110 protein-coding genes and 3 tRNA genes (2 of these 113 only partly in view) are annotated in these 112,690 nt (G+C 56.9%); 67 read left to right on the forward strand and 46 right to left on the reverse strand.

What is annotated here, in order from left to right; genetic code table 11:
* The 3 genes from dcd to GCE01_RS05530 all read left to right on the forward strand — a co-directional run.
* Positions 1 to 423, forward strand: partial view of a dCTP deaminase gene (gene dcd, locus GCE01_RS05520; RefSeq protein ID WP_064275649.1) — the 3' portion only. Its footprint begins 129 nt before the window's first position; the window shows 423 of its 552 coding nt (coding positions 130-552); its start codon lies off the left edge, out of view; it ends in the stop codon at positions 421 to 423.
* 14 nt (positions 424 to 437) lie between these two features.
* Positions 438 to 1,694 carry a UDP-N-acetylglucosamine 1-carboxyvinyltransferase gene (murA, locus tag GCE01_RS05525; protein ID WP_046900589.1) on the forward strand — a complete coding sequence of 419 codons (1,257 nt, stop codon included), beginning with the start codon at positions 438 to 440 and terminating at the stop codon, positions 1,692 to 1,694.
* A 198-nt stretch (positions 1,695 to 1,892) separates the two neighbouring features.
* Complete coding sequence (locus GCE01_RS05530) at positions 1,893 to 2,729, forward strand: aldo/keto reductase (RefSeq protein ID WP_099211553.1); 837 nt, start codon at positions 1,893 to 1,895, stop codon at positions 2,727 to 2,729.
* A gap of 37 nt (positions 2,730 to 2,766) precedes the next feature.
* On the opposite strand, the gene GCE01_RS05535 is transcribed toward GCE01_RS05530, so the two are convergent.
* The 3 genes from GCE01_RS05535 to GCE01_RS05545 form a co-directional block, all read right to left on the reverse strand.
* Entirely contained in the window at positions 2,767 to 3,513 is a 747-nt protein-coding gene (locus GCE01_RS05535; protein WP_099211555.1) for a dienelactone hydrolase family protein, read from the reverse strand.
* Positions 3,514 to 3,653: 140 nt separating this feature from the next.
* Entirely contained in the window at positions 3,654 to 5,132 is a 1,479-nt protein-coding gene (locus GCE01_RS05540; RefSeq protein ID WP_099211557.1) for a mannitol dehydrogenase family protein, read from the reverse strand.
* 132 nt (positions 5,133 to 5,264) lie between these two features.
* A complete protein-coding gene (locus tag GCE01_RS05545; RefSeq protein ID WP_080951436.1) occupies positions 5,265 to 5,867 on the reverse strand; it encodes a glutathione S-transferase family protein in 603 nt (200 codons plus the stop codon).
* Between the two features lie 105 nt (positions 5,868 to 5,972).
* Here GCE01_RS05545 and GCE01_RS05550 point away from each other — a divergent pair, with 105 nt between their 5' ends.
* Positions 5,973 to 6,443 (forward strand): GAF domain-containing protein, encoded by a 471-nt coding sequence (locus tag GCE01_RS05550; protein WP_099211559.1) that lies wholly within the window; start codon positions 5,973 to 5,975, stop codon positions 6,441 to 6,443.
* A gap of 3 nt (positions 6,444 to 6,446) precedes the next feature.
* Here GCE01_RS05550 and GCE01_RS05555 read toward each other — a convergent pair whose 3' ends face one another.
* From GCE01_RS05555 to dinB, 4 genes are all read right to left on the reverse strand, one after another.
* Entirely contained in the window at positions 6,447 to 7,001 is a 555-nt protein-coding gene (locus tag GCE01_RS05555; protein WP_086633532.1) for an LOG family protein, read from the reverse strand.
* Positions 7,002 to 7,036: 35 nt separating this feature from the next.
* Positions 7,037 to 8,233, reverse strand: a complete 1,197-nt coding sequence (locus GCE01_RS05560) for an MFS transporter (protein WP_099211561.1) — start codon at positions 8,231 to 8,233, stop codon at positions 7,037 to 7,039.
* A 154-nt stretch (positions 8,234 to 8,387) separates the two neighbouring features.
* Complete coding sequence (locus GCE01_RS05565; protein ID WP_046900597.1) at positions 8,388 to 8,873, reverse strand: DUF2501 domain-containing protein; 486 nt, start codon at positions 8,871 to 8,873, stop codon at positions 8,388 to 8,390.
* A 64-nt stretch (positions 8,874 to 8,937) separates the two neighbouring features.
* Positions 8,938 to 10,077 carry a DNA polymerase IV gene (gene dinB, locus GCE01_RS05570; protein ID WP_099211563.1) on the reverse strand — a complete coding sequence of 380 codons (1,140 nt, stop codon included), beginning with the start codon at positions 10,075 to 10,077 and terminating at the stop codon, positions 8,938 to 8,940.
* Between the two features lie 49 nt (positions 10,078 to 10,126).
* Between dinB and GCE01_RS05575 the strand changes: the two genes are divergently transcribed.
* Positions 10,127 to 10,693, forward strand: a complete 567-nt coding sequence (locus GCE01_RS05575) for an NUDIX domain-containing protein (RefSeq protein WP_086633530.1) — start codon at positions 10,127 to 10,129, stop codon at positions 10,691 to 10,693.
* Positions 10,694 to 10,700: 7 nt separating this feature from the next.
* On the opposite strand, the gene GCE01_RS05580 is transcribed toward GCE01_RS05575, so the two are convergent.
* From GCE01_RS05580 to GCE01_RS05590, 3 genes are all read right to left on the reverse strand, one after another.
* A complete protein-coding gene (locus GCE01_RS05580; RefSeq protein ID WP_174694795.1) occupies positions 10,701 to 10,994 on the reverse strand; it encodes a putative quinol monooxygenase in 294 nt (97 codons plus the stop codon).
* An 89-nt stretch (positions 10,995 to 11,083) separates the two neighbouring features.
* The gene (locus GCE01_RS05585; RefSeq protein WP_046900601.1) at positions 11,084 to 11,461 is read right to left on the reverse strand and encodes a hypothetical protein; all 378 of its coding nucleotides are present in this window, start codon (positions 11,459 to 11,461) and stop codon (positions 11,084 to 11,086) included.
* 47 nt (positions 11,462 to 11,508) lie between these two features.
* A complete protein-coding gene (locus GCE01_RS05590; protein ID WP_174694796.1) occupies positions 11,509 to 12,333 on the reverse strand; it encodes a PadR family transcriptional regulator in 825 nt (274 codons plus the stop codon).
* Positions 12,334 to 12,455: 122 nt separating this feature from the next.
* Between GCE01_RS05590 and GCE01_RS05595 the strand changes: the two genes are divergently transcribed.
* The 5 genes from GCE01_RS05595 (at position 12,456) to GCE01_RS05615 (ending at position 16,300) form a co-directional block, all read left to right on the forward strand.
* Positions 12,456 to 13,148 carry a TVP38/TMEM64 family protein gene (locus GCE01_RS05595; protein ID WP_099211565.1) on the forward strand — a complete coding sequence of 231 codons (693 nt, stop codon included), beginning with the start codon at positions 12,456 to 12,458 and terminating at the stop codon, positions 13,146 to 13,148.
* A gap of 103 nt (positions 13,149 to 13,251) precedes the next feature.
* The gene (locus GCE01_RS05600) at positions 13,252 to 14,505 is read left to right on the forward strand and encodes a multidrug effflux MFS transporter (RefSeq protein ID WP_099211567.1); all 1,254 of its coding nucleotides are present in this window, start codon (positions 13,252 to 13,254) and stop codon (positions 14,503 to 14,505) included.
* Positions 14,506 to 14,519: 14 nt separating this feature from the next.
* Positions 14,520 to 14,870, forward strand: a complete 351-nt coding sequence (locus GCE01_RS05605) for a response regulator (RefSeq protein WP_064275635.1) — start codon at positions 14,520 to 14,522, stop codon at positions 14,868 to 14,870.
* A gap of 65 nt (positions 14,871 to 14,935) precedes the next feature.
* Positions 14,936 to 15,475, forward strand: a complete 540-nt coding sequence (locus GCE01_RS05610) for an adenine phosphoribosyltransferase (protein WP_046900606.1) — start codon at positions 14,936 to 14,938, stop codon at positions 15,473 to 15,475.
* 9 nt (positions 15,476 to 15,484) lie between these two features.
* The gene (locus GCE01_RS05615) at positions 15,485 to 16,300 is read left to right on the forward strand and encodes an NADPH-dependent oxidoreductase (protein ID WP_099211569.1); all 816 of its coding nucleotides are present in this window, start codon (positions 15,485 to 15,487) and stop codon (positions 16,298 to 16,300) included.
* 16 nt (positions 16,301 to 16,316) lie between these two features.
* Here GCE01_RS05615 and GCE01_RS05620 read toward each other — a convergent pair whose 3' ends face one another.
* On the reverse strand, positions 16,317 to 17,339 hold the full coding sequence (locus tag GCE01_RS05620; protein WP_099211571.1) for a glycosyltransferase family 61 protein: 1,023 nt from the start codon (positions 17,337 to 17,339) through the stop codon (positions 16,317 to 16,319).
* A gap of 132 nt (positions 17,340 to 17,471) precedes the next feature.
* Between GCE01_RS05620 and hrpB the strand changes: the two genes are divergently transcribed.
* Complete coding sequence (gene hrpB, locus GCE01_RS05625; protein WP_099211573.1) at positions 17,472 to 19,958, forward strand: ATP-dependent helicase HrpB; 2,487 nt, start codon at positions 17,472 to 17,474, stop codon at positions 19,956 to 19,958.
* Between the two features lie 6 nt (positions 19,959 to 19,964).
* On the opposite strand, the gene GCE01_RS05630 is transcribed toward hrpB, so the two are convergent.
* Together GCE01_RS05630 and GCE01_RS05635 are read right to left on the reverse strand one after the other, a co-directional pair.
* Positions 19,965 to 21,008 (reverse strand): nucleoside hydrolase, encoded by a 1,044-nt coding sequence (locus GCE01_RS05630; protein ID WP_099211575.1) that lies wholly within the window; start codon positions 21,006 to 21,008, stop codon positions 19,965 to 19,967.
* A gap of 68 nt (positions 21,009 to 21,076) precedes the next feature.
* Positions 21,077 to 21,484 carry a DoxX family protein gene (locus GCE01_RS05635; protein ID WP_167386122.1) on the reverse strand — a complete coding sequence of 136 codons (408 nt, stop codon included), beginning with the start codon at positions 21,482 to 21,484 and terminating at the stop codon, positions 21,077 to 21,079.
* A gap of 221 nt (positions 21,485 to 21,705) precedes the next feature.
* Between GCE01_RS05635 and GCE01_RS05640 the strand changes: the two genes are divergently transcribed.
* From GCE01_RS05640 to GCE01_RS05670, 7 genes are all read left to right on the forward strand, one after another.
* A complete protein-coding gene (locus tag GCE01_RS05640; RefSeq protein ID WP_099211577.1) occupies positions 21,706 to 22,950 on the forward strand; it encodes a S1C family serine protease in 1,245 nt (414 codons plus the stop codon).
* Between the two features lie 90 nt (positions 22,951 to 23,040).
* A complete protein-coding gene (locus GCE01_RS05645; protein ID WP_046900612.1) occupies positions 23,041 to 23,721 on the forward strand; it encodes a winged helix-turn-helix domain-containing protein in 681 nt (226 codons plus the stop codon).
* Positions 23,722 to 23,724: 3 nt separating this feature from the next.
* Entirely contained in the window at positions 23,725 to 25,137 is a 1,413-nt protein-coding gene (locus tag GCE01_RS05650; protein WP_099211579.1) for a HAMP domain-containing sensor histidine kinase, read from the forward strand.
* A 58-nt stretch (positions 25,138 to 25,195) separates the two neighbouring features.
* Complete coding sequence (locus tag GCE01_RS05655) at positions 25,196 to 25,546, forward strand: hypothetical protein (RefSeq protein WP_086633520.1); 351 nt, start codon at positions 25,196 to 25,198, stop codon at positions 25,544 to 25,546.
* Complete coding sequence (locus GCE01_RS05660) at positions 25,543 to 26,244, forward strand: SIMPL domain-containing protein (protein ID WP_099211581.1); 702 nt, start codon at positions 25,543 to 25,545, stop codon at positions 26,242 to 26,244. Before GCE01_RS05655 ends, GCE01_RS05660 begins: the two co-directional genes overlap by 4 nt.
* 1 nt (position 26,245) lies before the next feature.
* Positions 26,246 to 26,602 (forward strand): thiol-disulfide oxidoreductase DCC family protein, encoded by a 357-nt coding sequence (locus GCE01_RS05665; protein WP_099211584.1) that lies wholly within the window; start codon positions 26,246 to 26,248, stop codon positions 26,600 to 26,602.
* An 87-nt stretch (positions 26,603 to 26,689) separates the two neighbouring features.
* On the forward strand, positions 26,690 to 27,565 hold the full coding sequence (locus tag GCE01_RS05670; protein ID WP_099211586.1) for a hypothetical protein: 876 nt from the start codon (positions 26,690 to 26,692) through the stop codon (positions 27,563 to 27,565).
* 7 nt (positions 27,566 to 27,572) lie between these two features.
* Here the strand turns inward: GCE01_RS05670 and putA are convergent, their stop codons facing one another.
* Complete coding sequence (putA, locus tag GCE01_RS05675) at positions 27,573 to 31,229, reverse strand: bifunctional proline dehydrogenase/L-glutamate gamma-semialdehyde dehydrogenase PutA (protein ID WP_099211588.1); 3,657 nt, start codon at positions 31,227 to 31,229, stop codon at positions 27,573 to 27,575.
* A 349-nt stretch (positions 31,230 to 31,578) separates the two neighbouring features.
* Here putA and GCE01_RS05680 point away from each other — a divergent pair, with 349 nt between their 5' ends.
* On the forward strand, positions 31,579 to 33,126 hold the full coding sequence (locus tag GCE01_RS05680; RefSeq protein WP_099211590.1) for a tetratricopeptide repeat protein: 1,548 nt from the start codon (positions 31,579 to 31,581) through the stop codon (positions 33,124 to 33,126).
* A gap of 81 nt (positions 33,127 to 33,207) precedes the next feature.
* On the opposite strand, the gene infC is transcribed toward GCE01_RS05680, so the two are convergent.
* The 5 genes from infC to GCE01_RS05705 form a co-directional block, all read right to left on the reverse strand.
* Positions 33,208 to 33,729 carry a translation initiation factor IF-3 gene (gene infC / locus GCE01_RS05685; protein WP_046900620.1) on the reverse strand — a complete coding sequence of 174 codons (522 nt, stop codon included), beginning with the start codon at positions 33,727 to 33,729 and terminating at the stop codon, positions 33,208 to 33,210.
* Between the two features lie 161 nt (positions 33,730 to 33,890).
* Positions 33,891 to 35,828 (reverse strand): threonine--tRNA ligase, encoded by a 1,938-nt coding sequence (gene thrS, locus GCE01_RS05690; RefSeq protein ID WP_099211592.1) that lies wholly within the window; start codon positions 35,826 to 35,828, stop codon positions 33,891 to 33,893.
* A gap of 111 nt (positions 35,829 to 35,939) precedes the next feature.
* Positions 35,940 to 37,025: a glycosyltransferase family 2 protein gene (locus GCE01_RS05695; protein WP_099211593.1), complete on the reverse strand. Its 1,086-nt coding sequence runs from the start codon at positions 37,023 to 37,025 to the stop codon at positions 35,940 to 35,942.
* Positions 37,022 to 37,930, reverse strand: coding sequence for a glycosyltransferase family 9 protein (locus tag GCE01_RS05700; RefSeq protein WP_099211595.1), 909 nt, complete (start codon positions 37,928 to 37,930; stop codon positions 37,022 to 37,024). The genes GCE01_RS05695 and GCE01_RS05700 overlap by 4 nt, the downstream gene beginning before the upstream one ends.
* An 82-nt stretch (positions 37,931 to 38,012) precedes the next feature.
* The gene (locus tag GCE01_RS05705; protein WP_064274586.1) at positions 38,013 to 38,642 is read right to left on the reverse strand and encodes a nucleotide exchange factor GrpE; all 630 of its coding nucleotides are present in this window, start codon (positions 38,640 to 38,642) and stop codon (positions 38,013 to 38,015) included.
* 184 nt (positions 38,643 to 38,826) lie between these two features.
* Between GCE01_RS05705 and GCE01_RS05710 the strand changes: the two genes are divergently transcribed.
* Both GCE01_RS05710 and GCE01_RS05715 read left to right on the forward strand, forming a co-directional pair.
* The gene (locus tag GCE01_RS05710; protein WP_099211597.1) at positions 38,827 to 39,597 is read left to right on the forward strand and encodes a response regulator transcription factor; all 771 of its coding nucleotides are present in this window, start codon (positions 38,827 to 38,829) and stop codon (positions 39,595 to 39,597) included.
* Positions 39,598 to 39,637: 40 nt separating this feature from the next.
* On the forward strand, positions 39,638 to 41,461 hold the full coding sequence (locus GCE01_RS05715) for a stimulus-sensing domain-containing protein (RefSeq protein WP_099211598.1): 1,824 nt from the start codon (positions 39,638 to 39,640) through the stop codon (positions 41,459 to 41,461).
* Between the two features lie 154 nt (positions 41,462 to 41,615).
* On the opposite strand, the gene GCE01_RS05720 is transcribed toward GCE01_RS05715, so the two are convergent.
* Complete coding sequence (locus GCE01_RS05720; protein ID WP_099211600.1) at positions 41,616 to 41,999, reverse strand: UrcA family protein; 384 nt, start codon at positions 41,997 to 41,999, stop codon at positions 41,616 to 41,618.
* A 172-nt stretch (positions 42,000 to 42,171) separates the two neighbouring features.
* Positions 42,172 to 42,522, reverse strand: coding sequence for a class I SAM-dependent methyltransferase (locus GCE01_RS17075; protein ID WP_046900628.1), 351 nt, complete (start codon positions 42,520 to 42,522; stop codon positions 42,172 to 42,174).
* Between the two features lie 126 nt (positions 42,523 to 42,648).
* Here GCE01_RS17075 and GCE01_RS17080 point away from each other — a divergent pair, with 126 nt between their 5' ends.
* The 12 genes from GCE01_RS17080 to GCE01_RS05785 all read left to right on the forward strand — a co-directional run bounded on the left by GCE01_RS17080 (position 42,649) and on the right by GCE01_RS05785 (position 52,141).
* On the forward strand, positions 42,649 to 43,113 hold the full coding sequence (locus GCE01_RS17080; RefSeq protein WP_244591099.1) for an HPr kinase/phosphorylase: 465 nt from the start codon (positions 42,649 to 42,651) through the stop codon (positions 43,111 to 43,113).
* Between the two features lie 49 nt (positions 43,114 to 43,162).
* Complete coding sequence (rapZ, locus tag GCE01_RS05735; RefSeq protein ID WP_086633510.1) at positions 43,163 to 44,131, forward strand: RNase adapter RapZ; 969 nt, start codon at positions 43,163 to 43,165, stop codon at positions 44,129 to 44,131.
* Positions 44,128 to 44,568: a PTS sugar transporter subunit IIA gene (locus GCE01_RS05740; protein ID WP_086633509.1), complete on the forward strand. Its 441-nt coding sequence runs from the start codon at positions 44,128 to 44,130 to the stop codon at positions 44,566 to 44,568. The genes rapZ and GCE01_RS05740 overlap by 4 nt, the downstream gene beginning before the upstream one ends.
* Position 44,569: 1 nt before the next feature.
* Complete coding sequence (locus tag GCE01_RS05745) at positions 44,570 to 44,854, forward strand: HPr family phosphocarrier protein (RefSeq protein WP_099211604.1); 285 nt, start codon at positions 44,570 to 44,572, stop codon at positions 44,852 to 44,854.
* Positions 44,841 to 46,718 carry a phosphoenolpyruvate--protein phosphotransferase gene (ptsP, locus tag GCE01_RS05750; RefSeq protein ID WP_408735627.1) on the forward strand — a complete coding sequence of 626 codons (1,878 nt, stop codon included), beginning with the start codon at positions 44,841 to 44,843 and terminating at the stop codon, positions 46,716 to 46,718. Before GCE01_RS05745 ends, ptsP begins: the two co-directional genes overlap by 14 nt.
* 63 nt (positions 46,719 to 46,781) lie before the next feature.
* Complete coding sequence (locus GCE01_RS05755) at positions 46,782 to 47,321, forward strand: Fur family transcriptional regulator (protein ID WP_046900634.1); 540 nt, start codon at positions 46,782 to 46,784, stop codon at positions 47,319 to 47,321.
* Between the two features lie 6 nt (positions 47,322 to 47,327).
* Positions 47,328 to 47,789 carry a hypothetical protein gene (locus tag GCE01_RS05760; protein WP_099211608.1) on the forward strand — a complete coding sequence of 154 codons (462 nt, stop codon included), beginning with the start codon at positions 47,328 to 47,330 and terminating at the stop codon, positions 47,787 to 47,789.
* Between the two features lie 18 nt (positions 47,790 to 47,807).
* The gene (locus tag GCE01_RS05765) at positions 47,808 to 48,833 is read left to right on the forward strand and encodes an asparaginase (RefSeq protein ID WP_099211610.1); all 1,026 of its coding nucleotides are present in this window, start codon (positions 47,808 to 47,810) and stop codon (positions 48,831 to 48,833) included.
* Between the two features lie 84 nt (positions 48,834 to 48,917).
* The gene (locus tag GCE01_RS05770; protein WP_244591100.1) at positions 48,918 to 50,342 is read left to right on the forward strand and encodes a sugar porter family MFS transporter; all 1,425 of its coding nucleotides are present in this window, start codon (positions 48,918 to 48,920) and stop codon (positions 50,340 to 50,342) included.
* An 89-nt stretch (positions 50,343 to 50,431) separates the two neighbouring features.
* A complete protein-coding gene (locus tag GCE01_RS05775) occupies positions 50,432 to 50,842 on the forward strand; it encodes a hypothetical protein (RefSeq protein WP_099211984.1) in 411 nt (136 codons plus the stop codon).
* Positions 50,843 to 50,972: 130 nt separating this feature from the next.
* The gene (locus tag GCE01_RS05780; protein WP_099211614.1) at positions 50,973 to 51,383 is read left to right on the forward strand and encodes a hypothetical protein; all 411 of its coding nucleotides are present in this window, start codon (positions 50,973 to 50,975) and stop codon (positions 51,381 to 51,383) included.
* Between the two features lie 20 nt (positions 51,384 to 51,403).
* Positions 51,404 to 52,141 carry a DUF4097 family beta strand repeat-containing protein gene (locus GCE01_RS05785; protein ID WP_099211616.1) on the forward strand — a complete coding sequence of 246 codons (738 nt, stop codon included), beginning with the start codon at positions 51,404 to 51,406 and terminating at the stop codon, positions 52,139 to 52,141.
* Here the strand turns inward: GCE01_RS05785 and GCE01_RS05790 are convergent.
* From GCE01_RS05790 to GCE01_RS05810, 5 genes are all read right to left on the reverse strand, one after another.
* Positions 52,132 to 52,854 carry an RluA family pseudouridine synthase gene (locus GCE01_RS05790; protein ID WP_099211618.1) on the reverse strand — a complete coding sequence of 241 codons (723 nt, stop codon included), beginning with the start codon at positions 52,852 to 52,854 and terminating at the stop codon, positions 52,132 to 52,134. The genes GCE01_RS05785 and GCE01_RS05790 overlap by 10 nt on opposite strands.
* Positions 52,844 to 55,552, reverse strand: a complete 2,709-nt coding sequence (locus GCE01_RS05795; protein WP_099211620.1) for a DNA translocase FtsK — start codon at positions 55,550 to 55,552, stop codon at positions 52,844 to 52,846. Before GCE01_RS05795 ends, GCE01_RS05790 begins: the two co-directional genes overlap by 11 nt.
* Before the next feature lie 117 nt (positions 55,553 to 55,669).
* Positions 55,670 to 56,269, reverse strand: coding sequence for a 16S rRNA (guanine(966)-N(2))-methyltransferase RsmD (rsmD, locus tag GCE01_RS05800; RefSeq protein WP_064274599.1), 600 nt, complete (start codon positions 56,267 to 56,269; stop codon positions 55,670 to 55,672).
* A 3-nt stretch (positions 56,270 to 56,272) separates the two neighbouring features.
* Positions 56,273 to 57,058 (reverse strand): pseudouridine synthase, encoded by a 786-nt coding sequence (locus GCE01_RS05805; protein WP_046900642.1) that lies wholly within the window; start codon positions 57,056 to 57,058, stop codon positions 56,273 to 56,275.
* Positions 57,055 to 57,795 (reverse strand): gamma-glutamyl-gamma-aminobutyrate hydrolase family protein, encoded by a 741-nt coding sequence (locus tag GCE01_RS05810; protein ID WP_099211622.1) that lies wholly within the window; start codon positions 57,793 to 57,795, stop codon positions 57,055 to 57,057. The genes GCE01_RS05805 and GCE01_RS05810 overlap by 4 nt, the downstream gene beginning before the upstream one ends.
* A 6-nt stretch (positions 57,796 to 57,801) precedes the next feature.
* On the opposite strand from GCE01_RS05810, the gene GCE01_RS05815 reads away from it, so the two are divergent.
* The 3 genes from GCE01_RS05815 to pgm all read left to right on the forward strand — a co-directional run bounded on the left by GCE01_RS05815 (position 57,802) and on the right by pgm (position 61,740).
* Entirely contained in the window at positions 57,802 to 58,266 is a 465-nt protein-coding gene (locus tag GCE01_RS05815; RefSeq protein WP_064274601.1) for a nucleoside deaminase, read from the forward strand.
* Positions 58,267 to 58,379: 113 nt separating this feature from the next.
* The gene (locus GCE01_RS05820; RefSeq protein ID WP_086633495.1) at positions 58,380 to 59,903 is read left to right on the forward strand and encodes a Do family serine endopeptidase; all 1,524 of its coding nucleotides are present in this window, start codon (positions 58,380 to 58,382) and stop codon (positions 59,901 to 59,903) included.
* 190 nt (positions 59,904 to 60,093) lie between these two features.
* Positions 60,094 to 61,740, forward strand: coding sequence for a phosphoglucomutase (alpha-D-glucose-1,6-bisphosphate-dependent) (gene pgm, locus GCE01_RS05825; RefSeq protein ID WP_099211624.1), 1,647 nt, complete (start codon positions 60,094 to 60,096; stop codon positions 61,738 to 61,740).
* Positions 61,741 to 61,851: 111 nt separating this feature from the next.
* Here pgm and hflX read toward each other — a convergent pair whose 3' ends face one another.
* Positions 61,852 to 63,204: a GTPase HflX gene (gene hflX, locus GCE01_RS05830; protein ID WP_099211626.1), complete on the reverse strand. Its 1,353-nt coding sequence runs from the start codon at positions 63,202 to 63,204 to the stop codon at positions 61,852 to 61,854.
* Positions 63,205 to 63,395: 191 nt separating this feature from the next.
* Here hflX and GCE01_RS05835 point away from each other — a divergent pair, with 191 nt between their 5' ends.
* Positions 63,396 to 64,424 (forward strand): MYG1 family protein, encoded by a 1,029-nt coding sequence (locus tag GCE01_RS05835; protein WP_099211628.1) that lies wholly within the window; start codon positions 63,396 to 63,398, stop codon positions 64,422 to 64,424.
* Between the two features lie 70 nt (positions 64,425 to 64,494).
* Here the strand turns inward: GCE01_RS05835 and GCE01_RS05840 are convergent, their stop codons facing one another.
* A complete protein-coding gene (locus GCE01_RS05840; RefSeq protein WP_099211986.1) occupies positions 64,495 to 65,559 on the reverse strand; it encodes a threonine aldolase family protein in 1,065 nt (354 codons plus the stop codon).
* 83 nt (positions 65,560 to 65,642) lie between these two features.
* On the opposite strand from GCE01_RS05840, the gene folD reads away from it, so the two are divergent.
* The 3 genes from folD to GCE01_RS05855 are packed head-to-tail and all read left to right on the forward strand — an operon-like array spanning position 65,643 to position 69,293.
* The gene (gene folD, locus GCE01_RS05845; protein ID WP_086633491.1) at positions 65,643 to 66,551 is read left to right on the forward strand and encodes a bifunctional methylenetetrahydrofolate dehydrogenase/methenyltetrahydrofolate cyclohydrolase FolD; all 909 of its coding nucleotides are present in this window, start codon (positions 65,643 to 65,645) and stop codon (positions 66,549 to 66,551) included.
* Entirely contained in the window at positions 66,551 to 67,300 is a 750-nt protein-coding gene (locus GCE01_RS05850; protein WP_099211630.1) for a 5,10-methylenetetrahydrofolate reductase, read from the forward strand. The genes folD and GCE01_RS05850 overlap by 1 nt, the downstream gene beginning before the upstream one ends.
* Before the next feature lie 28 nt (positions 67,301 to 67,328).
* Positions 67,329 to 69,293, forward strand: coding sequence for a M1 family metallopeptidase (locus GCE01_RS05855; protein WP_099211632.1), 1,965 nt, complete (start codon positions 67,329 to 67,331; stop codon positions 69,291 to 69,293).
* An 82-nt stretch (positions 69,294 to 69,375) separates the two neighbouring features.
* Here the strand turns inward: GCE01_RS05855 and GCE01_RS05860 are convergent, their stop codons facing one another.
* Both GCE01_RS05860 and GCE01_RS05865 read right to left on the reverse strand, forming a co-directional pair.
* Positions 69,376 to 69,792 (reverse strand): flagellar biosynthesis regulator FlaF, encoded by a 417-nt coding sequence (locus GCE01_RS05860; RefSeq protein ID WP_244591101.1) that lies wholly within the window; start codon positions 69,790 to 69,792, stop codon positions 69,376 to 69,378.
* Between the two features lie 105 nt (positions 69,793 to 69,897).
* Positions 69,898 to 71,826, reverse strand: a complete 1,929-nt coding sequence (locus GCE01_RS05865; protein ID WP_244591102.1) for a flagellin N-terminal helical domain-containing protein — start codon at positions 71,824 to 71,826, stop codon at positions 69,898 to 69,900.
* A gap of 183 nt (positions 71,827 to 72,009) precedes the next feature.
* Between GCE01_RS05865 and GCE01_RS05870 the strand changes: the two genes are divergently transcribed.
* The 4 genes from GCE01_RS05870 to GCE01_RS05885 all read left to right on the forward strand — a co-directional run bounded on the left by GCE01_RS05870 (position 72,010) and on the right by GCE01_RS05885 (position 77,600).
* A complete protein-coding gene (locus GCE01_RS05870) occupies positions 72,010 to 73,242 on the forward strand; it encodes a putative DNA modification/repair radical SAM protein (protein WP_099211636.1) in 1,233 nt (410 codons plus the stop codon).
* Positions 73,243 to 74,685, forward strand: coding sequence for a UdgX family uracil-DNA binding protein (locus tag GCE01_RS05875; RefSeq protein WP_099211638.1), 1,443 nt, complete (start codon positions 73,243 to 73,245; stop codon positions 74,683 to 74,685). It begins immediately after the preceding gene.
* 246 nt (positions 74,686 to 74,931) lie between these two features.
* Entirely contained in the window at positions 74,932 to 76,029 is a 1,098-nt protein-coding gene (locus tag GCE01_RS05880) for an HlyD family secretion protein (protein ID WP_046900655.1), read from the forward strand.
* On the forward strand, positions 76,026 to 77,600 hold the full coding sequence (locus tag GCE01_RS05885; RefSeq protein WP_099211640.1) for a DHA2 family efflux MFS transporter permease subunit: 1,575 nt from the start codon (positions 76,026 to 76,028) through the stop codon (positions 77,598 to 77,600). Before GCE01_RS05880 ends, GCE01_RS05885 begins: the two co-directional genes overlap by 4 nt.
* On the opposite strand, the gene GCE01_RS05890 is transcribed toward GCE01_RS05885, so the two are convergent.
* The gene (locus tag GCE01_RS05890; RefSeq protein ID WP_099211990.1) at positions 77,594 to 78,262 is read right to left on the reverse strand and encodes a TetR/AcrR family transcriptional regulator; all 669 of its coding nucleotides are present in this window, start codon (positions 78,260 to 78,262) and stop codon (positions 77,594 to 77,596) included. The genes GCE01_RS05885 and GCE01_RS05890 overlap by 7 nt on opposite strands.
* 98 nt (positions 78,263 to 78,360) lie before the next feature.
* Between GCE01_RS05890 and GCE01_RS05895 the strand changes: the two genes are divergently transcribed.
* Positions 78,361 to 79,938 (forward strand): efflux transporter outer membrane subunit, encoded by a 1,578-nt coding sequence (locus GCE01_RS05895; RefSeq protein ID WP_099211642.1) that lies wholly within the window; start codon positions 78,361 to 78,363, stop codon positions 79,936 to 79,938.
* 27 nt (positions 79,939 to 79,965) lie between these two features.
* On the opposite strand, the gene fbaA is transcribed toward GCE01_RS05895, so the two are convergent.
* Positions 79,966 to 81,039: a class II fructose-bisphosphate aldolase gene (gene fbaA / locus GCE01_RS05900; RefSeq protein WP_099211644.1), complete on the reverse strand. Its 1,074-nt coding sequence runs from the start codon at positions 81,037 to 81,039 to the stop codon at positions 79,966 to 79,968.
* 161 nt (positions 81,040 to 81,200) lie between these two features.
* Between fbaA and GCE01_RS05905 the strand changes: the two genes are divergently transcribed.
* The 6 genes from GCE01_RS05905 to GCE01_RS05930 all read left to right on the forward strand — a co-directional run bounded on the left by GCE01_RS05905 (position 81,201) and on the right by GCE01_RS05930 (position 85,700).
* Positions 81,201 to 81,965, forward strand: a complete 765-nt coding sequence (locus GCE01_RS05905; RefSeq protein WP_099211646.1) for a response regulator — start codon at positions 81,201 to 81,203, stop codon at positions 81,963 to 81,965.
* Positions 81,966 to 81,985: 20 nt separating this feature from the next.
* On the forward strand, positions 81,986 to 83,338 hold the full coding sequence (locus GCE01_RS05910) for an ATP-binding protein (RefSeq protein WP_046900660.1): 1,353 nt from the start codon (positions 81,986 to 81,988) through the stop codon (positions 83,336 to 83,338).
* Positions 83,339 to 83,434: 96 nt separating this feature from the next.
* Complete coding sequence (locus tag GCE01_RS05915) at positions 83,435 to 83,998, forward strand: NifU family protein (protein ID WP_046900986.1); 564 nt, start codon at positions 83,435 to 83,437, stop codon at positions 83,996 to 83,998.
* A 3-nt stretch (positions 83,999 to 84,001) separates the two neighbouring features.
* Positions 84,002 to 84,640 carry a malonic semialdehyde reductase gene (locus GCE01_RS05920; RefSeq protein ID WP_099211647.1) on the forward strand — a complete coding sequence of 213 codons (639 nt, stop codon included), beginning with the start codon at positions 84,002 to 84,004 and terminating at the stop codon, positions 84,638 to 84,640.
* Positions 84,631 to 85,257, forward strand: a complete 627-nt coding sequence (tsaB, locus tag GCE01_RS05925) for a tRNA (adenosine(37)-N6)-threonylcarbamoyltransferase complex dimerization subunit type 1 TsaB (protein WP_167386123.1) — start codon at positions 84,631 to 84,633, stop codon at positions 85,255 to 85,257. The genes GCE01_RS05920 and tsaB overlap by 10 nt, the downstream gene beginning before the upstream one ends.
* Complete coding sequence (locus GCE01_RS05930) at positions 85,254 to 85,700, forward strand: GNAT family N-acetyltransferase (RefSeq protein ID WP_099211651.1); 447 nt, start codon at positions 85,254 to 85,256, stop codon at positions 85,698 to 85,700. The genes tsaB and GCE01_RS05930 overlap by 4 nt, the downstream gene beginning before the upstream one ends.
* Here the strand turns inward: GCE01_RS05930 and GCE01_RS05935 are convergent.
* The gene (locus GCE01_RS05935) at positions 85,684 to 85,926 is read right to left on the reverse strand and encodes a sulfurtransferase TusA family protein (RefSeq protein ID WP_099211653.1); all 243 of its coding nucleotides are present in this window, start codon (positions 85,924 to 85,926) and stop codon (positions 85,684 to 85,686) included. The genes GCE01_RS05930 and GCE01_RS05935 overlap by 17 nt on opposite strands.
* 87 nt (positions 85,927 to 86,013) lie before the next feature.
* Between GCE01_RS05935 and GCE01_RS05940 the strand changes: the two genes are divergently transcribed.
* The 5 genes from GCE01_RS05940 to GCE01_RS05960 all read left to right on the forward strand — a co-directional run bounded on the left by GCE01_RS05940 (position 86,014) and on the right by GCE01_RS05960 (position 90,118).
* The gene (locus GCE01_RS05940; RefSeq protein ID WP_046900664.1) at positions 86,014 to 86,421 is read left to right on the forward strand and encodes a MucR family transcriptional regulator; all 408 of its coding nucleotides are present in this window, start codon (positions 86,014 to 86,016) and stop codon (positions 86,419 to 86,421) included.
* Positions 86,422 to 86,521: 100 nt separating this feature from the next.
* Entirely contained in the window at positions 86,522 to 87,055 is a 534-nt protein-coding gene (locus GCE01_RS05945) for a Fur family transcriptional regulator (protein WP_052750032.1), read from the forward strand.
* Between the two features lie 74 nt (positions 87,056 to 87,129).
* Positions 87,130 to 87,960, forward strand: a complete 831-nt coding sequence (locus GCE01_RS05950; protein WP_174694812.1) for a GNAT family N-acetyltransferase — start codon at positions 87,130 to 87,132, stop codon at positions 87,958 to 87,960.
* 55 nt (positions 87,961 to 88,015) lie between these two features.
* Positions 88,016 to 89,542, forward strand: a complete 1,527-nt coding sequence (gene lnt / locus GCE01_RS05955; RefSeq protein WP_244591104.1) for an apolipoprotein N-acyltransferase — start codon at positions 88,016 to 88,018, stop codon at positions 89,540 to 89,542.
* Between the two features lie 57 nt (positions 89,543 to 89,599).
* Positions 89,600 to 90,118, forward strand: a complete 519-nt coding sequence (locus tag GCE01_RS05960; protein ID WP_099211657.1) for a helix-turn-helix domain-containing protein — start codon at positions 89,600 to 89,602, stop codon at positions 90,116 to 90,118.
* 8 nt (positions 90,119 to 90,126) lie between these two features.
* Here the strand turns inward: GCE01_RS05960 and GCE01_RS05965 are convergent, their stop codons facing one another.
* Positions 90,127 to 90,789: a protein-tyrosine phosphatase family protein gene (locus GCE01_RS05965; protein WP_099211659.1), complete on the reverse strand. Its 663-nt coding sequence runs from the start codon at positions 90,787 to 90,789 to the stop codon at positions 90,127 to 90,129.
* Between the two features lie 103 nt (positions 90,790 to 90,892).
* Between GCE01_RS05965 and GCE01_RS05970 the strand changes: the two genes are divergently transcribed.
* Entirely contained in the window at positions 90,893 to 91,255 is a 363-nt protein-coding gene (locus GCE01_RS05970; RefSeq protein WP_046900668.1) for a hypothetical protein, read from the forward strand.
* A gap of 109 nt (positions 91,256 to 91,364) precedes the next feature.
* Entirely contained in the window at positions 91,365 to 92,876 is a 1,512-nt protein-coding gene (locus tag GCE01_RS05975) for a globin-coupled sensor protein (protein ID WP_099211661.1), read from the forward strand.
* A gap of 13 nt (positions 92,877 to 92,889) precedes the next feature.
* Here the strand turns inward: GCE01_RS05975 and GCE01_RS05980 are convergent, their stop codons facing one another.
* Genes GCE01_RS05980 through GCE01_RS05990 form a run of 3 tightly spaced genes read right to left on the reverse strand, consistent with a single transcriptional unit; the run spans position 92,890 to position 94,695 of the window.
* Complete coding sequence (locus GCE01_RS05980) at positions 92,890 to 93,069, reverse strand: Trm112 family protein (RefSeq protein ID WP_046900670.1); 180 nt, start codon at positions 93,067 to 93,069, stop codon at positions 92,890 to 92,892.
* The gene (locus GCE01_RS05985; RefSeq protein ID WP_046900671.1) at positions 93,066 to 93,746 is read right to left on the reverse strand and encodes an LON peptidase substrate-binding domain-containing protein; all 681 of its coding nucleotides are present in this window, start codon (positions 93,744 to 93,746) and stop codon (positions 93,066 to 93,068) included. The genes GCE01_RS05980 and GCE01_RS05985 overlap by 4 nt, the downstream gene beginning before the upstream one ends.
* A gap of 4 nt (positions 93,747 to 93,750) precedes the next feature.
* Positions 93,751 to 94,695, reverse strand: coding sequence for a thioredoxin family protein (locus GCE01_RS05990; RefSeq protein WP_099211663.1), 945 nt, complete (start codon positions 94,693 to 94,695; stop codon positions 93,751 to 93,753).
* A gap of 217 nt (positions 94,696 to 94,912) precedes the next feature.
* Between GCE01_RS05990 and GCE01_RS05995 the strand changes: the two genes are divergently transcribed.
* From GCE01_RS05995 to GCE01_RS06005, 3 genes are all read left to right on the forward strand, one after another.
* Positions 94,913 to 94,987, forward strand: a tRNA-Gly gene (locus GCE01_RS05995).
* A 134-nt stretch (positions 94,988 to 95,121) separates the two neighbouring features.
* Positions 95,122 to 95,196: transfer RNA gene (locus tag GCE01_RS06000), tRNA-Gly, on the forward strand.
* A gap of 151 nt (positions 95,197 to 95,347) precedes the next feature.
* A complete protein-coding gene (locus GCE01_RS06005) occupies positions 95,348 to 96,715 on the forward strand; it encodes an FAD/NAD(P)-binding protein (RefSeq protein ID WP_145995777.1) in 1,368 nt (455 codons plus the stop codon).
* 47 nt (positions 96,716 to 96,762) lie between these two features.
* Here GCE01_RS06005 and GCE01_RS06010 read toward each other — a convergent pair whose 3' ends face one another.
* The 4 genes from GCE01_RS06010 to GCE01_RS06025 form a co-directional block, all read right to left on the reverse strand.
* Positions 96,763 to 98,295: a carbohydrate porin gene (locus GCE01_RS06010; protein WP_086633471.1), complete on the reverse strand. Its 1,533-nt coding sequence runs from the start codon at positions 98,293 to 98,295 to the stop codon at positions 96,763 to 96,765.
* A 189-nt stretch (positions 98,296 to 98,484) separates the two neighbouring features.
* Entirely contained in the window at positions 98,485 to 99,006 is a 522-nt protein-coding gene (ppa, locus tag GCE01_RS06015) for an inorganic diphosphatase (RefSeq protein WP_046900674.1), read from the reverse strand.
* Between the two features lie 202 nt (positions 99,007 to 99,208).
* Entirely contained in the window at positions 99,209 to 99,610 is a 402-nt protein-coding gene (locus GCE01_RS06020; protein WP_046900991.1) for a hypothetical protein, read from the reverse strand.
* A 115-nt stretch (positions 99,611 to 99,725) separates the two neighbouring features.
* Complete coding sequence (locus GCE01_RS06025) at positions 99,726 to 101,864, reverse strand: FUSC family protein (RefSeq protein ID WP_064274792.1); 2,139 nt, start codon at positions 101,862 to 101,864, stop codon at positions 99,726 to 99,728.
* Between the two features lie 219 nt (positions 101,865 to 102,083).
* On the opposite strand from GCE01_RS06025, the gene GCE01_RS06030 reads away from it, so the two are divergent.
* The 4 genes from GCE01_RS06030 (at position 102,084) to GCE01_RS06045 (ending at position 104,926) form a co-directional block, all read left to right on the forward strand.
* Positions 102,084 to 102,157: transfer RNA gene (locus GCE01_RS06030), tRNA-Ile, on the forward strand.
* 76 nt (positions 102,158 to 102,233) lie between these two features.
* Positions 102,234 to 103,913, forward strand: a complete 1,680-nt coding sequence (gene ettA / locus GCE01_RS06035) for an energy-dependent translational throttle protein EttA (protein ID WP_099211665.1) — start codon at positions 102,234 to 102,236, stop codon at positions 103,911 to 103,913.
* 74 nt (positions 103,914 to 103,987) lie between these two features.
* Positions 103,988 to 104,485 carry a GNAT family N-acetyltransferase gene (locus GCE01_RS06040; RefSeq protein WP_046900676.1) on the forward strand — a complete coding sequence of 166 codons (498 nt, stop codon included), beginning with the start codon at positions 103,988 to 103,990 and terminating at the stop codon, positions 104,483 to 104,485.
* Positions 104,486 to 104,569: 84 nt separating this feature from the next.
* A complete protein-coding gene (locus tag GCE01_RS06045; protein ID WP_099211667.1) occupies positions 104,570 to 104,926 on the forward strand; it encodes a pilus assembly protein N-terminal domain-containing protein in 357 nt (118 codons plus the stop codon).
* 77 nt (positions 104,927 to 105,003) lie between these two features.
* Here GCE01_RS06045 and GCE01_RS06050 read toward each other — a convergent pair whose 3' ends face one another.
* Positions 105,004 to 105,600, reverse strand: a complete 597-nt coding sequence (locus tag GCE01_RS06050; protein ID WP_099211669.1) for an MlaC/ttg2D family ABC transporter substrate-binding protein — start codon at positions 105,598 to 105,600, stop codon at positions 105,004 to 105,006.
* Positions 105,601 to 105,610: 10 nt separating this feature from the next.
* Positions 105,611 to 106,417, reverse strand: a complete 807-nt coding sequence (locus tag GCE01_RS06055) for an MlaA family lipoprotein (protein ID WP_046900679.1) — start codon at positions 106,415 to 106,417, stop codon at positions 105,611 to 105,613.
* A gap of 317 nt (positions 106,418 to 106,734) precedes the next feature.
* Here GCE01_RS06055 and GCE01_RS06060 point away from each other — a divergent pair, with 317 nt between their 5' ends.
* Positions 106,735 to 107,895: an aldose epimerase family protein gene (locus GCE01_RS06060; protein WP_099211670.1), complete on the forward strand. Its 1,161-nt coding sequence runs from the start codon at positions 106,735 to 106,737 to the stop codon at positions 107,893 to 107,895.
* Between the two features lie 75 nt (positions 107,896 to 107,970).
* Here GCE01_RS06060 and cysE read toward each other — a convergent pair whose 3' ends face one another.
* The 3 genes from cysE to GCE01_RS06075 all read right to left on the reverse strand — a co-directional run bounded on the left by cysE (position 107,971) and on the right by GCE01_RS06075 (position 112,219).
* Positions 107,971 to 108,747, reverse strand: coding sequence for a serine O-acetyltransferase (gene cysE / locus GCE01_RS06065; RefSeq protein WP_046900681.1), 777 nt, complete (start codon positions 108,745 to 108,747; stop codon positions 107,971 to 107,973).
* A complete protein-coding gene (locus tag GCE01_RS06070; protein ID WP_064274630.1) occupies positions 108,744 to 109,961 on the reverse strand; it encodes a UbiH/UbiF/VisC/COQ6 family ubiquinone biosynthesis hydroxylase in 1,218 nt (405 codons plus the stop codon). Before GCE01_RS06070 ends, cysE begins: the two co-directional genes overlap by 4 nt.
* Positions 109,962 to 110,026: 65 nt before the next feature.
* Entirely contained in the window at positions 110,027 to 112,219 is a 2,193-nt protein-coding gene (locus GCE01_RS06075; protein WP_099211672.1) for a TonB-dependent siderophore receptor, read from the reverse strand.
* A gap of 442 nt (positions 112,220 to 112,661) precedes the next feature.
* Between GCE01_RS06075 and GCE01_RS06080 the strand changes: the two genes are divergently transcribed.
* A protein-coding gene (locus GCE01_RS06080; protein WP_244591106.1) for a mechanosensitive ion channel family protein crosses the window boundary here: on the forward strand, positions 112,662 to 112,690 show its start. 1,150 nt of this gene lie beyond the right edge of the window; 29 of the gene's 1,179 nt are visible here — the first part of the coding sequence; the start codon lies at positions 112,662 to 112,664; its stop codon lies beyond the right edge, outside the window.

Consider the following 112,690-nt stretch of genomic DNA (forward strand, 5'->3'; position numbering starts at 1 on the left):
CGTGTCGCGGAAGACTTCAAAATCTTTACCGATGTGGACAGTGCCGTCGTCGATCCGAAGAACTTCGCCGCGAACAGCTTCGTGACACGGACGGGCGACATCACGATTCCCCCAAACAGCTTCGCACTGGCGCACACGATCGAATATTTTCGTATTCCGCGGGACACGCTGGTCGTCTGCCTTGGCAAGTCCACCTATGCGCGCTGCGGTATCATCGTGAATGTGACGCCGCTTGAGCCGGAGTGGGAAGGGCAGGTCACCATCGAAATCAGTAACACGACGCCGCTGCCTGCGCGCATCTATGCGAACGAAGGCATCTGCCAGTTCCTGTTCTTCCAGGGCGCCAGCCCTTGCGAAGTCAGCTACGCGGATCGTGCCGGTAAATACATGCGCCAGTCCGGCGTAACCACGCCTCGGCTGTAAGGAGCGCATCACTCATGGACCGTTTCATTATTCGTGGTGGCCATCGCCTGACGGGCGAAATCGAGATCGGGGGCGCAAAGAACTCCGGCCTCAAGCTCATGGTCGCAGGCCTGCTGACCTCTGATCGTCTGGTGCTGTCCAACGTTCCGCAGATTGCCGACATCAAGACGATGCGCGATCTTCTCAAGGGGCTGGGCATCGCCGTCGAGGCTGTGGGTGAGCGCACCCTCTCTATCGGAGGCGAAATCGGATCGGTGGAAGCCCCGTACGACATCGTTTCCAAGATGCGCGCTTCCATTCTCGTTCTTGGCCCGCTTCTGGCGCGTGCCCGTGAAGCCAAGGTTTCGCTGCCGGGTGGCTGCGCTATTGGCACGCGTCCTGTGGACATGCACCTCAAGGGGCTTGAAGCTCTGGGTGCTGAAATTCGTCTTGAGAACGGATACATCAATGCCCGTGCGCCCGAAGGCCTGAAGGGCGACCGGATTATCCTGCCGTTCGCCAGTGTTGGTGCGACGGAAAATCTGCTGATGGCGTCCACGCTCGCCAAAGGCCGTACCGAAATCGTCAACGCAGCGCGTGAGCCCGAAATCAGCGATCTGGTGCACTGTCTCAACGCGATGGGCGCACAGATTACGGGCGAAGGTTCCGGTACACTGATCATTGAAGGCGTAGAGCGCCTGCATGGTGCCAACTATGCGGTCATGCCAGATCGCATCGAATGCGGCACCTATGCTTGCGCTGCGGGCATCACGGGCGGTGATCTTCTGCTCGTTGGTGGTCGTGCCGATGATCTGGGGGCTGTAATCCGTACCCTTCAGGAAACGGGTGTTGAAGTTGAGGAAGATCCGCGTGGTCTGCGTGTCCGTCGCACCGGTAAGCTGACAGGCGTGGACATCATGACGGAGCCATATCCGGGTTTCCCGACGGACATGCAGGCCCAGTTCATGGCGATGCTCTCTGTTGCGGATGGTGCGTCCATGATTACCGAGACGATTTTCGAAAATCGTTTCATGCATGTTCCTGAGCTGAACCGGATGGGTGCGCGCATCAATCCACATGGTCGCTCGGCAATTATTCGTGGCGTTCCGAAGCTGTCCGGTGCTCCGGTCATGGCTACTGATCTTCGGGCGTCTTTCTCGCTCATTCTGGCTGGACTTGCTGCTGAAGGCGAGACGCAGCTCAGCCGGATTTACCATCTGGATCGTGGGTATGAGGGCGTAGATCGCAAGCTCGCAGCATGTGGTGCTGATATCGAACGCGTTTCAGACTAAAGATTGTTTAGGCTTCTTTTGATGCAAGCGGTGAGCCATTTTGGTTCACCGCTTTTTTTTGTGGCTCGTGCGTCTGAAGCCATCTGTTATGAAACGCTTCCTCTCTGTCGGGCGTAATACGTCAAACCCGAAAGTCTTCCTTAGGCATTTGATAAATTCCCCAGGGATTGAATGCGGCAGAGTCAGGAGAAGCAGAGAATGACGATTCCGACAGTCACGCTGAATGACGGCACAACCATTCCGGCGATCACGTTCGGAACCTATAAGCTGAACGGCGCTGCGGGCGTTGAAGCCATGAACAGTGCCCTCAACGTGGGCTATGATGCGCTGGACAGTGCGTTCAATTATGAGAATGAAGGTGCAGTTGGCCGCGCCGTGCGTGAGAGCGGCCGCCCCCGGGAAGAACTGCGCGTCGCCTCAAAGCTACCAGGCCGCCATCATGACTATGATGCTGCGCTGACAACGATCGAGGAGTCCCTCTATCGCACGCAGCTTGATTACTTTGACCTGTATTACATTCACTGGCCTAACCCGAAGCAGGGCAAGTACGTTGAAGCCTGGAAAGCCCTGATTGAGGCAAAGAAGCGCGGCTATATCCGATCAATTGCCGTATGCAATTTTCTGCCAGAACATCTTGAGCGGCTGAAAGCCGAAACAGGCGTTCTTCCGTCGATCAACCAGATTGAACTGCATCCCTATTTCCCGCAGGACGAGATGCGGAAGTGGAATCATGATCACGGGATCATTACGCAGGCTTGGAGCCCCTTGGGGCGCGCAAGTGACCTTCTGACAAATCCTCTGTTGAAAACAATTGCTGAGCGGTTAGGCAAGGAAGTCGGGCAGGTTATTCTCCGCTGGCATCACCAGCTTGGTTCTGTGCCCATTCCCAAGTCTGCCACGCCTGAGCGGCAGATTAAGAACAGGTCCATTTTCGACTTTGCCCTGACAGAAGACGATATGACAAAAATTGCCTCTCTGGCACGTGCGGATGGGCGTCTCGCCGATCAGGATCCTGCCACTTACGAGGAATTTTGACGTTTGAAGGGCTTCCTGCAGCGGAAGCCCCCTTCGGTTACCCTCGTGTCAAAGCGCGCTGAAATAGAGCATTCGTCCAGTTCATGGCCTGCAGGAAGAGAGCAGCATCGAAGCGTGGTGCTCCATCACGCAGGAATGCATGTTGGGCGTTAACTTCATGCCACTCCAGCGTGACGCCCGCGTCCTCAAGTCTATCCCGGATTATACGCCGTCCCGCATAGGGAACATGCGGGTCTGACTGGCCCCAAACCATCATCAGTTCACCAGTGATGTCTGTGGCCCGAATGAGCGAGTCATCAGACTTGCCTTCACCAAGCGTCGCTGAATGCAGGTCGGTGGCATAGAAACACGCTGTTGCTTTGACTGCAGGATGAAGAGCTGCCCGATAGGCGAGATGCCCCCCTAGGCATACACCAAAAGCGCCAATTGCTCCCGTGCAGAAACTGCTGTCTTGCAGCCATTCGACAAGGGCTGCCGTGTCGTTGTCAAAGGCCGAGACAGGCTTGGCGTATTTCAGATCATTCCCGCGATCCGTTCCATCCTTGTCATAGGCAAGGACAGTCCCGGCGGGCTCGTACTCATGATACACTTCGGGGATTGCGACGAGATATCCCTGTCCCGCAATCATGGCGCCCAATCGTTCGATAGGTGCCGTGACCTGATAGATTTCCGAAAACAGCATGACAGCTGGGAAACGGCCATCCTGAACCGGTCGAAAAATATGGACACGCATTGAGCCAGTAGGCGTTTGAAGATCGATTTTTTCGTCAGTGCTGATGATCATGAGACGATCTATCCTGCGAGAGTTTGCAAGTAACGCATCTGGCTCTGTTTGTAGGCGGCCCACTGGCGGGCCGCAACGACGTCGTCTGGAGAAAGGGTTCTGTGCCGGTTGTTAATCTCAACCGGCACAGGACACCCTGATCAGCCCTTTGGCGTGATGACGTCCGCAAGTGTCGCAGCGGTTCCACGATCCTGCAGGCTCTGCCGCATGTCAGTGAAAAGCTGGACGAAAGCAGGGTTGTCAGTGAGGCCCCAGCCCGCAAAGACGCCCATATCTAAAGCGCGCGCCGGATCGGTGTCCGTCACCAGTGCACGATCTTCCTTGCTGAGACGTGGCTCTGTGACAGGGAAGTCCGCGTTTGTATCGTCCCGGCCGTTCATGTAGGCGCAGTAGCAGGCCAGCAGGAACGCGATCCGGCGCATGTCACCGTTGTCTTTCACCACGATCTCGGCTGTCGGGCGAATAAAGACCGGCAGTTTGGATGTGCTGTCCGACGCAATGCGCAGAAGCTGATCACTGACAGCCTTGTTGCGGAAACGCTGGAGCAGGAGGGCTCCATATTCCGGAAGGCTGATGCCCGGAGGAGCGGTCAGATGTGGTTCTGAGTCAAAACCCAAAAACTGCTGAAGGAGGCGGAAAAGGCTCTCGTCTTCCATGGCTTCACTGACAAAGCGGTACCCCATCAGAACCGCGGGGAGGGCCAGCATGGAGTGGGACGCGTTGAGCATGCGCAGCTTGACCTGTTCGTATGGCTCAACATTGTTCGTGAACAGCACACCCGCCTGCTCCCAGGCCGGACGCCCTTCTGGGAAATTGTCTTCCACAACCCATTGGATGAAGTCTTCGCAGAACAGCGGGGCGCGGTCTTCAATGCCGCTTTCACTATTGAGGCGAGCAATGTCTGCCGGTCCAACCGCTGGGGTAATACGATCAACCATGCAGGCCGGGAACGAGACGTTCCGGGAAATCCAGTCTGCCAGTTCGTCGTCTCGCAGGCGTGCGAAGGACAGGACAGCGTGGCGCGCAACCTCTCCGTTCGACGGAACATTGTCGCAAGAGAGAATTGTGAAAGCATTCACACCGGCTTCACGGCGCAGACGAAGGGCCTCGGTGAGGATACCAAATGCTGTTTCCGGCACTTCACGCTTGAGGTCCGCAACGATGGTCGGATGGTCAGCCATGAAGTGGCCTGCCTCATCCATGTAATATCCACCTTCCGTGATCGTCATGGTGACGATGCGGATTGCTGGATCGGTCAGGCGCTTCAGGGCTGCCAGACGGTCTGCGGGAGCATGGATGTATTCCACCAGGGATTTTACAACCCGTACGACGTCCGGACGGCCCGATGGGCATTCCCGCAAAGTGTAAAGACCGCCCTGAGACTGAAGGGCTTCAGCCTTCTGCACTTCAGACGGCACATCCATCAACCCAAGGCCAACAATGCCCCAGCTTTCCTGGCCCGGCAGAGCCAGTGTGCGGTCTGTGTACACGGCCTGATGGGCGCGGTGAAAGTTTCCGACACTGAGATGGGCAATCCCCGCAGTCACCTTCTGGCGATCATAAGGGGAGGTGAGGATGGTCTCTGGAAGGTGGGCCAGAGTTTCCGGGGTCAGTTTCATGATGGTTCTTCCGAACGAAAGGCCCGACCCTTTTAAGAAGAAGACGTGATGAGGAAACTGTTTTTATTAAATATAAATTTTTTCTAATATTTCTCGCACCAATGAGAGGATTCATTAGGGAAACGAAAATATTCATAACCCGAAAGCAGATGCTTCCGGCATGGGAATAAAGTCAGGCAGCGCTTCTATACGCTCCAGCCATTGTTGAACTGCAGAATAAGGCGCCAGAGACACCCCGCCCTCAGGTGCGCGTTTGATGTAAGCGTAACAGGACAGATCGGCGAGCGTGGGCATGTCACCTGCGAGAAATGGCCGCTGTTTCAGTTCATCATTCATAAAGGGAAGCAGCTTCGCAGCCTTTGCCTGAGCCGGGGCAATATCATCCGGGCGCTTCCAGAGCGTCGCTGCACGCGCCATAGCCGGTCCATACCGCAATTCGCCAGCGGCAATGGAAAACCATTTTTGAACTCGCGCCGCGCCGAGTGCATCCTCTGGCAGCCATGAACTGTCGGATGCATAGGTTTTCGCGAGATAGACCAGAATGGCATTGCTGTCTGTCAGGATAATATCGCCGTCTTCCAGAATCGGAATTTGTCCCAGCGGATTAAGCTTCAGCACTTCAGGCGACTGCATTGAGGCTTCAACGAAACTGTAATCCAGCTTCAGGATCGACAGGAACAGCCGGACGCGATGCACATGGCCGGACAGAGGAATTCCATAAAGACGTCTAGCCATGATCTGGTCCGGCAATGGTGAAAAGGACAGAGTGGCCATCGTGACGGAGACACGCAACGGCTTTATGGTCCTGTTTCATCTCATTTTAACTCAGGATCATCCGACATGAGTGCGCCTATCCATCGTCTGACCGTGGAAGATCTGGTGGAAACCGTTGAATCGGTTGTCGCGTCTGAAACGGATCAGATTGCGAACATGGCCAATATCGCGGCCCTGCTGTTCGAGGCCTTGCCAGACATTAACTGGGCCGGGTTCTATCTCTTCAAGGATGATCAACTGGTCCTTGGCCCGTTTCAGGGGCGTCTGGCCTGCACGCGCATTCCGCTTGGGAAAGGCGTCTGTGGAACTGTTGCCCAGCAGAAAACCACGCTCGTCGTTCCGGATGTGCATGCGTTTCCAGGGCATATTGCCTGTGATGCTGCCTCGGCTTCCGAAATCGTGGTTCCCATCCTCCATGATGGAAACCTGATCGGAGTTCTGGATATTGATAGCCCTGTGAAGAACCGCTTCGATGCGGAAGATCAGGCCATGATCGAGAAGATTGTCAGCGCCTTTGAAAAGACGCTGACAGACTGAATTTCAGGCAGGAACGTTTTCGCGCAGATGGTTCATCAGCGCGGGAACGTCTTCCACAACGGTGAACAGCTTAAGCGTGTTGGGGGAGGCAAAGCCCTGCTCAACGGCATCGGTCAGGGTGCGGACAAGCGATTTTGCCCAACCACCAATATTGACGATGTAAATCGGGTCTTGGTGCAGACCGAGCTGCTTCCAGGTCAGAATTTCCATCAGTTCGTCAAACGTGCCGAATCCGCCTGGGATGATGGCATACGCATCTGAAAGCTCGAACATGCGGGCTTTGCGGCTATGCATGTTGGGTGTCACTTCAAGCTCTGTCACGCCTTTATGCATGACTTCGCGATCATGCAGGAACCCGGGAATAACGCCGATAACCTGCCCCCCCGCAGTCAGGGCGGCATCCGCAACGGTTCCCATCAGACCCACATGACCACCGCCGTAAACGAGCGTAATTCCGTTCTGGGCCAGAGCCGTTCCAAGTTCGGATGCACCTTCTGCATACACAGGGGAGTTGCCGAAGCGGGAGCCGCAGAAAACAGCGCAGGAACGAATGGTCATGGGAAGCAGGTCCTGTAAGGAAGCGGGCAGAACGCTTAGACGGCAGGCTTCCGCCCAAGCGAACGGCTGATGAGCACACCGACCAGACAGCACACCGCAGTCGTGCCGAACATGGTCTTGTAGCCAGCAAACTCGATGACCTGCCCGAGCACAAGACCCGAACATGCAATCGCCAGATCAATGAAGATCGAATATGCGCCCAAAGCGGCCCCGCGGTTCTGTGGGCCAGCACTGTTGACGGCCAGAACACCAAGGGCAGGGAACAGCAGGGAGAAACCTGCGCCAGTCAACGCCGCACCGATCAGAGCAGCCCCTTGTGAGGGGAAAATTGCCAGACAGGCCAGCCCGACAGCTTCGATCAGCAGAGAGACGATCGCCACGAAAACGCCACCACGCCGGGCAATCTGTGAGGCGAAAAAGAACCGGATAACAACGAATACGATACCGAAGACGGACAGGGCTGTTGCAGCGCCCTCCCAGTGCAGAACGGCATAATACAAAGCAAGAAAGGACGAGATGGCGCCGAATCCGATGGAGCCAGCCGCCAGCGCCATGCCATGCGGCAGAACCAGACGAAGGGCGCGCGTGAAGGGAACGGGCTTTTCCGTAGAGGGAAGAGGCTTGATGCCCTTGTAAAAGCCGATCAGGGCAAGACCAAAGAGCGGAAGAATAACGGATAGGATACCGACCGAGACAATGCCGCCATAAGGATGAGGAAGCTGTGAGAGCTTGGCGCCAATCGGTGCACCAAGAGCAATGCCTCCATAAGAACAGATACCGTTCCACGAAATGGCAATAGCTGTGTTTTCAGCTCCGGCCCGGCGAATATTCCAGACAATAACGCCCGTGGCGGCCCAGCTTTCTGCCCATCCTAGAAACAGACGACTTAAGAGCAAAATTCCAAGGGAAACGGCTGGTGTTTCGCCTGACCAACCCGCACCGATCATCAGCAGGCCTGATATGAGGCATGTCAACAATCCGCCTAAAACAACCGGTTTGGGGCCTATGCTATCTACCAGCCGACCAGCAGAAGGCCGCGCTGCGAATGTCGCAAGATACTGCAGGGAGAAGGCCAGACCGGCGATCGTCGTGCTATAGCCCAGCGTATGGTGCACGAAGATCGTCAGGACGGCATTGGGAAGCCCGATAACGATGTAAACCAGAAGATTGAACAGAACGACGGTAAGAACCCGCTTCGTCGGTGAACTCACCGGCGTTTCTTCCGCAGTCATGCCTTTAATCTCCTGTTTCTTTAAGTAACTAACTGGTTACGTTCTGTCTGGCATAGGACAGTTTGAACGATCCGTCACGGTCAATGGACCCCTCAGGTCCAAAAAACAACAGTATGTGATCTCTCGGGAATGAACATCCCGAGAGAAGGTGGCCTTAAAGCATGTTCTGCAGGCGGCTTGAAACCGCTGAGCATACTTTCTGGCGCAACGGCTCTGCCAGTGAGGACAGGGAGTATTGCTGGGACGTATTCGTCTGGTTGCTGACGGCCTGAAGAATGCCCTGCTGGCCAGCACTGTATGCCGGGCTGTTGGTCACGCCTGCTGCCTGTGTGGCAGTGGAGAGAAGACCCGTAGCATTCGTCCCCGTAGCAAGGTTGTTCGTCACGCAATAGTTCAGCACGCCGGCCAGATTGCTGGTGGAGGTGGAGGAGAGATTGGGCAGCCCAAGGGCGCCCGTCAGGCCTCCGGTCAACTGTGAAGCTGTGCTCTGGGCTGCGGCAGTTGCAGCGGATGTTGCCGCTGCCTGCGTTTCCGGATTCTGGGCAGCCGACATCCCGGATGTGCAGCCTCCAAGAGAAAGGGCTGCAATGGCCGCAATTGCGCCAGTCGAGAGCAGGGCTGGCAGGCGGAACGGAACCATAAAATTTCAACTCCTGTAAGGACAACCATGAGGCGTGATCTGCCTCTATGCGTCCTAACAACGCTCAAAAGAGAGAAAGTGAGCGAAAAACCTGTCGATTTTCGGGGAGCGTCGTTTCTGGCTGATCGAAAGCAAGTTGCATTTGTGAATTCTCGTCCGGTATCTCCAGCGTTGATCCCGCGAGAGCCGATAACGTGAGGCCGAGAAGACGCACGCCAGGCACTAAAGGGAAAAGCGGCGTCAGGAGAGACTGGCCAACTTCCGCCAGAACTGCTTCGGACCCAACAGAGACAGGCAGACTGCGGGCACGGGTAATTCGGCGAAAATCTGAGTATTTGACCTTGAGAGTTATGGTGCGGCCGGTGATCTGTTTGCGCTGGGCCTGTAGCCAGAGTTTGCTGGCAATCATTCCAAGAGCATTGCGTGCAGCGGCTTCATCTCGCAGGTCTGTCAGATAGGTCTGTTCTGTTCCCAAAGACTTGCGCTCGCGATTAACCACGACGGGGCGGTCATCAATCCCGCGGGAAATGCCATGATAAAACGAAGCGGCCTTCCCAAAGTGGCGTGTGAGCGTGAGCAGATCCATTTTCCGGAGGTCTGCGCCAGTTTTAATGCCCAGAGCATTCATTTTTCGAGCAGTTGCCGGGCCAATTCCATGGAACTGGTCTACGGACAAATTCAGCACAAAATCCGGCCCCATGCGCGGCGTGATGACAAAAAGCCCGTCAGGTTTGCGGTAATCGGATGCCAGTTTGGCCAGAAACCGGTTGTAAGAGACTCCAGCGGAAGCTGTAAGGCCGGTTTCTTTGCGGATGTCTGCACGAATGCGTTCCGCAACCAACGTGGCCGAACCATAGGCGCCCAGATAATCCGTGAGATCCAGATAGGCCTCATCAAGGGAAAGGGGCTGGATGAGGGGCGTATATCGGGCAAAGATCTCGTGGATCTGCATGGAAACAGCGCGATAGACGTCAAACCTGGCCGGTACGAATACAAGATCCGGACAGAGGCGCTTGGCTTTCAGGGACGGCATTGCAGAGCGCACACCAAAAGGACGCGCTTCATAACTGGCAGCGGCAACAACGCCACGGGCCTCGCCCCGTCCAACCGCGAGGGGGCGGCCACGTAAGGACGGGTTATCTCGCTGTTCGACAGACGCATAAAAAGCGTCCATGTCGATATGCACGATCCGGCGGGACTCCATCTGTACAGTGTCGCCGATCAACAGGAACGAAACAAGATCGGATCAGTCCATGAGCATCGAAGACGCCCGTCGCGCCGCTGGTTTCCAGACAGTCTCAACCCGTCTGGCTTACAGCAATCCGTGGACGGCCCTGCGAGAGGACATCATCATTCATCCCAACGGCAAGAAGGGCCTTTATGGCATTGTCGAGCGTGGAGAGTTTGTGGTGATCCTGCCCATGCATGCTGATGGCCGCGTGACCCTGATCCAGCAGTTTCGGTACCCGGTTGGGGAGCGCCTGCTCGAACTGCCAATGGGAATGTGGGAGACCAAAGAGAACGTCGATCCTGTCGAACTGGCTCTCGGTGAACTCCGCGAGGAAACGGGCCTGCGCGCTGGCGAGATGATCCATGTGGGAACGATGTATCAGGGGGCCGGATACTCGAACCAGAAAGGACACGTCTTTCTGGCGCGTAACCTCACGCGCGGGGAAACCGAGCTGGAAGACACCGAGCAGGACATCACGACGCAGGACATGACGCTGGGCGAATTTGAAAACCTGATCGCCCGTGGCGAACTTAAATGCATGGTGTCTCTGGCTGCCTTTGCGCTGATTCGCGCAAAGGGCCTGATCTGACGTCCGTTCAGATTACGGTATCAAGAAACACAACTTTCGAGCCACCGTCTTCAACCAGTGTTTCGATGGCCTGGTTAAAGACGCGGCCGTGGTCTGTGCCCATGTGAGCCTTGAAGGCGTCTTCGTCGCGGTAAGTTTCTTCGACATGAAAGAAGTCAGGATCAGTCGCCAGTGTGTGAACGACAAACCGTTCACAGCCGGGCTCGGCTCGAACGTCGGCTGCCAAGCCTACGAGAAGGTCGCGAACTTTTTCACGGCAGCCGGGAAGGGCTTTCATCGTGGCATAAAGGGATTTCGGCATAGGTCTTGATCCGCTTGAAAAGACTGAGATGCGTCTGAGCGCCGATCATCAATGGGCCGCTTGGGGGCTTCCTTCAAGGGGAGAACCGTTCAACCTTTCCCGATGAGTTCCTGACATCGCATGAATGACAGTTTTTCGCGAAAGATGAACAGAACGTAGTAGTCCAGCTCACGGCTGCGGGTCTTTGTCGTACGGGTATAGAATGGATAAATATCCAGCGGTCCCTGCAACCCTGCAGGGCGCGGCTCTGACTTTAAAATACAGTCCACCCGGAACAGCGGCATATAAACCGCATCTTCCCCAGGATTGCGCCGGACGTGCCATAGATTCCGACGGAATTTCTTGAGCCGGTCAGGAAGCGCAAAGATCATTGATTTTTCAATGAAGCCGGCTGGAAAGACTTCAGGCCGATAGTACTGCATGTCTTCGGGCATATTGCAGAAGTAAGGGTGGTCCTGAACAATCATGACCACCCTTTACTCCATACATTCGCTCAGACGAAGAGGCGGGATCTTCAGTCGGCGGATGGCTTGTCTTCTGGTGTTTCACCGCTGATGTCGGCTGCAGCCTGCCGCAGGATCTGCACCACCCGGCGCAGTTCCTCTGCATTCGCTCCGCGACGGGATTTCAGAGCCAGCTTCAGAGCCAGACGTGCCTCATGCAGGTCCTGACCCAGGCTTGGATCAAGATCATTCACTCCACTGAAGGCATCCCGAACTTCCGACATCCGGGCACCAATCCGGGCGAGGACCTCGAGAATACGATTCGCCGTCTCCCGGTTCGCTTCGTAATGGGTGCGCCCCGCATCCGTGAGGCTGTAAAGCTTACGGTTGCCTTCCTGTGTGACGGCGGTGAGGCCAGCCTCTTCAAGATAGGTGAGGGAAGGGTAAATGACGCCAGGGCTCGGCTTGTAGAAGCCACCGGAGTGCTCTTCGAGGCGGCGGATCAGCTCGTAGCCATGCGCAGGCTGATCATGGAGAAGCGCTTCAATGACAATCTGAAGTTCCTCAGCTGTCAGTTTACGACCACGTCCGAAAGTGTCGTCACCAAAGCCGCCGCCACCGAACCGGCCGCCGCCGCGTGGTCCACGACCACCAAAGCCGCGTCCCCCACGGCCTTCTCCACCCCGGCCACCAAATCGGCGCCCTGCGTGTTCGCCACGCTCTGGAGGAAATCCGCCTTCACGGAAGTCCGGACGATCCTGCATTTTTTCTCCTTCGCTGGTTAATGCGTCGCTGCGGCGTCGACCACCCTTGCGATGCTTGTGTCCGCCGAAGCCAAAACCCCGGGAGAACCTTGAGAAACCGCGCTCAGCGCGATTGGTATCATGTTTGAACATTCTGTTTTCCTTCATTCGATATGTCGTACGATATAGTATCTTAAGATATATCTGCAAGAGTTTCTTTTTCAAAATCTGCTCGTGCCATAGCCGCGTGCCGTTTCCGCTGGTATCCGGCGGATATGGGTAGCCCGATCTCTTCCCCTCCTGATCCCGAACTGCGGCGCACATTTCGTCAGCTGGTGCCCTGGCGTGCTGCTTTGACGATTGGTGCGATGCTGTTGTGTGTGGCGCTGTTGCAGCGGTTGCCCTTCATTCGTCGTCTGCTGGAAAACGCGCCGCATTGGCACGAGACTCCCTATGCAGCAGTCTGGTTCCTGCTACTGGCCATTCCGTATTGTGCCTGCGGTCTGCCTCGTCAGGCTTTGTGCATTGCCGCGGGGCTGGCGTTTGGAGTCTGGGGTGGGCTGGGCCTGTGTTCTCTGGCCTATATGCTGGGGGCGATGGCGGCTTATGGCTGGGCCAGAGTGCTCGCACCGGTAAAATTTCGACAAAGGTTGCATGACCGCCTGCAAAGGAATTATGCAGCGCTGGCAAGAATCCTTCATCGCAAACCCTTCCGTGCTGTTCTCACCTTTCGGCTTATGCCTGTTGGGTCTGCTCTGCTGGTCTCCATGGCAGCCGGATTATTTGAACTTCCGCTTCCAGCCTTTGCGTTGGCAACCTGCCTTGGCGGTTTGCCTCAGAACCTGGTGTTTGTTCTGGTAGGGGCTGGCACACGTATTGGTCATATGGTCCAGCTTGGTCTCGCGGGTGGCCTGTTTGTGGTTTCTGGCGTTCTGGGAGCATTGCTCCTGCGTCAGGCAGATGAATAACCGTTCGAACATCTCGTTCTGAACGATTCACTGGTTTGATCCGTTCGTGAGGGACGGGTCCTTTCTCATCTTCTGAACATTGCTTTTTCACAGGCAGAAACGAATGACAGAACAGAGCATGGCGTTCCGGCGTGGAGATACCATTCCGGGATGGTTGCCGCTTATGCTGGGTATCTTCACGGCAGTCGGACCTGTCTCCACAGATATCTATCTCCCGGCCCTCCCTGAAATGGAACGCCAGCTTCATTCTGCTCCCGGTTCAGGCAGTATCACCATGGCTGCCTGGGTTATCGGACTGGCCATTGGTCAGATCACGATTGGCCCGGTGTCAGACAGGTTCGGCCGACGGCTGCCGCTGCTGATTGGCATGATCGGATACACAATCGGCGAGGTCGGCTGCGCACTGGCCCCGACCATGACCATCATGTGCATCTGCCGGGTTTTTTCAGCTCTGATGGCTTCGGCCGGACTGGTGATTCCCAATGCATGTCTTCGGGATCTGACGGAAGGTGATGAAGCATCCCGCCTCATGTCGCGCCTGATCGTTGTGCAAGGTGTTGTCCCGATTCTCGCGCCCATGCTGGGTGGCTTTGCGCTGAAGTTTGTGGACTGGCGGGTCATTTTCTGGGCCACGGCCGTGTATGGGGGGCTCTGTACCCTGATGCTCCTGACAGTCTTCCCGGAAACGCTCCCCACGCAGGAGCGCCGGGACATGCGGCCTCTCTCCATCATCGAACGCTATATCTATATTCTACGGACCCGTAGCTTCATCACGAATGGCCTCGTCTGGAGCTTTCTGGGCTTCGTAACCTTCACCTATCTGACAGGCGCTCCCACGCTGTTCGAAGAGCGTTTCGGCATGTCTCCGTTCCATTACGGAATGCTGTTTGGTCTGTTCGCGGTCTGTATGATCGGGGCTTCCGCCATCAATGGGCTTGTGGTGGGGAAGGTCAGTACGACCCATATGCTTTTCAGTGCGCTGGGGATCAGTCTGACAGGCAGTATCCTTTTCCTGGCGCTGGCTGTTATTTCCGCTGTTGATCTGACATCGGGCGGGCAGCTTCGATCCTTCTTCCTCTGGCCGCTGATCATCTCGCTTGTCATCACAATGGCGCCAACAGGCATCATTGGACCCAATTCAATGGTTGGCATTCTGTCCGAACAGTCCGAACGTGCAGGCTCGGCTTCTGCTCTGGCAGGAACAATGCAGTACCTGTTCGGAGCGGTAGCAAGTGCGCTGTTCGGTCTGATGTCCCCCGGGACGGCCATTCCATTTGCGGGCTTTCTGGTGTTCGCCTTCTGCGCGGCAACCGTGTTTGCTCTGCTGAGGCCCAGACTGCCATCATCAGCGCCCTGAAGGAGTTGAGAGTGATGCAGGTACTTCTTGTTGAAGACGATGTGGCCGTGGCCCTCGTGGTGAAGACGGTTCTGACGCGGGAAGGATGGGACGTTCATCTGGTTGAGGATGCTGAAAGTGCCTTGGCATGGGACGGGTCCGCAGACCTGCTGGTGACCGACTACAATCTTCCAGGTGTGCTCAATGGTCTGCTGCTGGCCCGGAAACTGCGGGAACAGAATGCCAGCCTTGCCGTGGTTCTCATGTCAGGAGACTTCGAGGAGGGGCAACTGATGGGGGAAAGTGTGGCTGTTCTGCCCAAGCCGTTTCGCAGGAATGCGCTGCTTGAAGCCATCGATCAGGCCCGGAACGCAATCCGGGCTTGAGTTGTAGGGGAAGAGTCCCCTACATGGCCCGCTGTTTGCCACGCCCAGAAGAAAGCAGTGCCGCCATGTCGTTTCAGGAACCCCAGCCGCTCAACCTCAAGGACTACATCCGTGAGGTTCCCGATTTTCCGAAGCCGGGCATCCTGTTTTACGACATTTCCACGCTGATCCGCTCTGCCGAAGCCTGGCAGGTTGCGACGGGCCGTCTGGCACGTATCATCTCTGCCTGGCAGCCGGACCTGCTGGCTGGCATCGAAAGCCGCGGCTTCCTGACAGCAGCGCCTCTGGCACAGCGCCTCGGCTGCGGCTTCACCATGTTGCGCAAGCCGGGCAAGCTGCCAGGTGAGACAATCTCCCTGAAGTATGGTCTCGAATATGGCGAGGACGAACTCCATATTCAGGCTGACGCCATCAAGCCGGGTCAGCGCGTTGTCGTTCTTGATGATCTGTTGGCCACCGGTGGCACGCTCGCTGCCTCCATCGATCTCCTGCGCAAGGTTGGTGCAGAAGTTGTGGGTGCCAGTGTGTTGATCGAGCTTGCAGGTCTCAAGGGACGTGACAAACTGGATGTCCCGCTGAATTCGCTCATCACTTACGAAGACTGAGGAACCACCATGTCCGGCATTTCTTCCCTGTGGCAGATCCGCTATCGCACTGATGCCCCGAAAGACCTGCCGGACAATCCGGTTCTTCAAACTCTCCTGAAACACCATTCCGTCCGGGCATATTTGCCGGATGCATTGCCAGCCGGGACGCTGGAGGCTGGAATCGCAGCATCCTCTTCTGCGGCAACGTCCAGTAATCTGCAGGTATGGTCCGTTGTTGCGGTTGAAAATCCGGAGACACGGGCAAAGCTTGCCGAGCTCTGTGGTAATCAGAAGCACATCGAAGTTGCACCGTTGTTTCTGGCCTGGATCGTCGATCTGGCGCGTCTGGAACGGATTGCGGAACGGGCAGGCAAGGGGAGTGAAGCGCTGGATTATGAGGAAATCTTCCTCATGAGCACGCTGGATGTCGGTATCGCTGCCCAAAATGCTGTGACGGCGTTCGAATCCATGGGGCTTGGAACCGTTTATATCGGTGGCTTGCGGAATCATCCGGAAGACGTTGCCAGGCTGCTAAACCTTCCGCCCAAAACCGTTGCGGTTGTTGGCCTCTGTGTGGGACGTCCTGATCCGTCGGCTCAGAACGGTTACAAGCCGCGTCTGGGGCAGGATGTCGTTGTGCACCGTGAACGCTACACTTCCGCAAATGAAGCCGAAGGTGTTGCCGCCTATGACCGCGTTGCTGATGCCTATCAGCAGGAGCAAGGCCTTGCACCGCGAGCATGGTCTGAAACCGTGGCAAGTCGTGTGGATAGCTACCACGGGTTGAGCGGCCGCCATGTCATGAAGGCTGTGCTCAACCGTCTGGGGTTTGCTCTGAAATAAAAATATCGGTTTTTGGTTATAGCATTTTGGCCGCCTGGATTATGCGCTGTGCCAGAAGCCGCGGGTTATGACAGACGACACTCGCCCGGAACCCATTAATCCCATGACCGTTTTCAAGAAGTTCGGGGTCATGAAGATAAAGGCTCCGGGAGTTCGTGACCTTATCAATTAAAACCTGATTGGATGGGGCTTCGTCTGTGTGGCAAAGGGAAAGAATCCGGTTCTTCTGATGGAAGATGCCTGTGTGCAGGGATGAGCCACTAAACCCCATAAACACTCCCCCTTCTTTCCACAGGCGAATTTGCTCAACTAACGTGAGGTTTTCGGGGGCTACAATTTCTACTCCGTAAGCGGCCAGATGATGTGTAAGCTCTTCTTCCTGTTCGATGCGTCGGATACCAGATTGTAAATGGTGCTTAGTGAAATAAATCATCCTATCTGGGCATTGTTTGACAGGCGTTGGCACCAGGACTGATCCCAGCCAGTTCATAAGATCTTGATAGGTTCTGTGGATATGGCTGTTTTCCTCGAACGCGAGGCCGGGAACTTCAATGGACTCAAAGACTGCCCCGTGAGGAAATCTGACAAAATTTTCCTCTTTCAAACCCAGGGCGTCCCAAAGGATTCGAATGTGAGGAACCGCAAACATGTCCTCAACAGTGTAGTCTTCATCAAAAACCAGGCGCAGGCGCGAGCGGTTTCCAGATGACAGGTTCCAAAGGCGCGCGACGGCTCCTATAAGGAAATGACCATAGTGCCGGTTGACGTGCCCTAGATGAATATAGTGAAAATCCCTGCTGATTTTTGGAAGATCAGCTCCGGTTTCCAAAGTATACAGTCTCCCAAGAGGAGTATGGGGTTCTGGAAAGCCGCGGAATGTCAGGGACTCAGTGACAACCCGACCGGAAGGCTCATAGAGGCCTTTTGCATCTCTGTATCTTGAACGGGGCAACCATATGGCGCCTTCAATGATGCGGGTTGGTGGATTCTGCTCAATCAAAGCAGCATGTCCGTACATTTTTGTGCAATTTATGAGCATCAAGTATCCTGATTTTGCCCTAAAGCGTGGCAATCAATTCAATATGTTTATTTGAATGAGCCTGAGACATATATCTCCGTCAATGACCAATGCTGCTGTTCGACGTCTGGCCTCTAATTCCGGAGTTTTGTCCTGAGCGATTTCCTTTCTCCGGATCTTCCGGTTGCGGCTGTTCTTTCTGATCTTCTGAAAACGTTAGAGCAGCAGCCAAACGCTGTTCTCGTTGCTCCTCCCGGTGCCGGTAAGACAACCCTGACGCCACTGGCTCTGCTTGAGGCACCATGGCTTGCGAGGCAGAAAATCATTCTGGTCGAACCTCGTCGTGTTGCTGTGCGAGGGGCTGCGTCACGGATGGCCTCCACGCTGGGAGAGCGACCGGGTGAAACTGTAGGCTTTCGTACGCGCACCGACAGCGCCGTATCAGGCCGAACGCGTATTGAAGTTGTGACGGAAGGGTTGCTTGTACGGCGCCTTTTGGCAGACCCAACATTGGATGGGGTTGGCGCTGTCCTGTTTGATGAGGTGCATGAGCGCTCGCTGGATCTGGATGCGGCTTTGGGGTTCTGCCTGGACCTTCAGCGTGAACTCAGGCCGGATCTCCGCATGCTGGCCATGTCCGCAACGCCTGATGGGCGTGCGTTTACAAATCTTATGAATGCCGCCCTGATCGAGAGTGAAGGCCGACAATATCCCATCGATATACGCCACACCCGGGATGTAATGCACCCGCGTGACCTGCCAGAGGCCTGCGCACGCGCTATCCGGCAGGCTTTTACAGAGGAAGAGGGCGATATTCTTGCGTTTCTTCCCGGCGTTGGGGAAATTCGCCGAACACAGGCTCTGCTTGGAGATGCTGTGCCTGTTTTTCTTCTTCATGGAGAACAGACGACAGAAGATCAGGACCGCGCGATTGCGCCATCCGACAGACGGCGTGTTGTGCTGGCAACGTCGATTGCCGAAACTTCCGTGACGGTTTCCGGGGTTCGGATTGTTGTCGATGGTGGTCTGCGCCGGGCACCGCGTCTGGATTCCAACACAGGGTTATCCCGGCTGGAAACACTGAAGGTTTCGCGTGCGACGGCCACTCAGCGTGCGGGGCGTGCGGGGCGTCAGTCTCCTGGTGTCGCGATCCGTCTGTGGTCCGAGGCTACGCAACGCTCTCTGCGGCCACAGGATGCGCCCGAAATCCTTGTTGCGGATTTAACGGACTTCGCTCTCGTGACGGCAGCCTGGCAGGACGTCATGGGAACAGCGCCCGACATGTTGCCACTCCTTGATGCGCCCCCTGCCGGAGTGCTTGCGGGTGGGCGTGAGTTGTTGCGTGAGTTGGGTGCCCTGAATGAAGCCGGCCAGATTACCGCTCTTGGAAAACGGATGGTAGGGCTCGGAACTCACCCGCGTCTTGCGGCCATGCTCTGTGCAGCGAAAACCATCCCTGAACGTGTGACGGCTGCCTGCCTCGCCGCTCTTCTGGAAGAGCGTGATCCTTTGCGCCCCAGACCGCATATGCCTTCCGGGGCATCTGCGGGAGCGGACATCCGCACACGTCTGGCTTTGTTTGAGCGGGATGATCCACGAGCGGACAGGGCCAGCCTGTTCCATATGCGTCAGGCGGCAAAACGCTTTCTGCGTCGCATGGGTGGCAAAGACCTTCCACTGAGTCCGATGCCGTCTCATGCAGGGCCACTTCTGGCCGCCGGTTTTCCTGATCGTGTGGCGCAGGCTGCGGGAGAGATTGGACGATTTCGGCTTGCAGGCGGCGGGAGTGCCCGTGTGCAGGCCAATGACGGTCTTGCACGTGAAAAGCTTTTGGCTGCCGCAGCTTTTCACACGCGAACGTCGACGGAAATCACGCTTGCGGCGCCTCTGGATGCTGAAAATTTACCCCAGACGCTTCTGGATCGGACAACCGAGCAGGTTGAAACCAGTCTGGATGGGGCTTCAGGTCGGATCATCGCGCGACGCAGGCTGCGTCTAGGCGCGCTGATCCTGCGTGATCGCAATACAGAAGTAACGCCTGAGGAGGCGCAGGCACTTCTTCTGCAGCAAATCGCGGATGATCTTGCCCGCGCTCTGAACTGGTCTGACGCAGCGTTTCAGTTCCAAGCCCGTGTGGCGCATGCACGCGCGACCTACGCACCTCATCTGCCGGACCTGTCGATGGCTGCTCTTGCTGATGATCTGGCATGGCTGGAGCCATATCTGGCAGGCTGCGACCGTCTGACCCAGGTGAAAGCTCTTGATCTTCTGTCCATTCTTCGGGCCCGTATGGACTACAGCGATCTTTCCGCACTGGATCGAAAGCTGCCGCCTCGTCTGACGCTCAAAGCCAGCACCCACGACATTGATTATACAGGGGCCGTGCCAACAGTGTCTGCACGAGCACAGGCATTCTATGGCACGGCCGGAACGCCGTTGCTCGCTGATGGCGCCGTGCCGCTTCAGTGTGCATTACTGTCACCGGCGGGCCGCCCACAGGCCATTACTGCTGATCTTGCCGGTTTCTGGAAAGGGAGCTGGTCAGATATGCGCAAGGATATGCGAGGGCGCTACCCAAGGCATGACTGGCCTGAAGATCCGGCAACGGCTGAACCGCCAAAGCCACGTCCCAAACGCTAGGTTCCATCAGGCCATCTGGAAAACTGCCTTACGGAACAGGGAGCGCACGCCCTCGGCATCCACCTCTGTGCAGATCTGAACAGATGGGCGATTGTCCCAGTCTCCGGGTGGATAAACCCGACCGTCTGCTTTTTGAACTGATTCACCAAGGGTAACGCCTTCCGTCGAGACGCGAACAGCACCTTTTTGGGTTTTGAACAATTCCGGCGCAATCACGTATGCTGCAGCAGAGGCATCGTTGACATAAATGCCGTCCAGACCAAGCCCCCGATGAAACATCATGTAGACCCGCGTGATATCCCACAGGAAACGCCCTGACTGGCCCCCATGCTGGCGCAGGTTTTCGAAGTAGGCGTCTGTCATCAGGGTTTGTGTCGTGACATCGAGCCCTACGATTGTCACCGGCCAACGCGCGGCACAGATCTCATCGGCAGCTCGTGGATCCCCATGGAAATTGGCTTCCGCCGCGGGTGTCACATTTCCCCGTGCATCGTGATGCCCGAATGCGCCGCCCATCAGCACGACATCCTTCACCAAACTGGCAATGTCTGGCGCCTTGCGCAGAGCGAGCGCGAGATTGGTCATGTGTCCTGTCGCGACGAGAGTGATCTCGTGTGGGTTGGCGCGCACCAGATCAATGATGAGATCTTGCGCGGGGCGAGGATCGAGTTTTTTGTGGACGGCCGAGAGAGGAATATCTCCCAGAGCGTTTCGTCCATGAATGGTGACAGGAGGGGACGATGTCACACCATCCAGAGACGCGCCTTGGCCTTTTGAAACCGGGACATCGATCCGGAAGCGTTCGGCCAGATAGAGCGCATTGCGTGTTGTGGTGTCGATCAATCCATTACCGGCCGCAGTCGTAATGCCCACCAGCTCGATGTTTGGCGTGCCATGCAGCAAAAGAAGCGCCATTGCGTCATCAATGCCGGGATCTGTGTCGAAAATGACTTTTCGTGAGGCAGGTGCAGCGCGGGCCATATTCGGGAGCAGAGACAAGGATGCAAACCCGGCGGACTGAGCGAGCAGGGAGCGACGGGACAGGCGCATGACAGGTCATTCCTTGAGAAAACGAACTTACCGTTACCATCAAGGAATGACCTGTCTGCGGCAAGCTTTTAGCGGAGCCTGATTGCGAAGCGTCCTGGACCAGCGGCGGCAAGAGCGAGCAGGCCACCTGCAATGCTGATGTTTTTGTAGAAATGGATCATCATGTCGTAGCGGAGCATTCCGGACATCGTCCAGAAATGATGGCCGATCAGCCCTGTCACGATGGTGTAGAGGGCAAGAACAATCGCAATGGGTTCCACTAAAATGCCGCCAAGCAAAGCCAGTCCTGCCCCGAGCTCCACGACGATAGCGAGGATGGCTGACAGGGTGGGAACAGGCGCGCCGGTCTGAATCATGTAAGATACTGCTGCGGGGAAGTCTGCGAGTTTGCCCCATCCCATCACGAGGAAAAGACCAGCGAGCAATACGCGACCTGTGAGGAGAAGGGCATCGCGAGGCAGAAGATTGGTGAGCATCGGGAAAATCTTTCGAAGCAGAAGAACTGCCTTGAAAATATGAAAAGTAGATATTTTAAAAAATAGAAATGATGGAATGGTATGATTTCCAAAATGCTCATTATCGGGTTTTTACATCTCCCTTCGGCCTGGCAGGAAACCCCTGTCTGCGGCTTCTTTTAGGAGCTTTGACGGTTTTGTGTTAGCAGCTGAAACATGACGATGTTCGTGACCTGTTTCCCATGAATCGCTCTCTTCAGGCCGCTGCAATCGGGGCCGGAACAGCGACTGTCGTGACAGTAGGCCTGATGCTGGCATTGCGTCTGCACAGCCACGGAGAGCAACACGCTCCCACATCTCAGCCTGCTGCAACGACCATTCAACAGCAGGCCGTCAAACCGCTTTCGTCCGTTAGTCCGGACAGCCCTTTGGCAGGAGAAAGCACGGACGCACACGGGATTCCGACACAGCCTCCGGTGCCCGCCGCGGCACCGGCACTGCCTCCCTTGTTGGTTAAATACGGTCCTCTGAGTTTTGCGCCGCTTGTGCGTCAGGTCATTCCGGCCGTTGTGAACATTGCCATTACCCAGAGCAGCCCGGACGGCCATGATCACGTTCCACCGCAAATCAAGGGAACCCCGCTGGAGAAGCGCTATCATGACCGCATGAAGCGCCAGCAGGACGAAATGGTTGGCGCAGGCTCGGGCTTCATCGTGGATGCGACCGGAATCATTGTGACCAACCGGCACGTTGTCGGTGGAGCGGACAAGGTGGTCGTCTCCCTTTCCAACGGTCATGAAATGCCGGCACGCCTTCTGGGAGCTGATCCGCTGACGGATATTGCCGTCATCAAGGTTGATAGTCCTGAGCCGCTGCCGCACGTCACCTGGGGCGACAGCCGCCAGACGGATATCGGAGACTGGATTCTGGTGGCAGGGAATCCGTTCGGGTTTGGCTCGTCTGTGACGGCGGGCATTGTTTCCGCCGTAGGGCGTGACCTGGGTATCGGCTCCCTGGACGATTTCATTCAGCTCGATGCCCCCATCAATCCGGGAAATTCTGGCGGCCCGGCCTTCAATATGCGGGGACAGGTCGTGGCGGTGAATGCTGCCATCGTGACGCCTGCTGGGGGCTCCGTAGGTATTGGTTTTGGTATTCCGTCTGAAATCGTCGCCCCGATCGTGGCTGAAATCGAAGCAACCGGGCATGTCGAGCACGGCTGGCTCGGTATTACCCTTGATGACGGGGACACGGACGTCGGTATTGCGGGTGTCGATAACGGCGGGCCGGCCCAGAAAAGCGGTCTGCGCCGTGGCGACATCGTGCGGCAGGTAGATGGAGCGCCCGTCATCAGCGCCCGTATGCTGCTGCGGAGCATCGCTGCGGCCCGGCCGGGCATGGTTCTGAATTTTGGCGTCAGGCGTGGCGGCACGGACCTGACGCTTCCCGTTCATATCGGACCACGCCCCAAGAACGCGGATAACTGATCGAGCCTCCACTTTGACCCGTGGACACAAGCCGGTATTCTGAGGCCCTGATACGGCGCCCAGTCGCCCGGAAGGAAGAGAGTAAAATCAATGCGTATCCTGCTCGTTGAGGACGATTCCACAGTCCGCGCCTTTGTGCTCAAGGGATTGCGTGAAGCCGGGCACGTCGTGGATGAGGCGGATAACGGCAAGGATGGTCTGTTTCTGGCTGTCAGTGAAAATTATGACGTTGTGATCCTGGACCGCATGCTGCCCGGCGGGATTGACGGCCTGCGTATTCTGGAAACGCTGCGTGGACAGCAGAATGCGACGCCGGTTCTGTTGCTGTCCGCTCTGGCAGATGTTGATGAACGAGTGGCTGGCCTGAAGGCTGGTGGCGATGACTACATGACAAAGCCATTTGCCTTCTCAGAGCTTCTGGCCCGGATTGAGGCGCTCGGCCGCCGTGGCCGTCCTGAGTCTGCCCCTCAGACACGTCTGACTGTGGGCGATCTGGAGATGGATCTCCTTTCCCGGACTGTGAAGCGTGGGAACGAGAAGATTGATCTTCAGCCCCGCGAATTTCGTCTGCTGGAATTTTTGATTCGTCATGCGGGGCAGGTCGTCACGCGGACCATGTTGCTGGAGCGCGTGTGGGACTATCATTTTGACCCACAGACCAACGTGATTGACGTGCATGTTTCACGCCTGCGCCAGAAAGTGGACAAGCCGTTTGCAACCCCCCTCATCCATACGATCCGCAACGCCGGATACATCCTGCGCGCGGACTGACCCGTGAAAATCTGGCGCGGGTTTCGCCGTCTCGGGAAGCGTTTGCGCTGGCCGATCCGGTCTGCAGGGCTGAATTTTGCCCTCGCCTACGGGTTGGTGTTCATCATTTCTGCGGGCGTGTTCCTGTCGTTCATCTGGTGGAACACCACTGGCCAGCTTGACCGCCAGGTCGAAGCTGCTGTGCAGGTGGATGCCCACGATCTGGCACAACGCTGGGTTCATGGTGGCCCGGCGGCTCTGGCGCTCGCCATTCAGGACCGATTGGATCAGAACGTCGAAGATGACGAGCTGTATTTGCTCGTCGGGCCTGATGGTCGCAAATATGCTGGAAATCTACCGGGCTGGCCTGTGGTCATCACCCAGATGGATGAGTTTTATGAACTCTCCATCCGTCGGGATGGTTTTCGCACCCAAGCCAAGATGCACGCCTTTCCGCTATCGGAAGGCTTTCGCCTGATTGTTGGTCGGGATGTTCGGGGCCGTCAGGTCGTCCGGCACGTTCTGACCGATACGCTCATCTGGGCCTGGGTCATGGTGTCGCTGCTGGCGGCGGGTGGAACGCTCGCCATTCGGCGGATTTTCCGACAGGTTGTGCGCTCCATTGCCCGCACGACGTCTGCTGTAGCGCAGGGAGACCTTAGTCGTCGCATACCGCTGACCGGCAATGAAACCGATCTTGTCGCTCAGACGGTTAACACCATGCTCGAACGTATCAACCGTTTGATGGATGGCGTGCGGCAGGTCTCGAATGCCATTGCCCATGACCTGAGAACACCCATTGCACGAGCGCGCGCGCGTCTGGAAGATGCGAGCCTGACTGCTACGTCTGAAGACGAGCTCCGCGCGGCGATTGATCGTGCCGTTCTGGATCTGGACCATGTGACGTCTATTTTCGAAGCTCTTCTGCGTATCGCCCAGCTTGAAGCTGGCGCGCAGCGGGCGGCGTTTACAGTGCTGGACATTCCGCCTTTGCTGGAAGGTCTGAGCGAGCTTTATGAAGCATCCATGGAAGATGCTGGTCTGAAACTCGATTTCCGGATCGGGGCACTGGCGCGGGTCAATGGAGACCCGCATCTTCTTCAGCAGGCCGTTGCCAATCTTCTCGATAATGCCATCAAATTCGCGCCGGAAAATACGACGATCACCCTCTCTGCCGTCATGCAGAAAGGGCGTGTTGCCGTCAGTGTTTCGGATCAGGGCCCCGGCATGAGTGAACAAGACATGGCCCGTGCGTCAGAGCGATTTTTCCGTGCAGAAACAGCGCGGAATACCCCCGGCGCAGGGCTTGGGCTTTCTCTGGTGCAGGCCGTTGTTCAACTGCACGGTGGAACCATGGAGCTCTCGGACGGAAAGCCGGGACTGCGAGTAACACTGCTTTTGCCAGCTCTTCAGAATGCAAAGACCCTCCCTGCATGACGGAAGTTTCATTCCTCCCTCACCCGTGGCTTAGGTGAGACTGTGTAAAGAGGGCGGAATGCGCCTTCTGCCTCCAATGTCTGTCTGTCTTCTGGGTCTGGTGGGAAGCCTTGCGGCTGCCCCGGCTGGACATGCGCCACCGCAGAATGCGCCTGCCCGACCTGTCCCCGGGAAAGAAGAAGGCGTAATTTCTGTGACGTCTGACAGCGCGGAATACTGCACCCAGCTGACACAAAACGTGGATCATCTTCTGGCGACACCCCATGGAATCCCTGTTGGGGCTATGGACGATGCGCATCGTCTCCGGATTGAAGGCGATACACTGTGCAAGCACCATCACCTGCGGGCAGGGATCGCGAGGCTGCGTCGTGCGTTGGTCCTTTTGGAACATAGTCAGGAGCACTCATGAAGCGTCTTTTCCGTCTGGCCACCCCACTCGCTGTCCTGTCTCTGGCAATTTGCTGTCAGGCCCGGGCAACAGAACCCCAGACGACCGGGACAGAGCTGGATTTCACAGTCACGGGTGAAGCCCATGCCGCGCCAACGCTTTTGACGGTGCGTCTTTTCGGGCGAGTGGACAGTGCCTCTGCCATCGAAGCGCAGAAAACCCTGAATGCCCATATGGCCGAAGCCATGAAAATGGCATCCGGGGTGTCAGGAATTGAGGCACAAGCTGGCAGTTATTCCCTGTCGGACCAGACGCCAGAGCATGGTCCGACGCGCTGGACCGCCCGTCAGGATCTGAGTCTGAGCGGGAAGGACCCCGTGTCTCTTCTGGATTTGTCAGGCAAGCTGCAAAGTCACGGTTTGATGATGGATGGCCTGGACTGGTCTCTGGACTCCGAAACGCGGGAGACCTTACTGCGCCAGGCCCGTACCCAGGCACTCCAGAAAGTCCGGCAGGAAGCCGATGAAAGTGCCAGAACGCTGGGGCTACATGTTGTGCGACTGAAGCAGGTTCGAGTGTCTTCGATGGAACCGGGCCCGCGGCCGGTCATGTTGATGGCGGCTCGTGCGGCTAGCGATTCGTTCACACCGCCACAAGGTACTCCGCAGGAACAAACCCTTCGCGTTACAGTGAGTGTTGAAGCCGAACTGGCTCCCTGACATGTCACGTTTGACAGTCTGGCATGATGGAAACTGTCCTTTATGCCAACGTGAAATCGCCTTGATGCGTCGGCTGGACCGGCGTGGAAACATCGACTTCATTGATGCCTCCGGAGAAATTGCGGATTGCCCGTTAGACCGTGCAGCCTTGCTCGCCCGGTTTCACGCACGCGAGGGCGAGCAGCTCTATGACGGCGCGGCTGCTTTTGCGGCCATGTGGCGTGCTATTCCGGTTCTCCGGCCTTTGGGCGAAGTCGCCCGTTATCCGCTGGTGCTTAAAGGCCTTGAGGCCCTGTATGGGCAGTTTTTAAAGGTACGGCCCATCCTTCAACGGCTGGTTCGCAAGGCCGGCCGATAAGGCATCCTTCATTTTTTATTCGGAATAGTTGTACAAATTGTAAAATTCAGACATGGTTTGACATGAAATGTCGTAAAGGGCTGTGTCATGAAAGTCTGGATGCCTCTTGTTGCCGCATTGCTTGCCTTAGCGCCTTCTCTTCACGCTCAGGAGAAACTGGTCGTACAGGGTTACTCTGCCGATCAGACCCGACATGCCGTGGAAGAAATTGTTCAGCCTGCCAATGGTCGTCAGATTGCTCGTTGGGACCGAACGGTCTGTTCGCAGTTCATTGGTTTTCCAGCCGGGGTGGAAGAAAATTTTCAGACCCATCTGACGGAGCGTTTTGCGAAATATGGTGTTCACCTGCGGGCGAATTGCAGGATACCCCGGCTTTTCATTCTCGCGACTGTCCATGAAGACGATCTCATCTCCCATATTCTGGATCGTGATCCCTATCTCATGCAGGGTCTCGACACATCGCCCGTGTTTACTGACAACATCCGTCTTCCGTCTCCACGCGTGAAGAAAGCCCTGCAGGAAAGTTATCCTGTTCGCTGGTTTGCGGATGTCGGGATTGAGGACACGTACCACATGCCCATGCATGTTGGTCCCACACTTATGGCCCCAGCTTATGTGCATGAGCCGTTAATGACGTCTTTCCTCGGATCACAGACGGTCGAAACAATCAAGTATATGGCTGTGACGGTAGATCTTTCGAAGATGGATGGCGTTTCATGGCCGTCTCTTTACGAGTATGTCTCCATGATTGCTCTCACAAATCCGGCGCTTAAGGATTACGACACCACAGAGAGCATTCTGGGCAGCTTTGTGCAGAAGAAGCAGCCACAGCAGGGGAGTTTTTCCATGACCAACCTTGATGACGCGATTGTTCATCAGGTCTATTCCCTGGACCCTGCTGAAGATGGCCGCTCAGAGACGCAGAAAATTACGTGGGACGTTACGGCCAGTCTTCATCACTGAAGTGCTTTCAGGACAGAGCCATCGTGGTCAGATCGCCGCAAAGGGCAGCGGTATTAACGGTCACGACGTGCTCTTCCAGAAGCCATTCGGGGCGCAGACAATCCAACACATGAATGGGCACAATGCGCCCTTCGCGTGCTGTCAGGGTTGAGGCAGCCTGCAGCGCGCGGGGGGAGTGTCTTTCCATGATCATGACGGCACATTCCGGCAAAGCCCCTGGATCAACGCGCTGGATACGGTCGGCCAATCCGGGAGAAAGGCGCTGCATCCAGTCCAGTGCGTGATCTGGGCCAAGAACCAGAGCAGGGTTGCCGGTTCCCAGAGCCATACCGACAGCCCTGAGAATGGCAGGCCAGCTTTCACCTGCGCAGAGTACCGGGCCACAGGGCTTGAGTGTCAGTGTGTTGGTCTCTCCAGCGGGGCCGGGCAGTGTCATTGAGAAGCCCGTCATGGCATGCGCAATATCCTGTCGGATCTGGCGGGCTGAGACGGCATCCCGGCTTTCAAGAAACGTCACCAAACTTTGCGCATGGCGCGGGATACTACCCGGATTTGCATCTTTAGGCGCAAACCATGGGGACGTGCGGGCACTCATACGGCGGAGGGCAAAAGGCCCCCCTGCCTTGGGGCCACAACCGGAAAGTCCGGACCCACCAAAAGGCTGTGAGCCAATAACTGCCCCTGTTATGGCCCGATTGACGTAGATGTTCCCCGCCTGAATGCGGTTAGTCGTGCGATCCACTGTCATGGCGACACGCGAATGAACGCCAAAAGTCAGGCCGTACCCCATGGAATTTACAGCGTCGATCACGCCGTCCATTTCGTTGCGGTTGAAGCGACGCACATGCAGGACCGGCCCGAACACTTCATGCGGAATATCGGCAACACGGCCGATTTCAATCAGCGTGGGGGGGAGGAAATGGCCGTATCGACAGTTTTCACCGAGTTCGGGGGACCACACCGTTCGGCCGGCCCGACGCATCATTTCAACATGATCCATCGCTTCTGTCCGGGCTTCCGGAGAAATAATTGGCCCGATATCCGTTGAAAGACGCGCCGGATTCCCAATAGCCAGATCCTGAATCGCGCCCTTCAGAAGCTCAAGAACATGGTCTGCACAGTCTTCTTGGATCAACAGGATACGAAGAGACGAACAGCGTTGCCCCGCACTGTCAAAAGCAGAGCTCAGAATATCCTGCACGACCTGTTCTGCATGCGCGGAGCTATCGACCAGCATTGCATTCTGTCCGCCCGTGCGCGCCACGAGAGGAACAGGTGTGCCCGTGCGCCCCTGCCGATCAAAGATCTGGCGTGAAACGGCTTTGCCAACGGGCGTTGAGCCGGTGAACATCACGGCATCGACCCGGTGATCGGCTACCAGACGCTCTCCCACCGATCCATCGCCTGGCAAAAGGTGCAGAACTTCACGTGGAATCCCAGCTTCATGCAGAAGCTGAACGGTGCGGCTTGCAATAAACGGGGTTTGCTCGGCTGGCTTGGCCAGAACAACATTTCCAGCGGCAAGAGAGACGGAAATCTGTTGCACGAACGCCGCCAGTGGGCTGCTCCAGGGGCTGATACACGCAACAAGGCCGAGCGGTGAGGCCTGCAAATGATAATCCCGCCCTTGCAGACGTTCCGCATCATGGCGAAGAATACTGACGGCCTCACGGACTTCATCCTGAGCAGCTGGAAGGGTCTTTCCAGCTTCCCGTACCAGAAGCGCCATTAGCTCAATCCGGTGGGCCTCAATCAGATCAGCAGCTTTCCCCAGACAGGCAATCCGTACTTCAGGGCTGCTGCCTGCCCAACTGGCAAGCGCATGCTCCGCTGTCTCCAGTGCAGACAGCAGTGTCTTTCCATCAGTCTCGACAACGTCTCCAATAGGGTCATGTCGGTCTGCGGGGTTGTAGAGCAGACGGGAGCGGTCGTGCTGACTGGTGACACCTGGCGTTAGAGCGCGGGCGTGGAGGAAGGGCGCATCTCCATCAAGGGTTTCATGGAGGGCCCGAAGTGTCAGCTCATTGAAAAGATCCAGGCCTGCCGCGTTGCGTCGCCCAGGCTGGAAAATGTCTGACGGTGCACGAACTGCACGATTAGGGCGCTCGGTTCTCAGAATGGCGCGTGTTGCCTCGACGGGGTCAGCCGTTAAGGCTTCAATCGTAATAGCCGGATCTTCGTCGCGGCTGACAACAAGCGAGGCAGCTCCATTTTCCAGTAGCTGCCTGACGAAACTAGGCATCAGTGCTGCGACTTCCCCAATGGGAGCATGAACCCGGCAGGGCAGGTTCATGCCCTGTTGGTTTCGCAGGTGTTGCGCGAGGGCGAGCCCCAGCCCCTGCAGGCATGCGAACTCGAAATCTCCCGGCCGAACCTGCCCTGCGAGCGCCAGAATATGACCAATAGTCCGCGGATTATGGGTGGCAAACTGCGGGTAGGTGGCATCCAGCGATTCAAGAAGCTGTCGGGCGCAGGCGAGATAACTGACATCCGTATGGCAACGGCGCGTGAAAACAGGGAAGTCAGCCAATCCGGTTTTCTGGGCTTGTCGAATTTCCGAATTCCAGCAGGAGCCTTTGACCAGCCTGACAAGAACGCGGCGCCCAGTGCGCCGTCCCAGATCAATAAGAAAATCTACGACAGCTGAAGCACGACGATCATAGGTCTGGACGGTCATGCCAAGCCCGTTCCAGTTCCCCAGTTCAGGCAACACACAGAGAGCCTCAAGCAGATCCAGCGTCAGCTCAAGATGTGTGCTGTCTTCGCTGGAGAGCAGGATGCCGACATCGAGTTGCCGTGCCCGGATGGTAAGCCTTTGCAGGATCGGCAACAGCTCCGTCATGATCCGCTCGCGCCTGAAACGGCTGAATCGCGCGCTCAATGCGGGCAGGCGTACATACAGCATTGGGCGGTCATGAAAGTCGCCGGTGATGCCCGCGTGTTGGCTGATATCTTCTAGTGCGTCTTCATAGACGGTAAGGGCATCGAGGGCTTGATGAGCCGTCAGAGCGGTGTTGACCTGCGGATCATATGCATATGTCAGCCCATATTTTTCTGCAGGGGCGGACAGTCTCAGAGCCTGAGCCAGCGTAGAGCCCAGAATGAATCCGCTTCCTACGGCACGGATAGCTTTTTCCAGACTGCGACGAACCATGGGAGTAGATGTCTGAAGGGTTAGCCGACGAAGGCTGAACCCCTTGCTCTGGTTGAAACGCCCTGCAAGGGACAGGTTCAACGCAATCGAGTTCACAACCGACGCACGGCGTTTACTAATATGCCGTCCCCAGTCGGTAGCTCCCACGAGAGAACGGATCAGCGCATCCTGAGTCGCAGAATCCGGAATGCGCAGGAGCGCCTCTTCCAGAGCCAGAACAGATTGCCCTTCAGGTGAAGACAGAGGGAATGCCTGCAAAAGGCTCCCCACAATATCGGGCGAGGAGTCTCGTGCGGCCTCAGCAAGGCCATGGGCTATTCTGCTAGCCTGACGATCCTGCTCAGGTGTGAGGTCAGCACGCGGCAGCAGCGCATCCACACATTCCGCCTCGGGGCGGTAGTGAGCAGCGGAGACAGCGTTACGGAGCGGTGAGCGTGGTGCGCGTGAGAGTAGAAATTCCGCAAATGGCGCGGCGGGGCGTGAAGCCGGGTTCGTCGTCGGATGGGTCATGGAGTCCATTCCAGGCGGGTTAAAGCCCGGGGAGGCCTTTAAAACAGAATAGAAAGCGCTCTTAGCGCAACATCGTAGCCAAGACACCCAATGATTGATCTGAAATCGGATTTATTTCTGATCACAGCCTCTTTTTCAAACGCCCATAAGATGCACCGAAAGGCTCATTTTATAAATATTGGAAATATTTTCGGACTTGTAATGTCCAATTTGGAAAGAGAATTTCTTCTAAATTATTAATTTATTTCAATCGTATCAAAGATATGGTCTCAGAAACGATGTGATAAACGAATGGAGTTTGAGGAATTTTTAAGAATTTCCTCTTACAGACAAAGGACGAGGAGTCGGAATGACCACACTTTCCCCCAGCCCCTGTCTGCTTACACGTCGTACCTTCACAGAATATTTGCGAGTAGCAGTCGGCCTGGAAGAAGTGGGGCAGCGTGAGAGTGCTATCGACGTTCTGCGAGAGGCAGAAACGCTTCTGCCAGAAAGGCCTGAAAGTCTTTTTCTTCTTGGTGGCGTTTATGAGCGTCTTCAGTGCTGGGAAAAGGCATCCCTGTTCTATGGCAAGGCCCTCGAAGCAAGGCCTCATGCGGCAAGGGTCTGGCATCGACTGGGCATCGCCCTATTGCATCGGGATGATCTGAGAGGGTCTATCAAAGCTCTGGACACTGCCGTGCAGCAGGACCCGGCTATTCCTGAGTACGCTACCGACCTGAGTATGGTTCTGTCACGCGATGGACAGTTTGAAGCGGCGCTGGGTTTCGCGCAGTCTGCTTTGAAAATGCAGCCTGATGATGCAAATGCTCTTAATAACGCCGGTCATATTCTCCAATGTTTGAACCGCTCTGCAGAAGCCTTGCAGTTCTACGATGCTGCGCTTCAACGGTCTCCTGATCATCCCGTTATCCGTTTTGGCCGTGCGACGGCTTTGCTGAAATCGGGTGATTTTTTTTTAGGATGGCAGGAATACGAAAGTCGTTGGCTTTCTTCGAGAACAGTCAGGGCTGATATCGACGCGTCAGTCTGGGAAGGGGAATCCCTGAAGGGGTGCACCATTCTTGTTCATCACGAACAGGGATATGGAGACACTCTGCATTTCATCCGCCTGATGCCGATACTGGCCCAGAGGGGTGCCGAAGTTGTAGTGCAGGTTCCAGTTCCATTGGTACGACTAATGCAGCGTGTAGCGGGCGTATCCCGGGTAGTCTCAGTTCTCGATCCTGCCGACAGCTTCGACTATCATTGCCCGATGATGAGCCTTCCGGTGAGGCTCGGACTGACGGCAGAGTTTGTTGGACAGTTTCCTTATCTGTCTGTGTCAGAAGAAGACATGACAACTCAGGGAGGCAAGCTCAGCGCCCAGGTTCAAGGTTCCTGCCAGCCTCCGGATTTTATCGTCGGGCTTGTCTGGAGCGGAGATCCCAGACCTCATGACCTGCGTGCGACGCAGACGGATCGCCGCCGCAGCATGTCGCTGGAGACATTGAGGCCTTTGTTTTCAGTAAAAGGCGTGCGTTTCGTAAGTTTCCAAATGGGAGCGGCCCGCCATCAAGTTGCTGAAACCGGACTACCACTGGTTGATGGGACGGAGAATATTCTCGATTTCGCTGATACCGCTGCCAGACTCTCTGCTGTGGATCTTCTGATTACGGTGGATACGTCCATGGCTCATCTGGCGGGTGGGCTGGGCAAACCCGTATGGATGTTGTCACGCTCTGACGCTTGCTGGCGTTGGGGAGATGCAGGAACTCAGACCGCCTGGTATCCGGATATGCGAATTTTCCGTCAGCCTGTGGCAGGAGATTGGGGGAGCGTGGTTAACGATGCCCGGCTCACTCTTGTCCGGCTCATGGATTTGTATCGCGGCTATCAGCATGAGTCCGGCGAATAGGCGAGTTCCAAGACTAAAGGCATAAAAAAAGCAGCCTTCCGAAGAAAGCTGCTTTTCCTGTGGATCTCGTAAGAACCCGGTTTAGCGCGGAGCTATAACCATGAGCATCTGACGGTTTTCCATACGGGGCATCTGCTCAACCTTGGCCTTTTCTTCGACCTCGATGCGGATGCGCTCCATCATCTTTGCACCCAGCTCCTGGTGAGCCATTTCACGGCCCTTGAAGCGAAGGGATACCTTTACCTTGTCGCCATCATCCAGGAACGAGTTGATGGCCTTGAGCTTCGTCTGGAAGTCATGCTCGCCCGTGCCGGGACGAACCTTCACTTCCTTGATCTCAACGACCTTCTGCTTCTTGCGGGCTTCGTTCTTCTTCTTCTGCTGCTCGTACTTGAACTTGCCGTAGTCCAAGATCTTCACAACAGGGGGAACAGCGGTCGGGCTGATTTCCAGGAGGTCAAGGCCAACCGAGAAAGCACGCATCAGAGCATCCCGGGTCGTCATGACGCCTTGCATTTCGCCTTCTTCGTCAATCAGACGAACCTGCGGAACACGGATTTCCTCATTGACGCGCGGCCCCTCACGTGTGGGCGCGGCCTGCATCGGCGGTCTAGCTATGGTCAGCTCCTGTCGTAATTTTCATACAAGGACCAGCACTGACCCAAACGCCCGCGCCTCGTTAAAGAGGGGCGGGTTTCGATCTTTGCCGATCCCATTCCTTTTGCACATAGTCCTGCGCCCTTCCGGGCGCAAGGGTATTACGCTCAATCCTTCGAAAACCGGGTAATATCAGGTGGGGTGGCCTCGGCTGTGAGAGTTTTTACAGCCTCTTCGAGTCCCAGGATTTCCTGATTGGCGCCGCCAAGGCGACGCATCGCCACTTTGCGCTCTTCTGCTTCACGGCGTCCAACCACCAGAATAACCGGAACGCGCGCAAGGCTGTGTTCGCGGATCTTGGCGTTAATCTTGTCGTTGCGAACGTCGGTTACAACCTGAAGCCCGGCTGCCTTCAGTTCGGCAGCAACCTCATTGGCGTAATCAGCAGCATCGGAAACGATGGACGCCACTACAACCTGCGTCGGCGCCAGCCAGAGCGGGAACTTGCCAGCATACTGCTCGATCAGGATGCCGATAAAGCGCTCGAAGCTGCCAAGGATGGCACGGTGCAGCATGACGGGGCGATGACGCTGGCTATCTTCACCAATATAGGACGCATCCAGACGCTCTGGCAGAACGTAGTCCACCTGAAGCGTACCGCACTGCCAGTCACGACCGATGGCGTCCGTCAGAACGAACTCCAGCTTCGGGCCATAGAAGGCGCCTTCGCCGGGATTATATTCATATTCGACGCCAGCGATTTTACAGGCCGTCTTGAGCGAGCCTTCGGCCCGGTCCCAGACTTCGTCAGAGCCGGCACGCGTCTCTGGACGGTCCGAGAACTTCACGCGGAAGCTCTCGAAGCCCAGATCCGTGTAAACCTCAGCCAGCATCTTCACGAACTTTGCGGTTTCATCCGCAATCTGATCGTCCGTGCAGAAGATATGAGCATCATCCTGCGTGAAACCACGAACGCGCATAATGCCATGCAGCGAGCCGGACGGCTCATAACGATGGCACGCACCGAATTCTGCCATACGCAACGGCAGTTCGCGGTAAGACCGCAGGCCATGGCGGAAGATCTGCACATGGCACGGGCAGTTCATCGGCTTCAGGGCGAGGGTTTTGTCCTCATCCTCAACCTGCGCGATGAACATGTTCTCACGGTACTTGTCCCAGTGACCGGAGGCTTCCCAGAGGGCACGGTCCACGAGCTGTGGCGTGCGAACTTCTTCGTAACCATTCCGGGACTGAGCGCGGCGCATGTAGTCCTGAAGGACCGTGTACAGACGCCAGCCCTTGTGGTGCCAGAAGATCTGTCCGACAGCTTCTTCCTGAATATGGAAGAGGTCCATCTCGCGGCCAATGCGACGATGATCGCGCTTCTCGGCTTCTTCCAGACGCATCAGATGAGCGTCCAGCTCCTTCTTGTCGCGCCAGGCCGTGCCGTAAATGCGGGTCAGCATGGGGTTGCGATGGTCACCACGCCAGTAAGCACCGGCCACGCGCATAAGTTTGAAGGCCGTGCCAACGTCTGCTGTGCCGCGAAGATGCGGACCGCGGCAGAGATCGAGCCATTCGCCCTGACGGTAGATCGAAATCTGCTCGCTTTCCGGCAGATCGCGGATCAGTTCGGCCTTGAAGTCCTCACCCTTCTCTTCGAAGAAGCGAATGGCTTCGTCACGGTCCCATACTTCACGGGTGAAAGGGGCGTTGGCAGCGACGATTTCGCGCATCTTGGCTTCGATGGTTTCGAAGTCATCCGGCGTGAACGGCTTTTCACGGGAGAAGTCGTAATAGAAGCCATCCTTGATGCTCGGACCGATCGTGACCTGCGTTTCCGGCCAGAGCGACTGCACGGCTTCTGCCAAAACATGCGCCGCATCATGGCGGATCATCTCAAGTGAGGCATCGTCTTTTTTCGTGACGAACTTGACGGCCGCATCGTCCGCAATTTCGGTTGAAAGATCGACGAGCTTGCCGTTCACCTCCATGGCCAGTGCGGCTTTTGCCAGCCCCGGGCCGATGGAGGCCGCGATAGTCGTGCCCGTCACGGTCCCGTCGAACGTGCGGACGCTTCCGTCGGGGAGTGTGATGGCGGGCATGGGATCGCTCCTCTGCGATTGCTCCCGGCAGCCCTCTGCCGGGAAAAAGACACGCGTAAATGGCCTCAATCGGGGATTGGCCGCAAGCCCTGCACTGGCCGGAAAGCGGATTTATACGGTAGGAACTGCCGCCTGAAGCAGAAATGGCTCCATTCCGTTGGCATTCGGGCGCCGTCCTTCGCGCCATCCGGCGTCCATGTAATGGATCAGCGGCCAGATGCCATAAAAGGCGTCTTTCACCACATCTTCATTCTCGTAGGCGTAGGCGAGGGGATCAAACAGGCCGTATTCGTGCTGTGATCCATCTTCCAGTCGACGATGAGCCAGAAAATTCTGTGGAACATGCACTGGGAACTGCGGCGCGGCCGTATCTCCGAGAATTGGTGCAGGATCTACGCCTAACGTTCGGAAATGGTCTGCGATGACGGGCGCATAAATATCGGGCGTATGCAGGTAGCTGCGGAGGAAATCTTCTTGGCTGGCCTGAAAATAGTATCGAAGATGATATCCCTCTTTGGGGTTCTCGGGTGTGATCTGGCCCGCTCTTGGCTTTTCCCCCGGAATGGCGCCAGCGATATGAGCGAGCTTCTGACGGGCAAAGCGGCGGATGTCTTCGTAGTCAGGTCGATTGTGCAGATGAAGATGCACAAAGGGCGTCCGCACGCAGCGCTCTGGGTAGATGGTCTGCGGGGCATGCAGGCCCCGATCCAGTCCCACAATCGTATGAGCCTTGAACAGTGCTCTCGGAACCGACTGGGGGCGGTAGTAATTGGGAGCATTTGGCACGTTCAGAAGGAGGCGATCGGTAATTAGGGTCGCCTGTTCGTTTTTCAGAAGCTCGAACTGCGCGCGGATTTCCGCCGGATCCACCGACAGGCGGTCGAGGAAGAACGCAAGAAATTCATCGCAATCCATGGGAAGTGCGAAATCACAGGCATTTTCCGCATCCCAGCCCCGGATAATGTCCGTGAAGATTTCACCTTTCCGCAAAAAATCCTTTTGGGACCGATATTTGCGGATGATCTGCACACCCTGCGCTTCATAACGCTTCTGCACATCTTTGACGTGTGGGTCTGTAGAGCCGTTGTCGACAACGGTCAGATTGGAGAGGCCGAAAATGGCCCCGTGCCAGAGGATCCATGGCTCAAGAAGCGTGGCCTCGTTCTTCTGCATCGTGACGCAACGGATAACTGTCATCTGGGGAGTAGAGCCTCTATGCGTGATGCAGGTAACAGAGCCAGATCTGGAACATCCAGAATGGTTGTGCGTCCCGGTGTGAGCGAAAGTGGAGCCGTCAGGCGCGGATCACTGTCTTGGGAAAACAGGGCGATGATAGGACGATCCATAGCCGCGGCCAGATGGATCGGACCGGTATCGTTGCCAATGACAAGGTCAGCTCTGTGGAGAACGCCCGCCAGCTCAACCAGACTGGTCTGTCCTGTGAGGTCCAGGGCGCTCGGGCAGTCCTGCAAAATCTGTTCAGCAAGAGGCTTTTCGGCCGCACAGCCTACAATGACGGGAGTCAGTCCGCGGGCAGCGACAGCTTGAGCGATCTCTGCAAACCGCGTGACGGGCCAGCGTTTCTGTGGCCGATGCGGAGCCGCTCCGGGAATAAGCACGACGGAGCGACCGGAAATCTCTGGCCCATGCCCCTTCAGCCATTCCGGAACCTCTCGCGGAATGGGCTGAAGACCGGCGGCACGGAGCTGGTCTTCAAGGCGGGTCAGAGTGTGCATTTCATTGCGCGACGGATTGGCATGCGGATGGCAGCAGCCGTCAGAGATGCCGGACCAGTTGCGTGGTCTGCCTGCCAGCCGGAAATAGGTGCGAGACCGCCCGGAGGTCTGGAGATCAAAAATGCGATCAAATCCGCGCAGCGCACGCGACAGGCGAAGCAGAGCGACTGGGTGTGCCAGAGACGGGCGACGATCCGTCGTGACGTCATCGAACCAAGGGGCAGCTTTTGCCAGCTCCACGAAGGGAGGGGTCGTCAGCAGGGTGATGCTGTCGTGCGGGAACGCGGCCCGGATCGAAGCGAAGGCCCCAAACGCCTGAACGAAATCGCCCAGAGCACCGAGCTTGATGACAAGAATGCGACTCATGACCCTATTTTCTAACAGGGTCTGACGGAACGCCAACCATTAGAGCTGACGTTCCGCAAAAAGAAATCCTGCGTGAGCGGGATCAGGCGGTCGTGTCGAGACCCGGAGACGCCTTTGCTGCGTCAGCTTCCGGCGTTCCCTTGGCAACAACAACCATGGCTGGCTTCAGCAAACGGCCCTTCAGAAGCCATGCTGGCGTCCAGGACTGCATGACGTGGCCGGGCGTATGCTGATCAGAGGGCTGTTCCGCCATGGCCTGATGCAGGTTGGCATCAAACGGCTTGCCGGTCGGGTCTTCACAGGTGATGCCGTGACGTTCCAGAATGTTGATGAAGGACCGTTCCGTGCCTTCAATTCCTTCGCGCAGCTTTGTGATGAGGCTGTCTTCCCCCTCGGTCTTCGTCGGAAGGGAGGCAAGGCCGCGCTGGAGATTTTCAGCTGCCTCGACAACATCACGCGCAAATTTCTGGATGGCGTACTGACGAGCATCTTCCACATCCCGCTTGGCGCGGGCGCGGATGTTCTGGTTCTCTGCTTCAGAACGGACCCAGCGATCCTTGAGTTCTGCTACTTCGGCTTCAAGAGCCTCAATGCGCGCTTCCGGCGTGGTTTCTTCCAGCGTTTCGCCGCCGGTTTCGTTCATGCCGGGGGTCTCGACGCCCTGCTCAGGCACGTCGTTTACAGTTTCCGGCGTAGTCTTCTGGTCTGTCATGTCACGACCTTATCTTGTGGGACGGGCCAACTCATGGCCCCGTTCTTCTTCAGGAGATAACGCGGATTGTCTCAAAGACAAGGGTTGCAACGTGGTAGGATGTCATTGAAATGCCTATTTCCCGCCACAGTGCGCCATGCGTTATAGATAATCTACGCATCAGATTTTAGCAGACGGACCCCATATGGAGACGCCCCACACTTCCTTTCCGCCTCAATCGGCCAACTGTCAGACGCCTTCTGGCATCACGGCAGCACCGATTATCGCGCTTGTGGATGACGATCGGAACATTCTTGCTTCCGTCCAGATGACCCTCGAATCCGAAGGGTTCACCGTTCACACCTATACGGATGGTGAAAGTGCGCTTCAGGGAATCACCAGCCGCCCGGTCAGCCTGGCGGTGCTGGACGTCAAGATGCCACGCATGGACGGTATGGAGCTGCTTCAGCGCCTGCGCGCCCGATCCAACCTTCCTGTCATTTTCCTGACGTCGAAAGACGAGGAGCTGGATCAGCTCATGGGGCTGCGCCTCGGGGCTGACGATTACATCACCAAGCCGTTTTCCCAGCGTCTGCTGATCGAACGCATTCGTGCATTGCTGCGTCGGCAGGATGCCAGCCGCGCCGAAGCGGCAGGAGCCACAACCGTGGGCTCAGCCATCGTCCGTGGTCAGCTTTCTCTGGATGAAACACGACATCAGTGTCTGTGGGGCGGTCAGGATATTGCCCTGACTGTTACGGAGTTTCTTCTGGTGAAGGCGCTGGCCATGCGCCCGGGAATGGTGAAGTCCCGCGATCAGCTGATTGATGCGGCATACGGCGACAACATTTACGTCGATGACCGGACGATCGACAGTCATATCAAGCGCGTTCGCAAGAAATTCCGGCAGGTGGATGACAGCTTCAATCAGATCGAAACGCTCTACGGCATTGGATACCGTTACAAGGATGAGTGAGGCGCTGTGACGGGTTTGCTTGTGAGGCAGAAGGTACGTCATGGGTCGTAGAGAGTCGGCCCATGCACTCCCCTATGATCTGGATTCGGATCGCCTTGAGCAGGGGCGTGACCGTCGTCGCGCGGCGGCTGTCAGGGCTGGTGTCTGGCAGTCCATCCGTCGTGTGCTCAATGCGGGAACAGGGGGAGACGGTGATCGCAGTCAACGGCGCAGGCTTGCCTCACCTCTGCTGGGGCGTATCCTTCTTCTGAACATACTGCCCTTGGCTCTTTTGGCTGTGACATTGCTGTTTCTGGACCAGTTTCAGAACGGCTTGCTCGAAACAGACGTCAATGCCCTGCGGGAGCAGGCTCACATTTATGCCGCGGCCATCGGGCAGTCAGCCGTCAGTGCTGCGCCCAAAACAGGCGGGAAGCCTGCACCAGGCGGTGATTATGTTCTGGATTCCCGCGCAAGGCCGCTCCTTGCGCGCCTGACAGAGCCAAGCCCCAATGCTCATGCCTTGTTGTTTGATCCGGATGGCAAGCTGGTTGCGGATAGTCGGACGGAGCCCAAACTGCCGCCTAAGGCTGTAGCGCCCGACGCAGTTCCTGAGGGGGAAACATGGCACCCGCCGCGGAACAACGCGCTGGAAACCTTTTATGACTGGCTCCTGTCGCTGCTGCCGCTCACATCTAGTGAAGGCATTGTCACACTCGACACGCCAGATGCCGCAACTGACGGTCCCCATGATGCACAGCCGCTCAGAGCGCAGTCCGAACTGCCGCCCTTCATCCGTCGGACCAAGGATCATCAGCTGGTCGTGACGGTCGTGGAACCAGTGGTGCATGACGGGCTGACGGTTGGGGAAATCCAGCTGACGCGGCATGCCCCGGAAGTAGATCGATCCTTGTTTGCGGTTCGCTCTTCCATCCTGTCGCTTGTGCTGGCGGCGTTGATCGTAACGGTCCTGCTGTCCTGGTATCTGTCCCTGACAATTGCTCGCCCGCTGCTGACATTGGCGCGTGCCTCACATGAAATGAGGGAATCTGACGGGCGGAAGGACCTCGTCCCGGAGCGCCTCCTGGCCAGACGTGACGAAATCGGTGTTCTGGCGCGGTCCCTGCGTGGAAGTGCTTTGGCTCTCTGGGCGCGTATGGATGACATCGAACGCTTTGCTGCGGACGTCAGTCACGAAATCAAGAACCCCCTTTCGTCTATCCGGTCCGCCATTGAAACACTTCCCAGAATTGCGATTCCAGAACGGCGGGATCGTCTGCTGGGGATCATCAATAGTGACGTCAAACGGCTGGATCGTTTGATTACGGATATTTCGGATGCAAGCCGGATCGACGCCGAGCTTTCACGCGTGCGGCCGGAACCCGTAACGGTTGTGGCGCTCCTTGCCATTCTGGCCGAAATGCACCAGACCACGCGTAAGGAAGATGCTCCCATTCTGCGTCTGGATGTTCGGGATCAGGAGCCACCGCTTAGGGCGTTTGCTGTCGAAGACCGTCTTGTTCAGGTGTTGCGGAACCTGATTGGCAATGCAGTCTCGTTTTCGCCTCCTAATGGGATCATCGCGCTTCATGCCAGTGCGCGGGAAGTCGCTGGCAACGGACCCGGAACCGGTAGCGTGGTGGAAATTACCATCAGCGATCAAGGGCCCGGAATTCCACCAGGAAAGCTCGAAAGCGTCTTTGACCGCTTTTATTCAGAGCGGCCGCAGACTGAGAATTTCGGGCAGCATTCCGGCCTTGGTCTGGCGATCAGCCGTCAGATTATCCACGCTCTGCGGGGAAGCCTGTTTGCCGAAAACATCGTGGACGCTTCTGGTGCAATCTCCGGTGCATGTTTTGTGGTCAGATTGCCCCGGGCTCCCTGATCTGAGCGGTGAGGCATGCTGATATGCGGTAAGCCCAAACTGATTCCCGGTGACGATAATACTCTTCTGTTGTTCCGTGCCGCCCTCCTGCAACAGGAGTGTCGCGGCGAACGGAATTGCTAGCGTGAGGATGCACAGGGGCGAAATAATATCCTTAGCCATGAGGATATGCGTCAGGCTTGGCAGCAAGCAGAACGTGCCCAACCCGATGGCTGTCTCTCTGTTCAGACCGGATGTCCCGTAGGGTCTGTAAAGCGCCTTCACGGGCTCTTTCGGCGCAGGAGGACACATCGTCCAGCGTCGCCATATCCATCGGGTTCGAGATGCTGCACACCGCCCGCGATGCGTCGTCGATTCGATTTTCAGCAGTTTGCCAGCCCTGTTTAGACGTCAGGTCCAATCCGGAAACGCTGATGGTCTGGCTGGACGTCGTAGGCACGACAGCTGGGAGAAGGGGGGCGGCTCTGCTGTGTGACACAGGGGCGAGGGAGAGTGCAGCGACAAGAGCGGTGCAGACGAAGATGGAAATACGAGACATGACGAGGGCCTTTCTGCCTGAAAGATGAGGCGATCATGTCGCCTGATTCTCACCATGCAGAAGGCGTGCCAAACTTGGTTTTTAGCGATAAAAATTATTCAAAAGCTGAAAAATTAGAGGTCGAACTCAAATAATTGGCTCACAAAGACATAATGTGGTGGAATTCACCACATTATGGAGAAGGGCTGGCAATCAGGCTGAGAGCGATCCGCTGATTGGTATCGGGAAAGCCCTGAACAATTCGTAGCGTCAGGGCCGGTCTGGCTGAGGCGAGGGCTTCTCCAAGTGCGCTTTGACACTGACTGAAGCCATCTCCTTCACGCAGCATCGCAGCGACGTGGCGCGTCTGGTCAAGGGTCAGTCCATGTTCTGCCAGGGCGCCGGAGATCGCATTCAATGCGGCCTGGCATTCTTCGGCAAGGCGCTGCGGGCGTTCTCCCTGCGGTCCAAGGCCGTCAAAGTCCGTGCAGGTCACTTCGTCACCGTGAACGGTAACAATATCATTCCTGGAAAAATCGCCCATAAGATCCGTATTTCCGATTCATCATCGGAGGCTGCGGTTGCCTCCCCAGACTCTTGATGAGCTGATGGCGATACAGCTCGATCTATCGCAAACGCTTCTAGCCCCGTCTTGAAAAGGCCGCAATCAGTGTCATCTCAGAAACGGTTTCCTGAAAGCGAAACATTTTATGCGTCCTGCGTGGCACGCGATGGAGATGCGATCCTTCTGTGCGGTCCATCAGGCTCCGGAAAATCGATGCTCGCCCTGCAACTGATGGAGCGCGGTTTCTCTCTTGTGTCTGATGATCGTGTTCTTTTGGATGGACCACTGGTTAGCCCTCCGTCTGCGCTGGAAGGACTGCTTGAGGTGCGTGAAGTGGGGATTCTCAGGACACCTTTTGTCACAAATGCGAGAGTGATTCTCAAAGTGCTACTCGGGATGCAGGGGGACCGTCTGCCGACCCCGGAAAAAGACCCACAAACCGGAGCTGTTGTTCTGCACATAAACGGCTGTCTGCCGGGGGATTCGTCCCGCGTGATGGCCGCGTTTCAGGCCTGTCGGGGAACGTATGACTGGGTAACGGGGGCAGGGGGCGATACTGTGGGAATCTGAAGCTGCGAAATAGTTCCTTCTCTTTTGAAAAAGGGCTAGAGTAGGGCACATGACACCGGCGAATATTCCCGAGTCCGAACCTTCGGCAGGATATGGTCCTGGTTCCAGACAGATCCTGATTGTCACAGGGCTTTCCGGTGCCGGAAAATCATCCATTTTGCGTGTGCTGGAAGATCTGGGCCACGAAGTTGTGGACAATCCTCCATTGCATCTGCTCGAGGCTTTGGCTTCGCGAAGTGGTGAACGTCTGGCCATTGGCATTGACGTTCGAAGCCGCGGATTTGAAGCGTCCGGTGTTCTCGATGAAATCGACAAGCTGAAAGCTTTGCCGGGAAGTCAGGTCCAGCTCCTTTATGCAACAGCAGAGCCCGAAATCCTGCTGCGTCGTTTTACAGCCACCCGTCGTCGTCATCCGCTGGTCAGTAGCGGAACGGTTCTTCCGGGTATCGAACAGGAAACGCGTCTGCTGGCACCTCTGCGTGCACATGCGGATTTTGTGATCGATACCTCTGATCTGCCCGCTCCGGAATTGCGTCAGCTCATCGAAACACGCTTTGGAAATGACGCAAAAGATGGCCTGACCGTGGCTCTCATGTCTTTTGCATATCCATCCGGTTTGCCGCGCGAAGCCGATATGGTGTTCGACGCCCGCTTTCTACGTAACCCTCACTATGACGCCACGCTTCAGCCCATGACGGGGCTGGATCAGGCTGTTGTGCAGCACGTTAAGGCCGATCCCGCCTACGGTGCCTTCTTCAGCCATGTGCACGGCCTGCTCGATCTGGTGCTCCCGCGCTTTGTTGAAGAGGGCAAGAAATATGCCACTATTGCTGTCGGATGCAGCGGTGGCCGCCATCGTTCAGTAACCATCATTGAAGAGCTGGCCCGTCTTTTGCCCAGAACCGCCCCTGTTGGCCCGATGATGGTCCTGCACAGGGAACTCGCCCGAAAGGGACTATCCTCATGGCGCTGGGCTGTTCCCCCTCATGATGCGTCGGTCCAGGACAAATCTGCATGATTGGTCTGATGCTGGTGACGCACGGCAGGCTGGGCGAAGTTCTGCTTGAAACGATGGTGCACGTGGTCGGGCCTCAGGCTCAGATCGGCATTGTCGGTGTCGGCGATGACGATGACCCGGCACTTCTGCGGCCAGAGGCGGACAAGCTCCTGCATCAGCTTGATACAGGTGAGGGTGTTCTTGTCCTGACGGATATTTTTGGGAGTTCACCGTCCAATCTGGCCCTGTCCCTACGGGAGCCGGGGCATGTTGAAGTTGTGTCTGGTGTGAATGTTCCCATGCTGGTCAAGCTGGCCAAGACCCGTGTTGGTCTGGATCTTGAAGGCTGTATCGAAAAAGCAACCATGGCTGGGCGTAAGTATATCGCGGTGGCTTCCCAGCTCCCTGATCCCTGTCTGCACGGGGGGCCGCGCCCCTGTGTCATGCCGGTCCCGTAAAATGAGCGAAACAACTCTCTCGCCCCGCACTCTGACCATCGTCAATCGGCTGGGGCTTCATGCCCGTGCTGCCGCCAAGCTCGTAACTACGTCCGAGCGATTTGACGCGGAAACCACAGTGGAGCGCGGCGGCAACGTCGTCTCGGCTCTGTCCATCATGGGGCTCATGATGCTGGGGGCTGGGGAAGGCGAAACTGTTACTCTCAGGTCACACGGCCGACAGGCAGCTGAAGCACTGGATGCTGTCGAAGCGCTGATTTCTGACGGATTTGGTGAGCGTGACTGAAACGCCACTTCGGGCACCACGTCCAAGAGGAAGCCGTTCCCGCAAGGCGTCCAACACATCCCTGACCCTTCAGGGCAAAGCCATTACCCAGGCGATTGGTCTTGGCCCGGCAGGGCGTGTGGAAGAACTGCCCCTTCCGGAAATCGTCGAGCGATACAGCCAGATTGGTTCTGAGGCAGAACTGACAAGGCTTCAGAGCGCCATCACCCGTGCCCTGCGCCAGATCGAAAAAATGCGCGACAGGCTCGTCGGGCTTCCTGAAGAAGGGCGCGAAGAGATCGCAACCCTTCTGACGGTTTATGAGCGCATGCTTGGCCCCTCGCGCCTGACGCGGCAAGTCAGGATGCGGATTGAGGAAGAGGGGCTCTGCGCTGAGGCTGCGGTCGCGGATGTTAGTGAAGCGTTGGCGCTTCAGGTTCTGAGAACGGCCGAAGCCATGGCTGGAGAGAATGGCGGGCAGGAGCAGGACGCCAATCTAAGGCTGGCAGGCGAGTTTGAGGAAATTGGCCGTAGGTTGATCCGCAACCTGACGGGCGTCTCTTACCGTGCATTCTCCAGCCTCCCTCCGGGGTCAGTGCTGGTGGCGGAGCAGCTTCGTCCAGCGGATGTCGCGATGATTGATCCCGCCCGGATTGCCGCCGTAGTGACAGAAGGCGGTGGTGGCGCTGATCATACGGCCATCTTGCTGCGTGCGCTCGATATTCCAGCCATTCTGGCCGTACCAAACCTTATGGCGCAGGTCACGGAAGGCGATATGCTTGTCGTGGATGGGCATCTTGGCACCATCACACTGTCCCCCAATGAAACAGAGCTGCGTCTGGCCCGGGAAGCTGCCCAGAAAGAGGCCAAGGAAAAGCGGACTTTCGGTCGCCTGAAAAAGCTTCCTGCCCAGCTTCAGGGTGGCGAACCCATCGAGCTTCTGGCCAATCTGGAGCTCCCGGCCGAATTGCCCATGCTGTTGCGCAATGGTGCCAAGGGAATTGGCCTTCTGCGCAGTGAATTCCTGTTCGGCGAGCGGGACGATCTGCCTGATGAAGACGGGCAGACAGCAACGTATCGCTCCATCATTGAAGGCATGGACGGCCGACCGGTCACAATCCGTGTTCTGGATTGGGGCGGTGAAAAAGGGCGGGCCTGCATGCGTCGCCTGGGTCTCGCGGAACAGGTGGCGGATGGAGACAACCCCGCGCTCGGTTTGCGGGGTATCCGCCTCCTTCTGCGTGTTCCGGATGTGCTGGAGACGCAGTTTGCCGCCATTCTGCGGGCAGCCTCGCCTGCTGACGGCAATACGGCCATTGGCCCGGTGCGCATTTTGCTGCCGATGGTAACCTCGGCGGATGAGGTGATTGAGGCGCGGGAAATTTATGACAAGGTCGCTCGCCGCCTCAAGCGCCGTCAGATCGTTCTGCCGGACCCGCTGCCGCCCTTAGGCATCATGGTTGAAACGCCCGCAGCAGCTCTGACGGCCAATACCATGGCCCAGCATGCGGACTTTATGGCCCTCGGGACCAACGATCTGACGATGTATACGCTGGCTGTGGATCGAGCGGATTCCATGGTGGCAGACCGCTACAGTCCGCTGCACCCTGCCGTACTTCAGTTGATTGCCCTAACAGCAGAGTCCGCCCTGCGGGCTCATCGTCCTATCTCGGTATGTGGAGAAATGGCATCGGACCCGCGGGTGGTCGCGCTACTGATCGGACTTGGTCTGCGGTCATTTTCGATGAATTCTGCCTCTCTTCCACGCGTGAAACGCCTGATCAGAACGTTGAAGATGGAAGACTGTGATCACCTCAGACGCCATGTGATGATGGAGACTGATCTGGCTTCCATTCAGTCGCTGATCCGTGATTTCGCACTCTGATTCTGGTCCGCTTCAAGGCTCTCTATCGAAAAACAGTCGGCATGATGCCATATAGGAGAGACCATGCCGGATTCGTCTTTTGAGACCTCCTCTGCGGAGGACCTGTCCTTTTCCCCATCCATCACCTCCCGTCTTGAGCGGGCTGGGGACTGGTGCCGTCACCGTGGCCAGCGCCTGACGGAGACGCGACGTCAGGTTCTTGGGCTGATCCTGTCTTCCGATAAGCCGTCCGGTGCTTATGATTTGCTAGCGCGATTGCGGCCAGCACACCCCAATGCCGCTCCTCCGACCGTCTATCGTGCACTGGATTTCCTTCTGGAACAGGGGCTGATCCATCGGCTTGAAAGGCTGAGTGCTTTCGTTGCCTGCTCCCATGCGACAGACTGCCATCATGGGTGCGATCATGGAGAATGGGGCGTTCATCGTGCTCAGTTCCTGATCTGCAAATCCTGTGGGCGGGCGTGGGAGCTTGAACAGGAAACGATTGTGCCGGCCCTCATGCTGGCGGCCAAGGATGTTGGATTTCGGGCTGAGGCTGCGACTGTAGAAATTGAGGGTGTTTGCGCAGCCTGCCAGAAAACCGGCGCTCGAAGCGGGAACTGACCCATCATGGGCGTGAGACGTTCTCCACCGCCCGCCCTGCCGTTTGATACTCTTCCAGCGCGCTCATCACCTTCGCCCCAAGTTCACCGGGCAAGAAAAACGCTGGCTATCTCTCAGCCGGATCTTTTGGACTGGCAGCCTCCAGTGACACATCTGACTGCTGAAGATGTAGGCGCCGTCATGCTTGATGCTGAGACGTTCCGTCCCCCGGCTGGTGAGGCCTTTCTGTATGCCCTGATAAGCCGCGCAGAGGGGCAGGCTATTCTTGACGGCGGATTACCCCTCGCAGACCGGTTGATTTTTCTTGAGGGATCTCTGGCCGCATTGGCTCTAGCCGATATTCCGCCCGAGCAGGACATCGGAATTCTGCGTGTGCGACGCCGGTTGATCCAGTCCTGGCTGGAGGTGGCTCACGAGGGTCACGGGCCGTGCTATGTGCTGGTCGCAAAAGATCCATCAGGTCGCTGACAACAGAGGTTAAAAGACATGACAGCACACACGGGCTCCGGATTGCTCGCGGAAGTCACGCGCGGAAAACAGGTTGAGTCACGGCATCTCGGCCGGGCTGTGGTTGTGGATGCCGATGGCTCTGTCGTCTGGTCTTGTGGGGATGTGGATGCAGCTGTCTTTCCGCGTTCGACCGTCAAGTCCCTGCTGGCAATTGAACTCGTCGAAAGTGGAGCGGCTGACCGGCTGGGCCTTTCCGACGAAGCTCTTGCGCTCGCCTGTGCCTCTCATAATGGCGAAGAGGCGCACGCCAGAGTTGCTGCCTCCATGCTGGCGGCTGTGGGGCGGGATGTCGCTGCCCTGGAATGTGGAACTCATTGGCCAACGTATGAGCCTGCGGCCCGTGCCCTGGCCGCCGCGCATCAGTCCGCATGCCCGCTTCATAACAACTGTTCCGGCAAGCACGCCGGTCTCATCTGTCTGGCGTGTGACCAAGGTGTGGATCCTGTGGGCTATATTGATCCCGCTCATGAGATCCAGCGCCGTGTGACAGATGTTCTGGCCTCCATGACCCAGACGCCTCATACAGACGCCAACCGCGGAACAGATGGTTGCTCAATGCCAACATATGCGGTGCCTCTGAAGGCTCTTGCCCATGGTTTTGCCCGGTTCGGGAGTGGTGTCGGCCTTTCTTCTGAAAGAGCCAAAGCGACACAGCGGCTTCGGGAGGCTGTGGCAGCTCATCCGTTCATGGTGGCAGGAACCGGACGATACGACACAACGGTCATGAACAATTTCGAAACTCGTGCGTTCATCAAAATGGGCGCTGAAGGTGTCATGATCGCAGCATTGCCGGAACAGGGACTGGGTTTCGCCATCAAGACTGATGACGGTGCCAACAGGGCGGCAGAAGTTGCCATGTCGGCCCTGCTGCATCATTTCGGTGGTGAATCGCTGTGCCGGACGGCAAAAGATCATGCGATTTTCGCTGAGACCAAGACGCAGACACTGCGCAACTGGCAGGGCGTTACGGTCGGTGAAATCAGGGCTGCCCTCACGATCTAAGCGAGATCGTGCTATAAAGATGACAATTCAGGCATCCACCAGAACTGGTGGGTGTCATTTTTTTGCGAAGGATACCCGCCAAGCATGACGGATCAGGTCAGGACCGACGAGACCACCCAGCCAGATAACAGTGGAACATCTGTTTTTGATCCAACACGGTTCAAGATCATCGCCATTGGAGTGATTGCCGCCCTCGCAGGGTTAATGTCCGGTCTGGATATCGGTGTTGTTGCGGGTGCTCTGGATCTGATCGGTCAGGAATTCCATGCCTCTACGCTGGCGCTGGAATGGGTCGTCAGTTCCATGATGGCAGGTGCCGCTGCTGGTGCTCTGGGTGCAGGCTGGCTCTCCCATCATCTGGGCCGCAAGCGATCCCTTATTCTTGGCGCAGCAGTGTTCGTGGTTGGAACGCTGGGCTGTGCGATGGGATGGTCCCTTCCATCCATCATTGTCTTCCGCGTCATCATGGGAATTGCGGTGGGTATTTCAGCCTTTACGGCGCCGTTATACCTGTCGGAAATCGCCAGCGAAGAGTCTCGTGGCGCCATGGTCTCGACCTACCAGCTGATGGTGACGGTCGGTATTTTCGTTGCCTTCCTGTCAGATACCTATTTTTCCTACAGTGAAAACTGGCGCTGGATGTTTGGTGTCGCAGGTATTCCTGCGGTCCTGTTTCTGATTGGCGTTCTGTTTCTGCCATACAGCCCGCGCTGGCTGATTATGCAGGGACGTCACAAGGAAGCCCGTGAAATCCTCGTGGACCTGCGGAATGACCCGCTGGAGGCTGCCAAGGAAATTCGCGCCATTCGTGAGCAGCTTGAAACCAAGCAGGAAGGCTTCAAGCTTTTCCGCACGAACAGCAATTTCCGTCGTTCTGTCGCTCTTGGCATCATGTTGCAGGCGATGCAGCAGCTCGCAGGCATCAATATCGTTATGTATTACGCCCCGAATATCCTGGCGGCGGCTCATTTCGATGCGCATTCCCAAATGTGGTGCACGGCCATTATCGGCCTGGTCAACATGCTGGCAACCTTTGTGGCGGTTGGTCTTGTGGATCGCTGGGGCCGTAAGCCAATCCTGTATGCTGGCTTCACGGTCATGGCGATTGGAATGGGCGTGCTTGCCATGCTGCTTCAGGGTGGCATGACAACGCAGTCTTCCCAGATCGCAGCCGTGTTCCTGCTGATGATCTTCTGTGCCGGATTTGCGATGTCTGCTGGCCCGCTGATGTGGGTTCTCTGTGCGGAAATTCAGCCTCTTGGCGGTCGCGATTTCGGTATTGCGATGTCAACATTCACGAACTGGATGACCAATCTTTTGGTGGGTGTGAGCTTCCTGTCGCTTATGAAAGCCATTGGAACAGGCGGAACATTCTGGCTCTTCGCAGGCCTGAATGCACTGTTTTTGCTGCTGACAATCCTGTTCGTGCCAGAAACAAAGGGCATGTCTCTGGCCGTTATCGAGAAGCGACTGATGCAGGGCACAAAGCTGCGCAAGCTCGGCCGCTAATCTCCCAAAACAATATTCTGCCCGATAGAAACGTTCGGCCTTTGGTCGGACGTTTCTGCTATAAAGGGGACCAGCTGAAGGAGGCTGTCATGACCAATTTTTCTCTCTCGTCCGAAGGTCCGGGTCGTGGAGGCGTTCTCCTTGTTTATGGGCTCTTTATCGCCCGGTTTTTCACGGGCATTTCCCTATTGGCGGGAGTAATTCTCGCTTACGTCCTGAAAGGCTCCAGCCACGGTGTGGTTCGAACGCATCTGAGCTGGCTCATTCGTTTATTCTGGTATGACGTTGCCTTCATTATCGGGTGTGCTGCTCTTTTCGGTGCCTGTTTCATTACCGAACCTCCTGGAAGTTCCGGGCCAGGACAGCTCCTGTTCCTGATTCCGATTGGTATTTTTGCTCTGTGGAACATCGCTCTGCTTGTGTCGCTGTTTTATGGCGTGCGGTCCCTGACGCAGAACCAGGGGCCACTGCCTGATCGCTTCCGGGCACTTGGCGAGTAAACTGGCGAATTGCGCCATTCTCAGTCTGTCGTGCATTGAGTGGCAAGGCAGGCTGATAGGAAAATCAGGAACTGGCACAGTTTCTGCATGAACTCTTCTGTTGAGGATCATCCTCCAGAGGAGTTCATTCATGTACACCACGACGATGTCCGGTTATGGAGCCGCCCGACAGGATACGGGCCGTGACTACGTCCTGCTAATTTATGCGCTGTATCTCGCCGGCTTCTTTACAGGAATTACGGCATTCGTGGGCGTAACACTCGCCCATGTAGCACGCCGCTCCGCAACTGGCCTGAAACGTGCCCAGCTGGACTGGCAGATCAGACTGTTCTGGTACGGTGCATTTGCGCTGACAGTTATTGGCCTGATTCACCTGATGGTCGCAGGGCTTGGTGCCATCACGGGTGGCCTTGGTCTGGTCTTCATGGTCGTGCCGTGGGGACTGACCCTGACATGGGGTATTCTCACCGCCTGGGCCGTCGTGCGTGGAATGTATGCAGCATTGATGAACCGCCCGGTTGCATCATCCAACTCCTTCTGATGCCAAAGAAAGCGAATACAATGCCTGTTTTCCGTGCCGTTTTCCCTGTACTGCTTGCTGCAACCTGCCTGACTTCCAGCGCGCTCGCTGCTCCGCTCAGTCAGAGCACATCCAGCGAAGATCTATCCTACGCAACCCTGCCGGAAGGGGGGATCATTTCCACCATCAGTGGGGATGTAGAAGTCAAAACCTCTTCCGGGCCACTGTCCATCCGGAGTGTCAGTGGCGATACGGACGTTTCATCATCCAATGGCCCTGTATCCGTCTCAACGGTCAGTGGTGATACCCAGATTGGTCAGATTCAGGGTGCGCTTCAGATCAAGTCCGTTAGCGGCGATATCACTGTTGCCGGGGCAGCTGGAGCCGCGATGCTGATGACCGTGAGCGGTGACGCGCATCTTGAGAAAGCAGCCGGGGACGTCACGGTCAAAAGCTCCAGCGGCGATCAGGACATCTCCCTGACCTCAGCACCCAATGCACGCACTGTGCTTTTGGAATCTGCGTCTGGCGATATCACGCTTCACTTGCCGAAGGGTTTTGGTGGCACTTTCGACATCCAGCTCCGTCAGGGACGTTCACAGAAAGACTTTCCCCTTGAGCAGTCACTGGGTCTGGCTGTGAATGTTGGTCCGTGGGAGAAGCCGAGCCTTGTCTCAAGTGAATCCCGGAAGATTACAGCAAGTGGAAAGGTCGGTGACGGCAAAGACCATGTCACGCTCCGGGATGTCTCCGGAACCATCCGTATCGTTCAGGACTGACCGTCCCATCCTAAGTGGCGTAGCGCCTCGGCCATGGCTGGGGCGGGCGGCGCAACAGCGTCGAGGGTTTCTTCAGCGAGCGGTACGTGAAGGCTACGAGCCAGAAGATGCAGGCCCCCTGCATTTTCTGAGCCGTAAACCCGGTCACCCACAATCGGTGTCCCGAGATGCGCACAATGGATGCGGGCCTGATGGGTGCGTCCTGTCAGAAGTTCCAGTTCCAGCCAACTCCTGCTGCCTGCCTGGCCCAGAACGCGCCACCGTGTGATGGCAGCATCGCCTTTCGGGTCCACAATCATACGCCAGCCTGAGGGCATCGAATGTCGGAGCAGGGGAGCGGAAATCTCGCCTTCCTGCTGAGCTGGGACGCCTTCAACAACGGTCCAGTAAAGTTTGCGGATCTGGCGCGCCTGAAAAGCATTCTGTGCTTCGATCAAAGCCGTTTTGCGGCGTGCAATCAGCAGGCAGCCAGATGTATCCGCATCAAGGCGGTGGGCCAGCCAAGGCCCTCCGCGTGGATGGGTCACAAGGCGCGTCTCTACGGAATCCTGAGTGGATGGACCGGGGTGAACAGCCAGCCCGGCAGGTTTGTTCAGGATCAGGAAGCGCGAGGTTTCCAGCAGAACAGGAAGATCCTGCCCCAGATAGAAAAGACCACGCGGGGTAGGGGAGGGGGGAGTTTCGCCGCGGCTTCTGCGTCTGTCAGTCCTCATGGGATGCCGGACGACGGGCTAGAATTTCACGTTTGCCCACATGGTTGGCTGGCCCGATGATGCCTTCCTTTTCCATCTGGTCAATCAGTTTCGCTGCGCGGTTATAGCCGATCGAGAGATGGCGCTGGATAAAGCTGGTCGAGGCGCGACCTTCCGTCATGACAATGTCTACGGCCTGTTCGAACAGGCTGCCTTCACCATCTCCACCGCTTCCGCTGCTGCTCATGCCGCCACCGGAGGAGCCACCTTCTTCATCTTCCCCGGAGACAACGTCATCGTTGTAGATCGGATCGCCCTTGGAGCGCAGATCTGCCACGACTTCTTCAACTTCATCATCCGCCACAAACGGGCCATGGACACGCGTAATGCGGCCACCGCCCTGCATGAACAGCATGTCACCCTGACCAAGAAGCTGCTCGGCGCCCTGTTCCTGCAGAATGGTGCGACTGTCGAACTTACTAATGACCTGGAAGGAAATACGGGTTGGGAAGTTGGCCTTGATGGTGCCGGTAATTACGTCAACGGACGGACGCTGCGTTGCCATGATGACGTGAATACCAGCAGCACGCGCCTTCTGCGCAAGACGCTGCACCGCCGTCTCGATTTCCTTGCCCGCGACCATCATCAGGTCAGCCATTTCGTCAATCACCACCACGATATACGGCAGGTTTTCCAGAGGAACCTGCTGTTCGTCAAAGACGGGCTTGCCTGTTTCAGGATCAAAACCGGTCTGAACGCGGCGGGTGACCATCTCCCCGGATGCCCGAAGCTGGCTGACGCGTTCGTTGTAGCCGTTGATATTACGGACCTGAAGCTGCGCCATCAGACGATAGCGACGGTCCATCTCCTGCACGGTCCACTTGAGAGCACTGACAGCCTTTGCCGGTTCCGTCACCACAGGGGTCAGAAGATGCGGAATTCCGTCGTAAATCGACAGTTCCAAGATCTTTGGATCAATCATGATCAGACGGCACTCTTCCGGGCTAAGCCGATAGAGCAGTGACAGGATCATGGAGTTGATACCAACGGACTTACCCGATCCAGTCGTACCAGCGACCAGAAGGTGCGGCATTTTGGCCAGGTCAGTATAGACCGGAACGCCAGCAATATCCTTGCCCAGCGCAATCTGGAGGCGGCCCACGCCATTGGTCCATTCTGGCGTCATAAGCAGTTCGGAGAAGAACACCATCTCGCGCTTGGCGTTCGGAACCTCGATACCAATGACATTCCGGCCCGGCACCGTCGCGATACGCACACTGAGAACGGAGAGGGAGCGCGCCACGTCATCCGCCAGACCGATCACACGTGACGATCGGATACCCGGAGCCGGTTCAAGCTCATAAAGCGTGACAACCGGGCCTGCGTGAATGTCGCCAATCGTGCCCTGAACGCCGTAATCCGCCAGAACGCTTTCCAGCAGTCGGGCATTGGACTGAAGCGTTTCCTGCGAGGGACCTGTGGAGGCGTGTGCAGGCGGTGGGTTCAGCAGAGACAGCGGGGGAAGTTCCCAGCCTGTTGCTGCGGGGGTGCGCGGTGGCATCGGGCGGGCGGCAGGTTGTGGCTGAGCCGGGCGCTCAGGACGACGCATTCCGAAGAGGCTGCGGCGCTGTTCCGGCTCTGGTGCAGGCGGCTCGATGCTGCTCTGCGGCCCATCTTCATCCGCATCGTCTTCAACATGCGAACGCTGGATCGTTTGAACGTTCCGCTGGCGAGCAATTTGCGCCAGTCGTTCCGCATAAGGGTTGGACGGCGCTTCTTCCTCTTCCGGCACCTGCGGATCTGGGGCCGCGGCGCTGGCAGCTTCTTTCCGCATGACTGCCGGATGCTCGTAAGGATCCTCCGCCGTTTCCATGGGAGGCTGCATCCAGCCCGTATTCTGCGGCACGAAAGGAGAAGGGCGCGTGCTTGGGTCGCTCTTGCCGAAGCTACGCCGCAAAAAAGACAGGGGCGCTGCATCTGGTGCTGGGCTGCTTCCCGTGTTGCCACGCTGGAATTCGTACTGACGCGGGTCGGGAGCAGGACGATCGGACGTCTGCGGGCCGTTCATGCGTCGGGCGAGAGCCACGGGCTGGCGGGCCAGCAATGCGGCACCCTGCCCCATGGCGCGCCATTCGCGCCACTGAAGCCCCATGGCAAGTGGCATCAGAATGCCCATCAGGAGCAGAACAAGAAACACTGCCAGTGCGCTGCCTGCTGAACCCGCTTCAGCATGTGCGGCGTCAAGCAGACGATGTGCACAGGACACGCCCATTTCGCCGCCCAGACCAGCTGCTGTCGGCCAGGCCACTTCAAGCCCGGGAATAAGCAGCTGGAGAGTACCGATGAACGTGGCGCCGGCTGGAAGAAGCAGGAGTGCAGCGATAATCCGGACGATGGGTGCGCTCATGCCGTGATGGCGAACCATACGCCAGGCCCAGGCCAGCAGCACGACAATCGGCAGACCGCTTCCTAGGCCCAGCCACTGCACCAGACCATCCGAAATAGTGGCGCCGGTCCGGCCCAGAAGGTTCGTGGGTTCTGTTCCCGTGGACGTATTGAACGACGGATCGTGCGGGTTGAAGCTCCACAGTGCGATGCCGATGGCAACAGCCGCAATCAGAAAGCCCAGTCCCAGAAGCTCCATGAGGCGGGCGTTCAGCGCACTCCGGAGCTTTGGTGTCATGTGACGGTCGTGTGCTTCACGAACGATGTTGCGCACTGTGCTGGTCGAACGGCTGAACACGGCCAAGTCTCGTCACCCCGTCGGTTTTCTGGATTACGGCTTTCAGATCAAGACTGAATTATACCTGACAGGCCACTGAATACAGTAGGAAAATTAAGGAACAGTGGATGAATGTCGCCAGATGGTCACCTTTGCCGCGCCGAATTTCCGGATCACGAGTGGCTCGGCAGGAAGTGTGGGGGAAAAGTGTTCGGAAGGTGGCACAAACGGGGCAAAATCTTCAGTCGCTCCCGTCTCTGCAACGATCAGTGCACCTTCAGCAATCCAGCCCCCTCGTGCCAAAGCGCGCAGACCCGATTCGACCAGTGTTTTCCCGTAAGGTGGATCCAGGAAAATCAGCGTATGCGGCTCTGTCGCACGGGGCGGATGCGTCACGCTGCAACTCAGCACGCGGGAGATGTCCCGAGCGCGGCAGATATCGAGATTGGCGCGCAGGGCGTTCAGGGCATTGCGATCCCGCTCGATGAAAGACGCGCGCTGAGCCCCGCGGGACAGGGCTTCCAGGCCCATCGCCCCTGTCCCGGCATAACCGTCCAGAACAATGGCCTCTTCAAGCTCATCATGCCCGTACCACGGGGCATGAGCCAGCATGTCAAAGATGGCCTGCCGCGTTCGATCAGATGTGGGGCGCGTCCCTTCTCCCCGTGGGGCCATAAGTGCACGGCCCTTGTTCTCTCCGCCAACAATCCGCATGAATCAGCGGGTCCGCTTGCGGGTTGGAGCAGGTAGATCGGGGATCTGCTCGCGCAGCGTCTTCCCGTTGACTTCCTCAAGCTCACGCGCCTTCAGGGAGCCGAGCTGAAACGGACCATACGACAGACGGATCAGACGGCTCACATGAAGGTTCAGTCCGCGCATGACCTGACGGATTTCACGGTTTTTGCCTTCACGCAAAGAGACGGTCAGCCAGGAGTTGTCACCCTTGACGGAATCCAGTTCGGCTTCGATCGAGCCGTAACGGATGCCTTCAAATTCAAAACCATCGACCAGAGAGGCCAGACGTCTCTCGTCCACCATGCCAAAGACCCGCACACGATAACGGCGGACCCAGGCATTGCCGGGCAGCTCCAGACGACGTGCCAGTTCGCCATCGTTTGTCAGCAGCAGCAGACCTTCGGAATTGATATCCAGTCGGCCGACGCTGATAACACGCGGCATTCCCTCAGGCAGGGAGTCAAAAACTGTCCGGCGTTCCTGCGGGTCACGATGCGTGGTCAGAAGGCCGTCAGGCTTGTGATAACGCCACAGACGGGTACGCTCGGGATTATCCACGGGCTTACCGTCAACCAGCACGATATCACCCGGCTGAACGAATGTCGCGGGATGCGTGACGGGCTGGCCGTCCATCTTGATCCGGCCGTCTTCGATCATGCGTTCCACGTCACGACGGCTGGCAACGCCAGCGCGCGCAAGGAACTTCGCGATGCGTTCGCCTCTTGGGCCGTCGGATGTTTCAGGGGTCGGGTTAAGTTCTTCGGTCATCGTGCTGCTGCCTCCACCAGCGCCGCATACAGGCGACGGTCGCCGGGGTCGAGGGTGAATTCAGGATGCCACTGTACACCAATGGCGAATTTTGCGTCGTCCAGTTCGATTGCTTCGATCACACCGTCCGCCGCAACAGCCGAGATTTTTGCTCTTCCTGCCGTCCGCACAGCCTGATGGTGGGACGAATTGACGTGCATGATCTCGGTGTCAACAATGCGGGCCAGGCGGGTGCCAGCCACAAGAGAAACCGTATGCCCGGGTTCATGGCGGGGATTGGGCTGCTCGTGTTCCAGTTCGGGTGGAAGATGCTGGATCAGCGTACCGCCCGCATTCACGGCCATAAGTTGCATGCCACCACAGATTCCCAGAACAGGAATATCCCGCTTGAGCGCAGCACGCAGAAGGGCAAGCTCGGCAGATGTTCTGGCGGGACGGGGCGTGGTCAGAGGATGAGGTTCTTCCCCATACAGCGCAGGATCAACATCAAACGCGCCGCCAGTGATAACGAGGGCGTCCAGGCGCTCTACCATCGCTTCCGCGTTCCCCACATACCCCAGGCAGACTGGTAAGCCGCCAGCGCCACTGAGGGCTGTGAGATAATTTTCCCGCAAGGCATGATAAGGATAGCGAGAAAATTGTCCCGAACTGCCAGGCTCATGATCGAGTGTAAGACCAATGAGCGGAGCAGTGTTCCGGGAAGGGGATGGACGGGCGGTGGTCATACACCCCATCATCGCATCATGATTCAGGCCGATACAAGCCGCGCCATGCAGATGGCTCTTGATGCCGCAGACGAAGCGGCCCGACAGGGTGAAGTTCCCGTGGGGGCGGTTGTGCTGGATGCGGCGGGAGATGTCGTGTCCGTGGCGCGCAACCGCGTAGAGGAACTGTATGACGCCTCTGCCCATGCTGAACTCTTGGCCATGCGTGCCGCAGCAGTGAAGCTTGGCTCGCCGCGCCTGACAGGATGTACGCTTGTTGTCACGCTGGAACCCTGCCCGATGTGCGCGGGCGCCATTGTGCATTTCAGGTGCGAGCGTGTCGTGTTCGGTGCTTATGATCCCAAAGGTGGCGGGGTCGAACATGGTCCGCGTGTGTTTGAACGGCCGACCTGCCTGCACAGACCGGAAGTGATCGGCGGACTACGCGAACGGGAAGCTGCTCTTCAGCTCAGGACATTCTTCCAGCGCCTGCGGAAAGGGTGACAAACAAAGACTTACGGATGTTTCACCTCCCGGTCAGCTTGGTGAATGGGAACGCAGTGCATAGTGCGGACTTATAACGACCGAACCGTTCTTCTGTAACAATCGGGACTGACATGACCACACGCTTCCGCGCTTCCCTTGCTGCCCTCGCTGCCACGACCTTTCTGGTCGCCGCTCCCGCTGCCATGGCGGATAACGGAGCCATCAAGCCGCAAACCAATGTTCAGGCGCTGCCCAACTTCGTCACTCTTGTGAAGCAGGTGAAGCCTGCCGTTGTTTCCATCACGGCACACATCAAGGCCGATGTTGCCGAGCAGGAAGAGAACGGCCCAGGCGGTGATGGCGGCGGAATGCAGGGCTCGCCTTTCCCGTTTCCCTTCCCGTTCCAGATGATGCCGCAGCAACAGCAGCAGAACCGCACGGTGGAAGCTCGCGGATCAGGCTTCATCATCTCGGCTGATGGTTATGTCGTGACCAACAACCACGTTGTGAATGGCGCCACGAAGGTGACGGTCACGCTGGATGACGGGACCACATTGCAGGCCAAGATCATTGGCCGCGATCCGAAGACGGACGTGGCTCTTCTGCGTGTGAAGCCAACAGGCAAACTGCCGTTCATTGACCTCGGTGATTCTGATGATGTCCAGCCGGGCGAATGGGTCGTTGCCGTCGGCAATCCCTACGGTCTTGGCGGAACCGTGACGGCAGGTATCGTCTCGGCTCTGGGCCGTGATCTGCATTCCGGCGCGTATAACGATTTCATTCAGGTTGATGCGCCGATCAACCACGGCAACTCCGGTGGCCCGCTGTTCACGCAAGATGGCAAGGTCGTGGGCATCAACTCCATGATCATTTCGCCGAACGGTGGTGGCTCAATCGGTATCGGCTTTGCCATTCCGTCCAACACGGTGCGATCTGTCGTCGATCAGCTTGAAAAGACGGGTCATGTGACGCGTGGCTATTTCGGCATCGAGGGGCAGGATATTTCTCCGACGATGGCTCAGGCGCTCAACCTGAAGTCCCCGGAGCCCGGTGCTCCGCCGCATGGTACGCTGGTGGCGTCCGTCTCCAAGGGTAGCCCGGCTGAAAAGGCTGGTATCAAGAGCGGTGACGTCATCCTGACGCTGAATGGCCATCCGGTGAAGAACGGCCATGATCTGGCTGTGAAGGTTGTCTCCATTGCACCAGGAACAGACGCTACGGTGAACCTGCTGCGTGACGGCAAGCCGATGGATGTGAAGTTCACGGTGGGTAACCTTGCCAACCAGGATCATGGCAGTGGCGGTGCAGATAGCAGCCAGTCCGCCGGTGCTGGCAAGCTTGGTGTGTCTCTGGCATCCCTGACGCCGCGCGCCCGACAGGAACTGGGCTTGGATGACAGCGTGCAGGGCGCCGTCGTTGCTGACGTTGTTCAGGGTTCTCCGGCTGATCAGTCTGGCATTCGTCCGGGCGACATTATTGTGGCCGTGGGAAATCACGTCACGCCGTCTCCGAAGGCTGTGGTAGCGCAGGTGCGTGACGCTCTGTCTCGCAAGCAGCCCCCTCTGCTACGCATCCTGCGTGACGGGCAGCAGCTCTTTGTTGCTGTCTCGCCTGATGGTTCGGATGATGGCAGCTCCGGCGACGATCTCCAGTAATTCTCGTATCGGGTTTTACGAAACAGAGCGGGGGGACAGATGTCTCCCCGCTTTTTTTATGGTTGCCACAAGGGAAGGCGTCAGAGTTCTGTAACTGGACAGAAGGCCCGAGATAAGTTTTTCTGAGCCGCAATTGGCGTTCGTGCGTTACGGTCGCTTAAAACGCGGATCTGTTAAGGATTTTGGATTAATGGCCAATATCAGCCCCCTCGCCGGAAAAACGCTCGATCAGTCGCAGTTGACGGATATATCGGCCCTGATTGCCGCTTATTATGATCGCAAGCCGGACGTCTCCATCCCAACCCAGCGTGTTTCGTTCGGTACTTCCGGACACCGTGGTTCGTCTTTCCATACCAGCTTCAACGAAGGCCATATCCTCGCTATCTGTGAAGCAATCTGTCGGTATCGCAAGGCGGAAGGCATCGATGGTCCGCTCTTCATTGGCATTGACTCGCACGCCCTGTCGGCCCCTGCACAGCGCTCGGCCATTGAGGTTTTCGCGGCCCACGACATTGATGTCCGCATTGACCAGAACGATGGCTACACGCCGACGCCCGTCATTTCCCACGCCATTCTGACCTACAACAAGGGCCGCACGACGGGTCTGGCCGATGGTGTGGTTGTCACGCCGTCCCATAACCCGCCGACGGATGGTGGCTTCAAGTACAATCCGACGAACGGTGGTCCGGCAGATACGGCCGTGACGAAAGCCATTCAGGATATGGCGAATGACCTGCTGGCGGATGGCCTGAAGGACGTAAAGCGCCTGCCTTACGACGAAGCCAAGAACGCACCGTCCATCAAGCGCTATGATTACGTCACGCCGTATGTGGCCGATCTGGAAAACGTCATCGACATGGCGGCCATCCGTGATGCGGGCGTGAAGATTGGTATTGATCCGCTGGGTGGCGCTGCCGTTGGCTACTGGAAGCCCATCGTCGAGAAGTACGGCCTGAACGCTACGATCGTCAGCGATGTCGTGGACCCGCAGTTTGCGTTCATGACGGCAGACTGGGACGGGCAGATCCGTATGGACTGTTCTTCGCCGTATGCCATGGCGCGTCTCATCAAGATGGGCCAGGATTTTGACGTCGCGTTCGCCAATGACACGGATGCAGACCGTCATGGCATCGTGGCCATGCCGGATGGCTTGATGAACCCGAACCACTATCTGGCTGTGGCGGTTTCGTACCTGTTCCAGAACCGCCCCGAGTGGAAGCCTGATCTCGGTGTCGGCAAGACGCTGGTGAGCAGTGGTCTGATTGATCGCGTTGTCGCGGATATGGGCCGTAAACTGGTCGAGGTGCCGGTCGGCCTGAAATGGTTCGTGCCGGGCCTGATGGATGGCTCGCTAGGCTTTGGCGGCGAGGAAAGTGCAGGCGCAACTTTCCTGCGTCGTGATGGTTCAGTCTGGACGACCGACAAGGACGGCCTCATTCTCGGTCTTCTTGCTGCGGAAATTACAGCCAAGACGGGCAAGAACCCGAGCCAGCATTATCACGAGATCATCGCTCGCCTCGGCACGCCGTACTATGCGCGGATCGACGCGGCGGCGAACCCGGAGCAGAAGGCCAAGCTCAGCAAGCTGGCGCCTGAGCAGTTCCCGCTTGAAGAACTGGCTGGTGACAAGATCATTGCCAAGCTGACGAAAGCACCGGGTAATGGCGCGGCGATCGGTGGCCTAAAGGTTGTGACGGAAAACGGTTGGTTCGCAGCCCGTCCGTCCGGCACGGAAGATGTTTATAAAATCTATGCCGAGAGCTTTAAAAGCCCAGCGCACCTGAAGGCCATTCAGGACGAGGCTCAGGCTGCAATTTCCAAAGTCTTTGCGTCTTGAAGGTGTTGCCCTCACAAGCGCAGTAACAACATTGGGCCACCATCTTTAACAAGATGGTGGCCTTTTTTGTGGAACGTCTTTCCCGCCCGGTCAGAAAGGCAGCACGGGCCTTTATTTTGCCGAAAGGCTTCGATGCAACCGTGCAATGGCACCTGGCAGGCCGCGGATTTTCAGAATACGGCCTGTCTCGTCGTGATCTTCGGACAGGACGCGGGCGCTCTCGTAAATCTCGCCAATCAGCCCCTGTTTCGAGTAGGGCAGTACCAGAACATCATCGACCATTTTCGTCTCGAAGAAGGCGATCAGGCTTTCCCGTAAAGCGCTGACATCGTCTGGCCGATGGGCAGACAATGGAATGGCGTCGGGATGCTTTTCCAGCAGTTCAGCGCGCCGGGGGTCATCCACCTTATCCATTTTGTTCAGAACAAGCCGGGATGGCACAATATCCGCCCCGATTTCATGCAGAACACTGCGGCTAACCTCAAGCTGTGCTTCGTAAGTCGGGTCCGAGGCATCTACGACAAACAGCAGTAGTGACGCTTCCAGCGCTTCAGACAGCGTGGAGCGGAACGAGGCGACCAGATCATGGGGGAGCTGTTTGATGAAGCCCACCGTGTCGGACACAAGAATACGCGGACGTGTCTCGGGCTGAAGTGTCCGGACTGTCGTATCGAGCGTAGCGAAGAGCTTGTCCTGCACCAGAACTTCGCTACCGGTGAGCGCGCGCATCAGGGAGGACTTGCCAGCGTTGGTGTAACCCACCAGCGCGACGCGGAGCTGATCCCGGCGTGCAGAACGCCGGTTATCGCTATCGCGTTGTACGGCTTCAAGCTGGGTTTTCAGCTCGGCCAGCCGGTCCCGGATCTTGCGGCGATCAAGCGACAGATTGGTTTCACCAGCCCCAGGCCCCTGCTGTCTGCCGCCACCATTCGAAGATTCCCGCAGGCGTGGTGCAACATATTTCAGCCGCGCCATCTCCACCTGAAGCTTTGCTTCGCGGGTGTTGGCGTGACGATGGAAAATTTCAACAATGACACCCGTACGATCCAGCACCTGTGCGCCGGTAGCGCGTTCGAGATTGCGGATCTGACTGGGTGTCAGTTCGTGGTCAACAATGACAAATTCTGGCTTGCGGGGGCCATCTGAGTCTTCTTCATCGGGCTCTGATGCTTCAACGGTGCCCTCAAAGCGTTTGCGGGCTTTTGTCATCGGGGTCTTGACCATCGGTGTGATGATCCCGCGGCCGCCGGTAATGTCTGCGAGCTCTTCCAGCTTGCCAGCACCAAGGAGCGACGCAGCACCCGTACCTTCGCGCTTTTGCGAGACGGACCCGATGACGTCATAGCCAAGGGTTTTGACCAGTCTCCCCAGTTCTTCCAGGCTGGCTTCGTGTGCGACGTCATCAACGTCAGGGGTCTGGATGCCGACGAGAACGGCGAGCGGAATGGGGAGCTTTGTTTCCATTCGCCCTTACATAGCACGGATTATGACAACGCCATCGAAATGCATGGACGGCGTGACTCACTGTTTCGATGGCGCGGAACACGACGCATTTTCTGCACGTTTCTGACGAAGTTTGTTGTCTGGGACTGGGGGGTGCGGCATGAGAAGGCACAATCAGAAACCACCCCTTTGCCGTCAGCAGGTCCGTACAGATGTCAGAACACGCCCCAATTGGTCTCGAAAAAGAAGCCAGAACCGTCAGGGCATTGACCCATTCGGGCAATTTTCATGCCGATGAGACGCTGGGTTACGCCATTCTTCACTACGCTCTTTCGCCGAAAGGCAGCCTGGGTGGCCGTGTGCTCGGTGAGGACGCAGACGACCGCCTGCAGTTTGTTCGCACCCGGTCGCCGGAGCGTATTGCAGAAGCCGATATCGTTTTTGATGTCGGCGGTATCTTTGATCCGTCCCTCGGACGCTATGACCATCACATGAAGGACAAGCCCCTGCGTGATGACGGGACGCCGTATAGCGCTGCGGGTCTGTTGTGGAAGGACTACGGCCACGCTGCCATCCGCAATATCGTGACGACACCGGTAACCGAGGAGATGGTTGTCGCCATCTGGCAGTCGCTCGACAAGTCGCTGATCATTCCTGTCGATCAGGATGACAATGGCGTAGCCAAGATGGGCAAGCTGTCTCTTGCGGACATTGTTTCTGCGTGCAGCCCAGCATGGGATACTGCGGAGCTTTACGGAGCGCAGGAAGCCAAAAAGCGTGAAGCTTTAGGGTTTGCGAATGCGGCAACGGTCGTCGCATCCCATCTGGTCAATATGGTTGACCGTGTACGGGCCAGCCTCAAGGCCGCTAACCGCGTTGTGGAAGCTTACGAGGCTGCAGAAGACAAGCGCATCCTTGTCATGGAAACAGGAATGCCCACGGAAAAGGTCATTTTCGAGCGGGATCTTCCCGTTGTGTATGTTGTCTCTCCAGCAGGCCCGGAGCAATGGAACGTGAAGGCCATTCCCCCTGTGCGCGGCGATTTCGGGCAGCGTGTGTCACTGCCGGAAGCCTGGGGTGGGCTGGAAAAAACTGCGCTAGCGACAGTTTCGGGCGTTCCGGATGCAGTTTTTGCTCATCCGGCCCGTTTCATCTGTGGTGCGGGAAGCCGGGATGGGGCCATCACAATGGCGCGCCTGGCGTTGGAAATCGATGCGGCTCTGAAATCCAAAGCTGGTTGATCATCGTCAGTAGAAAACCGTTGATCCGGACAACAATGCCCGGATCAATGTCTAATCTGTAAATGCCGGTTCAGGCTGCAATTTCTGCAAGCAGCGCGTCCACATCTTCTGGCCGGGTGTAGTAACTCGTGACCAGACGAATCAGTGTGCCAGAGACGTCTTCCGGTGTAGGCCAGCGGTAGAATGTGTAGCCCACAGCCTCCAGATCTTTCAGAACCAGATCTGGCAGAATGACGAAAACCTCGTTGCTCTGCCGCTCATAAGGCATCTGGGCCGCCGGATGGCGACGAAGCCCATCGACGAGGCGCTGGGCCATCTGGTTGGCATGCGCGGCGTTCTGGAGCCACACATCGTTTTCCAGCAATGCGTGAAGCTGCGCACTCAGGAAGCGATGCTTGGACCACAGATTGCCACTGCGTTTGATGCGACGCAGAAACTCTTTAACCAGTGGGCGTGTCCGCCCATTGAGGAAAAAGACCACGGCTTCCGCCGCCATTGCGCCAGCCTTGGTGCCTCCGAAGCTCAGAACATCCACACCTGCTTTCCACGTCACGTCTGCTGGAGAGCAGCCAAGATGGGCCACCGCATTCCCCAGGCGCGCGCCATCAAGATGTACGCTCAGGCCATGGTCGTGTGCGATGCGCGTCAGTGCGGCCAACTCCTCCAGACTATAGACAAGTCCCCATTCGTTCGCCTGTGTGAGTGACAGGGCCTGAATGACAGGGCTGAGAATGCCGCTTTCCTCATTATTCCTGAGAACGGCAGGCATTGTCGCCGGGTCCAGCTTTCCTTCTGCGGATGGAATGCAGACCAGCTTGGCACCATGCATGTAGAATTCCGGGGCGCCACCTTCATCCGTATTGATATGGGCGCTCTGGTCGCACAGCACGGCTCCGTAAGGTGAGACCAGTGCGGAAAGCGCGATACTGTTGGCGGCAGTTCCAGTCGCGATCGGGAAAACAGCCACTTCCGTCTCGAAGATGTCCCCAAACCGTTTGTTCAGGGATTGGGTAAGATTATCCGCTCCATAAGATCCAACACTGCCCTCATTGGCGGCCAGCAAGGCTGCCATGACTTCAGGGCAGATGGGGGTAACATTGTCACTGGCGAAGTTCTTGCGTATTTCCTCGGACATAAAACCATCCTTTTCCTGCGCACGACGCGGGCTGTAGCCTGAATCGTAACTGAAACTGCAGCCTGTTGCCATCCGGAGAGCCCATGAGCACGTTTCCCCCTGAACTGGCCGGCAAACTCATAGATGGCAAAGGTATTGCCCGGTCTCTGACAGACCGTATCGGCCGTGAAGTTTCCAGCTTTATCGAGCAGGGCAATGCCGTGCCGGGTCTGGCGGTTGTTCTGGTCGGCAACGATCCTGCATCTGAAGTCTATGTGAAGAACAAAGCCATTCAGACGCACCGTGCTGGCATGCGCTCCTTCATGCACATGCTGCCGCAAAGCACGAAGCAGGAAGAGCTTCTGGAGCTCCTTGCACAGCTGAACGCGAACCCGCAGATTCACGGTATTCTCGTCCAGCTTCCGTTGCCGCCCCAGATTGATCCGGTTGTCGTGACAAATGCGATCGCGCCGCATAAAGATGTTGACGGGCTGGGTGAAGTGAATGCCGGGCGCCTGTCTCTGGGCATTGACGGGCTCGTCCCCTGCACGCCGCTGGGATGTCTTATGCTGCTACAGTCTGTTCATAAGGACATGACGGGCAAGCATGCGGTGGTGATCGGGGCGTCCAGTCTGGTTGGAAAGCCCATGGCGCAGCTTCTGTTGAAGCAGAACTGCACGGTCTCGGTCGCGCATATCCATACGCGGGACACACGAGCACTGGCACGTGAGGCAGACATTCTGGTTGTGGCAACCGGCAAGCACGGGCTTGTTCGCGGAGACTGGATCAAACCGGGCGCCACCGTCATTGATGTTGGTATTACGCGCGTCCCGACGCCTGAAGGCCGGACACGACTTGTGGGAGATGTTGCTTTTGAGGAAGCGCTCCCGATTGCAGGCCATATTACGCCTGTTCCGGGTGGCGTTGGCCCAATGACCATTGCCTGTCTCCTGCACAATACGCTTCAGGCGGCGCGCGTTACACAGGGGCAAAGCAAGGGTGAAGCCCTCTGATGCGTGTTTCTGTTGAACTGGTTCCCCGTTCGGAAGACGCGCTGTTTGATGATGTGGCGGTGGTACAGAAAGTGCTTCCGCAGGTTGGTCTTCTGAATATTCCAGACCTGATTCGTTTCGACCTGCGCAGTGACGATGCTGCTGCACAGGTTAACCGTCGGTCAGGCATGGATGTGATTCCGCATATTCGGGCAATTGATATTGCTCCCGACGCACCTCTTCCGGGTGCAGATCGTCCAGAATTGAAATCCGTGCTTGTGGTGGCAGGCGACCCATTGCCTGCGGGAAGTGATCGAGTTTCCTACCCTAATACTTCTGCGGAAATTATTGCGCGGTATCGCAAGGAAGCGCCACATCTGGAAGTTTACGCGGTATTTGACCCTTACCGCCGGGCTCCCTGGCTGGAGCTGGAAGATATCGCCCGGAAGAAAGACGCCGGGGCTTGCGGTTTCTTTACTCAGCCGCTGTTTGATCTGCACATGCTCCAGCTCTCCATGGACTGGTTGCGGGACGACACGGTGTTCTGGGGCGTTTCACCCGTCTTGGGCGAACGGTCCCGGCGATACTGGGAGCGCGTTAACCATGTGGTGTTCCCCAAAGACTATGACGATACCCTTGAAGGGAACGTGCATCTTGCGCGCCAGATGCTGACACTGGTGCGCGAAAAGAACGACAATGCCTATCTTATGCCTCTGAAAGTTGATCTGGCATCTTATCTGGGCGGCCTAGGTGATATTATAACGGGGTAGGAACTAACGAGCGGAGATCATAGCCCGGATGCGCGTATGCCTTTTTCTCTTACCCCTTCTGGGAGGCGCGCTGGTTCCGGCCGCTCTTTCGGCCAAAACCCTATCTGACCCGGCTCCGGTTTTTGCTCCGCTGACACTGCCTGATGCCCCGAACGTTTATCGTTCGGGCTCTGGTCTGCCCGGACCACAATACTGGCAGAACCGAACGGATTACGTCATTCGATCCCGCATCGATACGCAGGCGCATGTCCTGCATGGGGCCGAAACCGTCACATACAGCAACAACAGCCCGGAAACGCTGGACGTTCTGTGGGTTCAGTTGGAGCAGAACCTCTATCGTACAGACTCACGGGCCTCGTTCTGGGGTAAATTCCCATCGGGTGGTCATCATACTGCCGGCATGGAAATCGAGCGTGTTTCCATTGTGCAGGGCGGCCGTGAAGTTGATGTCACGCCGCTGATTACCGACACCCGGATGCAGCTTCGACTACCCCGAGCTCTGGATGCTCATGGCGTCGCAGTCATTAAAATCGAGTGGCACTATACAATTCCGGGAGAATGGGGAGGTCGAACGGCTGTCACCCCGTCTCGCGAGGGCGAAATTTACGAGATTGCTCAATGGTACCCGCGCCTGAGCGTGTATGATGACCGCGCGGGATGGAACACTCTGCCTTATCTCGGGCAGGAGTTTTATCTGGAATATGGCAACTTCGATTACACAGTCACTGTTCCGTGGAACTTTACGGTCGTCGGGTCCGGGGCACTCCTGAATCCGGAGCAGACCCTGACGACGACCGAGCGTGCGCGACTGGCTCAGGCAGCGCAGAGTGACAATCGCGTCATGATCCGGACCATTGATGACGTGACAGATCCGAAAAGCCATCTCAGGCAGTCTGGCGAAGTGTCCTGGCATTACGTTATGCGCAATAGCCGCGACGTGGCCTTTACGGCATCGCCTGCGTTCCTGTGGGATGCTGCTCGTATTAACCTGCCGCCGGTTGCGCCCTGGGCCAATTATCGTCCGGTTCCGCGGCTGGCGATGTCCGTTTATCCCCGCGAAGGCATTGGCCCGCATGGATGGGACCGCTCAACGGAATACGTCAAACATGCCATCGAGTATTTTTCGTCTCAGTGGTACGAATATCCATGGCCAAATGCCGTCAATCTGGGCGGCCACGGGGCCGGAATGGAATATCCGGGTATCGTTTTTGACGGCATGAGTGACCGGGACCCGGAGCTCTTCTGGATTACGACGCATGAGTTGGGTCATGACTGGTTCCCGATGATTGTGGGTTCTGATGAGCGGCGTAATCCGTTCATGGATGAAGGGTTCAACACCTTTATTGATGCGTATGCGTCAGATCATTTCCACAACGGGGAATTCGCGCCAAAGCGGGACCCGGAATTTGCTCCAAAAACGGGCAATCCTGCGCAGGATATCGTTCCTGTCCTGACGGATTCAAAAGCGCCAAACCTGATGGCGGGGGCCGACGAGGTCTCCGAAACCTACCGCCATAGCGTTGTCTATTTCAAAGGGGCTTACGGGCTGAAGCTTCTGCGAGAGCAGATTCTCGGGCCTGTGCGTTTTGACGCTGCCTTCCGTCGCTATATTGCCGTCTGGGCTTTTCATCACCCATCGCCCTCGGATTTTTTCCGCTTGATGAGCAGCGAAGCAGGTGAGGATCTCTCATGGTTCTGGCGCGGATGGTATTTCTCTAACGCCGCGTCCGATTACGCTGTTGGAACCGTGGAGCAGAAAGGAACAGACCCTGTGTCTGTACAGGTTCTGAACTACGGCACCCTGCCTCTTCCTGTTGTTCTGCGCGTCGAATATCAGGACGGAACAACGCTGGACCGCCGTATCCCGACGGAAGCTTGGCGGCAGACCAGCGATTTGAAGGTCACGTTTGAAGCACATGGCCCGGTGAAGGCCGTAACGCTTGATCCAGACCATGTCATTCCGGACATTGACCGCAGCGATAACCGTAAATGACACGCCACCATTCCTGACGTGCAATGTGTGTCAGGAATGGAAAAACTCCCATGTCCTGCCAAAGGCATGGGAGGAGTAGTTTTCACCCGACCATTTGAATAGCTGCGCGAGTTTCGTTGGATGCCGCAGGTCCCGCATATGGTGAAGGGGCAGCAGACGCTGACAGACCTTCAATCATATCCCTGTTGATATCAATGAGAGCCTGAAGGGATGTATCCGAGTTCAGCGCAACATTGGCGTAACGCATGGACCAGGTTCCAACGGTCGTCAGGTCTTTGCGCAGAATGGCATCCAAAGGGCAGTCCGTCCGCTGGACCCCCTGCATCAGAATGCCCCAGAGTTTGAGATTGGCAGACAATGCAGCCTGCCGATCTGAGCGTGTTTTTGCGGCCGAAAGCAGCCCATTAACGTGTCTGAACGCCATGGCTTCCACTTCTCGTGGCGGAAGATAGGTGCCGGACTGGTTCTGGTATTGTGACATGCCATAGGTCACGGACATGATGCTCCTTTACAAAAGGACTGTTTCAAAAGGCTCCCGGGGAAACGGGAAACTTTTGGAACAGTTCAGGAAGGGGCGCTGGCTTTCACCAGCGCCCCGCCGACATCAACCGCGGAAGAGCGACATGATGTTGGAAGACTGCGAATTCGCAATCGACAGCGACTGAATGGCCAGCTGCTGCTTCGTTTGCAGGGACGTCAGTTTGGCGCTTTCCGCTGCAAGATCAGCATCCGTCAGAGCGCCCACACCCGTCGTCAGGGCATCCGACAGCGTGCTGTTGGACGTCTGAAGCTGTGTAACGGTATTGGAAGCCACACCAATGCTGGAAGAAATGCGGCTCATCTTGTTGATGGCGCCCGTGACAGCAAGCTGTACGACATTCGTGCCAGTGGTGGAGGCAATCGAGACAGGTTTCTGAATGCTGGCACCCACAATGCCATCACCTAGTGTCAACGTTGTGCCCTGAGCCACGCCCGTCAGCTTGCCGCTTGAGTTTGTCAGGCCCGTGGCCGTTGCCAGTGAGGCTGTGTAGCTGGCTTCTGTTCCATCTGTTGATGTGACAGCATCGAATTTGGTTGTCTGGTTCGTCGTTGTATTTGTAACGGTGTAAGAACCAGCGGACCCAGTGACAGTATAACCCGTCGTTGCAGTGGTAGCAGAATTTAGGGTGCCATCGGCAGCGATGCTGATCTTATGATCGCTATCCGTTGCGCCAAGAATTGCGTTGATGCTGTCGGTCATTGCCGAAGCCGCATTATCAGACAGCGGGCTGCCAGCACTTGCTACGTAATTGGTGACGTTTCCAGTGCTGTCGGTAGCGGTGAGCGCTGTATGACCGTCAACATATGCTGCAGAAGACGGAACTGACAGGGTCGTTGTTGCTGCGCTGCCGTTGGAGAGGTTGACGCTGGAAGAATCCAGGTTGCCGCCAGCGACTGTCAGCGTGCCGTCGTTTTCCAGCTCTGCGCCAAATCCGGCGTTTCCAATGGCTGTGACAAGAGTGGAAAGTTGATCGGCCTTCGTGTTCGTTGCGGAATCCGTGCGTGCGCCGCTGATGTTGACGTCCACGATATTGGTCATGGCTTTTGCATTGCCATTCGCATCGAGGTCCGCAGCCTTTGTGACACTGTAGGCCATGTTGCCACTGGCGTCAGCTTTGGCAGAAATGGCGTCCCCGTTTTTGAGCGTATAGACCGTCGTACCGTCGGACTGATTCTTCGACGTAGCGCCATCAATGCTCAGAGCGCCGTTTGACCCAACAGTTACGGTCGCTGCCGTCGTCAGTGCATTGGAAATCGCCGATCCAACTGCTGAGGATGCCCCCTTTGCTGAGGAACCCGGCTGAGAATCCATTACGAAAGACGTTGTAATGGCCGGGTTGGCAGCAGTTGCACTGGAGGCGCTCGCTGCAGACAGGTTCTTCAGTGTCAGGCTCGTCGCTGTGGTACTGTCGCCGGTGCCCGTGATGCTCATGGCCGTGGCATCAATGGTTGCGCCCTTCATGTCTGTGCTCAGACCCTGCAAGCCCAGACCTGTCGAGGTGGCATCAGCGCCATTCAGCGTGAAGAGGTTTCCGTTGATGTCCTGAGCAGCAGAAATCTGCGTGTACTTCACACTGCTGCTGGTTGAACCGGATAGCAGGTTCACACCCTGGAAGGTGGAGTTCGAAGTCGCCACATCAACCTGGGACAGGTAGCTGCTCAGCTGGGTGTTCAGCGTATCCTGATTTTCACCGTTATTGGCAGCGTTCGTCACGGTCTCGGAGATGTTGCTCAGGACGGTCGAGATAGACCCGGCCTGCGAAGAGGCCGTGCTGAGAACCTGCCCAGCGAACTGAAGACCTGTCGAGACACCGGACAAGGCCGAAATCTGGGAATTCATTGTCTGGGAAATGGCGTAAATGGCCGGGCTGTCAGAGGCGGAGCTGACGCTCTTGCCCGTGGACACGGCGTTCTGCGTCTTGCTCAGCTGGTCCGTCGTCTGGTTCAGGACCTGAAGAGCCGACATGGCGGCTGTATTTGTATTGATTGACATGGACATCGAGACATTCTCCGTCGGTGCAGTTTTGCTCCTTCACGATAGGCCTCGAATGGTTAAGGGAACCTGAATCTTCATCTTTAAAAAACGGTGACAGGGTTTGACAGGAAACAGGCAAACAACCGGTAAATTTTAAGCAGTTCTTGCATTTTATAGGCAGGAACGAAATAAGAACAATGCATGAAGAAATCTCTGTCTGAACGTCTTGCGATTCTGTCCGATGCGGCAAAGTATGATGCGTCCTGCGCGTCCAGTGGATCGACGCGCCGGGACTCTGCCAAAACAGGAGGTCTGGGCTCCACGACCGGGAACGGCATCTGTCATGCCTATACGCCGGATGGGCGTTGTATTTCGCTGCTCAAGATCCTGCTGACCAATTTCTGCGTTTATGACTGCGCCTATTGCATCAACCGCTCGTCCTCAAACGTTGAGCGGGCGAAGTTCACGCCTGATGAAGTGATCTGGCTGACGCTGGAGTTCTACCGTCGGAACTGCATTGAGGGGCTTTTCCTGTCTTCGGGGATTATCCGGTCATCCGATCATACGATGGAGCAGCTTGTGCAGGTCGCGCGGGACCTGCGGCTCAAGCATGGTTTCCGCGGATATATCCATCTCAAGACGATCCCGGATGCGTCTCCCAAATTGCTGGAAGAAGCTGGGCTTTATGCGGATCGCTTATCGATCAACGTCGAAATGCCGACAGAAACGGGCCTGAAGGATTACGCGCCGGAGAAGGATGCCGGAAATATTCGCCGCGCGATGGGGGATATGCGTCTCAAGATTGATGCAGCTAAAGAGAAGACACATACAGGCAGGCGGGCAGGGCGCTTTTCACCGGGCGGCCAAAGCACACAAATGATCATCGGGGCAGATGCCGCGACGGATCAGGATGTTCTGGCCAGTAGCTCAGGCCTTTACGGGTCTTACGGTCTGCGCCGCGTTTACTATTCAGCCTTCAGTCCCATTCCGGATGCTTCGGCGATCCTGCCTGTACGTAGCCCACCACTACAGCGGGAGCACCGGCTGTATCAGGCAGACTGGCTGTTCCGGTTCTATGGCTTTGATTTTGGCGAACTGACAGCATCACGGCCCAATGGAATGCTGGATCTGGAAATTGATCCCAAGCTGGCCTGGGCTCTGGATAACCGCGCGCAGTTTCCTGTGGACCTGAATCTGGCCTCCAAAGAAATGCTGCTACGGGTTCCCGGGCTCGGGGTTCGGACCGTTGCCGCGTTGCTGTCTGCGCGAAAGCACACGACAATCCGTCTGGAAGATCTGGCGCGGCTAAACGTCTCCATCAAAAAGGTGCGTCCGTTCGTCAAGGCATCCGGATGGAGCCCCGCGCGTCTGACGGATCGTCAGGATTTGCGCACTCTTTTTCTGCCGGCTCCACAGCAGATGCGGCTTCTGTAAGTGCCGGTTACCGTCAGGCTCGCGGATACCAGCGCGTTTGAAGGCTGGCGCGAAAAGGCCAGAATGGCGCTTCAGCGTGACATTCCTCCAGACCAGATCCTCTGGCGCTATCCTGAGGCCGATCTGGATCTGTTTCACGCGGCTGAAAATCAGACGTTTGAGGGCGAAGTCGTGCGGGATGTTCGCCTCAAAGCGTCGAGCCTGCCCCTTTTGAAAGATGTTCTCTGCCACTCCAGCGCCGATCGGTTTGCATTGGCTTATCGGTTGCTCTGGCGTCTTCAGAGTGATCCGAACCTGTTGTCGGTGGTGACAGATCAGGATGTGGCGCAGGCGCGTCGCATGGTGCATCAGGTTCGCCGGGCGGCCCATAAAATGACGGCTTTTGTGCGCTTCCGGGAGCAGGGAACGTCGGAGACGGGTCGGCGGCGTTTTCTTTCCTGGTTTGAGCCAGACCATCATGTGCTGGAAAAAGTCTCTTCTTTTTTCGCGGGCCGTTTCGCAGATATGGACTGGATGATCCTGACACCGCGCGGCTCTCTGCGATGGGATGGCAAGACGGTACATTGCTCTTTCGAGCCCTGTGAAAAGCAGGTGCTTGATGATGACGTGGATCAGCTCTGGCAGACCTATTACGCCTCGACTTTCAATCCTGCCCGTGTCCGGACGAAAGCGATGCGCAATGAAATGCCGCGGCGTTACTGGCATAACCTGCCAGAGGCTAACCTGATTCCCCATCTGGTGGCTCAGGCGGAAAAACGCGTGGCTGAAATGGCAGCGCAGGAGGCTCTTCCCGCGCCTAAATTTCATCAGGCTCTGCAGAATCGCCAGAAAGCCGCTCCGGCTGCAGTGCCAACAGCAGGCAGTTGGGCAGATCTGAAACAGCAAATTCGCACCTGTCAGGCCTGCTCGCTTCACTGCCATGCTACGCAGGCGGTCCTTGGGGAGGGGCCTGAGACGGCAAAAATTATGCTGGTCGGTGAGCAGCCGGGCGATCAGGAAGATCTGGCTGGGCGTCCTTTTGTCGGTCCCGCAGGCTCTCTTTTAAAGGAGTGTATGGCGGAGGCGGGCGTTGAACCCCCGGCCCTCTACATGACGAATGCTGTAAAGCATTTTAGGTTCACCACGCGTGGCAGACGGCGCATTCACCAGACGCCTGGCGCAGAGCATGTTCAGGCGTGTCAGCCCTGGCTGCGGCAGGAAATAGCCTTGGTTCGGCCACAGCTTGTCGTGACGCTTGGGGCGACAGCATTGCGCGCAGTTGCGGGGCCTTCGGCTCAATTGAAAGACTTTCGGGGGCTGATGCATGAGGACGCGCAAGGCGGACACCGTCATCTGAGCCTCGCGCATCCATCATGGATTCTGCGTCTGGGACCAACCGAGCAGGCCGAGCAGGAACGTCAGCGCCTGATTGAAGGTCTGAGAAAGATGCAGACCGCCCTTTAAGGGTAACATTCTGCTCAGGCGTTGCGTGGAGACCCTTTCAGGATAAGAAAATTTCGTCTCACGGATGAGCGCACGCAAGGAAAAATCTTCCCGGCCTGAAAGGAAACGCATCAGTTTTTTCCGGCTTGAAGACGGCCATACAATATGTCATGGATGACCGAACCGATCGGTCAATCGGCCTTTTCATGAGGCCATTTCATTCAGCCGGTCACTTCGGACAGACCCGTTTAAAGCGAGAGAGACGATATGGCGCAGGGCGACCAAGCGCAGGCCGAACAGCAGTCCGGAGCGTCCGGAAAACCGCAGAAAAAGCGCAATCCCCTTGTACGGGTGCTCTTGATCTGTCTGGTTGTTCTGGTGCTGGTAGGGATTGGTTCATACCTCTTCCTGACCCGCAATAACATCGAGACGGACGACGCCTATACGGCCGGTCGCAAGATCGCCATTGCGCCGCACGTGAATGGGTATGTGACGCAGCTGCTGGTGAACGATAACCAGTATGTGCATCGCGGTGATCTTCTGCTGACCATTGATGACCGCGACTACGCGGCATCCCTGCACAAGGCACAGGCGTCAATCCAGCAGGCACAGGCCAACATGCAGGCCTATCAGCTGATGGTTGAAGTGGCGCACAAGAACTTCCCGGGTCAGCTCGTAACGGCTCAGGGCAGTCTTTCTGCCGCTCAGGCCCAGCTGACGAAGGCTGAAGCAGATTACAAGCGCCAGCGCAGTGTTTCACGTGCCGCAACGTCCCAGCAGGACATTGACTACGCTCGTGCAGCTCTTGAAGAAGCCAGAGCCCGTGTCATGCAGGCGCAGGGTCAGTTGACGCAGGCTGAGCCGGTGAAGGCCAATGTCGCGAATGCGGATGCCCGCGTCTCGCAGGAAGAAGCCAATCTGAAGTCTGCCCAGGCATCTCTGGAACAGGCTGAGCTCAACATGGAATGGACGCAGGTTCGCGCGCCTCATGATGGTTGGGTGTCCCAGCGTAGTGTCGAGCGTGGCAACTTCGTCCAGACCGGCCAGCAGATGTTCACGATCGTCCAGCCAGAAGTCTGGGTTGTGGCCAACTACAAGGAAACACAGCTGACCCACATGCGCCCGGGTCAGAAAGTGGACATCGAAGTTGACGCGTACCCACAGCTTAAGCTGCAGGGCCACGTGGATTCCATTCAGCTTGGCTCGGGTGAATCCTTCAGCACCTTCCCGCCAGAAAATGCGACAGGCAACTTCGTGAAAACGGTGCAGCGTATTCCGGTGAAGATCCTGATCGACAGCGGTCTTGATCCGCAGCTGCCACTCGCTCTTGGTCTTTCCGTCGTTCCTACGGTCTATGTGAAATGAGCGATACTGCCGGGCATCAGGACTGGAAACCCAGTCATAATCCGTGGGTTGTGGCCATTACGGTCACGCTGGCGGCCTTCATGGAGGTGCTGGACACCACCATCGTCAACGTGGCGCTACCGCATATCGCGGGATCGCTCGGCAGTTCCTATGACGATGCCACCTGGGCGCTGACGTCCTATCTGGTGGCAAACGGTATCGTTCTGACGATTTCCGGCTGGCTTTCACGCCTGTTCGGGCGCAAGCGCTACTTCCTCATCTGTATTGCGATGTTCACCGTCTCGTCCTTCCTGTGCGGTCTGGCGACATCTCTGCCCATGCTGGTGGTCTTCCGACTGATGCAGGGCTTCTTCGGTGGTGGCCTGCAACCCAGTCAGCAGTCCATCATCCTTGATACCTTCCCGCCCGAAAAACGTGGTGCAGCCTTTGGCATGACCGCGATTGCGACCATCGTTGGCCCGGTTCTCGGTCCGATGCTGGGTGGCTATCTGACGGACAACTTCTCCTGGCGCTGGATTTTCTTCGTCAACGTTCCCTTTGGTATCCTGACGGTCATGGCCGTAACGGCTTTCGTTGAGGATCCGCCATGGGAGCGGAAGAAGCGTGAAAAGGTGGATGTGATCGGTATCAGTCTCATTACGCTGGGGCTGGGCTGTCTTGAGGTCATGGTCGACCGTGGCGAAGATGATGACTGGTTCGGCTCGAACTTCATCATCACCATGGCTGTTCTGGGCGTGATCGGTGTGCTCGGTGCCATCGTCTGGCTCTGCTATGCCAAGGACCCGCTGGTGAAGCTGACGGTTTTGAAGGACCGCAACTTCGCAACCGGCATGTTCCTGATCTCCATGGTGGGGGCGACCCTCTACTCGTCCGCCATCATCGTTCCGCAGTTTGCACAGCAGGTTCTGGGTTATACGGCAACGACGTCCGGCCTTCTTCTGGCACCAGGTGGTGTTGCCATCATCATTCTCATCCCGTTCGTCGGGCGTCTGATGAAGGTCATCCAGTTGCGGTATCTGATCGCATTTGGCTTCTTCTTCATGGGCATGGCGATGTTCCAGGCCGCCAACCTGTATGCCGGAATCGATTTCAAGCATCTGGTCTTCTACCGAATCACCCAGACTGCTTCGCTCGCATTCCTCTTTGTGCCGATTTCCACGATTGCGTATTCAACGCTGCCACGTGAGCTGAACTCTGACGCGTCAGCCCTGTTCAGTATGGCGCGAAACTATGTGGGCTCGATGGCCATTTCCCTGGCCACGGCAGCCATCATTGAAACGCGCCAACGGCACCAGAACTACGTGACGGATAACATGACGCCGGGGCGGCAGGAGTTCACGAACTATATCAATCATGCGCAGACCGTTGGTGAAGCGCATGGCCTGACGCCTGCGGCCGCGCATACGTTTGCGATCCATCGTCTGTTCATGGACTTCACGTCCCAGATCTCGATGCTGGCCTACAACGAGGTGTTTCGCTGGATCGGCGTCATCGCGATGTTTGTTGTGCCGCTCTGCTTCCTGCTGTCACCGAACAGCACGAAGAAGACGAAGCCGGCGGGAGGTCACTGATGATGCGGGCCGTAGATCTTCATGAAGGAATCTGCCGTGATGTTGGCCAGTCGGCTGATGGCTTCCGGGCTGTCATCGACGGGCAGCATGAGCCGGCGGCGATGCACGATACGCGCCTGACACAGGATCATAAGCTGTTCGGCAGCGAAATCCGGGTCTTCGATCTGGAGCTCGCCCGCATCCCGGCGGCGACGCAGCCAGTCGGAGAGGTTGTTCAGGGTGCGCCCAAAACCGTAGCGCCAGAAGGCGTCAGCAAGGTTCGGGAATTTTCCCGCTTCGCCAACGATGATGCGATACAGGTCCATGGACGTCGAGTGGAGCATCATTTTGATGGCAGTTTCCGTCAGGCGGCGCAGACTCGTATGAACGTCCGGCCCATCCTCTCGGGAAATGGCCTCAATAGCCGCCAGTTTGGTTTTGCTGCGCTCTTCGAAGAACGCGGAGAAGAGCGACGCCTTACCATCGAAATGATTGTAAAGCGTGCCCTTCGAAACACCGGCCTCCCGCGCAATCTGCGACATGGACGCGCCTTCATAACCGCTTGCGAGAAAGACCTTTTCCGCTCCTTGCAGAATCTGCTCGCGCTTGGCGCGCATCTGGCACAGAGATGCGCTGGCCTCGTCAGGCATACTCTCGGGGCGGTCAGTCGGCGTGCTGGTCATGAGTGGGCAAGGTCCTTTTCCGGAAAAAATACCATCTCCAACATGCTGACCGAACTGGTCGGTCACCGCAAGATCATTTCCGTTTCAGGAGTTTCTTTGTGAGCGCAGCCTTTCTATCCCGCGCGCTGCTGTCTGGCTGCGCCCTTGTTGCTCTTTCCGCCTGCCTGCGGGTCGGACCGGAATATCATGAGCCCCATCCCTGGTCTCCGGCACACTATGCCGATCACATGGTAGGTGCCCCTGACAGTGTGACGAGCGAAGCGGAAGCTGCCAGCAAATGGTGGACAGTCTTCAAGGATCCGGAGCTGGTTTCCCTGGAAGACCGTCTGGTTCAGCAGAACCTGTCCTTCCGTCTGGCAACGGCCAATCTGGCACAGAGCCGTGCGCAGCTCATGATGGCGGGGGCCGAGCGCTTTCCCGGATTGAGTGCTTCTGGCTCCTACACACGGAGTCAGTTCAGCACGAAGCAGATGCAGGAAATCATCAATCGTGTGGGCGGCAATATTGCCAAGTCCGACAACGGGCTTTTGGGAGATCAGGGCAGTAGCATTCTCAGTGGTGCAGCCAGTGGGGCCACGATCCCTCTGCTGAACCAGTGGAAGACATCCATTGATGCCAGCTACGAAATCGATCTCTGGGGCCGCGTGGCTCACCAGTACGATGCTGCCAAAGCGGACCTTCAGGCCACGGACGAAGAGCGCCGCTCGGTCCTGATTGCCCAGCAGGCCGATATGGCGCGTGGATACATGACGCTCCGCGGGGACCAGAAGCGCCTGAAGGTCCTTCAGGACAATCTCGGAACGCTGAAGCAGATCGTAGATATTTCCCAGAGCCGCTATCGCAGCGGTCTGGTCACGGAAGTGGATGTCGATTCCGCGCAGGCGCGCCAACATGACACTGAAGCACAGGCTGCTCAGCTTCAGCAGGGTGTGGCGCAGGAAGAAAATGCACTCGCGCTGCTCCTCGGTGCGCCTCCGGGTAGCCTGAATGCCGAACTGAACAAAGATGCAGGCATCCCTGTGGTGCCGCCGGTCGTTCCTGTCGGGTTGCCATCTGAACTGGCGCATCGCCGTCCGGATATCCGGGAAGCTGAAGCCAAACTGCGTGCCTCTGTGGCAGAAGTGGGTGAAGCCACGGCCGATTTCTATCCGAAGATTACCATCAATGCAGACTTCGGATTCCAGACCCTGTCATTCCGTGATCTCGGATTCTGGAATGCGCGGGCATGGAACGTTGGCCCGTCCATTTCCTTGCCGATTTTTCAGGGGGGACGTTTGCGCGGCCAGCTTGAGCTGAAGAAATATGCTCAGAAAGCTGCGGCAATTTCCTATCAGCAGACGGTCATTCAGGCGTGGCATGATGTTGATAACGCGCTGATCGCTTACCGGGATGAGCAGCTCCGTCATCAGGGGCTTGAGCGGGCTGTGAACGACAACCGCAAGGCGCTCCAGTTGGCCCAGAGCCAGTATCGCAGTGGCCTGACGAACTACCTGAACGTGCTGAACGCGCAGGGTCAGCTGCAATCCGCTGAAATGAGTCTTGCTGACAGTGATGCGACTGTCGCGACTAATCTGGCGCGTCTCTACAATGCGCTTGGCGGAGGCTGGGAAGAGGTTGTCCCCGCAGCGCAGGATGTGACCAAGACGAAGCTTGCCTCGGCAACGCCGGGTCCCTGAGACCCGGCGCTATCGCTGGGAGCTGTTTCAGCTCCGAGCGATGGACTGACCTTTGGAGCCGAGGATTTCAAAAGCCTCGCTCATCCGCTCCACGATAGACTTCTCACCCGCACGCAGCCATTTGCGAGGGTCGTAGAAGGACTTCATGGGTTTGTCTGTGGCGGGATCAATCTGGTGCTGGAAAGCGACCGGATGCGTGCTCACATACGAGCCCACGCCATGAGCAAATGCGAACTGGATGTCTGTATCCAGGTTCATCTTGAAGGTCCCGTAGGACACGGCATCCCGGATTTCTTCCAGGCTTGACCCTGATCCACCATGGAAGACCAGCGGGAGGGGCTTCGGCCCGCTTCCTGTGGCTTTCTGTACGGCGTCCTGAGAATTTTTCAGGATTTCTGGTCGAAGCTTGACGTTACCTGGCTTGTAGACGCCATGAACGTTGCCGAAAGACGCGGCGATGGAGACCATGCCAATAGGCGAGAGCAGTTCCCAGGCTCTCAGCACGTCTTCCGGCTGGGTATAGAGATGCGCATTGTCCGCACCTTCTTCCAGATCATGGCCGACGCCATCTTCTTCACCGCCCGTAACGCCAAGCTCGATTTCCAGACCCATGCCCAGCGGGGCGAGGCGCGTCAGAAGTTTCTCGGAAAGGGCCAGGTTGTCATCCAGTGTTTCGGCCGAGAGGTCGAGCATGTGGGATGAAAAAAGCGGGCGGCCTGTGTTTTTGAACTCTGCTTCACTTAGGGAAATCAGGTCTTCCAGCCAGGGAATCAGCTTGCGATCAGCATGATCCGTGTGAAGGATGACGGCGATTCCATACTCTTTGGCCAGCAGATGGACGTGATGAGCCATCGATGCTGCGCCAAGAACGCGGGCGCGATGGGCATCCGGAAGACCCTCGCCTGCGAAGAAGCGCGCGCCACCGTTTGAAACCTGGATGATCACGTCCGAGCCGTTGGCTGCGGCCGCTTCCAGGACGGCGTTGACGCTGTTCGTACCAACGACATTGATGGCTGGAAGGGCGTATCCGCCGTCCCTGCACGCCTGAAGAAGAGTTTGGTAGTCGGCGCCCGTTACGACGCCGGGAGAAACGCTTGTCATGGGAGACTCCGGTCGAGTGCAGGAACCGAGATAGGCTGTTCCTGCGTTTCGTGTATTGTAAGCCAGAAAATGTTTTCCGTCATGAGCGCTAAAGATAAGGGAACAGTTTCAGCCCAGATTTGTTGCTTGTGGTATCTGCCCTGCTGCGATTATGGAAAAGTATGGTGCCAAATCTTTCCGATCCCGATCTTCCCGCCCGTATCCTTGTTGTCGAAGATGACGCAGGAATGCGGACCCTCATTCTGCGCGCATTACAGGGCGGCGGTTTCCGCGCCCGTGGTGTGGCAAGTGGAGATGAGATGTGGGCCGCTCTTGAAGTGGCTCCGGTTGATCTCATCATCCTTGACATCATGTTGCCAGGCACGAACGGCATTGAGCTGTGCCGTGCCCTGCGCAATGGCCAGGGGGCCAGTCATGTTGACGAAACGCCCCCCTCGCAGGTTCCCATCATCATGGTGTCTGCCCGTGGTGAAGAACGCGACCGTGTGACCGGCCTCGAATCCGGTGCGGACGACTATGTGCCGAAGCCTTTCGGCCAGCGCGAGCTTCTGGCCCGCGTTAGGGCAGTGCTCCGTCGTGGAAGCCCAAGTGCGGCACCGGAGAAGGTGCGGCGTGAAAGACTGCAATTCGCAGGCTGGATGCTGGACCTGCGCCGTCGTGAACTGACAGACCCGAGTGGGGCGACTGTCGATATTTCAGGCGCAGAACACGACCTTCTGACCAGCTTCCTCGATAACCCGCAGCGCGTTATTGCACGTGATCGTCTGCTGGAACTGTCACGGACCCGTTTGGGCGATGTGTCTGACCGCAGAATCGATGTTCTGGTCAGCCGCCTGCGTCGCAAGCTTGGTTCCGATGCGGACCAGCTGATTCGTACAGTCCGTGGGCTGGGATATATTTTCGTGGCCGAGGTTGAACGGGTCTGAATATTCAGAATCGGATCCTGTTGTGGCCGCTGGGGCTGGTCGGTCGCGTTTGCGTCGTCCTGACCGTAGCGGTCACGCTGGTCTTTCTGGCCAACGCCGTTTTTTATGGTGAGGCTGAAACCTACATTGTGGATGATGTGCGCATTGCGCAGCTTGGAGAGGCCCTCAGTACAGATCTGAGGGTTCTCGCTGCTGCGCCTGTGACGCAGCGCTCCTTCCTGGCAGTCATGCTGTCAGGAAGTGAACTGAGTGTTGCCTGGCAACCCTCAACGGCTCTGCCGCACCTGCCGGGATATCGCCCTACTGTTCTGAGGGATCTCACGGCACGCTTGATCAAGGATGATCCCATCCTCGCGCAGGCCCAGCTCGATCTTTACACACTGGGAACAGGTACACCCGATGTGCTCGGGTCCGAGCGCCTTCCTGATGGCACATACATTCATTTCCGTGTTCCCGGTCTTCTGGGGCACCACCATTTTACGCGCGGGCTAGCCTCCGCGGCGATTGCGGCAGGTGCTGTTGCGATCGCCGCAACCATGCTGATTCGCGGACTGAGCATGCCCCTGCGGGCTCTGGCTTCTGTGGCGGACAAGATCGGCTCGAACGAAACGTGGGTTCCGCTGGCAGAGCGTGGTCCGCGTGAAGTTCGCGGGGTTGCACGGGCCATCAATGCCATGCAGCGTCGTATCCAGAGCCTGATCAACGACCGAACGCAGGCTCTTGCTGCCGTTTCCCACGATCTCCGCACGCCTCTGACGCGTTTGAGACTCCGGTGCGGATTTCTCAATGATGGGGAAGCGCAGGCCGCCATCGAGTCGGACCTCGATGAGATGGAAGGGATGGTCAACGGTATTCTTGCCTATCTTGCAGGCGCAGATGATCCGGAAAAACCTCGCACCATCAATATTGTCGCCACCCTTGCGACTCTGGTTGACGACCATGCGGATCACGGCAAAGACGCCCGTTATGAAGGGCCGGACCGTGCCCTGGTTCACGTCCGCCCCCTGGCCATCAAACGCGTTCTGTCCAACCTGATTGAAAACGCCCTGAACTACGGGGGAAATGCCCTCGCAACGCTGAGGGTTCAGGAAGACGGCGCCATAGAAATTTCCATTCAGGACAACGGCCCCGGCATTCCAGAGAGCGAATACGAGCGGGTTTTGGCGCCCTTTTATCGCCTCGAGGGATCGCGCTCTCGCCAGACGGGTGGGATTGGGCTCGGCCTGGCCATCGTAACCCGCGAGATTGCCCGGGAAGGGGGCTATCTCAAGCTTGGGCGGGGAGACGCTGAAAAGGGCTATGGAGGTCTGTGTGCGACGATTGTGTTGCCGCCAGCGCGTAAGCCTTCGATTGGTGCCCGTCCTCAGAGCTGACGGGCAAGAAGTGGGACTACGTTGGTCCAGACCCTTGCGCCAGCGGCTGAAGTGGCACATGTCAGGTGCGGACTGGCCATTGAGGACATGATGACGATGTTCATTGAAACCGAAGATACTCCGAATCCCGCCACGCTGAAGTTCCTTCCGGGTCGACCGGTCACGAATGACACGCGCACGGTTGATTTTGGCGAAGCTTCTGCTGCCGAAGGCCGCTCTGAGCTTGCTGAAGCCCTCTTTGCCCTGCCGGACGTCAAGCGCGTCTTCCTGGGAAGTGACTTCGTGTCCATCACCAAAGCGCAGGACGTCAGCTGGGGCGATCTCAAGCCTGTTGTCCTCAGCGCTCTGACGACGTTTTTCGAAAGCGGAAAGCCTGTTCTGGCCGGTGATGACGAAGCGCTGAAATATGATGTTGCGCCGGAAGATGCGGATGTCGTGACGCGTATCCGCGATCTGCTGGACACACGTGTTCGTCCCGCTGTTGCTGGAGACGGTGGTGACATCGCGTTCCGTGGTTATCGGGACGGGATTGTTTACCTTACAATGCAGGGCGCCTGTTCCGGTTGCCCGTCTTCCCGCGCGACGCTGAAGCATGGTGTGGAAAACATGCTCCGTCATTATGTGCCGGAAGTGCAGTCCGTCGAGCAGGTCGAGGACTGATCCATGGATGGCCAGACGTCTCTTCCCGTGACTGACGATCTGGCTTCCGGTCCCGTGCCGGGAGCCGAAGTGCTTTTCACGCAGGCCCGAACACCGCGTGCGTTTTCACCGCGTCCGGTCGGGGAAGATGTTTTGCGTCACCTTTACGATCTGGTGAAGCTTGGCCCCACGTCGGGCAACTGCTCTCCGGGACGCTTTGTGTTTCTGACGACGCAGGATGCTAAAGAACGCCTGCGCCCAGCCCTTTCACCGGGAAATGTCGCTCGCGCCATGGCGGCACCGGTTCTGGCTGTTGTCTGCCATGATCCCCTGTTCTTCGAGGCTTTGCCTCGTCTGGGCGCAGATGAAGGCCTGCGGGACTGGTTTGCGGCAGATGTCGGGCTTTCGGAAGAGACGGCTTTCCGGAACGGTACGCTGGAAGGCGGTTATCTTATTCTGGCGGCACGGATGCTCGGACTGGTAGCCATGCCGATGTCCGGGTTCGATGCGTTCATGGTGGAAGACGCGCTGCTGACAGCCTCGGGCTGGCGGGCGAATTTTCTGGTGGGACTTGGTTACCCTGCTGAAAACGAGCCTCATCCGGACCATGCAGAACCCCGTGCGCCACGTCTCGACTTCGGCGAGGCGTGTCTGTGTCTGTGAGGACCGTTGTTTTTAACGGCGCAGGTGCCGGAACGGGATCGACCAATCTTGTAGCGCTCGTCGAAGACGGTCGTATCGTTGCTGAACAGCATTTGGCGGGGAGGGGTGCTTCCGAGCACTTTGCTCCGGCACTACGGACTGTTCTTGAAGCTGGTGGTTGGTCTGGCTCGCCTGACAGGGTTATTGCTGTAATCGGCCCAGGGTCTTTCACCGGTTTAAGAGCATCACTCTCTCTTGCCGCAGGTCTGGCCGCAGGATGGGGGTGCCCGACGATTGGTGTCACTCTGGGCGCTGCCATTCGGGCTACACTTGGTCAGCCTGATGTAACCTGCGTCAGTGTTGCCAGGCGCGGTCGGTATTTTGTGGATCCGCCGATGGGCGAAGTTTTCGCAGTTTCTGCTGACGATCTCGATGCGTCTGCATTTGATGTTATTGCCGGGGACGCAGTGTCTGAGCGTGAGACGTGGCCTTGTCGTGTTATGGCCTGTGTCGCTCCAGATGCTCTCGGTATTGTCCGTGCCGCTGAGACTCAGTCTTCGGGGCCACTGATGCCTTTGTATGTCGACCCTCCAGAAGCCAAACCGCCCGCTGCCGGACTTCGCCCTCTCCCTCAATGACGCCGTCTCTTCCGGATTTAATATTTCAAGTCACGGGCGTGGAAAGCGCTCCGTTACTGGCGGCGCTTCATGAAGAAGCGTTTGCGGGAGGAGAAGTGTGGGATGCGGACTCCTTCACATCTCTTCTTGGTCTTCCCGGCACAGAAGCTCTGGTTGTTCTTGAAGGAAATGAGCCTGCGGGCTTTATCCTGACCAGAACCGTCATGGATGAAACAGAGGTCCTGACATTAGCTGTTCGACCGTCATTCCGGCGGCTTGGTCTGGGAAAATCTCTGGTTGAGCAAATACTTCCAAAAGGAAAAATATTTCTGGAAGTATCAATAAGTAACAATGCAGCAAAAAAACTTTATGATCGGTGCGGTTTCATAAAGGCCGGCCATCGACGTCGCTATTATCGTGATGGAAGCGATGCTCTGGTTCTGGTCTCTACGCCTTCAGAATGAGTAGGCAGTAAAGATCAGTGTCTTCCTGATGTGGTAAATTTTCTATTATTTTATGCCCAAGTGCTAGTACCGATGCGGTTACATTTTTTCTGGGTTCATCGCCTTTAACGATCACTTTTATTTTTTGACCAGAAGTCATGATGTCAAGGCGCGCGCGGACATATACAGTCGTCATCGGACAAATCTTGCTGCTTACATCAAGAAGAAATGTTTCATATTTTGTCATATTCTGGTTTTTCCTTGTTTTTGCTTGATGGTAATGAGCTTCTACTGATAGAGAATTCGTCGTTTCCGGATGAAGGACTATTACACTATGCCGCATGAGACTGCAGACCTCGATCTGCGCCATCTGACCGCTCAGATCGTTACCGCCTACGTATCCAGCCATGACATCGGAGCCGACGCGCTGCCGGGTCTTATTCGTGCGGTACATGATTCGCTTGCAACGGTTGATGTGCAGGAAGAGGTTCCCGCTGAGAAGCCGGTGCCAGCAGTTCCGCCCCGCAAATCAGTATTCCCTGACTACATCATCTGTCTCGAAGACGGGAAGAAGCTGAAGCTGCTTCGTCGTCACCTCAAGACAGCCTACAACATGACGCCGCAGGAATACCGCGAGCGTTGGGGTCTGCCGCCGGAATATCCGATGGTTGCTCCGAACTACGCAAGCCATCGTTCCTCCCTGGCACGCAAGATCGGCCTCGGCCGTCGTCGCGAAGACTGAGGATGTTTCCCGGCTTCCTGATCTTCATCCGCAGGAAGCCGGTTCTTTTATTTGCATCTCTGATTGGACAAATGGTCCGGTTTTCGGCTAGGCCGCTGATATGGTCGTAGATATGAAAATCGCGGACAGACGCGCTCGCACGCAAGGTCGGAAGCCAGAAGGTTCCGTCGTTGTCGATGATTCTCCCATTGCACGCCTCTGCGTGGAAAATGGTTTGAAGATGACAGGACAGCGTCGGGTCATTGCCCATGTTCTGTCTGAAGCCAGCGACCATCCGGACGTAGAAGAGCTTTATCGGCGCGCATCCGCCATAGACAGCCGTATTTCCGTTGCCACGGTTTATCGGACCGTGCGTCTTCTGGAAGAAAAAGGGATTCTCGAACGCCGTGATTTCGGCGGTGGGCGTGCCCGGTATGAGGCCAGCGACAGTGGCCATCACTATCATCTGATTGATGTGGACAGTGGTCGTGTCATCGAATTTGAAGATGACGAACCTGTCCGTCTGCTTACGCAGATTGCAAAACGTCTCGGATTCGATCTCGTCTCACACCGCATAGAACTCTTCGGTCATCGTCTTGAAAAAGAAACTCCGAAGCAGACTGTTGCCAAGAACAGGAACAAGAGCGGATCATGAGCACCAATCCGGCCGAGGAAAAAACCTCACCGACAGCCCATTCGCTCATCAGTAGTGAAGAAACACTCAAGCAGATGGAGACCCTCTCCACGCTAGCTCTGAACCGCGACGGTGGTTTCCAGGAGCTTCGGGGCGGTTCTCTGGGTGTTCGCATCGCTGTTACCGAAGCTGAGCGAGATGCTGCTCAGGCCCTGCGGTATCGTGTGTTTTTTGAAGAACTTGGCGCACACCCGGACGAACGCGCATTCCGTACAAAGCGGGATGTGGACGAGTTTGACGAGGTTGCCGACCATCTTCTCGTCATCGACCACAGCATTTCTTCTGGTGCAGAAGGCGTCGTCGGAACCTATCGCCTTCTACGTTCCGATGCTGCCGAGAAGATTGGCCGTTTTTATACGGCTTCCGAATACGATATTTCGACCCTGACGGAATTTCCAGGGCGTTTGCTTGAGGTTGGGCGGTCCTGTGTGGCTCGCGAACATCGTGGGCGTTCTGCAATGCAGCTGCTCTGGCGTGGCATTGCATCCTATATCTTTCTTCATCGCATCGACGTGCTGTTCGGTTGCGGAAGCCTTCCGGGCACAGATCCTGATGCGCTCTCCGATCAACTGACCTATCTGCATCATAATCATCTGGCTCCTCCGGCTCTTAGAATTCGGGCACTGCCAGATCGTTATGTGGAAATGCTGCGTACGGACCCGCACACGCTTGATTACCGGGCCTGCCTGAACAAGCTGCCGCCTCTCATCAAAGGATATCTCCGCCTTGGGGGATATGTTGGAGACGGCGCTGTTGTGGACGAGCAGTTCAACACGACGGACGTAGCCGTTCTGGTAAAGAGTGAACTTCTGGCGGACAAATATTACCGCCATTACGAGCGCCGCCTTCGGGACGCTCTGGACTGATTTCCGGCTCGGGCCTCTGTGGCCCGGCCGTTTTTTCTAACGGATAATCATCTTCATGATTTCGACGCTCCCTGTGCGTGGCTGGCGACTTGCCGGCCTGATGGTGCTGGCAGGGGCGTTTTCTGCCCTGTCTCTTCCACCTGTCTGTGCGCTTTTTGTGCTCCCTCTCGGGCTGCTGGTCCTCTATCGCGCCTCTGAGGATGCGGCATCCTGGAAGCAGGCTGCTCTTTGCGGCTTCCTGTTTGGAATGGGATTTCACACGGCAGGCCTGTATTGGCTGACCAATGCCATTCTGACGCGTATCCATCAGTTCTGGTGGGTCATCCCGTTCGCGGCTCCGGGTGTTGCGCTCATTATTGCCCCGTTGATGGCTGTTCCCGCGGTTCTCTGTCGTCTTGTGCCAGCGGGATGGCGGCGTATTCTGATGTTCGCCGGAAGCTGGACAGTCGTTGATATGGCGCGCGTCCTGATTTTTTCAGGCTTCCCCTGGAACCCGCTTGGCAGCGATCTGGAATTGCCGGGTTCGATCGGCAATGCGCTGATCCAGCCCGCGTCCATTCTGGGTGTCGACGGCCTGACTCTTGCACTAGTCCTGGCATCTCTGGCGCTTTTCCGTGGGCGTGTTGCTGTTTTAAGCGTGCTCGTGTGCAGCGTGCTATGGCTCGGTGGCGGATACTGGCGGCTTACCACAGTAACTCCGTTGCCGATCAGTAATCCGCGTGCGGTTCTGGTTCAGGGGAACGTCTCGGAAAATGAAATCATCAACCGGCAGCAAAGCGTCGAAAATTTCCGACGCTACCTTCGCCTGACGGCTCAGGGCACGCAGAAGGCCCGATTGATGGGCGATGACCGGCCTGTGGTTGTCATCTGGCCAGAATCCGGCTTTCCGGGGCTACTCGATGAGGATGAACTGGCCCGACAGGTGATTGCCCACGCAGCCGGTGGTGCTTCGGCAATGATCGGGTCAGATCGTGAAGAAAATGGCCACTGGTACAACAGCCTCGAACTGGTGGATCAGGATGGCAAGATCACATCCATCTATGACAAGAGCCGCCTGGTGCCATTCGGGGAGTACCAGCCCTGGATTATTCCCTTCAACGTGCTTCCAGGAGTTTTGACTCCGGGCCCAGGGCTCAAGACATGGGATCTACCTGATATTGGCCGTGTTGGCCCGATGGTTTGCTACGAGATCATTTTCTCGGGCTCTGTCGTTGCGCGGCATGATCGGCCTGACTGGCTGGTCACAATTTCCAATGATGCCTGGTTTGGCAACAGTGCTGGCCCACGCCAGCATCTTGCCACGGGCCGTCTGCGGGCAGTGGAAGAAGGTCTTCCGGTTGTCTTCGCGAACAACACGGGCATTTCGGCGATTTATGATGCTGTTGGCCGTGAAACGGTTCGTCTGGGCTGGGGACGGGCAGATGTCATTGTGAGTGATATTCCGTCACCCCTCTCACCAACTATATTCTCCCGGTATGGACGCGCCATTCCCCTGTCTCTGTCGATACTGTGCGTCTTGCTCTCGTTCTGGCCAACGGTTCGCCGCAAAAGAGAGCGGGTTGTAATGCGTCAAAAAGGTTAATATTGACAATCTAGGGTTGTTTTATTTACCTTCTCTTGGTCTCAGAGGAGGATCATCATGTCTACGGGTCACGTTAAGGCCGAGCCAAAAAGTGCTTCGGCTGCTGGCCCGGTCGATGTGCATGTCGGAAACCGCATTCGGCTGCGACGCACGCTGATGGGGCTTTCACAGGAAAAGCTTGGAGAGGCGCTGGGGCTGACGTTCCAGCAGATCCAGAAATATGAACGCGGCGCTAATCGTGTAGGGGCGAGCCGTCTTTACGATCTGGCGCGTGTTCTGGATGTGCCGATCGGTTTTTTCTTTGATGATATGCAGGATGCAGCCCCCAAAACGGCACCTGCTCCCATTCAGCCTTCGGTCACGACGGGCTTTGCAGAAACGCAAGCGACTTTCGGCGGTCCGCCCCGTAAAGTGGTTCAACCGCCTCGGCTGTTTGATCTGCCTGCCGATGAGGCGGCGCTGTTCAGCCGTCGTGAAACGGTCGATCTGGTGCGATCCTATTATCGCATTCCAGATCCTTCCGTGCGAAAGCGAATGCTGGATCTTATCCGCAGCCTCGGCCCGGCAGAAGAATAAGCCAGAGCCTATTCGCGGCGCAGGACGCTATCGTTCAGGAAGGACGAAATCTTGCCCGCTTTGAAATCGGCCCGCAGACGGTCTTCATCGTATTCGGTCTGAAGCCAGTCCATGAAGGAAAGACGCCCTTCGGCTTCAGCGCGGTAACGCAGGAAAAATGCGTCCAGGATGCCCGTGCGGGACCGGTTGAAATGTCCGAAGCGCCAGTGCAACTGCCTGAGAGCATCTGTTGCCGTTCCCCCTTCGAACATCACGACCAGCCCCGAAGCCAGTCCTGCGCGGTCAGCGCCTGACTTGCAGTGCATCAGCATTGGAAACTGAAGAGTCTGATACATGGCATAAAAGCGTAGGATGCGATCCTTGTGGGGCGCGCCCCGGCTTTCAAATGCCATATCCAGATGCGTCAGACCCAGCTTTTCACTCGTGCTGCGGGACAGGGCATCGGACCCGCATTTGCGATGTCCGCGCAGATTTACGAGCGTCTTGAGGTGAAGCTTCTTCGTCAGTCTGCGCAGACGTGACGGTGTTGGGTGGTTGCAGCGCCATACTTTGCCAGGAACGACTTCCGAAAGATTTGTCCAGCCGAGGCGGAAGATGGAGTGGTCCACAAAGAGACTGTCCCACCATGCCCGTCGCAGCGTGGCGGCAGAAGTAATCCGGCCTTCAAACATCAAAAAACGTCCTCGACTGTGGGGCATGAAGCAGCTTCAGGCAGCGCTGTGTCCCATTTGAGATGGGGATGCGTCAACCGCAAGGAAATGGTAATGTCAGCTTATGCGGTGGCTTTCTCTTTCCCTGATGGTGTCCTGCCTGTCCCTGACGGGATGTGGTGTTGGTTCAATGTTTGACGGACCGGCTGCGGATATGACCGCGCTGCCCCCGCCGGGAGCTGCGCCGGATAGAGCTACTCATCGTCGGCCTCATGCCAGTGGCATGTCTTATGCGGACGATGCGCCCGTTATGCCGATGCCGCCTGGGGGAATGAGCGAGGAAAACCGTCCCCGGGAAAGTAGCGCTCCGTCCTCGGAAGGAATGACCTTTGGGACGAGCGGTGTAGGTGGCAATACAGCCGACATCACCCCGCGCCCTGCCGTGCCGGATACGGAAGTGTCATACGGGAAGAATAGCGGAAATTAAGGACAGCGAGGCCGTCTGACGGTCCGGTCTTCATGATTGCGTAACTATTGGCGTGGTAGGGCGAAAGCGTCCTCACCAGTGGGCCGAGTTGACGTCTTGGAGACCAGAAATGACCGAGCAGGTCGCGGCAGATATGAAAGAGCGCCTTACCTTTTTGGGGATTGGAGCCAGTGAGCAGGCCCTGATAGCGCGAATTGGCCAACAAGTCCGCCGGATTTTGCCTCCCGCGCTTGACCGGTTTTATTGCCGTGTGGACGAGACCCCAGCGCTTGCACGTTTTTTCTCAAGCTCTGCCCATCAGAATTCAGCCCGCACACAGCAGGAAATGCACTGGAGCCGTATTCTCGAGGGCGATTTTGGCCCCGACTATGTCCAGAGTACACGGGCGATCGGGAATACTCACGCCCGGATTGGCTTGGACCCACAGTGGTATATCGGCAGTTATGGGCTACTGGTCGAAGGTATTGTCGCCGGCGTTATTCAAGATGCTTGGCCAAAGCAGAAACAAGGCTTTCTTGGCAGGCTGTTCGGTAAGCGCCCATCAGGTCTAACCAGTCATGATGTTGCTGCGCGGGTAGGCGTTTTGGTGAAGGCCGCGTTTCTGGATATGGAGCTTGGCCTTCAGACATACACATTGAATCTGGATGGGCAGGAGCGTTCGCGCGCCGAGAAGGAGCGCACTGAAAGTTTGTCAGCACTTTCAGAAGCTCTTGCAGATTCGCTGGACCGCATGGCCGAGGGAGATCTTGTACAGGATATTGACCCGGAGCTCGCCAGTCAGGCGGCACGGATGAGCGGAGCCTTCCAGCGTGCCTGTAATGGGCTAGGGCGAATTGTGCAGGGCGTACGCTCTACGTCGGGCGTGGTGGAGCATCGCGCCCGAACACTCAGCAGTTCGTCCGAAGACATCGCGTGTCGTATCGCGGAGCAGGTCGACGCATTGGGCACAGTATCGCGCAACATCACTCAACTGACGACGTCCGTAAAGGAAGTGGCTGAAGAGGCGCGGCAGGCGGATGAAACGGTTGAAGCCTGCTGTCAGGAGACAGGGCAAAGTACGGAAGTTGTTGCTCGGACAGTTGAAGCGATGGCCAAAATTTCGGAATCATCCACGCGGATTGTTCAGATTATTGGCGTTATCGATGAAATCGCCTTCCAGACAAATCTTCTGGCTTTAAACGCAGGCGTAGAGGCTGCGCATGCCGGGGATGCCGGGCGAGGTTTTGCCGTTGTCGCTCAGGAAATACGCGCACTTTCCCAGAGATCCAAGACTGCAGCTTGCGAGATCAAGGAGCTGATCAGCAGCAGTATGGAAGACGTGGAGCGTGGCGTGAAGATGGTCGATGAGACAGGCGCTGCACTCGGTAACATCAGTGCATCTGTGAATCGGCTGGGAGAAGCAGTGGGGCAGATTGCTTCAGGTGCGGAAGCTCAGGCGCAGCGGATTATGGATATCAATACCAGCACCACACAGCTTGAAGCTGTGACCAAAACCAACGCCGCGATCGTAAGGCAGATGAGCAACTCCAGTCAGGAGTTGGTTGGGGATGCTGCTCAGCTGATGAAGATCGTCATGAACTTCAAGGTTCAGAACGATCTTCCAGCACAGCATCAGCTCTGAAGAAAATCTTCGGTCAGAGCGAACGAGCTTCTTCCGGCAACATGATGGGAATGCCGTCCCGGATTGGGAATGCCAGCTTTGCGCGCGGGCTGATCAGTTCCTGCGTGTCACGGTCATAGGTGAGCGGCCCTTTGGTGAGGGGACAGACCAGAAGAGACAGGAGGCGAGGGTCAAGTTCAGTATTCATGGTCATTCCATGCCTTTTGCCAGAAGATCCAGCAAGACCCCGGCGCGGTCATCCAGCGTGCTTGCCTCAAGAAGGGCCTGTTTTTGCTCAGAGCTGAACGGAACAAGCATCGGCAGGATGACGAGCAGCATGTCATCATCCAGTTCATCAAGCAAAGACCAGTCGGTCTGGAGCTGATGTGCTGTCAGATAGCTTTTCAGACGGCTTAACAAGCGTGCCCGATTGATCGGGGAGGGGTCGCTTTCCAGCAGATCCGAGAAGAAAGGGGAGGCGTCGATGGTGCCTTCCCTCCAGCCGCGCTGCGTCAAGCCTTCCATCAGCAATCTGAAGCGCGTGATGCCCAGAAGCGTGATGGAGAACGTGCCGTCAGAATATTCCGTAAAGCTGGTAATTCTGCCCAGTGTCCCGATGTTATGCAGGACCGGTAGAGGATCGGATTCGTCTTCTTCCTGAGGCTGGATCATCCCGATAAGGCGACGCCCCGCAAGCGCGTCTTCCAGCAAGGCGACATAGCGGGGTTCAAAGACCGTCAGAGGAAGATGCCCGCCAGGCAGGATCATGGCCCCGGAAAGTGGAAAAAGCCCGACCCGCGGTGGAATGTCCGCAAGGGTGAGGTCCGCAAGAGCTGGAACCCTGCGCGGGATATCATTCAGATCCAGAAAGGTGTCGGGCGTTTTCGTCATGGGATTACGAGAACAAGAGAGAAGAGAGCTTGCGACGCGCAGCAAGCGTTACAGGGTCCGTGTGGCCCCATGCTTCGAAGAAACGAAGCAACTCGGTTTTGGCAGCACCTTCGTTCCAGTCACGGTCCTGACGGATAATTCCCAGCAGAACATCCGCAGCATCAGCGCGATTTCCCGCAGCATTGAGTGCCCCAGCCAGTTTGAGCTGGATATCAAAGTCAGTCGGTGAGGCGGCGGCCTGCTGTTTGAGAGTATCCAGTTCGGAAACTGCCGCTGCACCTTCTATTTTGAGGGCGAGTGCCGCACGTGCTCCCGTAATCTCAGGATGGTTATTAAGCTTGGCAGGGATCTGGCTGGACGCTTCTTCTGCGCCCTCTAGTTCATCGAGAGCCAGAAGCGCGCGGAGCATCCCGCCCCATGCTTCAGGGTTTTCAGGTTCTGCATCCAGAACCTGTGCGTAGAGGCCGACAGCTTCCGCAGCTTGATTGTCTGCCAGAGCTGTCTTGGCTGCTGCCAGAATATCTGCTGCGGGCATCGTGCCGCCAGAAGCTTTCAAAAGCGATTCGACAAAATGACGAATTTCACTTTCTGGCTGTGCACCCTGGAAAAGATCCAGAACCTGGCCCTTCCAGAACGCGACCACAACGGGAATGGATTGAAGCGGAAGCCCCATCTGAGCCAGTTGAGCCGCGAGGGACTTGTTGGCCTCTACATCGACCTTGACCAGACGAACCCGTCCGTTGGCAGCATGGACGATCTTCTCCAGAACGGGCGTCAGCTGTTTGCAGGGGCCGCACCACGGGGCCCAGAAATCCACCAGAACCGGGATCTGCTGGCTGGCCTCAACAACGTCCGCCATGAACGTCGTCTGATCTGCTTCGACGATGTATGCGGCCTGGCCTGAAGACGGGGACTGGCCAATCAGATGTTCGTCAAAAGTGCTGCTCATGGAATGGAAGCCATCCTGCTGGGAAAATCTAGTTCCGTTGAAGATCGGGCCTGATGGCTCTGTGTGCAAGGGCGCTTTCGCGGGAATGCTTTTCATCTCGCCACGAGATCATGGCGCTTTCTTCACAAGAAACGGTGCAGATTGAAAAATTGACTGAGAGGTCCATTTTCTCTCTTGCATGTCCCTGAAAGTTCAGTAATAACACCGCCCACGGAACGCGGGTGTAGCTCAGGGGTAGAGCACAACCTTGCCAAGGTTGGGGTCGTGGGTTCGAATCCCATCACCCGCTCCAGTTTGAAAAAGACGCCTTAGGGCGTCTTTTTTCGTTTCTGGCTCATAAATCTTTCCTGATCAGGAAAATGCTTTTCCACTCGTCTTTCCTCTTGCGGATATTGCAAGTTTCCGCCATAAGCCGCCTCACGGAATGCGGGTGTAGCTCAGGGGTAGAGCACAACCTTGCCAAGGTTGGGGTCGTGGGTTCGAATCCCATCACCCGCTCCAGTTTGAAAAAGGCGCCTTAAGGCGCCTTTTTTCGTTTCTGGAGCCTGCAGTGCCTCAAGGTGGCGTTCTGTTACGATAAAAGTCGCATGGTTGCAGAAAACGCAGCGATGATCAGGGCATTGTCCAGCCCCGAACAGAGTGATGCGCCTTCGTGGAAAATCCTGATCCATCCTGTCCGGTCATTGCCATTATCGGAAGTGGCGCCAGTGGAACGCTTCTGGCCTGGTATCTGCGCAAAGCAGGCTGCGCTGCGAGACTGATTGTTGTTGGAGATGCGCCAGAGCCGGGTCGAGGGCTGGCATACGGCACTCCCTGTCTCACACACTATCTGAATGTCTGTGCGTCCGGGATGAGCGCAGTTGTGGATGACCCATCGCACTTTCTGGTGTGGGTACGAGACCATCATGATCCAGAGATCAGCGCTTCAGATTTTGTGCCCAGAGCAATTTATGGGCGCTATCTCCAAAGTCTGTGGACAGAGGCTGCGTCAGAATACCATCAGGGCCATGTTCTTGCCTGCGACAAGGCGTATCAGGGGTGGAGTCTTACACTCGCTGACGGGGCCTGTATTGCCGCGTCCTATGTCGTTCTCGCGACTGGAAATTTTTCGCCCGTCGTGTTGGCAGACCCGCGGCGTTTAGTGCCCGGATACTCTCCTTCAGCGTGGCAGGATGATCTTTATACCCGCATTGGCCTTGATGATGACGTTGCTCTGATTGGAACCGGGCTGACAGCCGTTGATGTTCTGGTTCGTTTGAGACAGCAGGGGCACAGAGGCCAGATTACCGCTATTTCCCGGCATGGATGGTATCCGACCTCACATGCAGAGGCGCCTGCGGCGGGGGTCGATGATGTGTGGTTCGCCACGTCCCCGAGTGCGAGAGCTTATCTTGCTTTATTCCGGGAATGTCTGCGCAAAGGTATTTCCTGGAGGAGTATGGTCAATGCTCTGCGTGCCCATACGAACGCACTCTGGGGTCGACTGCCAGTAGAAGAAAAACGCCGCTTTGCGCGCCACCTTCAGCGGCGATGGGACATCGTGCGGCATCGAATGGCGCCAGCACTTCGATCAGTGCTCGATCAGGAAACTAGAGCAGGGACTTTGAAAACCCTAAAAGGGCGCGTGGAGCAGGTCTTCGCAGTTTCAGGCGGGGTGCGTCTTAGCATTCAGGGAGCAGAACGGCTTCGTTGTCTCGACGTAGATCACGCGGTGAACTGTACGGGCCCAAGTCGTGATTATCGGACAGTCGGCTCAGCTTTGTTAACAGGATTGATCGAGACAGGGTCGGCAACACAAACCCCATTGGGTGGCCTGGTGTGTGATGACAGCGGCGCTTTGCAGGATGCCTCGGGCAGATGGAGTACGAGCCTGTATGCCATTGGCCCGATGCGCTGGGGGACAGTCTTCGAAACAACAGCCATACCCGAAATTCGCCAGCAGGCTGCTGAACTGGCTTATCATCTGGCTGCTCAGGTGCAGTCCTCGTCTTTCCAAAACAGTCCGGCCGACGAGGTCTGAGTACCAAAAGCGGCCAGTCACGATATCTGACTGGCCGCTGGGAAAGGTTAGAAGAACTGGATGTGGCTCTTGAAGCCGAGCATTGCCGCGTTATGCAGTGCAGCCTGGCCGCCGGGACGGAAGTAGTACTGGAAGTCCGGTGCGAAGGTGACGCCACGCATCACGTGGATACGGTAGTTCGCTTCAAGAACTTCGCCATAGTTCTGGATCCCGTAAGATCCGTTCATGAGTGACATCCCACGAGCAAGCTGAAGGCGCTGAGTATCGGACACGCTGCCTGCAACACGAACGTAGGTGAAGTTCACACCAATGCCGTCCAGCGGGCGAGCCTTCCAGAAGCCACTGTCCACAAACCCGATTTCATACTGCTGGGCACGTGTCTGGGTGCGGGGGCTGTTGGCGTAGAAGCCGCCCAGCACGACAAGGCCTGCGTCCGGATTTCCGGGTGTATGATGGCGCCAGACCATCTGATCCGCCAGGAACCAGGCTGCCCAGGAGTAATTGACCGTGCGCTGCGCCAGACCTGAGATGACATACGGGTTCCCGTTGACATCATAGTAGTTGTCTTTGTGCGGTGCATTGTCGATGGCGTAGCCAACCTTGTAGTGACCCGGCAGGTGGTCCTTGCCCACCAGCGGCTCCCAGCCAGCTTCCACGGGTACAGCTTCGCCATTGATGTCTGCGCCGTTGAGCTTGAAGCCCGTCCGGTACTGAACATTGTTGTAGATGCCTGCCTGCGCGAAATACACGCCGGTCTGGATGTATGTGCTTTTTGTTGGGCGAACGCGGATACGGGCCGCCCACACGGCATCTGGGTAGGACGAATGGGTGGTGTTGTCAGACGATGCCTTCGGGTTACCGCAGAAGGCATTGTTCTGGAAGTTGCAGTACAGCGGGTTAGCGGAGAAGTCGTTCAGGAACGGAATACGTCCGGCAGCGACGTCAAAGTGACCGTTTCCAAGCGTCTCCTCACCATAAGCATAGACAAGGTGCACGACCACGTTGCCGCCTGCTCCATAGATTTCGGAGCTGGGGTTCAGGTTGTCACCGAACATGCGGCTGGCAGGAATACCATAACGGCCGACAACGACGGCATGGGTTGAGAAGCCGCGGATACCAGCGAGCTTTTCCCAGTCGATATCGTTCTCAAGGCTGTACTGGCCTGCGTTGCTGCTACCCTGACGAAGCCCATAACCCGGGGTCGGCTTGGTGATGGCGCCCGTGTATTCGTTGGTGTTGTCCATCATGATCGCGATGCCGCGGTCACGAAGCCACTTGTTCCAGCCAAACGGGTTGGTCAGCAAGGCCTCAGGCTTGGGGAGCGGGGGGACCTGCTCCTTGTCGAACGACATGATTGTAAGCGGGGTGTTAACGCGAACACTCGGGTTTTCCGAGTTCTGGTCTGGCCAGTCCATAACCGTGATGGGCGCGAGAACGCGCACGGTCGTAACCTTGTCGCCAGCCTTTGACTGAACGACGGTCGTGACAGGTGCGGGAGCCTTGGTCGCGCCTTCAGCGGCGGCGATGGCGGGCGTAAAACAAACCGCACAGGCTGCGGCATAGAGATGCAGGCGAGACAAGTCTCTTATCCTCGGGTATCAGGTTGCGAGATCTTCGTAACACTTTTTCCGGGATAAAGAACAGAGATTATGAGATAAATTTCTAAAAAATCACGTTCATATGATATAGGCTCCGTTTTTCAGGAAAAAACAAAGCCTATACCAAGCGATGTAAACTATAATCCGTATAAAACGGATCACAACATCGTATTATTTGGCTGCTGCGAGTGCTGCCTCGATGACTTTACCAGCCTCTTCCTTGCCAGCCCAGCCTGTTACCTTAACCCATTTGTTGGGTTCAAGATCCTTGTAGCGCTCAAAAAAGTGCTCAATCGCCTTGCGTGTGATCTCTGGCAGGTCGTCGATGGACTTCACGTCCGTGAACTGCGGGTGGATCTTGTCGTGCGGGACGCAGATGATTTTCTCATCCTGGCCGCTCTCATCTTCCATCTTCAGCATGCCGATCGGACGTGCACGGATCACGGCACCAGGAACGACGGCTGCCGGAGCCAGAACGAGGGCATCAGCCGGGTCACCGTCAGCAGCGAGGGTGCCGGGAATGAAGCCGTAAGCTGCCGGATAGGCCATCGGCGTGAACAGGAAACGGTCCACGAAGATCGCGCCGCTATCCTTGTCCACTTCGTACTTGACCTGAGAGCCCTGCGGGATCTCGATAACTACATTAATGTCGTTCGGCACGTCTTTGCCGGGCGAGATCTTGGAAACGTCCATGATGTTCACGTCCTGAACTGGTTTTAAGACGGCGGAACCTTAGCTGTCCTGCGCCTTTCTGCCCAGAGCGGAAGCAAAAACATGATGGGGAGCTAATGCGCTGATCGCCGGATTAGGGCGCTCGCCAGATCGCCAGAAACGCAAAACGCTCCAGCACAAGGCTGGAGCGTTCGTAGAAGCCGATAAACTCGGAAAGTCAGGGTCAGAGAAGCGGCTGTGCGGCCTTCAGTGCGTTGTGGCAGGCTGCGCGACGGTCATCTTCGTTGGTGTAGGCCACCAGATAATAGCGCTTGCCGTTGCTGTTGAAGAAGCCAGCGGTGCCAAGAGCATAGTCTTCATTGCCAACCGTCTGTTCGGTGGCCTTGTACTTTTCGCTCAGGCCATAGAGAGCCGGGTTGCCTTCATCATAAGAGAGATACTGCAGTTCGACGCAGTAGTTCATGATGCCTGCAAGATTGGCAGGAGAGACGCCCGTGAAATCTTTGCCAGGCGTGCCCTGAACGGCAGCAGGAGGCGGTGGCGACTGTTCCTGGGCCATAGCAGCCGTGGACATCACGCCGAGGCCAAGAGCTAGGCCGAGAGCGGGCACGATACGACGAAACATGACGGTATCCTTTCTGAAGACCCTGTCTTCCCGCGGCACTCCGCGGTTGAAACGGAACATTTCCCCCCTTTTCGTGAAAAGAAAAGTCTATTTCAGAACATTTCTTCGTGAGCACTCACACGGGAGGGTCGAGATAGGGGCTCTTTGTGTCAAAGAATATCTTGTTGGTGTTCAGTTCCGTTGCAATGACGTCCAGAGCCGTCAGGGCAGCGATCAGCACAAAGCGCTGACGAGGGCGCGATTCGGTTGTCTCGCAGTCTCGCAGTCTCTGAATGGCAAGGAGCGTGGCGCGCAGTGTTCGCCCATAATGCCCGTGATAACGCCCACTGAAATGGCTCATCCGTGCCAGAACCAGCTCAAGAGCCTGATGCGCGCGGGGATTGAGAGACGCATCATGGTTGATAGCGCGAAGTCGGAGCAGGTTCAGCATGACACGCATCGCGGAAAGAATCCCCGCCAGATAGGCGTGAACGACAGGAGACGGTGTATTCCCTGAGTTGGTCATCAACCGGACGAAGCGGTCCACGTTGCGTGAGACCACTGTATCAAGTGTGGCGTTCGTTTTCCCTTCGGCAATGTGATGCAGGTCCTGAAGGATGTGTTCTCGCATGGTCCAGCGTTGGTGCGCCGGGTCATAAGGCAGGAAAACACGGTACATCCATGATGTGTACAGCAGGCCCAGAACGAGTGGCATGGCCGTATTGAAATAGACGATTTCATCCGTTCGGCCCTGATTGGACGGGCCTAGAAGGATGGGCAGGAACAGGTTGTAAGAGACGGCCGGAAGCGTCAGTGGCGGATAGGCAAAGGCCAGCCCGCCCAGCATCATGGCAACGCCAGACCACATTCCGAGCATTTCGAATGTTGTGGGTTTTCCCAGCAAAAGCAGATCGAGTACACCGCCAGCCAAAACGGCGCAGCAGGCGCCATGCAAAAAGGCCTGTGTCGCGAGGGCGGGGCGCTCCAGCGTAGAGAACAGGCTGCATGCAATCGCGACAAACATGATGAATGTCAGGCCGCTGGGCCACGCTGTTGCAATCCAGATTACACCCGCCCCAAAGACAGTCACCGATGAGCGGAGGCTGTTAACGATGGCCTGGCGCCAGTCCCGATAGGAGCGGATAGGCTCATGGAAATGATCGTGAGGCTGAGGATTGCGGCTGGCTTCGAACTGCCGCAGAGCCATTCTCAACGCATCAATCAGTTCGACCAGAGACTGCTGCAACATGCCGTGGCGAAGCATGGCAGCGCGGTCTTCTGCTTTGGGAAGAACAGTATCGAAATCTTCTACGACCCGGCGTCGGCAGTCCCGTCTGATGTCTCGCAGGTCGCTCAAAATTGCGTCCATGCTCTCGGTGCTCTCCAGCCTCGCGGGCAAGGCGAGAAACATGTGCTGGATCGTTTTGGCCTGTTCGAGGAACGCGTCATCCTGACTGAGGGGAAGACGCATCAGCGTGGCAAGGTCCATGGCCCGCGCCAGGAGAACAGCGATGTTCGCCAGCGCGGCGCGCGTATGATCGCCCGCATGATCCTGTCGTCCCAGCTCGACCTCAGCGAATTCAACCTGATCCCCCAAAGTGGTGATGCGGGTGAAGACAGATTGCATGGTTTCCAGAGCATCAGTCTTGCCCGCAAGGATGTCTGCGATGGTCGAAAGTGCTGGCTTTAAAGTGTCTTCAAATGTGCTGGTAAGTTGTTGGCGCGTTCGTTTCGTGAGGCCGAGCTGGAACAGTCCGGAAATCGATGCTTCCAGAACAATGCCCAGCACAATGTATGTGGCGCGCGAACTGGCAATTTCGAAAATGTGGTGCGGGTCCGCGATCCCATCGAGGGAGACAATGGCGTAGGTGAAGCCCGTCGCCCGCATACCGTGAATACGGTAATTGGTCATGGAAGCCGGCCCTGGCATGAACGTGCCAATCAGGCAGAACAGCCCGATGCCTGCGGCCAGAAGCAGAATGAACATCAAGGGCGCCTGAGGGCAGACCGCGACGAGGATCACGCCGCAGATCACGCCCAGCACCATGCCGAACAGATGCCACTTCGCCTTTGCCAGACTGCGCCCACGTGTGCCCTGCGCGACCATCCAGACGGTCAGGGCTGCCCATTGAGGGCTGCCAAGCTCCATCTTCAGGGCAATCCCCAGCGCGAGCAGGGACGTCAGAGTAGTTCGGAGAGCGTAGCCGGCCATGACCGGGTCCGGGCTGTAGAGCCAGCGGAATTTTTGCAGAAAAGCTGTCGCGCTTGCCTGCATCACTGAATGTGCGGCGTTGTAATGTGTTTCAATGAGCGTCCAGCCACGTCTTCCCCCAGAATAATGAAAACCGGTAGGTGCCTTCTCGAAACGGCGGCAATGGCCTTCTGAGGCCAGTCGGGGACGGGAGGCGTTTTGACACATAATGCAAAAAAAGACATTTCACCATGTCAGCCCTTGCAAAAATGCGTCAGGTGAGCGATTTCGTGCAGCTACCGCGCGCCTGTAGCTCAATTGGTTAGAGCCGGCCGCTCATAACGGCTTGGTTGGGGGTTCGAGTCCCTCCGGGCGCACGGTGTTCTATTTTGTCTGGCGAGCCTGTCTGCCGCCGCTCATTCCGCACTCCACCACCGAACAGGAGACCTCATCATGGCCGCCTACCAGTACGTCTACGTCATGAAGGATCTTACGAAGGCCTATCCGGGTGGACGTGAGGTCTTTAAGGGCATCACCCTTTCCTTCCTGCCCGGTGTGAAGATCGGTGTTCTCGGCGTTAACGGCGCGGGTAAGTCCACGCTGCTTAAGGTGATGGCCGGGATCGACAAGGAATTCGGCGGTGAAGCCTGGGCGGCTGATGGCGTCAAGATCGGCTACCTCGAGCAGGAGCCGCAGCTTGATGAAAAGCTGACGGTTGGTGAGAACGTCGCTCTCGGTTTTGGTGAACTCAAGCGCGCACTCGATCGCTTCAACGAAATTTCCATGCTGTTCGCTGAGCCCATGTCCGATGAGGAGATGACCAATCTTCTCTCGGAACAGGCCGAGCTTCAGGAAATCATTGATGCCGGTGACGGCTGGGAACTGGACCGGAAGCTGGAAATTGCTCTCGACGCGCTGCGCTGCCCACCAGCAGACAGCCCGGTCGACAAGCTTTCCGGTGGTGAGCGCCGCCGCGTTGCGCTGTGCCGCCTGCTGCTCGAAAAGCCTGACATTCTGCTGCTCGATGAGCCAACCAACCATCTTGATGCCGAGAGCGTCAGCTGGCTCGAAAAGACGCTGCGTGACTATCAGGGCACTGTCATGGTCATCACCCATGATCGTTACTTCCTCGATAACGTCACGAACTGGATTCTGGAGCTCGAGCGTGGCCGTGGCTATCCGTTCGAAGGCAACTATTCGTCTTGGCTGACCCAGAAGCGCAAGCGTCTGGCCCAGGAAGAGAAGGAAGAAAGCTCCCGCCAGCGCGCTCTTGCTGCCGAGCAGGACTGGATCAACAGCTCACCGAAGGCCCGTCAGGCCAAGAGCCAGGCTCGTATCACCAAGTACGAAGAAATGCTGGCAGCCAACTCCGAGAAGGTTGGTGGCACGGCGGACATCGTTATTACGCCGGGTCCGCGCCTTGGTGGCACGGTGATCGAGGCCGAGAACCTCTCCAAGGGCTTTGGTGATCGTCTGCTGATCGATGGCCTGAACTTCAAGCTCCCGCCTGGTGGCATCGTGGGTGTGATCGGTCCGAACGGTGCGGGTAAGTCCACGCTGTTCAAGATGATCACCGGTCAGGACACGCCAGATGGTGGCTCTCTGAAGGTCGGCGAGACGGTGAAGCTCGGCTATGTCGATCAGTCCCGCGATACGCTGGATGGCAACAAGACCGTCTGGGAAGAGATTTCCGGCGGTACGGACGTTATTCAGCTTGGCAAGCGGACGGTTCCGTCCCGCGCCTATGTCGGGGCGTTCAACTTCAAGGGCTCTGACCAGCAGAAGCGCGTCGGCATCCTGTCGGGTGGTGAGCGTAACCGCGTTCATCTTGCCAAGATGCTCAAGGAAGACAGCAACGTCCTGCTGCTCGATGAGCCGACCAACGATCTTGACGTTGATACGCTGCGCGCCCTCGAAGATGCTCTGGCAGACTTCGCTGGTTGTGCCGTGGTCATCTCCCATGATCGCTGGTTCCTTGACCGTCTGGCCACGCATATTCTGGCTTTCGAAGGCGACAGCCATGTCGAGTGGTTCGAAGGTAACTTCCAGGACTACGAAGAAGATAAGCGCCGCCGTCTGGGGCCGGATGCGACTGAGCCAAGCCGCATCAAGTACCGCCCGCTGGCCCGCTAAGACGGACCTTTCCGTCTGTTCGTCACCGGGGCAGGGCAGCCTGTCCCGGTTTCTGACGGTTTGAGGAGGCCCGGTTGTTAGGGCGAGAACTCCGTACAGCACGTCTCGTCCTCACTCCGGTCAACTGGCCGGACCTTGAGGACATGATCGCCCTGAAGGCTGATGCTGGTGCCTTTGGCCGTATGCTTGGTGGCGTGCGCAGCCGGACCGAAGCAGAGCAGGATATGGCTGAAGACGTCGCCTTCTGGGCGCGTCGCCGTATCGGTATTTTTGCCATCCGTGAAAATGGCCGTTTCGTCGGGATGACGGGCGTGCATGAACGCCCTGATGGGCGCGGCCTCGGACTCAGATTCTCTATTTTTCCATGGGCTGCTGGCCGGGGACTGGCTCGTGAAGCTGCGGGTGCAGCGATCCGGTATGTCCTTGATGAGGGTGAGCCCCGGATCGTAGCCGTTGCCCGCGAAGATAATCTTGCGTCCCGTATGGTGCTGGGAAGTATCGGCATGCGTCATATCGATACTTTCAAGCGGGATGGCGATACGATGTTCCTCTACGAAATTGCTCCTGCCTGAAAAGGTGCAGAAAGCAGGGAATTTTTCTTTCGCTTTTAGGTGTGAGCGTTTGAATTGAGACGGCGCGGTCGTCGAGGAATAAATATGGTCGATTTTCTGAAAAACATACGAACAGCAGGTCTTGTTGTGCTGGCCTTGGGCATGGCCTCTCTATCGGCCGCTCGGGCCGCAGACCCCAAACCTGCTGAGTCGGCGGTTGGTGGTATGCGCATCATTGAGCATACGCTCGTTATGACGTTGGGAGGAACGGAGATCGTAGCTCTTCCTCCTAACTTGCAGACGGCGTCTATCAGCCTGCCCGCAATTGTGCATATCAATCTCGTGTCCCAGAAAGTGGCGGAAATTCTGGCCCATCAGGAAGGCCGTACTGATGTGCTGTTCACCGGGAAAGACACAATCTATCGGTTCCACATCACCGTGCAGCACGTCGCTCCACGATAAAGGCTTGTAGTGTAGAACCAAAAAAGGCCTCCCGTTCAGGAGGCCTTTTTCAGAGTGTTAGCTTCGATATGCAGCACTCAGTGGTGATTGCTGAGCTGACGCTCCAGAGCGGAGTTCAGAGCACCAACATCGCCACCGTGGCGAGCCAGATAGGAGCTGTAATCGCCGCGCTGGTTCATGCGCAGGCTGGCACCTTCACCATACATGTCCACGACCTTCGGTGGGTTTCCACCGATGATGAGCTGCATGTTGACCTCTGGCTGGCCTGGACGGTCAATCAGTGCATTGACCCGTTCGCCATCCGGCGTTGAGCTGGTGCCGGTAACCCGGAAGCTCACGCCCTGATAGTTACCGATCTGATCCGTGATCGTGTTGACCAGAACCTGATCGAAAAGCTGCAGGTACTTCTGCTGCTGTGCCGGGGTGGCGGTGCGCCAGTAGCGGCCGAGGCAGTAGCGGGCAATGCCCTGAATATCCACATTGGACTGAAGAAGCGGAAGGACTTCGCGCTTCTTTTCACCCAGTGGCTTGCCGGAATTAACGATGCTGACCAGCTGGCCACCAAAGGAATTCACGAAATCTGTTGCCGGATTGGCATGAGCGACGCCAGCCCCGAAAGTGAGGGCTGCAGCAAAAGCACCAAGAAGGGCCCGGCGCGAAAAGGCTTTAAGCATGCGTTTGTCCTCAGTTGTACCAGTCTGGGGTGGTGGCGCGGTGATCGTTCGTCATAGCGTCAATCTGGCTCTGGCGGTTCTGCTGCCAGGCACTACGGACGTAGGAGTACGGATCAAGGCTGTCCTGCTCCAGATGGTCGATCTGATCCACACTGTTGGCAAAGCCATCAACCGTTCCAAGAATATTGTAGGCCCAGTTGAATGTCAGCAGACCATAACCTCTTGGCACATAATTGATCGGGGTCAGAGCCTGCCCGATCCCATAGCCGATACCATCGCGGAAGTTGCTGGGGCCGACAAACGGGATGAAGAGGTATGGGCCGCTCTTCACGCCCCATGTTCCCATCGTCATCCCCGGGTCAGTCTCATGCTGTTTGTAACCGACCAGACTGGCAACATCGAAGAAACCCGCCACTCCCGCACTCATGTTGATCGTGAAGCGCATGAACGAGTCACCCGCACGACGGGGCTTTCCAGCCCCAACATCAGAGAAGAACACCGCAGGCTCACGCCAGGTTTCATTGATGTTGGAAATACTGTGCCGAACCGGTTTTGGAACAGCCCAGATCCAGGCCTTGGCCACGGGACGCAGGGCCACGTGATAAGCCCACATCTGGACGTTATACATCTTCCGGTTCAGCGGCTCATACGGATCGTTGGCAGCCTTGTAATCAGCAAGGTCGTCCGGATCTTTCGGCGGGGGATTATGCAGGGAGCCACAGGCCCCCAGCGTCAGCAGTGCCAAAACGCCTGCAATGGCTCTGCCACGACGCGAGCGCGTCGCCCTGATACCGATTCTGTCCTGCCGAGAGTCCATAACCATTCCTCAAAAACCCCACTCCGCGGGCATGCTCACAAAGACTTCATCTGAAAACGGAAATTTTCGAAATCCGTTCCCATTCAATTGGTGTGCCGCCAGCGGAGCCATGAGCCGTCCGTCGCGGAAAACTGCGGAAGGCCGTAGTCATAGCCTATACTGTGCCAAGCTGCACCCCTCTATGTATCCAAATTATGACACAGGGAAGGGACGAGATCCTTTAACGATCCAGAAGTCAGAAGGACACTCCGGCCACTTTGACGGCTGAAATATTTTGAGAGCAGTGTGGCGGCAACTCAACACCAGGGAATTTTCCAGTGTCCAGATTTTCTGCCTGCAAAGCACCGCTTTTTGCCACCGTGGCCCTAGTTGGCCTGTCTCTTGGGGCTGCTCAGGCGCGTCCAACGGCACTCTCTCAGCCATGGGGCAACACGCCCGATGGTAAGCCTGTCCGTATTGTTACCCTGAAGAATGACCATAACGTGACGGTACGCGTCATTACCTATGGTGGCATTATTCAATCTGTTGAAACGCCGGATCGTAACGGGCATCCGCAGGACATCGTCCTCGGGTTTGGCGATCTTAAGGGATACACCGTCGATAGCGCCAAGGGTGGACTGTTCTTCGGGGCGATTATCGGCCGTTACGCAAACCGTCTCGCAGGCGGCAGCTTCCCGGTAGATGGGAAAATCTACCACACTGACATTACGGCTGCCCCGAATGCTCTGCATGGTGGCAAAAAGGGATTCGACAAGAACGTCTGGACGCTTGAAAAGACAGGCGTCTCTGCAAGCGGCTCCTATGTGACGCTGAAGCTGGTCAGTCCGAATGGAGATCAGGGCTTCCCCGGAACGCTGACAACGCACGTGACCTACACGCTGGGCAACGACAATGCTCTGTCGCTGCATTATGTGGCGACAACCGATGCACCGACGGTTCTGAATCTGACGAACCACAGCTACTGGAATCTGAATGGCGAAGGCTCCGGCAGCATTGAGCCGGAAATCCTTCAAATCAACGCAGACAGCTATACCCCGACCGACAGCACCTCAATCCCGACGGGCCAGCTTGCACCGGTTGCAGGCACACCATTGGACTTCAGCAAGCCAACTGAAGTGGGGGCACGCCTGCGGAGCAATGACATCCAGATGATGTACGCGCGTGGTTACGACATGAACTGGGTCGTCAACGGAGCATACGGACAGGCTCCGCGTCTGGCTGGAAAAGTCTATGACCCACGCTCGGGCCGCAGCATGGAAGTTCTGACCAACCAGCCGGGGCTACAGGTTTATACGTCCAACTCACTGGACGGTGGGTATGCAGGGATTTCCGGCCACGCCTATCGTCAGACAGACGCTATCGCCTTTGAAGCCGAGCATTATCCAGACAGCCCGAACCATCCGTCCTTTCCGACGACAGAACTGAAGCCGGGTCAGACATTCGACTACACGACGACGTTCAAGTTCTCGAATCAGTAAGCGCGTAACGCCGACAAGGCCTTGCTTGAGGAAGAGGCTGTTCTCCGAAAGGAGACAGCCTCTTCCTGTATCCGCTCAGGACGGCAGTTTGGCGTCTGGTGCAGCAGCGACTTTGGAAGGCTCAAGAATCCTGGCCGGATTTCCGACTGCCGTCGCATTGGCAGGAATATCTTCCAGAACAACTGATGCCGCACCAATACGGGCATTTTCGCCGATGATGAGGCGCCCCAGCACCTTGGCACCCGATCCAATCATGGCCCCTCGGCGTACGATCGGATGTCGGTTCCCGGTCAGTTTGCCTGTGCCTCCCAGTGTGACGTCCTGGAACAGGGAGACGTCATCTTCGATGATGCAGGTTTCCCCGATCACAATCCCCGTTCCATGGTCGATGCTCAGGCGTCGACCAAGGCGCGCGGCCGGATGGATGTCGATTGCGAACAGCTCATTGACCCGGCTTTGAAAGTGATAAGCCAGATGCCGTCTGTTTTTCTGCCAGAGGTGATGCGCGATACGATGAACCTGTAACGCCTGCCAGCCTTTGAAGAACAGGAACGGTGTCACCAGATCCGGGCAGGCCGGATCACGGTCATGAATTGCCAGAATATCTTCGGCGGCTGACTCGGCTATGCCGGGGACTTCCAGAAGAATGGAAGTGACCAGCCGTGTGATGGCCGTAGCAGAAATGGATCGATCCGCCAGCTTTGTACCCAGAAGGGACGCAAGGCCCGAACTGAAGCTGTGATGGTCTCCGATATTCGTGGCGAAAACATCCTGAATCAGAGGGTCATGGCAGCTGCAGGCCTGTGCCTGCATATTCCGCCAGAGCTGATCAAGATTTACGGTTGAACTCATACGCCCATCGCCTTGCGAACAAAGGCGCGTCTCAGGCGGGGCAGGCGATGAACGCCCGCAATGCCCAGGTCGCGCACGCGCCGCAGAACCGGATTATCGTTGCCAAAAAGACGTTCCAGAATGTCCGTGGCGGCCAGCATGGCCATATTGCCGGGCCGGGCTCGGCGCTGATAGCGGACAAGGAGTTCCCGGCTTCCCGGATCTGTACGTTTCGTATGGGCTTCAATGAGCAGGTCTGCCAGAGCGATGACATCCCGAAAACCGATATTCAGCCCCTGACCTGCAATCGGGTGAATACCATGGGCAGCATCTCCAACGAGAGCCAGACGCGGCGCAATATATGTCTGCGCATATTGCGCTGACAGCGGATAAATCCAGCGGCGGCCAATGGGTGTGATAGCGCCCAGATCCTCATCGCCCATGCGGGCACGGATTTCGCGGGCAAAGATTTCATCGGGAAGGTCATGGAAGCGCTGGGCGCGGCCTTCGCCTTCTGCCCAGACAATAGCGGACCGATGCGGATGCTCAGCCGTTCCTGGCATTGGCAGTCGGGCGAAGGGTCCTTCGGGCAGGAACTGTTCCAGCGCCACGCCGTCATGAGGCTTTTCATGTGCGATTGTCGCAACGATACCGCACTGATGATAAGGAAGTTTGGTCAGGCCGATGCGGGCTTGGTCGCGCAATGGGGAACGACGTCCCTCAGCGGCGACAGCCAGTTTGGCCGTCACGGTTGAACCCGATGCCAAACGGATCGACACATGATCCGGGTGGAACGTGAAGGTTCCTGTGTCTGGCGCGCGGACGTCCAGCGTTTCGTATTGTTCAAGCGTCCGGTTAATGGCGAGACGCAGATCGCGTGCTTCTGCCATCCATCCGAAATTCATGCCTTCAGGGGCATCGTCCACACCGAAATGCAGGAAAAGCGGTGAGGGAGCCTCGTGCGGGCGGCCATCCGAGACACGGATTTCACGGATTGGCTGGGAAACACCGGGAAGATTGTCCCAGATACCGGCGGCTTCCAGCATCTGGCGTGAGCCTTCCGCAATGGCGTATGCCCGGCCATCGAGAGAGGGATCTTCCATGCCCGGGAGAGCTGCACGGTCAATGAGCAGGACCCGCACACCTTCGGCTGCCAGACGACAGGCCAGTGTCGCGCCAACAGGACCAGCTCCGTTAATGCACAGGTCGTAATGTGTCTTGGTCATCGTGCTCATCTCCCTGCCCCTGTCCTACTCCTGTGACGTGTGGAGCGGAAGAGGGCAGGAAGCGGCAGAAAAGATCAGAGATCGAAGCGTGCGTTCAGGAAGACAGCGCGCGGTGTCCCGACAAAGAAGTAATCAGAGGCCAGAAAGCCCCAGTAATGAAGGTTTGTGGCGTTATCGAGTTCAGCGCGTAGCGTTACCTTGTGACGGCCGATGCTGGTGCGATAGCTGGCCCGCAGGTTGAGCAGCGTATAGCTCGGGACATGGAAGCTGTTGGAACTGTCCCCCCACATTGACGCGGTGTAATGAACTTCTGCAGTTGCTGAGAGACCCGGCACGCCCGGGATACGGTCCGTCAGCTGAAAGACATTCTGGAACAGTGGAATGCCCTCGATCTTATTCCCTTTAACGCTGGCATCTGCCTTGCTGTACTTTCCGCCTTCGGCACCCAGACTGTCCGTGAGGGTAATGCCAAACGGCAGATCGACATGGCCGCTGAGTTCTGCGCCCTGATATGTGACGGTGCCGTTCGACACATAAACATTGTCCGCATTGGCATACTGCGCCCCACGTGTGATGCGATACAGCGCGCCTGTCAGGTCCCAGGTCTGGCGCGCAATCTTTGCACCCACTTCAACCTGATCGGAACGGATGGGCGGAAGGGTCTCGCGTGCGTTCTTATAGGTGTCTCCCACGGTCCCACCGTTTTCCAGCGCCTGAACGTAACTGGCGTAAATGGTGGTGTCTTTCCACGGATGGAACATCAGGGCGGCAGTTGGTGTCAGTGGCGTAGTGCGCAGCGCTGTTTTCGTACCGGCGGACGTCCAGGTCAGCTGGTGGAAATCGGTAAAGCGGATGCCGGCGAGCAGTGACCAGTGTTTATCAAATGTCAGGGTGTCACTGCCGAAAAGACCGACCTGATCGGAACGATAATTGCGATAGGTCGCGGTGTCCCAGCTTCCGCTATAAGAGCGGCTGACGATCGGCGAGTAGAGGTTCTGGCCTCCGATGTTCACGTAATCAGAGTCATATGGCAGATATTTGCTGAGCCCCTGCCAGGCCGCTCCCATCGTGAAATCATGCCGGATAAAGCCTGTCCGGAACTTGCCTTCCAGAATGGCCTGAACCTGATCATATTGTGCCCAGCTTCCGGGATTGGTGCTCATATAGGTGTCATAGTTGCCACCCTGATCTTGCAGGGACATCCACTCTCCGCGGTAGCGGCGATAGTCCATGCTGTGGCTGTAATCGATGCGCGCCGTCCAGTTCTTTGTAATGTCCCAATGCAGCCCGGTCGAGACAAACAGCGTGTGGGACGTAAACATGCTTGCCGGAGATGCCGTCAGGTTCTTGTGTCCGCTGATGGCATCGGGAAGACGGTTGCTGCCATAGGCGGACGGATCATCAATAAAGAAGTCCTGCACGCCACCACGGACCTGACGGTCCTGATAAATGGCATCGGCAGTCCACAGCAGGTTGTGAGCGAGCCGCACATCCGTGGACAGGGAACCTGAAAAGCGCGTGACGTGCGATCCGTTATAGGTTTCGCCATTTTCGTGGGTGAGGTTGAGGCGATATCCAACAATATCGTTTCGGAAGAGGCGCCCACCCGTGTCGATGTGTTGACTGCCCACGGCGCCTGAGCTGTATCCGGCATCAAAGGAAAATGTGCGGGCGTCGGTTGGCTTTTTCGTCTGGAAATCAATGATGCCGCCGGGCGCATTGAAGCCGTACATGAAACCGGAAGCACCCTTGAGAAGCTGCACCGCTTCGAATGACTCAAGCGGAAGTTCCACGGTTGTCATGAAGAAGGGCGTACCGTTGATCTTGTAGCCGTTATAATCGTCAAGCGGTACGCCCCGGACCGTGACGGAATAGGCGTTGAACGAATACGTGTCGCCGTTTGAAATGACCGATGCATCCTGTGAGAAAACGCGTGCCAGCGATTTGACCTGCCGCTCCTGTAGTTCTGCGGCCGTCACAACCTTGATCGAAAATGGCGTATCCAGAACGCGGCGTGTTCCTAGCGCTCCGCCGTCAGCCTGATGGGCGTGACCGAGAACCGTCACGCTTTCGCTTTTTGCACTGGGCTGCTTATGGGGCGTGGGGACAGGTTTGGAATGTCCGTTATGATGGGGTGCGACAGAGGGTTTTCGCTCGGATTGAGTATGCTCGTCCTGAGCGTCTGCTGCCAGGGCAATGGCCGAGGTCCCTGACATGAGCAGAGCAAACGAAAACACAGATGACAGAACGGAAGTGGCGGCGGCCATAAAACTACACCGAATGGTTATAATATGAAACAACCAATAAAATATGTTTATAATGATAAATTACAACATGAATCGGTGTTTGTGGTTTGTTGTGATAAAGAACTGAAAAGGCTTAAAAATACTGATTTTCTCTTAAAGTTTTCGCTTTGGCTGTTTGGTATCTGTGGATCTGAAAAGACGGGTAAATCAGTGTCTCATTTCAGCAACATGAATCGTACAACAATATAATAACAATTTAAAATAGTGAAAACGGAACTGTTCGTATTTCGGGAACAGTTGGGTCTGCCTGCTGTTGTAGTCTGACGTCCTTGGCCAAATGCGCGCTGATGGACGCCGCTTACAGCATTTCATTCGCTCAGGATGCAGCCTCCGCGTGACCTGATGGTGGATGACAGGTGATCGTCTAGGGAGACCAATGTTCAGACAGAATTATGTGGACTCAATGTCCAGCCTTCGTCACCAGTTCGACTG

Source organism: Gluconobacter cerinus, assembly GCF_002723935.1.
GTDB classification, from domain to species: Bacteria; Pseudomonadota; Alphaproteobacteria; order Acetobacterales; family Acetobacteraceae; genus Gluconobacter; species Gluconobacter cerinus.

Bases quoted from the DNA above. Each gene is read 5' to 3' on its own strand.
- murA (WP_046900589.1), top strand. From the start codon at position 438: ATGGACCGTTTCATTATTCGTGGTGGCCATCGCCTGACGGGCGAAATC.
- GCE01_RS05530 (WP_099211553.1), top strand. From the start codon at position 1,893: ATGACGATTCCGACAGTCACGCTGAATGACGGCACAACCATTCCGGCG.
- GCE01_RS05535 (WP_099211555.1), bottom strand. From the start codon at position 3,513: ATGATCATCAGCACTGACGAAAAAATCGATCTTCAAACGCCTACTGGC.
- GCE01_RS05540 (WP_099211557.1), bottom strand. From the start codon at position 5,132: ATGAAACTGACCCCGGAAACTCTGGCCCACCTTCCAGAGACCATCCTC.
- GCE01_RS05545 (WP_080951436.1), bottom strand. From the start codon at position 5,867: ATGGCTAGACGTCTTTATGGAATTCCTCTGTCCGGCCATGTGCATCGC.
- GCE01_RS05550 (WP_099211559.1), top strand. From the start codon at position 5,973: ATGAGTGCGCCTATCCATCGTCTGACCGTGGAAGATCTGGTGGAAACC.
- GCE01_RS05555 (WP_086633532.1), bottom strand. From the start codon at position 7,001: ATGACCATTCGTTCCTGCGCTGTTTTCTGCGGCTCCCGCTTCGGCAAC.
- GCE01_RS05560 (WP_099211561.1), bottom strand. From the start codon at position 8,233: ATGACTGCGGAAGAAACGCCGGTGAGTTCACCGACGAAGCGGGTTCTT.
- GCE01_RS05565 (WP_046900597.1), bottom strand. From the start codon at position 8,873: ATGGTTCCGTTCCGCCTGCCAGCCCTGCTCTCGACTGGCGCAATTGCG.
- dinB (WP_099211563.1), bottom strand. From the start codon at position 10,077: ATGGAGTCCCGCCGGATCGTGCATATCGACATGGACGCTTTTTATGCG.
- GCE01_RS05575 (WP_086633530.1), top strand. From the start codon at position 10,127: ATGAGCATCGAAGACGCCCGTCGCGCCGCTGGTTTCCAGACAGTCTCA.
- GCE01_RS05580 (WP_174694795.1), bottom strand. From the start codon at position 10,994: ATGCCGAAATCCCTTTATGCCACGATGAAAGCCCTTCCCGGCTGCCGT.
- GCE01_RS05585 (WP_046900601.1), bottom strand. From the start codon at position 11,461: ATGATTGTTCAGGACCACCCTTACTTCTGCAATATGCCCGAAGACATG.
- GCE01_RS05590 (WP_174694796.1), bottom strand. From the start codon at position 12,333: ATGTTCAAACATGATACCAATCGCGCTGAGCGCGGTTTCTCAAGGTTC.
- GCE01_RS05595 (WP_099211565.1), top strand. From the start codon at position 12,456: ATGGGTAGCCCGATCTCTTCCCCTCCTGATCCCGAACTGCGGCGCACA.
- GCE01_RS05600 (WP_099211567.1), top strand. From the start codon at position 13,252: ATGACAGAACAGAGCATGGCGTTCCGGCGTGGAGATACCATTCCGGGA.
- GCE01_RS05605 (WP_064275635.1), top strand. From the start codon at position 14,520: ATGCAGGTACTTCTTGTTGAAGACGATGTGGCCGTGGCCCTCGTGGTG.
- GCE01_RS05610 (WP_046900606.1), top strand. From the start codon at position 14,936: ATGTCGTTTCAGGAACCCCAGCCGCTCAACCTCAAGGACTACATCCGT.
- GCE01_RS05615 (WP_099211569.1), top strand. From the start codon at position 15,485: ATGTCCGGCATTTCTTCCCTGTGGCAGATCCGCTATCGCACTGATGCC.
- GCE01_RS05620 (WP_099211571.1), bottom strand. From the start codon at position 17,339: ATGCTCATAAATTGCACAAAAATGTACGGACATGCTGCTTTGATTGAG.
- GCE01_RS05630 (WP_099211575.1), bottom strand. From the start codon at position 21,008: ATGCGCCTGTCCCGTCGCTCCCTGCTCGCTCAGTCCGCCGGGTTTGCA.
- GCE01_RS05635 (WP_167386122.1), bottom strand. From the start codon at position 21,484: ATGCTCACCAATCTTCTGCCTCGCGATGCCCTTCTCCTCACAGGTCGC.
- GCE01_RS05640 (WP_099211577.1), top strand. From the start codon at position 21,706: ATGAATCGCTCTCTTCAGGCCGCTGCAATCGGGGCCGGAACAGCGACT.
- GCE01_RS05645 (WP_046900612.1), top strand. From the start codon at position 23,041: ATGCGTATCCTGCTCGTTGAGGACGATTCCACAGTCCGCGCCTTTGTG.
- GCE01_RS05655 (WP_086633520.1), top strand. From the start codon at position 25,196: ATGCGCCTTCTGCCTCCAATGTCTGTCTGTCTTCTGGGTCTGGTGGGA.
- GCE01_RS05660 (WP_099211581.1), top strand. From the start codon at position 25,543: ATGAAGCGTCTTTTCCGTCTGGCCACCCCACTCGCTGTCCTGTCTCTG.
- GCE01_RS05665 (WP_099211584.1), top strand. From the start codon at position 26,246: ATGTCACGTTTGACAGTCTGGCATGATGGAAACTGTCCTTTATGCCAA.
- GCE01_RS05670 (WP_099211586.1), top strand. From the start codon at position 26,690: ATGAAAGTCTGGATGCCTCTTGTTGCCGCATTGCTTGCCTTAGCGCCT.
- putA (WP_099211588.1), bottom strand. From the start codon at position 31,229: ATGACCCATCCGACGACGAACCCGGCTTCACGCCCCGCCGCGCCATTT.
- GCE01_RS05680 (WP_099211590.1), top strand. From the start codon at position 31,579: ATGACCACACTTTCCCCCAGCCCCTGTCTGCTTACACGTCGTACCTTC.
- infC (WP_046900620.1), bottom strand. From the start codon at position 33,729: ATGCAGGCCGCGCCCACACGTGAGGGGCCGCGCGTCAATGAGGAAATC.
- thrS (WP_099211592.1), bottom strand. From the start codon at position 35,828: ATGCCCGCCATCACACTCCCCGACGGAAGCGTCCGCACGTTCGACGGG.
- GCE01_RS05695 (WP_099211593.1), bottom strand. From the start codon at position 37,025: ATGACAGTTATCCGTTGCGTCACGATGCAGAAGAACGAGGCCACGCTT.
- GCE01_RS05700 (WP_099211595.1), bottom strand. From the start codon at position 37,930: ATGAGTCGCATTCTTGTCATCAAGCTCGGTGCTCTGGGCGATTTCGTT.
- GCE01_RS05705 (WP_064274586.1), bottom strand. From the start codon at position 38,642: ATGACAGACCAGAAGACTACGCCGGAAACTGTAAACGACGTGCCTGAG.
- GCE01_RS05710 (WP_099211597.1), top strand. From the start codon at position 38,827: ATGGAGACGCCCCACACTTCCTTTCCGCCTCAATCGGCCAACTGTCAG.
- GCE01_RS05715 (WP_099211598.1), top strand. From the start codon at position 39,638: ATGGGTCGTAGAGAGTCGGCCCATGCACTCCCCTATGATCTGGATTCG.
- GCE01_RS05720 (WP_099211600.1), bottom strand. From the start codon at position 41,999: ATGTCTCGTATTTCCATCTTCGTCTGCACCGCTCTTGTCGCTGCACTC.
- GCE01_RS17075 (WP_046900628.1), bottom strand. From the start codon at position 42,522: ATGGGCGATTTTTCCAGGAATGATATTGTTACCGTTCACGGTGACGAA.
- rapZ (WP_086633510.1), top strand. From the start codon at position 43,163: ATGACACCGGCGAATATTCCCGAGTCCGAACCTTCGGCAGGATATGGT.
- GCE01_RS05740 (WP_086633509.1), top strand. From the start codon at position 44,128: ATGATTGGTCTGATGCTGGTGACGCACGGCAGGCTGGGCGAAGTTCTG.
- GCE01_RS05745 (WP_099211604.1), top strand. From the start codon at position 44,570: ATGAGCGAAACAACTCTCTCGCCCCGCACTCTGACCATCGTCAATCGG.
- GCE01_RS05755 (WP_046900634.1), top strand. From the start codon at position 46,782: ATGCCGGATTCGTCTTTTGAGACCTCCTCTGCGGAGGACCTGTCCTTT.
- GCE01_RS05760 (WP_099211608.1), top strand. From the start codon at position 47,328: ATGGGCGTGAGACGTTCTCCACCGCCCGCCCTGCCGTTTGATACTCTT.
- GCE01_RS05765 (WP_099211610.1), top strand. From the start codon at position 47,808: ATGACAGCACACACGGGCTCCGGATTGCTCGCGGAAGTCACGCGCGGA.
- GCE01_RS05770 (WP_244591100.1), top strand. From the start codon at position 48,918: ATGACGGATCAGGTCAGGACCGACGAGACCACCCAGCCAGATAACAGT.
- GCE01_RS05775 (WP_099211984.1), top strand. From the start codon at position 50,432: ATGACCAATTTTTCTCTCTCGTCCGAAGGTCCGGGTCGTGGAGGCGTT.
- GCE01_RS05780 (WP_099211614.1), top strand. From the start codon at position 50,973: ATGTACACCACGACGATGTCCGGTTATGGAGCCGCCCGACAGGATACG.
- GCE01_RS05785 (WP_099211616.1), top strand. From the start codon at position 51,404: ATGCCTGTTTTCCGTGCCGTTTTCCCTGTACTGCTTGCTGCAACCTGC.
- GCE01_RS05790 (WP_099211618.1), bottom strand. From the start codon at position 52,854: ATGAGGACTGACAGACGCAGAAGCCGCGGCGAAACTCCCCCCTCCCCT.
- rsmD (WP_064274599.1), bottom strand. From the start codon at position 56,269: ATGCGGATTGTTGGCGGAGAGAACAAGGGCCGTGCACTTATGGCCCCA.
- GCE01_RS05805 (WP_046900642.1), bottom strand. From the start codon at position 57,058: ATGACCGAAGAACTTAACCCGACCCCTGAAACATCCGACGGCCCAAGA.
- GCE01_RS05810 (WP_099211622.1), bottom strand. From the start codon at position 57,795: ATGATGGGGTGTATGACCACCGCCCGTCCATCCCCTTCCCGGAACACT.
- GCE01_RS05815 (WP_064274601.1), top strand. From the start codon at position 57,802: ATGATTCAGGCCGATACAAGCCGCGCCATGCAGATGGCTCTTGATGCC.
- GCE01_RS05820 (WP_086633495.1), top strand. From the start codon at position 58,380: ATGACCACACGCTTCCGCGCTTCCCTTGCTGCCCTCGCTGCCACGACC.
- pgm (WP_099211624.1), top strand. From the start codon at position 60,094: ATGGCCAATATCAGCCCCCTCGCCGGAAAAACGCTCGATCAGTCGCAG.
- hflX (WP_099211626.1), bottom strand. From the start codon at position 63,204: ATGGAAACAAAGCTCCCCATTCCGCTCGCCGTTCTCGTCGGCATCCAG.
- GCE01_RS05835 (WP_099211628.1), top strand. From the start codon at position 63,396: ATGTCAGAACACGCCCCAATTGGTCTCGAAAAAGAAGCCAGAACCGTC.
- GCE01_RS05840 (WP_099211986.1), bottom strand. From the start codon at position 65,559: ATGTCCGAGGAAATACGCAAGAACTTCGCCAGTGACAATGTTACCCCC.
- folD (WP_086633491.1), top strand. From the start codon at position 65,643: ATGAGCACGTTTCCCCCTGAACTGGCCGGCAAACTCATAGATGGCAAA.
- GCE01_RS05850 (WP_099211630.1), top strand. From the start codon at position 66,551: ATGCGTGTTTCTGTTGAACTGGTTCCCCGTTCGGAAGACGCGCTGTTT.
- GCE01_RS05855 (WP_099211632.1), top strand. From the start codon at position 67,329: ATGCGCGTATGCCTTTTTCTCTTACCCCTTCTGGGAGGCGCGCTGGTT.
- GCE01_RS05860 (WP_244591101.1), bottom strand. From the start codon at position 69,792: ATGTCCGTGACCTATGGCATGTCACAATACCAGAACCAGTCCGGCACC.
- GCE01_RS05865 (WP_244591102.1), bottom strand. From the start codon at position 71,826: ATGTCAATCAATACAAATACAGCCGCCATGTCGGCTCTTCAGGTCCTG.
- GCE01_RS05870 (WP_099211636.1), top strand. From the start codon at position 72,010: ATGAAGAAATCTCTGTCTGAACGTCTTGCGATTCTGTCCGATGCGGCA.
- GCE01_RS05880 (WP_046900655.1), top strand. From the start codon at position 74,932: ATGGCGCAGGGCGACCAAGCGCAGGCCGAACAGCAGTCCGGAGCGTCC.
- GCE01_RS05885 (WP_099211640.1), top strand. From the start codon at position 76,026: ATGAGCGATACTGCCGGGCATCAGGACTGGAAACCCAGTCATAATCCG.
- GCE01_RS05890 (WP_099211990.1), bottom strand. From the start codon at position 78,262: ATGACCAGCACGCCGACTGACCGCCCCGAGAGTATGCCTGACGAGGCC.
- fbaA (WP_099211644.1), bottom strand. From the start codon at position 81,039: ATGACAAGCGTTTCTCCCGGCGTCGTAACGGGCGCCGACTACCAAACT.
- GCE01_RS05905 (WP_099211646.1), top strand. From the start codon at position 81,201: ATGGTGCCAAATCTTTCCGATCCCGATCTTCCCGCCCGTATCCTTGTT.
- GCE01_RS05915 (WP_046900986.1), top strand. From the start codon at position 83,435: ATGTTCATTGAAACCGAAGATACTCCGAATCCCGCCACGCTGAAGTTC.
- GCE01_RS05920 (WP_099211647.1), top strand. From the start codon at position 84,002: ATGGATGGCCAGACGTCTCTTCCCGTGACTGACGATCTGGCTTCCGGT.
- GCE01_RS05930 (WP_099211651.1), top strand. From the start codon at position 85,254: ATGACGCCGTCTCTTCCGGATTTAATATTTCAAGTCACGGGCGTGGAA.
- GCE01_RS05935 (WP_099211653.1), bottom strand. From the start codon at position 85,926: ATGACAAAATATGAAACATTTCTTCTTGATGTAAGCAGCAAGATTTGT.
- GCE01_RS05940 (WP_046900664.1), top strand. From the start codon at position 86,014: ATGCCGCATGAGACTGCAGACCTCGATCTGCGCCATCTGACCGCTCAG.
- GCE01_RS05945 (WP_052750032.1), top strand. From the start codon at position 86,522: ATGGTCGTAGATATGAAAATCGCGGACAGACGCGCTCGCACGCAAGGT.
- GCE01_RS05950 (WP_174694812.1), top strand. From the start codon at position 87,130: ATGGAGACCCTCTCCACGCTAGCTCTGAACCGCGACGGTGGTTTCCAG.
- lnt (WP_244591104.1), top strand. From the start codon at position 88,016: ATGATTTCGACGCTCCCTGTGCGTGGCTGGCGACTTGCCGGCCTGATG.
- GCE01_RS05960 (WP_099211657.1), top strand. From the start codon at position 89,600: ATGTCTACGGGTCACGTTAAGGCCGAGCCAAAAAGTGCTTCGGCTGCT.
- GCE01_RS05965 (WP_099211659.1), bottom strand. From the start codon at position 90,789: ATGTTTGAAGGCCGGATTACTTCTGCCGCCACGCTGCGACGGGCATGG.
- GCE01_RS05970 (WP_046900668.1), top strand. From the start codon at position 90,893: ATGCGGTGGCTTTCTCTTTCCCTGATGGTGTCCTGCCTGTCCCTGACG.
- GCE01_RS05975 (WP_099211661.1), top strand. From the start codon at position 91,365: ATGACCGAGCAGGTCGCGGCAGATATGAAAGAGCGCCTTACCTTTTTG.
- GCE01_RS05980 (WP_046900670.1), bottom strand. From the start codon at position 93,069: ATGACCATGAATACTGAACTTGACCCTCGCCTCCTGTCTCTTCTGGTC.
- GCE01_RS05985 (WP_046900671.1), bottom strand. From the start codon at position 93,746: ATGACGAAAACGCCCGACACCTTTCTGGATCTGAATGATATCCCGCGC.
- GCE01_RS05990 (WP_099211663.1), bottom strand. From the start codon at position 94,695: ATGAGCAGCACTTTTGACGAACATCTGATTGGCCAGTCCCCGTCTTCA.
- ppa (WP_046900674.1), bottom strand. From the start codon at position 99,006: ATGGACGTTTCCAAGATCTCGCCCGGCAAAGACGTGCCGAACGACATT.
- GCE01_RS06020 (WP_046900991.1), bottom strand. From the start codon at position 99,610: ATGTTTCGTCGTATCGTGCCCGCTCTCGGCCTAGCTCTTGGCCTCGGC.
- GCE01_RS06025 (WP_064274792.1), bottom strand. From the start codon at position 101,864: ATGCAGGCAAGCGCGACAGCTTTTCTGCAAAAATTCCGCTGGCTCTAC.
- ettA (WP_099211665.1), top strand. From the start codon at position 102,234: ATGGCCGCCTACCAGTACGTCTACGTCATGAAGGATCTTACGAAGGCC.
- GCE01_RS06045 (WP_099211667.1), top strand. From the start codon at position 104,570: ATGGTCGATTTTCTGAAAAACATACGAACAGCAGGTCTTGTTGTGCTG.
- GCE01_RS06050 (WP_099211669.1), bottom strand. From the start codon at position 105,600: ATGCTTAAAGCCTTTTCGCGCCGGGCCCTTCTTGGTGCTTTTGCTGCA.
- GCE01_RS06055 (WP_046900679.1), bottom strand. From the start codon at position 106,417: ATGGACTCTCGGCAGGACAGAATCGGTATCAGGGCGACGCGCTCGCGT.
- cysE (WP_046900681.1), bottom strand. From the start codon at position 108,747: ATGAGTTCAACCGTAAATCTTGATCAGCTCTGGCGGAATATGCAGGCA.
- GCE01_RS06070 (WP_064274630.1), bottom strand. From the start codon at position 109,961: ATGAGCACGATGACCAAGACACATTACGACCTGTGCATTAACGGAGCT.
- GCE01_RS06075 (WP_099211672.1), bottom strand. From the start codon at position 112,219: ATGGCCGCCGCCACTTCCGTTCTGTCATCTGTGTTTTCGTTTGCTCTG.